The sequence below is a fragment of the Bacillus velezensis genome (assembly GCF_001461825.1).
GTDB classification, from domain to species: domain Bacteria; phylum Bacillota; class Bacilli; order Bacillales; family Bacillaceae; genus Bacillus; species Bacillus velezensis.
Genome location: NZ_LLZC01000019.1, coordinates 802,497 through 896,417 on the forward strand (window position 1 = coordinate 802,497; position 93,921 = coordinate 896,417).

The window sequence follows — 93,921 nt, forward strand, 5'->3', positions numbered from 1 at the left end:
AATGAAACATTTGCAGAAAGAGCGTGACCCAGGGAAAAAAACGGTATATTTAACCTTCGACGACGGGCCGTCTCCATATACTGAACAGCTGTTGAATGTATTGAAGGCAAATGGCGCAAAGGCCACTTTTTTTATGCTTGAACCGCGGATGAAAGCCTATAAGCATTCCGTGCAAAGAGCGAAGCAGGAAGGAATCGCGCTCGGCCTGCACGGCGTGACGCACGATAATCACCTGTTTTATCAAACACCGACATCACCGCTGAACGAAATGCAGCAGGGACGCGATACGCTCGAGGCAATCACCGGAGTAAAAACGGATCTTGTCCGCACGCCTTACGGCAGTAAACCGTCATTGACGGCTGCCCAGATTAAGAATCTCGAAAAAGGCGGATTCGTGTACTGGGACTGGACGATAGACAGTGAAGACTGGAAGTACAAAAACGCACGGTACGTGCCAGAAGTATTGAATCAGCTCGCATATTTGGAAAGCGTTCATACGAGCAGGCCGCATGTCATTTTAATGCACGATCTGCCTGCGACGGTGCACGCTTTGCCTAGCCTGATCCAAAAACTGAAAGCCCAGGGCTACTCCTTTGATGTTCTGACGGATCAAATGATTCCCGTCCATGAATAAGAAAAGCCGGATCTGTATATGATCCGGCTTTTTTATGTCGCGGCGCTGATCCGTTTTGCAAATTCACCGATCTTCTCATGGATGACAAGATCAAATAAATGGTCGCAATATGTCGGCTCAAGGTTAATGATCACCTGCTTCAAACCGGGAATCCGGCCCGCATCCTCAGGGACAAACCTTGCCGGCGCCACTTCAAGCGAAGTGCCGATCACAAGAAGAAGATCAGCTTTATCAAGCTTTTCATAAAGGGTTTCAAAATGCTGAACGAGATCGCCGAACAGCACGACATCCGTTTTTAATACGGTGCCGCATACCGCATGATCACCGATTTCCGCCGTACATTCCGGCACTTCGTCCTTCAGCAGATGAGAAAGCCCGTAGCGCGCTCCGCAGCGGGGGCATGCGGCGGTCTGAATTGAACCGTGAAGCTCATAGACACTGCTGCTTCCCGCTTTCTTATGCAGCCCGTCAATATTCTGCGTGAAAATGTCTACCTGCTTTCCCCGCTTTTCAAGATCCGCCAAATACGTATGGCCGGCATTCGGCTCATAGCCTCCGCTCATTTTCATCTGAAAGAGCTGTTTGAATTTAGGCCAGAATTCACGCGGACGGCGTTCAAAGTATTCCCTGCTCATCGCTTCCATTCTGGAGGTGTCTTCGGTCCATATACCGCCCGCCGAACGAAAATCAGGAATGCCGGATTCCGTGCTCATTCCCGCTCCCGTCAGCACCACGATACGTTCCGCCTGATTGATCAATGTCATAAACGCTTCCACTCTTCCACCGCCTTTTCTTTTTATCATATCATGAAAAAAGAACGGCGCCTGTTATGCCCGTTCTTTTTCTCCGGAATGATCCTTCACATGAACCGGATCATCGTGGCTCTTCTGTTTTACGAATACATTCTGGCCCGGATAGGCGAACTCCACGCCTTCCTCAGCAAAAATATCAATAATTCGGCGGTTGATATCCTGCCGCACGTCCAGGCTTTCCGCCCAGACGATGGTCTTTGTGTAAAAGTTGAAAAACAGATTATAATAGCTGTCCGCAAACACGTCAAAGTTAACCATAATCGTATCATCATGCACGCCTTCATGTTCACGAAGCATTTCTCTGAGCCTTGTGATGCACCGCTCTAAACGATCAATCGGCGTCGCATAAGAAACACGAACGGAAAACGTGACCTGGCGCTTCGTCATCCTCGTCCAGTTTGTGATGGCTTCCATGGACAGCGTTGAATTGGGCACGGTAACAAGCGCCCCCTGCGCCGTCCGGAACCTTGTGCTTCGGAATGTGATATCTTCAACGCCCCCCGTTACAGATGACGTCTCGACCCAGTCGCCGATCGTAAACGGCTTTTCCGTAATGATGATAATGCCGCCGAAAAAATTGCTGATCGTATCTTTAGCCGCGAGCGCGAAGGCCAATCCGCCAAGTCCGAGTCCGGCCACGAACCCGTTTACATCATAATTGAATTCCTGCGCGATCACACTGACGCTGAGCGCGAGAATGACAAAGCGCAGCACCTTGGATAAAAACGGCGCCAAAATGTCATCCATATCAAGCTCAAAGCGCTGATTGACTTTATGAAATAAAAACGAAGACGCCGATGTCAGATTGCAAAGCCCCCAGGCGATCAGCGCAACGATCAGAGAGCGGTACAATTTTTTGACAATGTCCATCTGCCCGTCTAAAAACGGCGAATACTCAATCGCCAAAAACAGACCCAGCGCCACGAAAAACCATCTGGCCGGCTTGTCAAACGCTACGGCAATCTGTTTGAATATGTCGGTTTTCGGCTTGTTCGCCAATTTGTAAACGAGCTGAAAAAAGTATTTGACAAACAGTTTTCTCAAAACGAGAAAAGCCGCTAAAATTCCGATGCTGATACTGATCTGCGAAATATGGTCAAGCGTAAAAAAGCTCTGAAATTGTGTCATCATGGCATGCTCCTTTGTCTTGTCGAAAATCTATTATACTAAAACATTCGGACATCAGCTTCTTTTAATGTCTTTAGGCAGCCTGAAAAACCCCGGCATCAGAGCACAGCCGGGGTTTTCACACATTCGTTCATCTTTCAGCCAGATACAACAGGGTCAGGCACTATTTCTTCTTTGATTGTGTCTGTTTCAGGAGAGTCGCTTTTTGGATTTCAGCATCGGTTTCGGCCTTAATTCTTTCTTCCACTTTCAATCTCCCTTTTCCCATGATCTCGCCTCCTTTTTGCCATTATAAATCATCACTGCGGATTGTAAACCGAAAAAAGCACTATCTTTATTCCAAAAAAATACTGTTTCGCACATTCACCAGTTTGAATCGCTGTGCATATACGAATCTGATATAATAACAGAAATGCCCATGAGGGGAGCTGACAAGCTTGTATACCATCGCTCATCGCGGCGCATCCGGTTACGCGCCCGAAAATACATTTGCGGCATTTGATATCGCTGCCGAAATGAACGCTGATTTCATTGAGCTTGACGTCCAGCTCACAAAAGACGGCCAGATTGTCGTCATCCATGATGACAAAGTCGACCGGACGACGGACGGCTCCGGTTTTGTAAAAGATTTTACGCTGAAGAAGCTGCAGTCTCTGGACGCCGGCAGCTGGTATGGGGCTGAGTTTAAAGGGGAGCGGATTCCCCTGCTCGAAGAGGTCTTGAAGCGTTATCATTCTAAAATCGGATTTTTAATTGAACTGAAAGGGCACGTTTCTCAAGTCGGTCTTGAAAAAGCAGTCGGCCAGCTGTTAAGCAGGTTTTCCTTTTCCATCCACCCTATCGTTCAATCATTCAGCCTCAAGTCGATTCAGACCTTTCACGACATGTATCCGTCCGTTCCGACTGCAATTATTGCAAGACCCAGCTTCGGGATGTTTTCCAAAAGCCAGCTGGCCGCCTACAAATCAGCCGTACATTATGTCAATATTAAATATACCCGCCTGAATCGGTTCTTGATTTCCACCGCTCACAGACACGGCCTGAAAGTGTTTGCCTGGACGGTCAGAAATCAAAAGACGGCCCAAAAGCTGCAAATGATGGCAGTTGACGGCATTGTAACTGATTTTCCGGATTTTATTTCTAAGGATGGCTGATATGAAACAATACATCGCAATTTTTATCGGAGGCGCGCTTGGCGCTTTGCTCCGCTTTGAAATGAGCGCGCACATTCACAGCGGTTCTTTCCCGGCGGCCACTTTCCTCGAAAACGCGGCGGGAAGCCTTTTACTCGGTCTTATTACGGGTTATTTCATCATTCGGGCTAAACGCCCTCTTTTGACCGCCTTTTTAGGAACCGGTTTTTGCGGAGGTTTCACGACGATGTCAACCTTCGCAAAAGAAACCATTTTTCTGCTGCAATCGTCTCCCGCAGCGGCTTTTTGTTATGCTGCCGCGACATTAATCTCTGGCATTGCCCTTGCATACGCCGGCATTTTCTGGGGACGGCGGATTGCCCTTCACGCAGCGGGAAGGGGGCATGATACGCCATGACGATTGTCCTGATGCTTATCGCAGCGGGTATCGGAGCGGTATTACGGTCTCTGCTGGGTAAAGCAATTTCAGAAAGAACAAAAAGTTTTCCGATTCCGCTTGGAATGGCTGCGGTCAACCTGCTCGGCTCCTTCGGCCTCGGCATGTTCACCGGACTGGGCCTGGATAATCCTTCCGCCGGCATCATCATCGCGACGGGCTTTTTCGGTGCGTTTACGACCTTTTCCACGTTCAGTATTGAAGCCGTGCAGCTGATGATGAACAACCGCATAAAGGAAAGCCTGCTCTACATCGCTGTTTCAGCAGCCGGAAGCCTTTTGGCGTTCTGGTGCGGCTTCATTATCATGTCCATTTAAAAAAACCTTGAGCTTATTTTTCGCTCAAGGTTGCGTTATGAAGCATGACCGTTTCAGGCACGGGCAGCTGGCGGTTTATTGTTCCCTGACCGCCCGGGCGGCCCTGTTCTTCTTTGAGTTCAAGCTGTTTAATAAACCGGCCGTCCATTTCTAATATGAGGGCAGTGTATCCCCCGATTTGTATCGACTCACCCGCACAGATGTCAATATTCCGTTTCAGCACAAGACCGCCGATCGTGTCGACTTCCTCTTCAATCCCTGCGCCGAGAAGATGATTCACCTGATCAATCCGAACCTTTCCGTCCAGCACATAATGGCGTTCGGACAGCTTTTGAATCTGCGGCTGTTCATCCTCATCAAATTCGTCTCTGATATCGCCGACGATTTCTTCAAGGATGTCTTCGGTCGTCACAAGACCGGACGTTCCGCCGTATTCATCAGACAATATCGCCAAATGAATCCGTTCTCTCTGCATTTTTATCAGCAGGTCGTGTATCGGGATCGTCTCGATGACTTCAATCACCGGGCGGACGTAAGACGTGATGGATACTTCCTCTTTTTCATCTTCTGTCATAAACAGCAGATCTGAAAAGAGATGCTTCGTATTGATCATGCCGATGACACTGTCTTTGTCCCCGTCCGTTACGGGCCAGCGCGTATATTTGTCTTTCAGCATCATATCAAGCATTTCCGGCACGTCCATATCAGTGGAAACAGCCGCGATTTCTTTTCTCGGGATCATGATTTCCTTGGCGATCCGATTATCAAAATCAAAAATTTTATTCACAAATGTATATTCAGACGGATTGATTTCTCCGTTTTTTAAACTTTCTGACAGCAGGAACCGCAGCTCTTCTTCAGAGTGGGAGCCTTCATGCTCAGATGCCGGCTTTAATCCGGCCAAACCGGTCAGAATTCTCGCGGAGCCGTTCAGCACCCAAATAAACGGGAACATGAACACGTAAAATAACCGAAGCGGTCCGGCAATCCATAACGTCAGCTTTTCCGCTTTTTGAATCGCAACCGTTTTAGGCGCAAGCTCACCGACGACGACATGTAAAAACGTAATCAGCCCGTACGCCGCAGCAAAAGCAATCACATGCTCAGCTGAATCCGGCAGCCCCATGCCCTGAAACACAGGATGAAGCATCCGCTCAAATGCAGGCTCTCCCAGTACGCCGAGCCCGATGGATGTGAGTGTAATGCCAAGCTGCGAGGCGGATAAATACTCATCAAGATCCGTAATGATACGCTTTGCGAGCACCGCCCGTCTGTTCCCTTCTGAGATGAGCTGATCGATTCTGGATCTTCTCACTCTGACGATCGCAAATTCACTCGCCACGAAAAATGCGGTTAACGCAATGAGCACACCGATTAAAATCAAACTGTCAATATCGTCCATTTCACCTTATCCCGAATTGAAGGATAAGGACGTCACCTCCTGATTTCATCGTTTTTTCTTAAGCGAGAGGAACGAAATGGGTGATTGACTACACAGAGGGCCCCATCCTGCCACCTCCTAAGTCAAAGCATGATTGTCATTTGTATAGTTTATTGTATCACAACTCCATTCTTTCATCATTTTCAGATTTTTTTATCATATAAAAAACAGCCTTCAAAAAGAAGGCTGCCGTTATCTGCTTCGGAAATGATTTTCTAAACAAAGCGCCGTATTAATCCCCCCGAATCCCATGCTTAAGCTTAACGCATGGTGTACGGTATGGATGCTCGGCCCGTCGGTCACCCACTGAAAAGAATCGTCAATCGGCTCCGTTAAGTTTCGGATCGGATGAAGCTTGTTTTCCCGCATTTGCAAGAGAGCAGCAATGATTTCCACCGTTCCGGCCGCACTCAGACCGTGTCCGGTAATCGATTTTGTCGCATTAATCCGCGCGTGCGACAGGCCGCTTTCAGAAAGCGCCCGGCATTCAGTCTTATCACCGATCGGCGAACCGGTGCCGTGCGGGTTGATGTAATCGATCTCTTTTGCTGAAAGACCGGCCCGCTCCAGCGCCTGGCGGATCACCGTCATTTCGCCCTCTGCTGAAGGATTCGGGTTGCGGTTTGCATCGGAAGCCATCCCCCAGCCCTTTAAGCCGGCCCACGAACGCGCGCCCCTCTGTTCGGCAGATTCAGCGCGTTCCAGCACAATCGCCCCGCACGCCTCTCCGAATATAAACCCGTCCGTATGCCGGTCAAACGGGCGGCAGGCGGCTTCAGGCCGTTCAGCGTATGTATCAGTGCCCATCGCTCCCAAAGAACGGAGAGCATGACACTCCATGTACGACAGATCGGCCAGCGCCCCGATCACGATGCACCGGTCAAACAGGCCTCCTTTGATTCCTTGAGCAGCCTGAATAACCGCCGCCTGGCCGCTTGCCGACGCGCCGCCGACCGTAAAGGCCGGCCCTTTTATCCCGAATTGCTCCGTACAAAGCCCCGACAAATCACTATCCATAAAAGAAAGCCCGTATGTCGGATTTACAAATTGCGGCGTTTCACCGTTTTTCTCAAAGACCTGCAGCAATTCGCGCTGCGTCATATTCGAGCCGCCGATGATCAGACCGGTGCGGCTGTGGTCAGCGCCGTCTAATTGAGCGTCATGCCACGCTTCATATAAAGCGATAAGCGCCGTCTTTCCTGATAATGCGGCCCTTCGGTACAAGCGCTTGGACAGCGCGTCCGGCGGCGTTAATTCGCTAAGCTCCGCGCCGATAAACGAACTGCCTTTCTGCCGGCCGGGCCGTTTCATCACATCAAAGGCGTGCCGCCCCTCCATGAGCGCATCGAGAAACGCCTCCTTGCCTTGTCCGACCGCGGTTAAGACTCCGATTCCTGTAATGCTGATGTCTGACGTGCCATTATTTCTCCTCGACATTTGTCCGTTCTCCCATCTTTATGTATTGGAAGCTATGAAGAAAAATCTTGATACAGTGCTTTGAAAATATCGCGCGACTGTCTGATCTGTTCTGAAGGCACGCTGAAAGATAATCGGAAATAGCCGCTTTTTCCAAATCCGCTGCCGGGTACGATCAATAGTTTGTATTTCTGTGCGGCATGCATGCAGAACGCCACCTCGTCTTCAATCGGTGATTTCGGAAAGACGAAAAAGCCTCCTTTCGGCATTTCAAATTCGAAGCCGGCTTCTGTGAGGATGTCCACCATAAGGTCTCTCCGCTTTCTGTAAGGTTCAGCGTCAATCGAAAGATCATCCATTTTCGCCACGGCGCGCTGCATCATGACCGGAGCGTTCACAAAACCGAGCGTCCGGTTGCAGAAAACGAACGCATCCGTCAGAAGATCGCCCTCAGGCATTTGGGCGTCTGCCGCGATATACCCGAGCCTTTCCCCCGCAATGCCGAGATCTTTACTGAACGAACTGACTAAAATCACGCGGTGATACGCCTGAAACGGATTCGCCTGCTCTTCTCCGTAGATCAGCTGGCTGTACGGTTCATCAAATAAAATAAATATGCTTTGGCCGTTCCGCTCTTCGGCTTCTTTTAATAAGGCGCCCAATTCGTTAAGGTTTTTCTGGCTGAGCACAGTCCCCGTCGGATTATGCGGCGTATTAACGATCAGTCCTTTCGTACGGGGGGTGATCGCACCTTTAACCGCTTCAATATCAATCTCAAATGAGTCAGTCAGCGGGCAGATGACGGGTCTGCCGCGGTAATTTTCAACATACGCTTTATATTCCGCAAAATAAGGCGAAAGGAGGATGACTTCTTCCTCCGGGTTTAAAATGCTCTTCAGCGCGACATTCAGCGCCCCGCCGGCTCCGACCGTCATGACTGTATGCCTGGCGGAAATTTCTGTCTGAAACCGCTCTGACAAAAAGCGCGCAACCTTTTCTCTCGCCTCCGGAAGCCCCTGGTTTTGTATGTATCCGTGCCGCCCTGTTTCAGCCGCTTCGCAAAGCGCCTTTTTAAACGTTTCAGGCGGCTCCGCAACCGGATTTCCTATTGAAAAGTCAAACACCTTATCGGCGCCGAACTCTTTTTTCAGCCGCGCGCCTTCATCAAATAGTTTGCGTATCCATGAACCTTTCTCCAGATTCTGTGTCACTTCCCGTGATAAATCGGCCACTGTCATCTGTCCCTTCTGTCTTTTTCTTCCGTTTCTATTTACAATGATTATGAAAGATTTACCTGGCGCAGTCAACGCTTTTTCAGACAGCCCGCCGCGCCGTTTCAGGAGAAAGACGGAAAACAATAAACTTGTGCAAACTCCCCTTCATATATTAAACTATTCTCATAACTATAACGTGATGGTTGGGGAGGGATTTAGATGGGGCTGAGACTTATCGCATCAGTGAATTAGCAGAGCTTGCCGGTGTAACGAAACGCACGGTGGATTACTACACAAACCTCGGGCTTTTAAAGCCTGACAGGTCTTGTTCGAACTATCGTTACTACGATACACTTGCACTTAATCGGTTAAAGTTTATAGTCGCTTGTAAAAAGCAGCGATTGGCCCTGTCTGATATAAAAGATCGACTGGAGAACCAGTTTCCCTCTTCAGCCCTGCCTGACGATATTGGAAATCTGGCATCGGAAATTGATCACATGAATCAAAACATCTCCGTGATCTTGAATCGGTTTGAAAAGCTTGAACCAGAGGAGCGCGCCCAGCTGAAAAAAAGGCTGGCTCCTGAAAAGCTTGCAGTGCTTCAATCATTTATGCTGCTGTTAAGTTAAACCATTATCTTACTAACAGGAGGTGTTACCTTCATCTTCCCAAAAGGAGTGAAGGTTCTAATTGGACATTGTGAATTTGATTTTAGTCGCGGTTTTAATCGCGCTGACGGCATTTTTCGTAGCATCTGAGTTTGCGATAATCAGAATCAGAGGCTCACGGGTTGACCAGCTTATAGCAGAAGGAAATAAAGCCGCAATCGGTGTCAAAAAAGTGACCACGCATTTAGATGAGTATTTATCGGCGTGCCAGCTCGGCATAACATTGACTTCCATCGGTCTTGGTGTCTTAGGCGAATCAACGATTGAACGCTTGCTTCATCCGCTTTTCACAAAGATAAACGTACCAAGCTCATTATCGCATATTATTTCATTTATTCTCGCCTATGCGATCATTACATTCTTACACGTGGTCGTGGGAGAATTGGCGCCGAAAACAGTCGCCATCCAGAAAGCGGAAGCCGTTTCAATGCTGTTTTCGAAACCGCTCATTTGGTTTTACCGCATCATGTTCCCGTTTATCTGGCTTCTGAACAACTCCGCCCGTCTTTTAACGAAGGCGTTCGGTCTGGAGACGGTGTCTGAAAATGAGCTTGCCCACTCTGAAGAAGAGCTGCGCATTATTTTATCGGAAAGCTATAAAAGCGGTGAAATCAACCAGTCTGAATTTAAATATGTGAACAAAATCTTTGAATTTGACGACAGACTTGCAAAAGAAATCATGATTCCGCGTACGGAAATCGTCAGTCTGCCGCATGATATCAAAATCTCTGAAATGATGGACATCATTCAGATTGAAAAATATACCCGGTACCCTGTCGAAGAGGGTGACAAAGATAATATTATCGGCGTTATTAACATTAAAGAAGTGCTGACCGCCTGCATAAGCGGCGAAGTATCAGTCGACTCGCCGATTACCGATTTTGTCAATCCGATCATCCATGTGATTGAGTCGGCACCGATTCACGATCTGCTTGTAAAAATGCAGAAGGAACGGGTTCATATGGCGATTCTGTCGGATGAATACGGCGGAACAGCGGGGCTTGTCACCGTTGAAGACATTATTGAAGAAATCGTCGGGGAAATCCGTGATGAATTTGATATCGATGAAATCAACGAAATCCGTAAACTCGGCGACGGCCATTACATGCTTGACGGCAAGGTCCTGATTGATCAAGTGAACGAACTCCTCGGCATCCATTTAGAAAATGACGAGGTCGACACCATCGGCGGCTGGTTCCTTACCCAGAAATACGACGTCGAACAATACGACTCGATTATCGAAGAAGGCTGTGAATTTATCATTAATGAAATTGACGGCCACCACGTCGCATATATCGAAGTGAAAAAACTGGCGTTTGATGAACTGCTGGAAACCGCCGAACAAAAAGAAGCATAACAAAAAAGCTTGCGCGTCTGATACAGACGGCAAGCTTTTTTTCATTTACAATTGTTCAAGTTTTTTCTCAAGCTCTTTAATTCTGGCATTCAGCTCTTCTGTCATGGCCGCAAGCCTCTCCTTCGGCGCAAGATCGGAAAAGTCCTCCAAAAAAATCGGCTCTCCGATGATAAGCCGCATTTTTCCCTTTTTAAACAGCGCTTTTCCCGTAGACGGCCCTTTATATGCGGCCGGAACGAGCGGCGCTTTTCCCATTTGGGCGATGGTCACGGCCCCTCTTTTCAGCGGGACGTCTTCTGATGTTCTCGTACCGCTCGGAAAAATCCCGACAATCTTCCCTTCCTTCAGAAGCTTAATCGGCGTTTTAATGCTGCTCGGGCCCGGATTTTCACGGTCAACCGGGAACGCGTGAATCTTCTTCAAAAAACGTCCGATCCACTTTTTCTGAAACAGCTCTTTTTTCGCCATATAATGAATCTGATGGGGCAATATCCCGACACCGAGCGTGAGGACGTCCACCCAGCCCGCATGCGTGCACGCGATAACGAATCCTTTATCAGACGGAAGATTCTCTTTATTGTACACTTTCACTCCTCCGCGCAGAGATAGAATGCATTTGATGGCATTTGCACAAAACTTATACATAACGCACTTCCTTTGTTGTAATGATCAAAAGTGTTCTCTCTCTCTATTATAACAATATTTTTTATTACCTGGTACTAATAATTATATTTTTCCTCTGCCGATCTCTATCTTTTATGACGGTTTTTGGGTACTATAGAGAAATGGTGTTTGATGAGGTGAAAATGAATTTAAGCCGTTTGCATGGAACGTGCAACTTTAAACCTTTCTTATGCGTGTATAACATAGAGGGGAGAAAAGGCAGTGACGATCGATGAAATTTACCAAATGTATATGAATGATGTTTACCGGTTCCTGCTCTCCATGACAAAAGACAAGCATCTCGCTGAAGATTTGCTGCAGGAAACCTTTATGAGGGCATACATACACATTCACTCCTACGACCACAGCAAAGTAAAGCCATGGCTTTTTCAAGTGGCGAGAAATGCGTTTATAGATTATGTCAGAAAACATAAAAAGGAAGTGACCATTTCCGATGACTTAATTGGGAGCCTTTTTCAGACGGCTGTTCAAAGCCCGGCTCATCAGATTGAAATCAAGGAAGTGCTGACAGGGTATATGTCCGAACTTCCCGACAATTATCGGGAGGCCTTAACACTGTATTATTTAAAAGAACTGAATTACAAAGAAGCATCCCATATTATGAATATTTCAGAGGCTAATTTTAAAAGTGTTTTATTTCGTGCCAGACAGCGGCTGAAAGCACTTTATAATAGAGGTGTTAATGATGAATGAAGAATTTAAAAAGCGTTTTTACCAATACAAAAATGGAGAAATGAGCGACCGGGAAATGGCCGCCTTTGAAGAAGAGCTGGAAAAGCTGGAAGTCTATCAGGAGTTGATTGAAAGCGAAATGCAGGACGACCGGGAATGGGACGTCGGCATCAGCCCGGAAAAACAGAAGGCCATTTTATCATACGGAAAACGCAAATCGTATTTGCGGATTTCAGTTCTCGCCGTCATCTCCACTTTGATGATTTTGCCGCTTTGCACTTTGGGAAGCTACCTCTATTACGGTCTGGGAGGAAAGGAAAGCACCGGCAATCAATTAATGGAGACCGCGGCAGTGACGGTGGCGACCACAATGCCGAACGTCCTCGTCGATACCTCCGGACTGAAAAGCCAGGTGAAGCTGTTTGGAATGAATACGGAATTTCCGCTGCAAAAGCAGATCGGCACAAAAACGAAATCCGTCGGCGGAGAACGGATTGAAATGTTTTTAGATACGGTCAAATCGCCTGCCGTTAACTACTATGATCTAGACGCGGCACAGGCAAAGCATTATTTCGCCCATCCTTCCGGCTTAAAGGAACGCACGATTGAAAAAGCCGGTCAGACATTAAAAAAATTGCCTGAAGGAAGCGTGGCGGAGGTCTATCTTTCTTATGACCGGGCCTACCCTTCTTCTCAAGTATATTCAACTTTTAAAAAATACGATGTGAAGTTTTTATGGAATGCGGTCGAAACGGAGAAAAATCTGAAAGACAGTCCTTATGCCGAGCCGTTAGGATTTCCCGGGAAAGATTCTAAGATGGTGTCCTCTTTCGAAACGCAAGGACAGACAGACCGTGAACAATTTATCAATGCCCTTGAATTTATGTCCCGCCATAAAAAATGGGCGCATGCAATATCGAAACGAAAAGACATGAATCTTGGCAGCCGAATCGACTATGTTGAACATCACGGAATGAACGTATACGGCTCTGTCGTGACGGGGCCGACAAAAGAAATCGAACGTCTGCTGAAAAACAAAACAGTAAAAGCAGCAAACATCGGTGAGGTGGAATTATGGAATTGGTAAGAATTTTTAAAGAGCATAATGTTTTCGGCTGGATATCAGTCGGTACCGCGATTTTGTCGCTGCTGCTTTTGAACGTGGCAATCATCAGCAATGTGACTTTCTATTCTTATCAGATGCTGCCGTTTGCGATGGCCGCCGTGCCGTTCGGCATCATTGAGCTGTTTATTAAAAAAGGACGGACGGGCCCGGGACTGCTCGGTGTCATTCTCAATCTGTTCGTCATTGTCTGTGTATATACGATCGTTGCGGTTGATACGAATCTGCAATTCGGTTTTTAAACATAAAAACAGGCCCTTTTACGGGGGCCTGTTTTTTTAAAATGAAAGAACGCCGATTAAATGCAGCAATACGACGATGATAGCCAGCGGCACGAGATATTTCAGAAGGAAATACCACACCTGAAAGAAACGATAGCCGATGGCGGAACCGCTTTTCATCTCGGCAAACAGCTCCTGCTTCGGTATTTTCAGCGGGACGAAGATTGATATTAATAAAGCGCCGAGCGGAATCAGCACATTGCTGACGGTGAAATCCGCAAGATCAAAAAACGTTTTTCCGAACAAATGAACATCACCGAGAACACCGTATGATAAACAGGACGGAATTCCGACTAAGAAAATGAGCAGACCGCTTGTCCACGACAGCTTCTTTCTTTTCGTTTCATCACCTTTCCCCACAGTCGCCACGATAATTTCCACCATCGAAAAGGCCGAAGTCAGCGCGGCGAAGAAAAAGACCGCCAGAAAGCTGATAAAAAACAGCGAGCCGAACGGCAGCCGGTCAAACACAGCCGGCAGCACGGTAAACAGCAGTGTAGGCCCTTCATCCGGTTTAAAGCCGAACGAAAAAACCGCCGGGAAAATGGCCAGTCCCGCAAACAGCGTAACGAGTACATTCATCATAACAATGGAACCCGCCGAACCCGGAAGATTTTGGGTTTTCGGCAGATACGAACTGTATGTCACCATGACCGAAACACCGAGCGTTAATGTAAAAAACGCCTGTCCTAAAGCATATAGGATGGATTCCGGCGTCAAATCTTCAAAGTGCGGAACCAATAAAAATTTAATCCCCTCAACGGCATGATCGAGCGTGACTGATCGCAGCACAAGCAATAGAAACAGCACAAATAAAATCGGCATCAGCACCGCACTGACACGTTCAATCCCTTTCTGCACGCCTTTTGCGACGACCGCTACCGTCATGATCATAAATACAAGCTGCGCAACGAGAGTCTGGATCGGATTTTCAATGACTGTCCCGAACACCGTGCCGTACTGCTCCTGAGTGAGCCCGGATAAAGAACCGGTAACGGCTTTTAACACATAAAGCAAAATCCACCCGCCGACAACACTGTAAAAAGACAAAACTAAAAAACAGGCCGCCACACCCACATAACCCGTGAGGTGCCATACCGACTTCGGCGCGGCTTGTTTGTAGGCATCAATCGCATTTGTCTGGCTCCGTCTTCCGAAAATAAATTCACCGAGCAAAAGCGGATAGCCTAAAAGCACGGTAAAGAGAACGAAAACAAGAAAAAAAGCGCCTCCTCCGTTCGTACCCGCTACGTAAGGGAACTTCCAAATGGCTCCCAGGCCGATCGCCGAACCGGCAGCGGCCATAATAAATCCTATTTTTGAGGCCCATTGAACCCTTTTTTGGTCAGACACGACTTTCCACTTCCCTTCCGCCCTATATTATCCCTTATTCACTGCGATAACTTAAGCCCATTTCAATATGTTTCATTATTCCGAAAAATAAAAAGGAGCGGCGGGTGCCGCTCCTTACAAATCCCCGTTTAATTTCGAATGCTTTCTCGAATATAAGAAATAAATCACCAGACCGATGATCAGCCAGATAAAGAAACGGAATATGGTGGTGGCGCCGAGGTTAATAATCAAAAACACGCAGAACAGAATGGACAATATCGGAATAAAGGGAACCCCCGGACATTTAAAAGCCCTCGGCAGATCAGGCTGTTTCTTTCTCAATACGATAACCGCCACTGAAATCAGGACAAACGCGGCAAGCGTGCCGATGTTCACCAGCTTCGCCAGTTCATCAAGCGGGACGAGCGAACCGAGTAATGCTGACAGGATGCCGAACACCCACGTCACCACGTGCGGCGTTTTATGCTTCGGATGGACTTTTGAAAGCGCCCCCGGCACTAAACCGTCACGGGACATGGCAAACATCACCCTCGTCTGGCCGTACAGCATGACGAGCATCACCGTTGTCATTCCCAACACTGCGCCGATATCAATAATCCCGGCCACCCAATTCTGTCCTGCCATCTGCAGGACGAGAGACACGGGATGGTCAACGCCTTCAAAGCGGGCAAACGGAACGACGCCCGTCATAATCGCCGATACGGTCACATACAGCACAGTGCAGACGATTAATGAAAAGATAATTCCTTTCGGCAGATCCTTTGCTGGATTTTTCGTTTCTTCAGCGGCGGAAGAGACGGCGTCAAAACCGATAAAAGAGAAGAAAACGAGCGCCGCGGCACTGAAAACACCGCCGAACCCCATCGGTATAAACGGCTGCCAGTTGTGAGGTTTGACATATACGGCCGCAACGGCGATAAACAATAGAACAACCAGAACCTTCAAAATGACCATAATATTATTGACCCGCTTCGATTCCCTAATGCCTAAGTAGAGGAGGAATGTAATCGCAAGCACGATAACAAATGCGGGGAGATTAAAGAATGTGACCGTGCCTTTTATTGACCCCGGCGCGGCCGTTAATGCGGTCGGAAGATGAATGCCGAAGCCCGCCAAGAATGATTGAAAATAGCCGGACCATCCGACCGAAACCGCGCTGACGGCGAGCATATATTCCAAGATTAAATCCCATCCGATAATAAACGCGAGAAGTTCACCCAGTGTCGCATAAGTAAACGTGTAGACGGAACCGGAAACCGGGACGCTTGAAGCAAATTCGGCATATGACAGAGCCGCAAATAAACACGCAAGAGCGGCGATGACAAATGAAACGGTCAGCCCCGGCCCCGCCGTGACAGCGCCTGTTCCGGTTAATACAAAAATCCCCGTTCCGATGATGGCCCCTATCCCCAGAAGGGTCAAATCAAAGGCCCCTAACTCTCTTTTTAGCGACTTTTCCCCGCCCGTTGCGGCAAGCAGGTCCTGAATGCTTTTCTTTCTGAATACGCTCCCCTTCATCTGCTTCACTCCTTGTAAACCAATATATGTTAGAATATTCAGATAACAATAGCAATAATGACTAAATTCTTATTTTTCGCATGAAATGTTTCAGCACATCATTCCTTTCTCCTACATCATATTATAGCGAAAAATATAAAAATGAAAATAACTTTTTTGAAAATTCTATATATTATTTTTAGTTTTCATGAAACAGAACTCAGCGGATTTTCCACTGTGAAATATTAACATTAGTGATTCAGCTAGCGACTTTTATTTTTTTTAAAATCGTATTCATATGTACGTTCAAATAAAAATCCCGCCCTTTTTAAAAGCGCGGGATAAGACTTGCGTATTATGTTGAAATAAATCTGCCGCCATTTACGTGAATGGTTTGCCCCGTCATATAGGAAGATTCGTCTGAAGCCAGAAGCACGTAAGCTCCGGCGTGTTCCGCAGGCTGTCCCGGTCTTCCCATCGGAGTGTCCAGACCATGCTTTTCCACCTTTTCTTCAGTAAACGTTGCCGGAATCAGGGCGGTCCAGATCGGGCCAGGGGCCACCGCATTTACTCTGATCCCCTGATCGGCCAATGACATCGCCATTGAACGAGTAAAGGAAACGATGCCGCCTTTCGTGCACGAATAGTCGATCAATGATGTGTCTCCCTGATAAGCGGTAATCGACGTTGTATTAATGATGGCGCTCCCTCTTTTGAGATGAGGCAGCACGGCTTTTGTCATATGAAACATGGAAAACATGTTTGTACGGAATGTCTTCTCCAGCTGTTCAGCTGTAATATCAAGAATCCCGTTTTGCGGATGCTGCTCAGCCGCATTATTAACGAGAATATCTATTTTTCCGTAGTGATCTAAGACTTGCCGGACCGCCTTCTGACAATGCGCCTCATCACCGACGTCCCCCGGAATTAACAGGCATTCGGCCTGGTATTCTTCCGCACGCTTTTTCGTTCTCTCGGCATCGGCATGTTCGTCTAGGTACAGGATGGCAAGATCCGCCCCTTCCTTCGCGTAAGCGATCGCAGCCGCTGCGCCGATGCCGCTGTCTCCGCCCGTGATGACGGCGACTTTTCCTTTTAATCTGCCCGACCCTTTTACATCCGGGTCCTCCAAGAGCGGCTTCGGCTCCATGTCTGACTCAATGCCGGGCTGGCGGTTTTGCACCTGCGGCTTTTGTCCTTCCGTCTGTCTGTCCATCGGATTCATATTCTCACACTCCTGCAATTGGTATTACTGAGACGATACCACGCAGTGCTGAGAGTTAAACGGACAAATATGCCGGTATTAAAGCTGCTGAGCCGTTTCGGGAAAAGCGCCGGTGTATTTCGCAGACGGCCTGTAAATCATGTTGTCAGCGGACTGTTCAAGCACGTGTGCGCACCAGCCTGCCATTCTGCTTGCTGAAAAGGTCGGCGTAAATAAATCATTGTCGACATCAATGGCCTGCATCACAGCCGCTGCGTAAAACTCCACATTCGTATACAGCTTCCGTCCGGGCTTATATTGCTCTAACAAGCGGATGGCTTCCTTCTCCACATAAAGCGCCAAGTCAAGCGACGGATCATTTCCCGCCACTTCTTCAGCCTTTATGCGCAGCGCTTCCGCCCGCGGGTCTTTTGTTTTGTACACCCTGTGCCCGAAGCCCATCAGGCGTTCTCCCCTCATAAGCTTCGCTGTCAAATACGCTTCTGCATTTTCTTTTTCCTCGATGTCTTCAAGCATTTTCGTGACGCCTGAAGGCGCGCCTCCGTGCAGCGGCCCTTTCATCGTACCCAGTGCGGCAGTGACGGCAGACACTAAGTCCGATTCAGTCGAAACGGTGACTCTCGCTGAAAAAGTCGATGCATTCATCCCGTGCTCCATCGCCAGAATCATATACGTCTCAAGCGCTTTCTTTTGGGCTGCGGACGGCTGCCTGCCTGTCAGCATATACAAATAGTTTTCAACGTGTCCGTATCGCGCCTCAGGTGACAACGCTTCCTTCCCTTGCTTACGGCGGTATCTGTACGCAATAATCGTCGGTGTGACGGCAATCAGTTTAATCGCTTCTTCCGGCTTGGGCGGATATGTAAATGAATCTGTGCCCAAACCTGAAACAGCCGTTCTCAGCACCGCCATGTCGTCCATTTCATCCGGAAGCGTTTCCAGTAAGTCGATCAAATGTTTCGGAAGCCCGCGCTCGGCTGCAAGTTCTTCCTGAAACGCAAGCAATTGCCGCTCATCAGGAAGCGCCCCGTTCAAAATGAGATACGCCGCTTCTTCAAAACTGGATTGCAGCGCGATATCCTTCGCATCATAGCCGCGATATATTAAATGCCCCTTTTCTCCGTCAATGTGGCTGATAGCCGTTTCTGCACAAGTAATCCCTTTCAATCCACGATAAATCAATTTCATTCCCCCTTATCCTCTTTCTGTTATTATAGTAAATATAATATTTAAAAAATAATGAATATTTTTAAGGGAATTAATTAAAACTTTTAATCAGAGGAGTGCATCTATGGATTTTAAATGGCTTCACACCTTCGTCACTGCGGCAAAATATGAGAATTTCAGAAAAACGGCAGAAACGCTTTTTTTATCTCAGCCGACCGTCACCGTTCATATAAAATTATTAGAGAAAGAAATCAGCTGCAAGCTGTTTCAGCGAAGCGGCCGGAAAATACAATTGACGGAAGAAGGAAAAGCATACGTGCCGTTTGCCATGAGGCTTTTGGAAGACTATGAAAACAGCATGGCGGAGCTGCACAGGGTGCGCCAGGGCTACTCGCACACACTGACACTCGCTGTTTCGCCGCTTATCGCCGACACCGTTCTCCCGTCTGTCATGAAGCGTTATACAGAGGACAATAAAGAAACCGAAATGACGGTCACCATTTTCGAATCGGAAGAAATCGCCTCTCAAATCAGAAACGGCTCAGCCGATATCGGACTGAGCTGCTTAAAGGTGCAATCATCTTCCCTCACTTGCCGCCCCCTGTACAATGACCCCGTTGTCCTCGTCGCGCCGCCCGGCCGAAAACCCGGGACAGGGAAGGCGGATGAAGTGAAAGACCTGTTCGGACAATATCTGCTTTTGACCCATAACCACCCTGACTATTGGGATGATTTGCTCCGCCAGGTCAGAATACAGTTCCCTTTCGTCAGGACAATGAAGGTGACACAGACGCATATTACGAAACGATTTATTAAAGAGGGGCTGGGTGTCTCATTTCTGCCGCTGTCAGCGGTACGGGCCGAGCTCGCCGCAGGCAGCATGATTGAAATTCCGTGCGAATTCGCCCAGATGCCGAGCGCGGGCGCGTACGCCATCGCCCTCTATGAAAATGAAAAAAAGAAAACCTTTTTAGATTTTTTATCACATTTTCATTTTTAGGTGAAACAAATGGAGCTCTGTCCCGTCTAAATAAAAAACCCGTTCTGATGAACGGGTTTCTATCGCTGCTAGAATCTTTTCGCGCCAAGGTAGCGAGGTTTCCAGTAGCTGTTATTCAGATCACTTGTTGTGACGCCGTCAGAACCGGCATGGATGAACTTGTTGTTTCCGATGTACACACCCATGTGTGAAGGGCCGGCCTGATATGTTGTAAAGAAGACGAAGTCTCCTCTTGACGGGCTGGACACGCTCTTCATTGAGCTCCAGTATCCCGCAGTGCTTGTTCTGCCGACACTCGTCTGTTTGTTTAACAGGTACCAGATAAATCCGCTGCAGTCAAAGCCGGAAGTCGTTGTTCCGCCCCATACATACGGCGTGCCGATTAAAGATTGCGCATCAGAAATCAGCTTGTTTACATTCAGGCTCGTCTGTGCAGCATTATGGCTGGATGAAGGCTGCTTTGATGACGAAGATCCTGAAGACGTTGAACCGGAAGTTGATCCCTTTACTTTAAGAACTTGTCCGATGCGGATCAGGTCCGTTTTTAAACCGTTTAAACTTTTTAATTGGTTTACCGTCATTTTATATTTATTCGCAATTTTCCAAAGGCTGTCGCCTTTTACGACTTTATATGTAGACGATGATGACTTGCTGCCCGAATTTGAACCTGAAGATGATTTACCGTTGATCGAAAGCGTCTGGCCGATGTAAATGATATCCGATTTTAATTTGTTCTCAGATTTAATGGAATTAATTGACGTTCCGTACCGATTTGAAAGTCCCCATAATGTATCGCCTTTTTTTACCTTAATCGTTTGCGCAGATGCCGCGCCCGCAAACAAAGTCGTCCCCAAAACCACTGCCGTTGTTGCTGTAACAAGTTGCTTTTTCATGTTTTCCTCCCCGAATGATTCTATCTATTTTATGTGTCTCTTTTTTAAAGTTTTTATCTGTTTCCTATTATAAGGTTCAATTTCCACTAGAAATAGACTTGACTTCCCGTGACAAATTTCTTACTAATTCGTTTTTAAAAAAAGTTTTTAAGGGTATTAAATATTTCAATTTGATTTCAAACGTGACGAAAAATGAGTCAATTTGTCATGTTTTTTTCCTGTGATCCTCGTATTTTGGAAAAACAAAGCAGTTTATTTTCCAAATAACCCCTTGTTAAAAAAATCCTCGTCTTTTTCAAAAAAGTGAATGGTTTTCACTCTTTCTTGAAAACATAAGTTACACCGGAATTTACATTTCTAACAATGTTTCACCTGAAATTTACAGGAGGAACAGGCGCTCTTTACAAACATCCCCTACCATTAGACATGCAGACAAGATTAAAGGAGGACGAGTGAGAATGAGTCTATTTAAACAGGTTCGATCAAAACTTCTGCCGGCGGCAGCCGTATCCGTGCTGACAGCCGGTCTGATTGCGGGCGCGGGGCTTCAGCACTCCGAACAGGCTGCGGCAAAAAAACAGTCTGACAAAAACGAAATCAGAAACGTCATCTTCATGGTCGGCGACGGAATGGGCGCTCCCTATATGAACGCCTACCGTTCGGTCATTAACAAAGGAAAGCCTTCGGACGGCATGAAACTGACGGCATTCGACCCCAATCTCACCGGTATGATGATGACTTACCCTGACGATCCTGATTCCAATATTACCGATTCCGCGGCGGCAGGCACGGCAATGGCCACAGGCGTGAAAACGTATAACGCGGCGATCGGAGTCGATAAAAAAGGAAAGCGGGTAAAATCCGTCCTCGAAGAAGCGAAACAAAGAGGCAAATCCACCGGACTTGTCGCAACTTCGGAGATTGCCCACGCCACTCCTGCGGCATTCGGAGCCCATAACAAATCCAGAAAAAATATGGATGACATCGCAAGCAGCTACTTTGATGACCGCATCAACGGAAAACAGAAAGTCGATGTGCTCCTCGGAGGCGGCAAATCAAACTTTATCCGTAAAGACCGCAATGTAACAAAGGATTTCAAAAAAGCGGGATACAGCTACGTTACATCAAAACAGGAGCTCAAAAAGGATCGTAACAAGAAGATTCTCGGCCTGTTTGCCGATGGCGGACTCGACAAAGCAATCGACCGCTCAAACGCCGTCCCTTCATTAGAAGACATGACAACGGCAGCGATCGACAGGCTGAACAAGAATAAAAAAGGGTTTTTCTTAATGGTCGAAGGCAGCCAAATTGACTGGGCGGGACATGACAATGATATAGTCGGCGCAATGAGCGAAATGAAGGATTTTGAAAAAGCGTATAAAGCAGCGATCGCATTTGCCAAAAAGGACAAACATACGCTTGTCGTTGCCACGGCCGATCATACCACCGGCGGATTGACGATCGGCGCGAATGACGATAAAAACTGGCATGTTGAACCGATTCTTGCCGCCAAAAAAACCCCGGCATTTATGGCTGACCAAATCAAAGCGGGCAAATCCGTATCTTCCGTGCTTGCGCGTTATACAGACCTGAAATGGTCAAAAGCTGAGATCAAACAGATCGAAACGGCCGCAAAACAGGATGCTGACAAGAGCATCTACAAAGCGATCATTAAGCTCTTTAATGCGAAAACCAACAGCGGCTGGACAACCGGCGATCATACGGGCGAAGAAGTTCCCGTTTACGCGTACGGTCCGGGAAGAGAGTCATTTACGGGGCTTTTAAACAACACGGACCAGGCCAAAAAGATCTTTCACATCCTGAAACACGGAAAATAAAAAAAGGATGCGGGGAAACTCCCGCATCCTTTCTTCTTTTACAGATATCTCCGGTGCACTCCTTTGCCGTCATAAGAAAACATCACTTCTCTGTCTTCAAGAACAGATTCGATGTGCACGCTCCTGCCCCACAGCTGGTACAGATACGGCAGCACTTTCTCCAAATATTTCAGATCAAGCTCAATTCCCTCATACCAATGTTTAATATAAAGCTCATTATTCTTCAGGTAATCCCCGTCATTGACGGTCAGATAAGGAAATCCCCCGTTGACCCGCATGTTCACGAGCTGGTCGCGCACGGCCTTCCATTCTTTGTCGATCACTTTATAGTCCCTGCCCTGCTTTTGGAATAAATACAAATCCTCACGCATCACGAGATCTTTCGTCAAATAATTGCGGATAAATGATATATCCGATTCAATTTCCCTGACCTCAAACATTTTCTCGCGGCCGGAACCGGGCTTTACTCCTGTTTTTTTCATTTCATCTGTCGGGTTGTCATAACGCTCTTCGATGTCTTCAAAAATTTTCAGCCCTAAATAATACGGGTTGATTCCCGTTTTTGACGGCTGAACGACGCCTGCGTTCAGCTTCGCAAATTCGATGGCTTCATCTGAAGTCAGGTCAAGCTCGCGGATAATCCGCTGATGCCAATAAGATGCCCAGCCTTCGTTCATGATTTTCGTTTCCAGCTGCGGCCAGAAATACAGCATTTCTTCTCTCATCATGGTTAAAATGTCACGCTGCCACGGTTCAAGCTCCCGCGAATGTTCTTCGATAAACAGCAGAATATCTTTTTCCGGCCGGGGCGGAAACGGTTTTTTCCCTTTTTTCTTTTTCACCTGCTTCGGCTTATCCATTCCCCATAAATCATCGTAAGGCGATGGCGCGGTTTCTTCTTCGTCCTCCTCTTCGTCATCGACGCTCCACAGCAGCTTCGGCCTGACGAGCGACGGATCGATATGCTCCTGAATCGCCAGAATGGCATCTAAAAAGGACTCCACCTCTTTTATCCCGTGCATTCTTTCATAATGCTTAATCCGCTCCGCCGCAGCCGCCATACTCTCAACCATGTCCCGGTTCGTATTTTGAAAGCGGCAGTTATGTTTGAAAAAATCACAATGGGCAAGAACATGGGCTACAATTAATTTATTTTGGATCAGCGAATTGCTGTCCAGCAAAAAAGCGTAGCAAGGGTTGGAATTAATGACAAGTTCATAAATTTTGCTCAAACCGAGATCATAATGGAGTTTCATCTTATGAAATTGTTTGCCGAAACTCCAGTGGCTGAATCTCGTCGGCATGCCGTACGCGCCGAATGTATAAATAATTTCAGCCGGGCAAATTTCATATCTCATCGGGTAGAAATCAAGGCCGAAACCCTTGGCAATGTCGGTTATTTCCTCAATTGCCCGCTGTAAACCTTTTGTCTCCTCCGCGTTCAACCGAATCCCCCCTACTTGGACTTATTTATAATGTATGACCCCTCCTCTCAAAAGATGAAATAACAGACCGGTTTCCGGCTGAAAACTTTCGGCACATCCGCCCCGTTTGCTTTATATGTAAGTGGGTAAAACACACACCATACCCAAAAAGAAAAGGAGCGATTCTACTTGAATACAGCAGACATGCTTACGACGTATCTCAGCAAACTCCCGAATCTGATCATTGCACTGCTCGTCCTGCTTATCGGCTGGGGCATTGCCAAAATCATTGAAAAAGCCGTATACAAAGGCCTGCAAAAAACAAAAATCGACGACAGGCTGTTCGCCGAAAAAAAGCCGGCGCGCTATTCCTCAGAAAAAGTCATCAGTAAAGTCATTTATTTTATCGCATTAATCATCGTTTTTATTCTATTCTTTAACATTCTGCATCTGACAACCGTGGCTTCGCCTTTTGTCAGCATGCTGTCAGCGATAACGGCGGCTGTGCCGAGCATTTTAAAAGCCGGCCTGATTCTGCTGTTGGGCTGGGCGGCCGCTTCGCTTTTCAGCTATCTCGTCAAAAAAGCGGGCATGAAACTCGCTGAAAACGGCCGGCTCAGAAAATGGACAATGGTGTCTGAAGAAGCGGAAATGAGCAGATCCGTTACGGCCGCTTCACGAATCGTTTTTTACTTCGTCTTGCTCTTGTTCCTGCCCGGCGTCTTGGCCGCTCTCCAAATCAGCGGAGTATCAGGGCCGTTTACAAATATGATCCAAAGCGTTTTGTCCTTTATACCGAAATTATTCGCCGCGGCGCTGATTGTTTTAATCGGCTGGCTTGTTGCCCGTCTCGTCCGTGATATCGTCACAAACTTTCTGGCGAGTATCGGCACGGAAAGGCTTGCCGCACGTATGGGGCTTTCTATTTATCTGAAGGATACAAGCCTGTCGGCAATCATCGGAACGATTGTCTACGTGCTGATTTTCATTCCGGTGATCATCTCTGCGCTTGACCGGCTTGATGTCGCGGGTATTTCTGAACCGGCGTCAGCCATGCTGCACACGGTCTTCACAATGCTCCCTAATATCATCATCGGTATTGTGCTGATCATCGCCGGCATCTGGATCGGAAAATGGGTCAACAGCATTGTATCCGGGCTCTTGCACCGGGCCGGTTTCGACTCTCTTCTCGGTAAAATGGGCTTTGAACAGGCGGGTACCCCGAAGCTGACGCTTTCTCAGACGGTCGGCATGATTGTTCAGATCATCATCGTCCTGCTCTTTACGGCAGAGGCGCTGCAGCTTGTCCATCTTGAATTTCTCGTCGTTATCGCAACAGGTATTATCGCTTACCTGCCTAATGTTCTGGCCGCTGTATTTATTCTCGGAATCGGGCTTTTGGCCGGACAGCTCGTCAGCAGGCTGCTTGCCGGCATGCTGAGCGGAAAGGAATTCAGATTCCTGGCGCCGCTTGCGAAATATACCATTATCACTCTTTCAATCTTTATGGCGCTGGATCAGCTCGGTGTCGCCGACACGATCGTAAATGCCGCGTTTATTCTGATTCTGGGCGGTTTCGCGCTTGCCTTCGGACTTTCATTCGGTCTTGGCGGAAAAGAATTCGCCTCCCGTTATCTCGCAAAATTGGATCGCAAAATTGAAAAACATCAATCGGCTGACGATCGTAAGCCGCCGATGTCTTAACGAAAAAAACGTGTGCTCAGAAGGAGCGCACGTTTTTTTTTTGAGTTAAAGGGACAAATTCCTTTTTTTTCATTTTAGATTCATATATGATAGACTGTAACAGAAGCAAAATCTCTTTTTTCGAGGTCATTCTATGAAATTAACGAACTATACTGATTATTCTTTACGCGTTTTGATTTTTTTGGCTTCCAGACATTCCGACGAACTTTCCAACATAAAAGAAATCGCAGATACTTATTCCATCTCTAAAAACCACCTCATGAAAGTCATTTACCGCCTCGGACAGCTCGGATATGTCGAAACGATCCGGGGCCGGGGAGGCGGAATCCGATTAGGAATGACACCGGAAGACATAAACATTGGAGAAGTCGTTCGAAATACAGAAGACGACTTTAACATCGTAGAATGCTTTGACTCCAAAAAAAATCTCTGTATCATATCTCCCGCCTGCAACTTAAAGAACCTTCTGAATGAAGCCCTGCAAGCTTACCTGGCCGTTTTAGACAAATATACGTTAAGGGATCTGGTCAAAAACAAAGAGGAGATTATGAGACTGCTCAGAAGCTGAAGGAATGTCCGCATTCCTTCTTTTTTTATGCCGGCATAAGAAAAAAGGACTATTTCTATTAATATGATAAACGATTGCAGACAAGTGCCGATATAAAGATTATCATTACTGATATCCTCACCTTGCGGCTGCAACGAATGGGGATAGTAAAATCATCGCAGGAAAAGGGAGATTCATTATGAAAAAAAAGGTAGCGGTCGGTTTGACTGCATCTGCGATCGTCGGGTCTGCGTTAGCTGTAACACCGGCAGAAGCACAAACGATTAAGGTTAAAAGCGGAGATTCATTATGGAAGCTTGCCCAAAACTACAATACAAGCGTGGATGCCATTACATCAGCGAATCATCTAAAATCCACCGTTCTTTCTATCGGGCAGACGCTCAACATTCCTAACGGCAAATCAGATTCCGGCAGCAAAAAGCCATCTTCAAAGAACAGCGGCACGACTAAAAGCGTTTATACAGTGAAAAGCGGCGACTCGCTGTGGCTGATCGCATCTGATTTTAAAATGTCCGTACAGGAACTGAAAAAATTGAACGGTCTGACAAGCGACTTAATCCGCGCCGGACAGAAGCTGCAAGTGACGGGGAAAGTTTCCTCAAGCACCGATCAGAAAAAAACCGCTCCTGGCAGCAGCTCAAACAGCAGCAAAAATCAGTCATCATCTTCCGGGACGTATAAAGTAAAACTCGGCGATTCCCTATGGAAGATCGCAAACAGCGTCAATATGACCATTGCGGAACTCAAAGTATTAAACAACTTAAAAACGGATACGATCTACGTAAACCAAGTCCTGAAAACAAAAGGAACGTCTTCTTCGGGAAACACGCCGTCAAAAGACAATTCAAACCAAAATAAAAACCAGACGCAAACGTCCTCTTATACAGTAAAAAGCGGAGACTCGCTCTGGAAAATCGCAAACGCATACAATATGACGGTTCAGCAAATCAGAAGCATCAACAAACTGACGTCAGACATGCTGCGGGTCGGACAAGTGCTTAAGCTGACCAAAACGTCATCTTCCGGCTCTTCGACTTCACCGTCAACTCCGAACCAGTCCGGAGATACAGGGAAAACCACTACATATACCGTGAAAAGCGGGGATTCTTTATGGGTGATCGCCCAAAAGTTCAATGTGACCGCCCAGCAGATCCGCGAGAAAAACAATCTGAAAACAGATGTTCTTCAAATCGGACAAAAGCTGACGATTACCGGGCAGCAGACAAACACGACACCGAATCAGTCCGGCAACACAGGCGGCACAGGTTCAACAAGTGCGAAGATTAATGTAATGATCGATGCCGCAAAAGCTCAACTGGGCGTACCGTATGTATGGGGCGGGACAACGCCGAGAGGCTTTGACTGCAGCGGTTTCATTTATTACGTTCTCAATAAGGTCACTTCTGTATCCAGACTTTCAGCCGCAGGCTACTGGAATACGATGACATCAGTCAGCCAGCCGGCGGTCGGTGACTTTGTCTTTTTCTCAACTTATAAAGCCGGACCTTCCCACGTCGGTATTTATCTCGGGAACGGCCAGTTTATTAATGCCAACGATTCGGGTGTCGTTATTTCCAGCATGAACAATTCCTATTGGAAACAGCGCTACCTCGGCGCAAAACGCTTCTTCTGATATCTGACAAGCTGTACGGCCTCAATTAGGCTGTGCAGCTTTTTTTATAGTCTGAAAATATTAATGCTGATCACGTGTTTTGTTACGGGGTGGAAATACACTTCAGCACGGGATGAAAACGTTTCTTTTGCTGTTTGCACCGTTACGCGAAACACATCTTTCGTCTGTTCCCGGTTCACTTTTGTACGGCCCATGTACGAATAATCGGTAAGCTCGGCCCCCTTGTATTCACGTTCAAGCTGGTTCCATGCGAGCTGCTCCCATTTTTCAACTGACGGATCGAGGTGTTCTGTATGCCCTTTTTCAGCGATCGAGGCAATGAGAATGCCGCAAAACAAGAGGGCAAGCGCAAATGGAAGAGATTTCATCTTTATGTTCTCCTGAGTCGTTTTTGTCAATCTTAGCGTGTCCAAAGAAGAGACGGATATGCGGTTTTATTTTATGTCTCCCTCATATTGCTATGCCGATGTGATAAGGACACCAACTTTTCCCCCGTTGCATCCGGGCTTCGACGGCATAAACTAACGGAGAACTTCTCATTGAAAGGAGAAGCGTAAGATGGATCATGCCGATTATGACAAAGCCTTGTATTACACACACCGGTCTCAATGGGACAATTTATTAATTTTGATGGTTCGTACAAAAGATGATTTATTATCAAAGCGTATTGAGCACTTTCTGCACGCGTATCATTTCGAATATGATCATGCGGTGCTTGAAAAAGAGCTGTATTCCCTTCTCGGGTATATTGATCATGCGACAGAGCTCGCTTATGAAGATCAATTAGCCATGCTGACATAAAACAATCCCGGCGTCAGACGCCGGGATTTCCTGTGTTTGTGAACATATTCAGCTCTTCAATCATGTCTTTCAGGCTGACCGCCATATCCTCAGATACGGTCCGGCGCTCCATGTCGATGTGAATCGGGTCTAAGACCAGCTGTTTCGGGATGACATTTGCATAGACGCCCCGCATGACCGTCCGCATATTCGCCAGCGCGTTCATGCCTCCTTTTCCTCCGCCCGCCGCGGCAATGATTGCCACCGGTTTGTATGCCCAGTGATCGCTGCTTAAAAAATCGATGGCGTTTTTTAAAGCGCCGCTCATGCCGCTGTGATACTCGGGAGATAATAAGACGACGGCCGCCGACTTTTTCACCTGCCGCCTTAACTCTTGCACTGAAGGCAGCTCGTTCTGTTCTTCTTCACCGTTATAAAGCGGCAGTTCACTTTCGCTCAAATCAATAAAATCGGTATGAAACCGATCTCTGATATAAGAAGCGGCAATTCTAGTCCGCCCGTTTTTTCTCGGTGTTCCGCTGATCACTAATATGCTCATAATTTTACCGCCTTTCCAAAAACATTATATTTTACCGCATACAATGCCGCCTGCGTCCGATCGGAAAGATTCAGCTTTGAGAGCAGGTTAGATACGTGGGTCTTCACTGTTTTTTCGGAAATACACAGTGCCGCCGCAATTTCCTTATTGCTTTTCCCTTTGGATATTTCTTGAAGAACATCTTTTTCACGGGGGGTCAGCTGATAATATTTTTCCTTATCCTGATCATCCTGAACCATATGGGTCAGCACGTGAGGCACAATATCCGCCGACAGCCGGTAACGTCCGGAATACACTTCCCGGAGCGTTTTCACTAAATCATCGGGCTGGGCGTCTTTCAGCTGATATGCTTTTGCGCCGGCTTTAAGGGCGGGAATGACATGCTCCTGATCAGAATAGCTCGTCAAAACGACGATACTGATGTCCGGAAATCGTTCAGCCGCAATTTTTGCCGCTTCTATGCCGTCCATATCAGGCATTGATAAATCCATCAGAATGATGTCCGGCTCCGTCTTTTCAGCTTGCTGAAGCGCTTCAGCACCGGTGGATGCCTCACCGGCAACTTCAATGTCTTCCTGAGTGGCGAAGAAATAGCGCAGTCCTTTGCGGACAACGTGATGATCATCAGCAATCACAATTTTCATCAATCAGACCTCCTGTCCCGAAACGGAAGCCGAACGGAGACAATCGTTCCGGCGCCAAGCTCGGATTGCAGTGTAAAGCGGCCGCCGATTGCTTCAGCCCGCGCTTTCATGCCGGCCACGCCGAGCGATGGGAGCACAGCGTGCGCATCAGCGCTGAAGCCCGCTCCACGGTCGCTGATGTGAAGCTCAGCGTAATCCGGCTTTTTAACGGCGGAAATGATAACCCGGTCCGTTCCCGCATGCTTTTTACAGTTATTCAAGGCTTCCTGGGCGATCCGCCAAAGCGCGTGTTCCTGTTCATCCGTAAGCTCCAGCTCATCCTCCATTTCACAAACGGCTTCCAGGCCGATGAGAGCGGCATAGCTTTTGATCGACGCATACAGCCCTTTCGTCAAACTTTCCGGCTTCAGCTGCCAAATAAGCGCCCTCATTTCTGTTAGCGCATCCTGAGACAGCTCTTGAATAAACGTAATCATCTGCCGGAGCCGATCATCATCTGTAAAGCTCTTTGCGGCTTTTGCTGTTAAACTGACAGAAAACAGCATCTGATTGACGGAATCATGCAGCTCTTGCGCAAGTCTGCTTCGTTCCATCAACAGGGCGTTCTGCTGCTCAAATTCGGCCAATTTCATCCGCTGAATCGCCGTTCCGATTTGAAATGCAACCGCTTCAAGCAGATGCAGTTCTTCTTCGTTGAAAAATGTCTTTTCACTTGCGGCGACGTTTAATAAACCGAACTTCCGGCCGCCGTCCTCAAGCGGTACGGTCGCATGATGGGTAATGCCCTCCGTATCGCGGCAGTTCGTCGTCTGTTCCGCAAATTCAATCCGTTTACAATTCATTATGTTTACGGCTTTTGTCAATCCGCCATTGCTGAATTTGGTCAGACAATAGCATTCCCCGCTGCACATGAGTGCATTTTCCCGCTGACCGAGAGCCGGCGGTAAATAAACGGATGCGGCGAGCGTATAAGACCCGTCCGGCTCAATCAGAAAAATCCACCCTGTCTGCAGACCGGTCAGGCTGAGCAGTTCGCGGAGCACTTTATTAAGCGCTTCCTTTAAATCGTGGCTTTGGTTTAAGGTTTCCGCAATCGCTTTTAACGTTTTTAACGTTTCTACCGTCGTTTTCGTCAATTTCCCTCACTCCGGCCAATCAGAATTATCCATATTATATCAATTCTTTTCTGTATATTCCTTTGTTTTCAGCATGAATTTTCCTCATACTTTCGGATGAGACGTATAAAAAAACCGCCGGATGTCGCTTCCGGCGGTTTGTTGTTTATTTCGTATTTTCCACTATGCCATCCACCGTTTTCATGACGGCTTCAGATAATGCGGCAAGACGCTGTTCGCTGTCTTGTAAAGAAGTTCCCTTCACGGCGAAATAGAACTTCACTTTCGGCTCCGTTCCTGATGGACGAAGGCAGAACCAAGAGCCGTCTTCAAGGAAATATTTCAGGACATTTGACTTCGGCAGATCAATATCTTCTTCATGATGATCAGCAAATACAGTCCGTTTTCCCGTTGAATAGTCTTCAGCCTGCGTGATTTGTTTTCCGGCCATCTGCTTCGGCGGATCGTTTCGGAAGGAAGTCAGGATAGCGGAAATCTGCTCTGCTCCCTGTTTTCCTTTTAACGTCAATGACTTCAAGCCTTCACGATAATAACCGTATTCTTTAAAAATGGACAGCAGCGCGTCATAAAGCGACATGCCCTGCTTTTTATAAAAGGCGCATACCTCGACGGCTAACAGCGCAGCCTGGATCGCGTCTTTGTCACGCGCGAAATCGCCGATTAAGTAGCCGTAGCTTTCTTCATACCCGAACTGGAACGTGTATTGGCCTGATTTTTCATATTCTTTGATCTTTTCACCGATAAATTTGAAGCCTGTCAGCGTGTCAATCGTATCTAACCCGAACGATGAAGCGACAGCGCGGCCCAATTCGCTCGTGACAATCGTTTTCATGACGACACCGTTTTCAGGAAGGGTGCCCTGTTTTTTCTTCTCGGAAAGCAGGTAATGCAATAAAAGCGCGCCTGTCTGATTTCCCGTCAGCACTGTGTACTTGCCTTCGCTGTTTTTTACGGCAATGCCGAGACGGTCGGCATCCGGGTCCGTAGCGACGAGAATATCGGCATTTTGTTCTTCTCCGAGTTTAATGGCATATTCGAATGCCGCGTGCTCTTCCGGATTCGGCGATTTGACGGTTGAAAAATCCGGGTCCGGCAGCTCTTGCTCCTTTACGACGGTGACGTTTTTGTAACCGAGTGCTTCAAGACCGCGGCGTACCGGTTTATTTGCCGTGCCGTGCAGCGGAGTGAACACGACGCTGACATCCACTTCATCCGAAAGCTCGGGATGTACGGAGATGGAAGTCAGTTTTTCAGTATACGGTTTATCAATTTCTTCACCGATTATTTTAATCAAACCTTTTTCTTTCAGCGACTGTTCATCTTCAACTTGAATCGTTAATTCATTTTCTATGGCATTCACTTCCGCAATGACGATGTCCGCTTCTTTCGGCGGCAGCTGTGCGCCGTCATCGCCATACACTTTATATCCGTTATATTCAGGCGGGTTATGGCTGGCCGTCACGACGATACCGGCATAAGCGTTCAGCTTTCTCACCGCAAAAGACAGCTCAGGCGTCGGGCGGAGCTCATCAAATACGTATGTTTGAATGCCTTGGGAAGCAAGGGTTTTTGCAGCTTCCATCGCAAACTCAGGAGATTTATGACGGGAGTCGTATGCGATCGCAACCCCTCTTTTTTTCGCGTCTTCTCCCTGTTTTTCGATATACGCCGCAAGTCCGGCGGATGCTTTGCGGACCGTGTAAATATTCATCCTGTTCGTACCCGGCCCGATTTCTCCTCTCATGCCTCCTGTTCCGAACTCAAGATTTTTGTAGAAAAAATCTTCCAGCAGCTGCTCGTTTCCTTCTGCGTCCGCCAATAATTTTTTCAATTCTGAATCTAATTGTTCGGCCTGATTCCAGCGTTCGTAGCTCTTACTCCAACTCATGTTCGTCCTCCTATAATTTCAGCTTATGACCATATTTTAATATGAATCGGCTGCCCGTGTCACTTGATAACCTAACCAAATGCTTTATGTAAGAAGGTAAAAGAAGGGCTCATGCCTTTTCGGCACAGCCCTCCGGTTATTATTGTTCGAGCGGAACAACCGCGTCGTGCAGCAGCGTATTTAACCACTCAGTGTGTTTTTCTTTCGTTGCGTCATTCCATTGGAATCGGTCGCTCATGTAATCAATCACGGCCGTTTTATACGTTTGCACCCATTTGATGTCGAAGAACAGTCTTCCCGTTCTGCGGACGAAGAAATCGGCAGGTGTCGCAGCCATTTCTTCTTCGATGCTGTAAGCCGCTTCAGCCAGAATGTGAACCGGAATCTGGCGTTTTTCCGCTTCGTCTTTCAGACCTTCAATCCGGCTGAATACATTTTCAACGTTAGAGCCGTATCTGATGGCTAACTGCTTAGCGGTTTCCTGTGATAAACCGATTTTCAAGCCGTCTTTTGTCTTTGCTTCCACAAATGACTCGAAGTTTTTAGAGCCGCCGACATGTCCGCCGGAAATCGGCATCGTCTTCGTCTTGCAGCCGCCGAAGTCCTGGCCGCCCTCTTCTTTCAAGCGGTCGCGGACAAGATCGACAATGTGCTCAGCCATTTTACGGTAGCCCGTCAGTTTTCCTCCGGCGATCGTAATCAGGCCTGATTGAGATGTCCAGATTTCATCTTTACGGGAGATCTCAGACGGGTCTTTCCCTTCTTCGTGAATAAGCGGTCTGAGGCCGGCCCAGCTTGATTCAATATCGTCCGCCGTAATGTTCAGTTCCGGGAACATATAATTGATGGAGCTGACGACATAATCGCGATCCTGCACCGTCATGCGCGGATGCTCAAGTTTTTGTTTGTAAACCGTATCGGTCGTACCCACGTATGTTTTTCCTTCACGCGGAATGGCGAACACCATCCGGCCGTCCGGCGTATCAAAGTATACCGCCTGTTTAAGCGGGAATACGGATTGGTCGAATACGAGATGGACCCCTTTTGTGTGCTGAAGATGTTTTCCGCTTTTACTGTGGTCTTTTTCTCTCAGCTCGTCGACCCACGGACCTGTCGCATTGACGATTTTTTTGGCGTAAACTTTGTATTCCTTGCCTGACAGCAGATCTTCAATTAAAACGCCGACAACTTTTCCTTTTTCATAAAGCAGTTCTTTCACTTTAGAGTAGTTGACAGGCTCCGCACCGAATTTAACGGCTTCTTTCATGACTTCAATCGTCAGTCTCGCATCGTCCGTCCGGTACTCTACATAATAGCCTCCGCCTTTTAAGCCGTCTTTTTTGACGAGCGGCTCTTTTTGCAGCGTTTCTTTAGCAGACAGCATGCTTCTGCGCTCTGATTTTTTTACTCCCGCTAAATAGTCATACACACGCAGGCCGATGGAAGTAGAGAATGAACCGAACGTGCCGCCTTTATGAAACGGCAGCAGCATCCATTCCGGCGTCGTGACGTGCGGGCCGTTTTCGTACACGATGGCACGTTCCTTACCGACTTCTGCAACCATTTTGACTTCAAATTGCTTCAGATAACGCAAACCGCCGTGGACAAGCTTTGTGGATCGGCTTGATGTGCCGGCCGCGAAATCCTGCATTTCGCTCAAAGCGACTTTCATTCCCCTTGAAGCTGCGTCAAGCGCCGTACCGGCACCCGTAATACCTCCGCCTATAATAAACAGATCGTATGTTTTTTTAGTCATGTCTTCCAGCATATGATCCCGTTCCAAACTTGAAAATTGGTGATTCATCATTACGTTTCCTCCTTGTTGTCACGGTATAGAAAAAGAGACCACAACAGCCAAAGCGCATGTCATCACTTTGGTGCTGTGGTCTCTCCTCATCTCAGGACCGTTCCTATTAACTTGTTTTCAGTATACCACATTTTTATCTTATTTAAAAGCCATAGCTGCATTTACTGCTTTTTTCCATCCGCCGTACAATTCATCGCGCTTTTCATCTTCCATTTCCGGTTTGAATTGCTTATCAAGGTTCCACTGATCGGCGATTTCAGTGCTGTCCTTCCAGTATCCGACAGCGATTCCGGCCAAATACGCGGCACCGAGCGCCGTCGTTTCATTAATTTCCGGACGTTCGACCGGCACATCAAGCAAGTCGCTTTGGAACTGCATGAGGAAGTTATTTTTTACCGCTCCGCCGTCTACACGCAATGTTTTTAAAGAGATGCCTGAATCAGCCTCCATGGCATCAAGCACATCTTTCGCCTGATAAGCGAGAGATTCAAGCGTAGCCCGGATAAAATGCTCCTTCGTCGTTCCGCGTGTCAGGCCGAAAACTGAGCCGCGCACGTCACTGTCCCAGTACGGTGTGCCTAATCCGACGAAAGCGGGCACGACATAAACACCGTCAGCGGAATCCACACGCTCTGCGTATGTCTCGCTTTCTTTTGAATCCTGGAACATCCGCATGCCGTCTCTCAGCCATTGGATGGCAGAACCTGCGACAAAGATGCTTCCTTCCAGTGCATACTCGACTTTTCCGTCTAATCCCCAGGCAATTGTCGTCAGAAGGCCGTGATCAGAAGTGATGGCTTTTTCTCCGGTATTCATCAGCATAAAGCAGCCTGTGCCGTATGTGTTTTTCCCCATGCCTTCTTCAAAGCACGCCTGGCCGAACAGCGCAGACTGCTGGTCTCCGGCCGCTCCCGCAATCGGAATGTTTTTACCGAAGAAATGATAATCAACCGTTTTCGCGTACACATGAGAAGACGGTTTCACTTCCGGCAGCATTGATTTCGGCACGCCTAAAATATCAAGCAGCTCGTCATCCCATTTTAATTCATGAATATTAAACATCAGCGTTCTTGAAGCGTTGGAATAATCCGTTACGTGCGCCGCCCCTCCGGACATTTTCCAGATGAGCCATGAATCAATCGTTCCGAACAGAAGATTTCCGTTTTCCGCTTTTTCCCGCGCGCCTTCTACATTGTCAAGAATCCATTTGACTTTCGTTCCTGAGAAATAAGGGTCGATCAAAAGTCCCGTTTTTTCTCTGAATGTATCATTATATCCTTTTTCACGAAGCTCTTCGCAAATGCCGGATGTTTGTCTCGATTGCCACACAATCGCATTGTATACCGGCTTTCCGGTATCTTTATCCCATACGACCGTCGTTTCCCTTTGGTTCGTGATGCCGATGCCGGCAATTTGATCAGCGCTGATTCCGGACTCGGAGATCACAGTCGCGATAACGGCGAGCACCGATCCCCAGATTTCGTTCGCATTGTGCTCCACCCAGCCCGGCTGAGGGAAATGCTGTGTGAATTCCTTTTGAGCGGAATGCACGATTTTTCCTTCTTTATTAAAAAGAATCGCTCTTGAACTTGTTGTGCCTTGGTCAATTGATAAAATATAGGTCTCCATGATGCCGCTCTCCTTTTTAAATATATTCAGAATTTGATAATATTTTCCTTGATTGAGATTTCTTGGTATAAATATAGAGTATGAAAAGCACTACAACCATTATAACGCTTACAAACCAAAAGCTAGGTGTCACATTTCCTTTAAACGCGGCATTGTAAAATACGCCGCCGAACGCACCGCCCATGATCGGACCGACTACGGGAATCCAGGCATATTTCCAATTTGACGGCCCTTTTTTCGGAATCGGCAGAAAGGCGTGAGCGATTCTCGGCCCCAAATCCCGCGCAGGGTTGATCGCATATCCGGTCGTCCCTCCAAGAGAAATCCCGATGGCAACGATGAGGAATCCGACAATCAGCGGGTTCAGCCCTTTTGTGAATTCATTCGCTCCGATTGCCAAAATGCCGAGCACAAGCACAAACGTACCAATGACTTCACTTATCATATTCCCAAATGTATGAGGAATACTCGGGCCGGTCGAGAAAACGCCCAGTTTAGCGGCCGGATCATCCGTCGCCTTCCAATGCGGCAGATAATGAAGGTACACAACAACCGCACCGATCATTGCTCCGATCATCTGCCCCGCAATATAAACAGGGACCTCTTTCCAAGGAAAGCTGCCTTCAAGCGCAAGGCCTATCGTTAAAGCCGGATTCAAGTGGGCGCCGCTGATGCTGCCGACGGCATATGCCGCCATGGCTACTCCCAATCCCCAGCCGAATACAATAACAATCCATCCGGATTGGTATGAAAGCGATTTCTTTAAATTGACTCCCGCACAAACGCCGCCGCCGAAAATAACAAGCAGCATTGTACCGATTACTTCTCCCCAAAATGCTGTCATCATCATTCCTCCTAAATGACAAAATAGCAGGTTTGACAGAGTTATAGAGAATAAAAAACCCACAACAAACCGCTTTACGCTTTATTGCTTCCGTAAAGAGCTGTTGTGGGTCTCCGGGTCTCCATCACATAGTATTAACCTAGGTCTATTGTAACAATGGGTGTAAGCGGTGTCAATCTTTTTTTGTCATAGAATGTTCATATTTAGCCCATAGTTCGGTGTCTGAAGTCGTCACGGCCGTGGCTCCTGCCTGCAAGGCGTTTTCAACGTCCTGCTCCGTGCGGATGAAGCCGCCGGCAAAAATCGGAATCCCCGTCATTTCTTTAATTTCTCTGATTAAAGTCGGAACGATGCCCGGGAGAACCTCGATAAAGTCAGGCTTATGCTTTCCGACGAATTCCATGCTTTTCTCCATGGCGCTCGTATCCAAGAGAAACAGACGCTGGATCGCGTATATTTTCTTTTGTTTCGCTTTGACGATGACTGATGATCTCGTCGAAATGATGCCCGCGGGCCGGATATCCTGACAAATAAACTCCGCACCGTATTCGTCATGCTTAATGCCGTGAATTAAATCGACGTGAACCATCAGAAGTTTTCCGTGTTTTTTCGCTTCATTCACGACACCTTTTAATTGACCGAGGTGGATATCTAAAATGACGCCGTATAAGAACGGACTTTCTAAAAATGCATCGAATTGCTTCATGTTCCGGATTGCCGGTAGAATCTGCTGGTTGTGAAAACTCATGTTTTACTCCTTTACATTAAAATCAATGCTCAGCACGCTTTCCTTGACGGTCGAAATGATGAAAGAGAGCTCCTCGTCCGACAGGCAAAAAGGCGGAGACAGCTGAATGACATTATTATATCCCGCTACAGTATCGCCATTTTTCCCGACAAGCAGGCCTTTTTCTCTGCAGGCGGTGATGATGTGCTGCACAAGGGCGGCATCAGCGGGTTCCTTCGTGACTTTGTCCTTGACGAGCTCAATGCCGGCAAGAAGGCCCTTGCCCCGTACATCTCCGACCGCCGGATGTTCTCTGAGCGGCTCAAGCTCACGGAGCAGCCTTTCTCCAAGCTCCCGGGAGCGGGCGATCAGATTTTCGTCCTCCATCAATTGCAGGTTTTTCAAGGCCAGGGCGCAGGCTGCCGGATTGCCTCCGAATGTATTCACGTGCCGGAAGCGGCCGTACGGCTCACCGCCCGAATACGCCTCAAAAATCTCCCGTTTTACTGCCGTTGCCGACAGCGGCAGGTAAGCGCTCGTAATGCCTTTTGCCATTGTGACGATGTCCGGTGAAACGCCGTAATGCTGAAATCCGAACGGCTCTCCCGTGCGGCCGAAACCGCAAATGACTTCATCACTGATCAGAAGCGCGCCGTGGCGGCGGCAAATGTCCTCTACCTTTGCCATATACCCGTCCGGAGGCATCAGTATCCCTCCGCCTGTAATAATCGGTTCCATAATAACGCCGGCAATCGTTTCGCTTAACTCCCACGTCATGATCCGGTCGATTTCATGCGCGCTTTCCAATGTGACGGCATCGCCGGGATTCCGATAAAGATCAGGCGGCGCCGCATGCAAAAACCCTTGTGAGAGCGGCTCATATTTATATTTTCTCTGCGCCTGGCCGGTAGCGGCGAGCGCCCCCATCGTATTGCCGTGATAGCCTCTGTACCGGGAGATGAATTTGAAGCGGCTGTGATCGCCGTTTTCAATGTGGTATTGGCGGGCAATTTTGAACGCGGTTTCATTTGCTTCCGATCCGCTGTTGGAAAAGAAGATTACATAATCGCCGCCGAGCCATTCATTCAGTTTTTCCGCAAGCTCAATCGCGGGTTGATGGCTTTGGGTCAGCGGATAATAAGGAAGCTCCTTCAATTGGCTGTAAGCCGCATCGGCAAGCTCCTTTCTCCCGTATCCGATATTGACGCACCACAGGCCTGACATGCCGTCCAAATACCGTCTGCCGTCAATATCCGTAACCCAGGCGCCTTCCCCTTTTTGAACGATTATGCTGTCATCCGGCTCCGCCCCTTTCATCGCGTGCCAAATCAGCTCTTTATCCTTTTGTTTGAGTGACTGATTTTTTTGTACATGTTCCACACCGCTCATCTCCCTTTCAATATCATTGCACTGTATCGAAAGCTGCCCGGCTTCTGACGCCGATTCTCTTGGTGAAGTTTTCCTCTTAATAAGAATATAAAGGCGCGGCATGGGCGAGTCAATAAAGCGGCGGCAATTAAAAAAACGCTTTCTCCCAGAAAGCGAAAGAGCTACAAGAGCATATCCCGAAACCGGGGCCGGCGCAAGTGTTTTTATAAAAAAACCCGCCCCTTAAGCGGAGCGGGCGTTTTTTATTTAAGATGCGTAATCCGGTAAATGTCTTTGCGCCGGTCTTTCAGCTGGCGCACGGTTCCGTTTTCACGCTGCCTTCTTAAGATTTCAAGGTCCACGTCCCCGATCACGACCATTTCGATATTCGGATTCGTTTCACCGACGATTCCATCTCTGGCAAATTCAAAATCAGACGGAGCAAAAATGGCTGACTGCGCGTATTGAATATCCATATTTTCTGTTTGCGGAAGGTTTCCGACCGTACCTGAGATGACGGTGTAAATTTGGTTTTCAACCGCTCTCGCCTGAGAGCAGTATCTTACGCGCAAGTAGCCTTGGCGGTCTTCAGTGCAGAACGGCGTAAAGATAATTTTCGCTCCTTGATCCGCGGCAATTCTCGCAAGCTCCGGAAATTCGATATCGTAACAGATCTGAATGGCGATCTTTCCGCAGTCCGTATCAAATACGCGCACCCTGTCTCCGGCGCTGATGCCCCACCATTTCCGCTCATTCGGCGTAATGTGAAGCTTATATTGTTTTTCAATCGTGCCGTCACGTCTGAATAAGTAGGCGATGTTATAAATTTTCCCCTCTTCTTCAACGAAGTGGGAGCCGCCGATGATGTTGACATTATATTTCACCGCGAGATCTGTAAAGAGGCTGATATAGTCCTCGGTATATTCGGTAATCCTCTGAATGGCCAGACTCGGCGAACGCTCCTCGAGAAATGACATGAGCTGCGTCGTGAAAATCTCCGGGAACACCGCGAAATCAGATCTCGCATCGGAAGCCACATCGACATAATATTCAACCTGATTGGCAAATTCCTCGAAGGAGTAAATCTTTTTCATTTCATATTGAATGACGCAAATGCGCACCGGAAATGCCGATTTGTAATAGCGCTTCGACTGCGGCAGGTAATCGACATTGTTCCATTGCATTAATGTCGCATATTTAATGGACGCGGTGTCATCCGGGAGATAATTCGGATTGATCCGCATGAGCGTAAATCCGTTCATCAGCTGGAAAGAAAGCACCGGATCATAAATCTGATGGCGTGTCACCTGTTCGACATAGGCTCTCGCCGTCATTTCTTCCGCATACTTATGATAATTCGGAATCCGCCCGCCGATAATGATGCTTTTCAGATTCAATCGTCTCGCCAAGTCTTTTCTCGCCTCATACAGCCGGTGTCCGATTTTCATCCGTCTGTATTCCGGGTGAACCATTACCTCAATCCCGTACAGATTCAATCCGTCCGGGTTGTGGTTCGTGATATAACCATCGTCTGTAATGTCCTGCCACGTGTGGCGGTCATCATATTCATCGAAATTGATGATCAGGCTTGAGCATGAACCGATAATTTCCCCTTCATACTCGGCGCAAAACTGACCTTCCGGAAAGTGCGCGAGATGGCTGAGTAAATGTTCAGGCTCCCACGGCTCCATCCCCGGAAAACAATCCTTTTGCAGCTCAATAATTTTGTTGATATCTTTCTCTTCCATATTCCGTATGACCATTTTCTTTTCAAAACGGGTCAGATCAAGTTTCTCAGACAATGCTGCTTCCCCCTGCCGGTTCGTTTTGATCGTTCAATCGCTGTAAGAGTAATTCAAGTTCCATTTCCGCCATCGATTCCAGTCTGTGATCGTATTCTTCAAATAACAGGGCGCTTGTTACCTTATTCGGGACGATGACACATTTCATTCCGGCGCGTTTGGCTGCGATTGAGCCGTTGACCGAATCCTCAAAGGCCAGACATTCAGATGGTTCAACGCCTAAATGTTCCGCAGCTTTCAGATAGAGTTCCGGATTCGGCTTCACTTCTTCTACGTCGTCAGCCGTCTGAATCACTTCAAATTCATCAAACAGGCCTAATTCCTTCAGATGGCCCGACACCCATTTAAAATCTGAGCTGGAAGCGAGCCCCACCTTCAATCCTAATTCTTTTGCCGCGGCTAAATAAGCCTCCACCCCGGGACGCGCCGTTTCCGTCTTCATCCGCTGTTCGAAGCGCCCGCGCCTGATCGCCGTCAGTTCATCATGATCGAGCTTTCTTCCCAGCTGCTCCTCTAAATATGCGAATGGCTTAAACCCCGCGGCCGTTCCGATCACCTTTCCCCAGACGGATAAAGGCAATGTTGAACCGTGTTCTTCAAACATTTCCTGCAGCACTTCATATTCATGGGTTTCTGTATCTAAAATTAACCCGTCAAAATCAAAGATTAATGCTTTTATCAATGGTTACAGCTCCTTTAGCTAAACGTACTGACCTATGTATACACTATACCGTGAATTTCTTTCGCGTTCAAAATGTAACATTCTGACGGAAAGAAGAGCCTGCATGAGTGCAAGCTCTCTTCATCCGTTACTGTGTGTTTTGACTGGAAATATTGGAAAGAGCTGCTCCCGCAGACTCATTTGAACGCTGATCGACCGCTAAGTCTCCAAGCGCAACGATCCCGACCAGATGATTTTGATCGACAATGGGAAGGCGGCGGATTTGGTGTTGGGCCATCAGATGTGACGCCTCTTCAAGACTCATTTCCGGGTTTCCGGATACAACTGCAGAAGACATCACGTGTGAAACAGGTGTTTGGCCGTCGCGGCCTTGAGCCGTTGTTCTCAATGCGATATCACGGTCTGTCAGCATTCCTTTTAATTCCCCTCCGTCAACGACGGGAATTGCTCCGACATTATGCTGGTGCATCAGCGCAGCCGCTTCCTGAATCGTTTGATTGGGAGAAACGGTAGCCACGTGGGTAGTCATTGATTGTTTGATTGAACTCATTGTAAAGCACCCCTTTCGACATTTATTATGCTCGGGGATTTGTCTCATTATAAAGGGAGTTAGAGGAAAGAAATTGTGGTATCATGTCAAGGAAGCAAAAAAGAGCCTGTTAAAAGGCTCTTTATACCCGTCAGATCAGCCTTCTGTGACCGCAGGCTTCTGATCCGGCCCCTGTCTCGAAATCATCATAGGTAAAGGGAAAATTCATTCCGCATTCATTCAGCAAAGCGCAATTTTTATCAAACAGCGCCCGCTCTTTGACGTCATATACCGGGTGCGGCTTTGACAGCATGATATGTACCGTTTGCAGACAAGCCATAATTTGAAACGCTTCTTTTAAAGTTCCTTGGTAACGTTGGTTTTGTAATGATAATACGCCCCTTTTTTTAAAGCGCTGAATTTCCAGTTCGGAGAAATAAAGAGGAAAGACATTTTGAAACAATTCAGAGGAAAGCTCTTGTATCGCGCTTTCTTGTCCGTCAGTCGCTGCGTTCACAATTCTCACATCAATCACCTTTCTTGCCATGTGAATATCCTTAATCTTTATCAAGAATAGCATAGAAAAAAACGCGAAAGCTAAGGTAAGTGTTTCCTATTGAAACAGCCGCTTTCCGCTTGAAAAGGAGCTTTATGATATGAAACAAAATGACCGCGGTCTGGAACTCCTGATTACGGAAAAGCACGCCGGACAATGGCTGTTTTCAGTCCTGAAATCTGAATTCCAGGCGTCAAAACCCGTAATTACGGAATGGATGAACCAAGAAAGCATTCAGGTGAATCGGACATCCCCGAAAAACAATATCATACTGAAGACCGGAGATCGCTTATTCATTGATCTTCAGGAAAAAACGGGTTCTTCGGTGACTCCGGAATACGGAGAGCCGGACATTTTATTTGAGGACAATCATATGCTGATTGCAAATAAGCCGGCGGGAATGCCGACTCATCCAAATGAAGAGGGTCAGACCGGCACCCTCAGCAACCTGATCGCTTACCATTTTCAAATCAACGGCGAGCAGGCGAAAGTGCGCCACGTTCACCGTCTTGACCGTGACACGTCAGGCGCGGTCGTTTTCGCGAAACACCGCCTGGCCCATGCAATCCTTGACCGTCAGCTCGAAACCAAAACATTAAAACGCACCTATATCGCCGCGGCGGAAGGAAAAATCACGCCGAAAAAAGGCACGGTTGACTCGCCGATCGGCCGCGACAGGTCACATTCCGTCAGACGGCGCGTCTCACCCGGCGGACAAGCCGCCGTCACCCATTACAAAGTGAAAGGCTATCATCCCGGTGCGCAGCTTACATTGGCAGAGCTTGAACTGGAAACCGGGAGAACACATCAAATCAGGGTGCATATGGCAAGCATCGGCCATCCGTTGGCGGGCGATGACCTGTACGGCGGAAGCAGGACGCTGTTTCACAGGCAGGCGCTTCACGCCAAAAAAGTCAGTGTCGTCCATCCGATCTCAGGAGAAGAAATCGTTGCCGAGGCGCCGATGCCGGCTGATCTGGCTCATTTTACCGAAACGTATTTTTCTTAAACCGGGTCGGCATATATAATATATCGTTTCGGCGCATTTCCAATGTAAGAAAACGGATAGCAAGTGGTCAGGATCAGTTCCTCCCGCTTGTGCTGAAGGGTGATGACAGATGTATCATCCCGGCTGACGATTTTTGTACGGCTGATTTTATAAGAAAACGTGCCGTAAGACAAAATCACGTTCAGTCTGTCTCCTTTTTTCAGTTCGCCGGTCCGGCGGAACACCGTGTCCCTGTGGCCGGATAACACAATTTGGCCGTGATCGCCCGGATAATAGCTGTCCTTATAATGTCCGACGCCTTTTGCTAAATCATCTGCGTCAGTCCCTTCGACGATCGGGAGCTCAGCGTCGATTTCAGGGATTTCTAAAATGCCGCTTGCCTCACCCGTTTCGGGGTGAAATTCTTTTTTGCGCTGTGCCAGCACGGCGCTTTTTGTTTCGTTCTTTTCCAAGACAGGTTCTGTTGCTTTTTTTGCTTCTTCAAGCGATTGGTTCGTTTTCATATGTGAATCAATGATCTTCCAGCTTCCGTAACATGTGATGATGATACCGGCGATGATGACGAGAAGCGGAATATGTTTCAGTTTGTTCATCGTGTGCGGATTCCCCTTTTCTTTCTGAAAAGCCAATATACACCGGCACCCGTGATCACCAGGCCGGCCAATGCCGTCTGATGGCTGCCCGCTGAAGTATCAGGCAAAAGGCGGCCTTTTTGTGTGCCGCTTTCAGTCTGTTTTGTGCTTTGTTCCGAATTTGCGGCAGACGCCGGACGGGATTCAGGAATTGACTGCACTGTATCAGATGCTGTTTCTTCTGCGACAGGACGTTTAGGTTTTTTGGTTTGATCAGGCTGTTCTGCTGCATCCGGTTTTTTAGCGGGTTTTTCCGCTTGAGGTTTTTCTCCTTTATCAGGCCTGGTGCCGCCCGGTGTTTCCCCGCTTCCCGGCTGATTGCCGGTATCATCAGGTGTTTCGGCGGCTGGTGCCGTGCGGATGCGGCCGTCGGTTTGATAAGAAATCGGCGCGGAAAAGCTTTTGACATAGTCTACTGTCGCTTCCAAATCCTCAGGCCCCGTCACCGGATTCTTGCCGAGTTTCCCGATCGGACCGTATTTTGCCCCCGCCGCCGTCGCCATAAATTGATTGACTGTTACTGTATATCCTTTTTCGGGCTGTATGTCTGTCCCGTCCGCCATTTTCATATCCACCGCTTGTCCGGTTTCCGGGTTCCATGTATAGGTAAATCCGCTGATGCTGTAATCCGGACCGTACACCGGAGAAATTTGCGCATTAATAATCTCCCGCAAATCTTTTCCTTTGATTTCAAGCTTCGTCAGCACATTGCCGAACGGCTGTACATTATAAAGGTCTCCCCATGTGATCGGCCCTTTTTTTATGCCGTCCCGGATGCCTCCCCCATTCATAAGCGCAAAATCGGATTTCATCTTCGCTTTCATACCGTCGGCAATCAGATTTCCGAGCGCCGTGTCGCCGTCATTTGAATACCCGCCCGTTATATCATGGGCCGCTTCCCCGATCGTTTCGCTGATAATCGGTTTCACTTTCTCTTCATATTTGCTTAATATGCCTGCCGCAGCCGGGTCAGGCTTGATTTTACTTTGATCGATATATTGGATTTCCGCTGATTTTTTCACGATATCCTTCGACTCTTTATCAAGTTCAAGATCGGCGATTCCGATTGCTTTTCCGTATTCAAATGCCTGCACGATCAGCTTGCCGTCGATTTCTCCGTTTACGACTTTATGATTGTGCGCGGCGAAAATCACATCAATCTCTGAGTCTGTTCCGCTTGCAAGCTTTGCGGATTCTCCCGTGATGGCTGAGCCATTTTGTTCAGCAGACATATGGGCGAGCACGGCGATTGCTTTAATTCCTTTTTTCTTCAAGTCAGCGGCAGCGTCATTGACGGCCTTTACCTCATCCGTAAACGTAATATTTTTAATTCCGTCCGGGATGACCATGCCTGCCGCCGATCTGGTTACAACCCCGATAAATGCGATCGGAATTCCGGAAACGTATTTAATTTCATACGGCGGCAGAAAGGGCTCCCCTGACTTCAGTTTACAGTTGGCGCAGACGAGCGGGAAATTTTGGCCGTCATAACCGCTTGTCCCCTTACCGTCCGGATGATCTCCTCCATTGATGATCCGTTTAAGCTCATCCGTTCCTTCATCGAATTCGTGATTGCCGACAGTTCCGACATCAAAACCGATGTCTTCCATCAATTCTACTGTCGGTTCATCCTGAAAAAGGGCTGACACGGGAGAGCTGCCCCCGATCATATCGCCCGCATGCACGACAAAGGCGTGTTCTTTCTCGGCTTTCGCCTTTTTAATGTACGCTGCGGCGTAGTCCATCCGCCCGAAAGTGCCATCCGTTTTACCATCTCCGTTAAGGTCAAGCTCATATTGCTGATCAATTTTTCCGTGCAGATCATTCATGCTGATGATTCTGAGCGGGACACGGCCCGAGTCTTCAGTCTGCCGTTCTTTATACGCTTTATCCGTTCCAGCTTCATTCAGTGATCCGGCTTGTCCGATTGCTTCCGCATCTTTCACGCTGAACATCATAAAACAAACCGTCAGCAAACAGCACGAAAGACGCATACCCCTTTTTTTCTTCATTCATTTCTCCCCCTGTCTTCTAAGAAATACGTTAGCTTATTTTCTTAAAAATCACATCACTTTTTTGTAAAGATTGTCTTCACTGGCGCAAAATAGTAAATAATCCCCACGTAACGAAATAGGTCTTGATGTATAACGGATCGGCTTTTTTCACATCTTAATGATGATTTGACATGAAGGAGGAAAACAACCAGTGGAACAGCAGCAGAATCAGCAGCAGCCGCCAGTAAATCAGGGGATCCCGGGTTCACCGCAAGTGAATCACGGAGGACATGAGCTTTTCGATATGCATGAAGTGCTGGCCGGAACAGTCGGCGTTTTGGATCAATTTATGATGCTCAGACAGTTTATACAGGATCAGCAGCTGGCCGACATCCTTGACCGCCAGTATCAATTCATTCTCGGACTCTATAATCTGACGGCAGAATGCTTTAAGACCGGCCAAAAGCCTTCTCAGGAAACGTCGACATATATGATGAAGGAACAGAACCAGGCCGTCTACGGTATAAAACCGACTCAGCCGAAAAAACCGAATCAATCATTAAATGATGTCAAAGATCTCGGGATCAGCGGCCATATGCTCGGCCTGATTAAAGCTCAAGCTTCTCTCTTGACGATGAGCTCGCTTGAAATGACCAATCCCGTCACAAGAAGAGTGCTCTCCGCCCAAATTCAGCAATATGTCGAAATGGCGTTTGAAATCTTCTTATACCAAAACAAACACGGTTATTATCAGGTTCCTCAGCTCAATGCACAAGATATGCAGACCATGCTGAATTCATTTGCGCCGGCGCAGGGACAGCCGCAAATGCCTCCGATTAAAGGACAAATGGGACAGCAGCAGCAAAACCTCCATTGATTAAAAAACGGCGTTGGAAACCTGACTCTCCAATGCCGTTTTCTTTTTTTTATATGCTTTTGTGAAATCATGTTCAAATCGTTTCAGGCTTTCTTTCGTAGCCGCTTCAAAGCCTTTTTCAAAATCCTGTGTTTCGGCGGTTTTGTTGATAATGGTTAAGATAATGCCTTCTCCGAATGTTTCGGTTAAGTCCTTTATCATATAGAAGCTTTGCAAATAGACATCTGTTTCATATTCCATACGCGATTTCTGCCATTTTCGGTCGGTCGTTAATTGATCAAACGGCACGACGGAAAATGCAATCGGATCAATGACTACATCATAATGCGCGACCCACTCGCTCAGCCCCTCATGAAACCAAAGCGGAAATACAGACGTATCTGTCCCCAATTGCCGCGTTTTTTGATGAAACGCGTAGTGTGTATATTCATGTATAATTAATTGTTTATACATGAAAACGGCCAGCTCATCTTTTTTCAAAAGCTGTTTTTTCTCTTCAGGCAAAAGCCCCATCATCTGCTCCTGTTCTGAATAAAAACCGACTACATTTTTCAATCCTGAATATTGCTCCATTTCAGCTTCATCCGAAAAGAAAATGAGTTCAAGTGGCGCTGCACCTTTGTAGCCGACAATGATTTGATTGATACGCTTTGCGTGGTCCAGCGTAAGCTTGGTCAGATCCAAGAGCGGCTTTTCATCCGCCGTATAGTAAATCGCTGTATGTTTGTAAATTTCTTTATTCATGTGTTCAGTCACTTGTTCCTTCGTCGGAACAGAGCGGCTGTTTTGGCCTGACAGGACGTACATCATACTTACTGAAACGGCTGAACTGACAGCCAATATGACAAGGACTCCGCACAGGATCAGAGTGAATGCCGCCCGTTTCCCCATGCCGTCACGCAAACAAGCTCCCCTCCCCGATCCTTCAATTTTCATCTCATTCTTTACTTTATGCTCAGGAGCGCTGGGTCGTGACGGCAGATAAAATAAAAAAGCCGCAGCAAATGCGGCTTTTCCATTCATTTATTTATTGGGGTTTGGGAATACACGCTGCACCATTTGGCCGAATTCATCAAACAGACCGGATACAGGATGTCCGTTTTGGATTCGTTTTCCGTAGCCTTGCATACGTTCAACGAAGTCCGGGTTCGCTGATACATATACAGTCCGGACATGTTTATCGGCTGATTTCACCTTATCGGTAATTTTATTTTTTAAATGGTTGGCGATGGCGCCTTTTTGCCCGTTTGTCAGAACAACGGCAACATATGCGCTGTTTCCGGCAACGATCACAGTCGCATTTTTAACTTCTTTTAAATCAGTCACCTTGTCGGCGGCTTTATCAGCCACTCTCAGGTTACGATTGTCATTGTGATCGGTGTTTTGGTTATGACGGTTCACTGTATTCATATTTGTCGCACCGTCGTTAGGCGTGTTGCGGTAATTTACATTCTGGGTGCGGTTGTCATTTCGTTTTCCTTCTCCCTGGTTCCCCATACTGCACCCTGCGGTAATCAGCATCGGCAGAAGAAGGGCAGAGATAACTGCTTGCTTTTTTATCATGTGAATTCCTCCTTTCTCACTTTACGTATAGGTTTTTCTATTCGGCGGGATTTATGCACGCCGTTTGCATTCTGAGCGGTTTGGATAAATATCAGAAGGAAAGGGAAAGGTAAGCGTAATCAATTGAATGAGGAGGGATTTAACTTGTTCAGAAAAAAAAGCGGCATCAGCCCGACAGCGCTGCTGATCGGATCATCGATTCTGATTGCAGCTTTATCACCCGAAATCCGCCGGAAAATCTCCGGAATGGTTTCAGGCAGTATGCAGCATAAAGATGGCACACATTCCATGCAGCCTGCTGACCTGATTCAACAGGCGTTCGGCGGGGAATCCGGCGGACAGCAGCACACGGACAAAGCCCGGCATTCACAAAACGGCTCATTGCAGCCTGCCGAGCTGATCAAACAGGCGTTCGGCGGGGATTCCGGCGGACAGCAGCACACGGACAAAGCCCGGCATTCACAAAACGGCTCCACGCAGCCTGCCGAGCTGATCAAACAGGCTTTCGGCGGGGATTCCGGCGGACAGCAGCATGAGCAGACTTCCCGCAATCACTCCGGCTCATCCCATACAGACGGACAGGCAGACCGCAGTAAAGAAACTTCGCCGAAGCCTCACTATACCGAGCCGATTCACTTCGAAGAAAGCGCGGTAAATGTTTTAAATGACAGCACCGTGATGAATATGCTGGAAGAAATTGAACCCGGAAATCATTAGAAACGAAAAAATCCTTCATTCGTTCAACGATGAAGGATTTTTCGTTTTAGCGCTCGATCTGCTTTTAAGCTTCTTCAGCTTCAATGACGATTGAGGAATCATTGTACACCGCGGTATCGGTTTCCTTCGTCATTTTACTTGTTAACAGCCCTGCGGTCATACTGCCGCTGACATTTAAGGCGGTGCGCCCCATGTCAATTAACGGCTCAATTGAAATGAGCAGCCCGGCAAGCGCGACAGGCATGTTCAAAGCGGATAGGACGAGCAGAGCCGCAAATGTCGCGCCGCCTCCCACGCCTGCTACACCGAATGAACTGATTGCCACGATGGCGATGACAGAGACGATAAATCCCGGTTCAAACGGGTTTTGCCCTACTGTCGGCGCAATCATCATCGCGAGCATCGCCGGGTAAATGCCGGCACAGCCGTTTTGACCGATCGATAAGCCGAATGAACCGGCGAAGTTCGCAATTCCTTCCGGGACGCCCATGCTTTTTTGTGTTTTAATATTAAGCGGCAAAGCCCCTGCGCTTGAACGGGACGTAAACGCAAATACCATGACAGGAAATGCTTTTTTCACGTATGTGATCGGATTTAAACCGCTGAACGTAATCAGCAGCAAGTGAATGATAAACATGACGATAAGCGCGGCGTATGAAGCGATCACAAACATCCCCAGTTTCGCAATGCTGTCGATGTCGCTTGTCGCGATCGTCTTTGTCATAATCGCCAATACCCCGTAAGGCGTCAGTCTTAAAATTAATGTCACGACGCGCATAATAATCGCGTATACCGCATCGACAATTCCGCTGAAAGTCGCAGCGTGCTCCGGCTGCTTCCGTTTCACGCCCAGAAAAGCGATGCCGAGGAAAGCGGCGAAAATAACGACTCCGATGGTGGAAGTCGGTCTGGCCCCCGTAAAATCAAGAAACGGATTTCCCGGCAGAAGCTCAACGATTTGCTGAGGCAGCGTTTTGGCCGTCATATCCTCAGATTTTTGCTGCAGCTCCTGGCCTCTTGATAACTCGGTGCTTCCCTGGTCGATATGAACGGCTTTCAGATCAAAGGAAAGCGCCGAAACAATTCCGACTGCCGCAGCAATTGCTGTTGTAGCGATCAAAATCCCGATGATCAGTCCGCTGATTTTCCCGATGTTATGGGTCAGTTTCAGCTTCGTAAATGCGCCGAGAATAGAAATAAAGACTAGCGGCATGACGATCATCTGAAGCAATTTGACATAACCGCCGCCGGCAATATTAAACCAATCGGCCGTTTGTGTCACGATATGTGAAGCCGGCCCGTAAATCAATTGCAGTGCAAAACCGAATACAATGCCTAGTCCGAGCGCGGTAAAGACACGTTTAGAAAAGGAAACGTGTTTTTTTTGCATGACAAACAAACCTGCTATAAGCAAAAGCATAATAAAAACATGTAAGACTATAAATAAATTCTCCAAAACAGGTAAACACTCCCTTGCTCATTATCCTTTAACACTATATTATATGAATTCCGATCGGTCAAGTAAGAATTGACAAAATATGTATTTTTATAGACTTTTCTCTTTTCTTTCCACCCTTTCTCTAGTAACTTATATAAGGGTGATTGTTATGCTGAAGGAACTGTTTCTTAATTTGACGATTTTAATTACATTTAATTATCTGTTCACCCTTCTTTTTAAAGAGTCGCTTTCGTATAAAGAAGACCGTCTGATGTTTCAATTACTGAAGGGGACGGTCTGCGGGCTTTTAGGGGTTTTTCTGATTGCTTTCGGTTTTTCTTACTCCGATTCCATCATTGATCTCAGAAATATCCCCATTATCATCGCCGCTCTTTACGGAGGCTGGGTGTCTACGGCAGCCGCCTTTGCGATTATCGTCGCAGGCCGTATCCTGATCAATTTCAATGCCAGCGCCATTTTTTCCATCGCCGCCGTCGGAGTTATTGCGATACTTTCTGCGGCCGTCCTCAGAGGAAAAAAGCCGGATCACAAAATGGCGTTCGTTATGCTGCTTTTTTCAAATGTTATTTTCACCCTGACACTGCTGTTTCTTATGCCCGAACAGCCTGCCGGGGCCCTCGTTTATTATTGGCTCATTTCCGTCTTGGGCGGAATGCTGTCGCTGTATATTATTAAACACGAAGCCGATGCCCGCCTTTTGTTCAAGCAATACAAGTTTCAAGCGAATTATGATTTTCTGACGGGGATTTTTAATAAGAGAAAATTCGAGGAAGTCTCGCGCGTTCTGTACGATCGGGCGTCTCAATCCCCCTCGTCTCAGCTCGCGCTTATTTATTTGGATATTGATCAATTTAAGCAGATCAATGATCAATACGGCCATTATGAAGGGGATCAAGTGCTGAAGGAACTGGGGGCGCGCCTGAGGTTCTTACTCAGCAGTTCTGATCCGTCAGCCCGCATCGGCGGGGAAGAATTTGCCGTGCTTATGCCCAATTGCACGTATACGAAAGGGCTTCACCTCGCAGAGGAAATCAGGCACACGATTGACGCGAACCCGATTCTGCTGACGAGCGGAGATACAATTCCCGTGACCGTTTCCCTCGGCATCGCGCATTATCCGACAAATACATCGGATCCTCGGACATTGCCCCTGATCGCGGACCGGATGCTGTACAAAGCGAAAACATCAGGGCGCAATCAAGTGTGCAGCACTGAAAAAAAAGAATGATCGCCCGAAGCGGAAATCATTCTTTCTTTTCAGTGAGAAAGCCGCCCGTCAGGAAAACGGGAATCAGGCTGCCCCTATATTCTTTTTCAATAAACGCCGCGGTATCATCTGATTGATACAAAGACAGGAGTTTTTGCATCCGTTCATCATCTTTATCCTCAGCTCTGACGGCGACCAGATGAATATACGCTTCCTTCATTTGCGCCGATCGGATCAGCGCGTCCTTCTCCGCATGAAATCCTGCTCTTTTCGCCTCGCTTTGACTGAGAACTGCTGCGTCAGCATGTTTCGCCGTCTGATATGCGTTCTTTTTTGTTTCCGTTTTTAAGGTCAGATGCTTCGGGTTGTCCTTGATCATATCAGTTGAACCCGTACCGGTGAATCCCTTTTTCAATGTCATCAGTCCGGCCTCCTGCATGAGAAAAAGCGCCCTGCCGAAGGCCGCCGCTTCATCAGGCACGGCAATGACCGCTCCGTCCGGTATATCCTTCAGCCGTTTATGCTGCTTGGAATACACCCCCAGCGATACCGCATATGTCGTTCCTAAAGGAGCCAGCTTCTTTTTCACATGAGGCGGCAAAGATTGAAAATAAGAAACGGATTGAAACGCATTGGCGTCGAGATCCCCGCCGGCAAGCGCCAAATCGGCCTCGGCATAATCCGAAAACGTTACCAAAGAAAGCTGCAAACCTTCCTCACCGGCTTTTTTCGCGACAAACTCCCAGATCGATTGATCAGATTCATTGATTCCGATAGTAATTGTCCGGTTCCCGTCAGGATAATGGCATGAAGTAAGTAACATGATCAAAATGAAAAGAAACAGACTGTTTATAAGCCGCAGGTTCAAGTTGACCTACTCCCTATCTATTTTTATGTACAGAGGCTGCACCATGGTATTCGGGCTCATGATTACATACAATACCGATTAAAAAAAGGGTTGTCAATTGCTTCCTTAAGAGGCTGCAAAGCGGTTTTTATCAGCTGAAAATGGGCTGTTCTAGTCTCAAATCAGATTTCCGTATCAGAGCGTTCCCCTCTTAAAACATGTTATTTCGAAAAAAGTTACATTTAGCAGTTGTTTTTTCTTCGAATTACTGGTAGAGTAAAGGTAATTATTTTTGTTCGAACTATCTTTAAGAAGAAAGTTTTGTAAGAGTTTTCGTCTTGGAAGTTTGTTTTAGAGCAAGAATAGTGAATTTAAGCGTTATGTCGCTTTAGGAGGAAATTTCATGTTAGAAGGTAAAGTAAAATGGTTCAACTCTGAAAAAGGATTCGGATTCATCGAAGTAGAAGGTCAAGACGATGTATTCGTTCACTTCTCTGCTATTCAAGGCGAAGGCTTCAAAACTTTAGAAGAAGGCCAATCTGTTTCTTTCGAAATCGTTGAAGGAAACCGCGGACCACAAGCTGCTAACGTAACAAAAGCATAAATTGTTTAAAAAACCTGCCGGTTTACGCCGGCAGGTTTTTTTCATCTAAAACGAAAAGCTGTTTTGCAAAGGCAAAACAGCTTTTTTATATCAGGTGGCAATATCGCGTTTTAAGAAGACGCCGAATGCGAGCGCCAGAAAAATAACGAAGTAAATCACAAGCATCACAACCGAAAATGTCATCGTCATCCCCTCTACTAAAGGAGTCCCGTTCATATATTGCGACAAATCTGTGTTCGCAAATAAAATATATTTGGTCCATTCAAATTTCGCAGCAAGAAATACCGTCGCCGTGTTCCCCATAACCAATAGAAAAATAGAAAATCCGACCGCTAATGAGCTGTTCCGGAATACCGCAGACAGCATAAACGCCATCGTCGCAAGCATAAAAGCGGAGACAGATTCATAGACATATGTTTTAGCGAGGAAAGCGATGATATTTTGCTCAAAAACATGGCCGTCTTTGTATACGAGATGAACATCAGCCGCAGTATCTCCGCCTGTACCGAAAAAGACCAATCCCAACAGAGCGGAGCCGGCAAATAAAATCACAAGCATCAGCAGTCCGAACAGCAGCACCGTCATATATTTAGATAGCAAAATCTGAAAACGGCTGAGCGGACGGATGGCCAGCAGTTTGATGGTTCCCCAGTTGAACTCATTCGCCACGATGCCTGCGGCAATGATAATCGTAAACAGCCCGGTCAAAACAGTCATCATCGAAGAATCAGCTACGTATGACCACACTGTGTACCCTGTATCCTCGGGGATGTTATGATCCATACGGTATTGATTTATCGCGACATTCTGTTTCAGGTTATCAATGAGCGTCTGGTTTCCGGTTTCCTTCATCTGCTGTTTCATTTCTTTGTTTTCAGCTTGGAGCTCCTGTTTCCAATTCGGATTGGCTTCGTTCGAGGTGAAATGGTTTGACAGAAGCGCAAAACCGATCATCGAAACGCCTAAAATTACAATCATAGCCCACGTGCCGACGCGGCTGAAAATTTTTATCCATTCATTATAGATCAGCTTAAACATATTGAACCTCCTCTTTCGTCCCGCCGGTAATCTCCAAGAAACGGTCTTCCAAAGATTTTGTCATGATTTTCACTTCATATAAGCGGATGTTTTCACGGACGAGCAGAGATATCACATCAGGCACTTCCTGTTTTGACAGCTTGATCTCAATACCGTTTGTCTTCTTCACACAATCAAACTGACTCAGAACGGCAAGAGCCTCTTCTCTTTGTTCAATATGGAAGAAGTATGTATCTTTATCCTCTTTTCCTTCATCCCTTACTTTTTGAATATCGACAAGCTCCCCTTTTTGCAGAATGCCGATTCGGTCGCACATTAACTCCATTTCTGACAGCAGATGGCTAGAGACGATGACAGCCATTCCTTTTTCACGTGTCAGCTTTTTCAGATGGTCCCTGATTTCCCTGATGCCCGCGGGATCAAGGCCGTTTGTCGGTTCATCCAGAATCAGCACCTTAGGATTATGCAGCAGGCTTTGGGCGAGGCCGAGACGCTGTCTCATTCCGAGAGAGTAGGTTTTTACTTTGTCATGTATTCTGTCCTGCAACCCGACGAGCTCGATGACCTCATCTATTTTTTCTTTCGTAACGCCTTTTACCATCCTTGCGTACTGCTGTAAATTTTTATAACCGCTCAGGAATTTGTACAGCTCCGGGTTTTCCACGATGGCTCCGACGTGCCTGACCGCTTTTGCATAGTTTTTCGTAATGGATTCCCCGCAGATTACGATGTCTCCCTGAGACAGTTTCATTAATCCGACCATCATTCTGATCGTAGTGGTTTTCCCCGCTCCGTTCGGCCCTAAAAATCCAAACACTTCGCCCGCCCGGACGGAGAAGCTCAGATCATGAATAATCGTTCGTCCTTTTATCGTTTTCTTTACCTGTTGCAGTTCTAATACCGTTTCCAATTAGAATCCCCCTTCTATTTCGTGCGCCTGCATGACGCTTCTGTACCATTGCAGCACGGACATTCCTTCCTGTTCCCGGATTTCTTCGACCTCGCGCCGTTCAGCGATTTTCCCTTTTATGAAAACCATCACTTCGTCTAACAGCGTCTCAATCTCGCCGATCTCATGCGTGGCAATGACGACGATCTGGCTGCCAAAATCAATATAAGATACGAGACTGTTGACAATCGACTCTCTGACCGCCGGATCAAGACCTGAAAACGGCTCATCCAGCAGAATGACGGATGCTTTTCTCGACAGGGCCAAAACGATTTTCAGCCTGCCCCGGCTGCCTTTGGACAGCTCTTTTATCTTCTGCTTCGCTGAAAGATTCATTTCCGTTAATAGGTTATGTGCTTTTTCCAGCTGAAAATCCGGGAATTGCGAATGATAAAATGTGAGCATATCACCGACGGTCGTCCGAGCGGAAAACATATCATGTTCGGTTAAATAAGCCGTACGAAACAGCATGTTCCTGCTTACTGCGCAGTCTCCGATCCGGACGGCGCCCGATGTCGGGAACGCAAGCCCCGCAAGCATTTTAAGCGTTGTTGATTTTCCGCTTCCGTTCGGCCCTAAAATTCCGTAGATTTTACCCGGAGACAATGAAAATGATACATCGCTGACCGCGAGCCTGCGGCCGTATTTTTTTGTTACGCGTTCAAAATCAAGATTCATCGTTTGCTTCCCCCGCATATCGTTTGATCCCGTCGAGCATTTCCTCAGGAGATAACCCCAGCTCCGCCATTTCCTGAATAAAGCGTTTGAAAACGTCTTTTGTCAGCCTGTCTTTCAGCTCCGCTTTCAGATCGGATCTTTCCGCTATAAAGGTTCCCTGTCCTCTTCTCGTCTCCACGATCCCCAGCCTTTCCATTTCACTGTACGTTCTTTGTATCGTGTTCGGATTCACTTTCATCTGTACGGCCATCTCCCTTACGGACGGCAGTTTGTCCCCCGGTGAAAGCTCACTTCGGATCAGCCGGTAATATACACGATCGGCAATCTGCAGATAAATCGGCTTGGATGACTGAAATTCATTCTCCATCATTACACCTCAACCTTTCGATTCAGCAGCATAGAGGCCAGCGCAAGACAGAGCGCCGTAAGCACGATCACTGCCAGGAAGCTGAAAAGCGAAATGTGGACGGCTTTCAGCTCCATCGTCCATCCGGTCAATTTTGTATAATGAAAATGAAAATTCGCATACACTTTTACCGGCCATAAATCATGTTGAGATGAAGTGAAAGGCGTAATGATTTTATCGTCAATATAGGTCCAGACAAACGCAAGCACGATGCAGATCACCCAACGGAGTACGGGAACATGTTTTAATGAGTGAAAAACAGTCCAAAATACGGCCACGATCACAGATAAGTACGCTGAACTGATCAGCAGGTAAGCATTCAGTCCGGTTAATGTGCCGGCCAGGGGAATGGTGTGTTCCAGCGCTCCTTTTGCAGAAAGCATCCGGTACATCCAAATGCCGTAACCGGTCAGCGCCAGCTGCCCGATCAACTGATACAGCAGCGAGGCCGTCAGCTTGGAAGCCAGCAGATAAAATCCTCCATTCGGATTGTAAAGCCACAGCTGGTTTTTTCCTTCTTTATGAAGGTGATAGTACATAAAAAGCGGCGCTACAAGAAATTGAAAAAACCCCATTGCCGCAAAAAAGCCGAAAATGACGAGCGGTTCTTTCTGACGGGCAGCGATGACGTGGGCTGCAAGCGCCCAGCAAATCATGCCGCAAAGCCACACCGCGAGCCAAATCCATGAAACCTTCGCATCTTTTTTCAGCAAACCTAAAAACGATGTCATTCTTGCTCTCTCCATTCGGATCAAGTGTATGAGTAACATAGTACACTAGATCATCACGTATTACAATATCTTCAATAAAAAAAAGACAAATCCGCTCTTACGCAGATTTGCCTTTTCAATTACTTCTTTTTGTTTTTTAAGGAGAGCAGCGCATCACGATAGCTGCTATCCTGCATTTTGCCGCCGCTATCAGGATCGTTTGTTTCCCGATCCGTCTCAGAAGTCTTAAACTTCTGAAGCGCCTGACGGTACACATCATCGCCCATTGTATTCTTTTTCTCACGGGGAGATTCAGATTTCACAACGACGGGAGCATGCTCGGCTGAGCGCTCCTCGGCCGGATCATGCTTTTCCGGCTGTTCGGCTGTAGTGCCGATCGCTTCTCTCTTTTCTTCTTTGACATCCTGTCCTGCAGAAGTGCTGCGGACATTGAATGTGATAAGAAGTGCAATCACAATGACAGCAGCAATAACCGCTATAATAATGGCCATATAACCCTCTCCTTACTGTCGTCCGGCAGTTAGATTACCTGTGACTTGGCTGACACGTCTGCCAAGCGCACGGCCTAATTGAAGGCCTTCTTCCGTCATCAGCACATCGCTGTCAACCGGGCATGTGACGCCTGCGCCGTAGTAAGAGCCGTACAGCGCGTTTTCAGGAACGTTGCCGGGAAGTCCGACAACAATCATGCCTTGGTGAAACATAGGAGTGATCAGATTGTGCATTGTCATTTCTAATCCGCCATGTGTTGTCGCCGTCGTACAGAATACGGCGCCGACTTTATCAATCAGCTCGCCTTCAGCCCACAGATAGCCGAGTCTGTCGATCCACGCTTTTAAGCCTGAACTGATGGTGCCAAAGTGTCCCGGACATCCCCAGATAATGGCATCCATGTCTTTCAGCTTGCGGATGTCTGCTTGATCGACATGGTCTATCAGGACTTCAGCCTCAGCGTTTTCTCGTGCTCCTTCGGCAATGGCTTCAGCAAGGTGTTTTGTGTGTTCGCCTTCACTATCGTACACTACGTAAATTTTCATTCAGGAAACCTCCCATTCAGATGATTAAGATTCCTTCACTTCTTTAGGGGCCGGAAGCAATGACAGCTCCTCTTTTTTCTTCGCCCGCTGTTTGTCTTTCCGTACGTCACGCAAGAACAGGCTCAGGACTACGCCGATAACCGCAAAGATCGTCGCCCACATAAACGCGTCATTAATCCCCATAACGTTGGAATTAAGTGAAGCTGTTTTGTAGAGATATGAATAAACGGTTTGTTTCGCCGCATCAAGCGACATGTTCATGTTGACCATTAAATTCGAAACCGCGCTTTGGAACGACTGCATGAAGCTTGGATCAGCCGTGCTCGTTTTATCCGCAATCTGCGAATAGTGCATTGTCGTACGGTTCGTATAAATCGTTGTGATCAAACTTGTTCCGATTGAACCGCTGATCTGGCGGAGCGTGTTGCTCATCGCCGTGCCGTGGCTGTTCAACCGTGCCGGAAGCTGGTTCATTCCGGCTGTCATAACAGGCATCATTAACAGTGACATACCGAATGCGCGGATGGCATAGACAAGCATAATGTGCGTGTAAGGTGTGTCAATTGTCAATTTTGTGTACTGGAATGTCGTTGCGACCGTGATGACCAGCCCGATAATCGCAAGCGGTCTCGGACCGATTTTGTCAAACAGAATACCGGAAATCGGCGACATGATCAGCATGACAATCGCGCCCGGCAATAGCAAGAGACCCGATTGCAGCGCCGTAAAGCCGACTAAGTTCTGCAGGTAAATCGGAAGCAGGAACATTCCTGTGTAAAGCGCAACGGTAATAATGATGTTAATCACACTGGAAAGTGAGAAAATATCATATTTAAATACCCGGAAGTCGAGCATCGGTTTTTCAGAGCGCAATTGCTGAATGACAAACGCGGCAATCGCGATGACACCGACGATGACGGTAGACAGCACGATCGGATCTCCCCAGCCGTCGCTGCCCGCTTCACTGACTCCGTAAAGCAATGAGGCAAATCCGACAATGGATAGAATCGCACCCAAGCTGTCGAGTTTGATTTTTTGCGGTTCCACCAAGTTCTTAAAGAGGAAAAACGCTATGATAATAACGATTGCCCCGATCGGAACAAGGCCGTAGAACATAATGCGCCATGTGTAATGCTCGATGATCCAGCCGGAAAGAGTCGGTCCGACCGCCGGAGCAAACATCATCGCAAGACCGAAAATCCCCATTCCTTTCCCCCTGCTTTCAGGCGGGAAGATAAGCAGAATGGTTGTCATGACCAGCGGCTGCAGGATACCGCCGCCGACCGCCTGAATTAACCGGCCGATCAGCATGGTTGAGAAGTTAGGCGCGATTCCGCAGACTAACGTTCCCGCTGTAAAACAGAACATGGCTACGAGAAAGAGGCTTCTCTGTCCGAACCGGGTAATTAAGAACGCAGATAACGGAATCAAAACACCGTTGACCAGCATGTATCCGGTCGTAAGCCACTGAATCGTCGTCGCACTCACACCGAACTCGGTCATTAAGTGCGGCATCGCCACGTTAAGAAGCGTTTGGTTCAAGATCGCCAGGAATAACCCGGCCATAAGCACAATAAGCAATGTTTTAGGACTTTTTACTTGATTATCTGATTTAGCCACCTAAGACAACCTCCCTTCATGGTTTGATGACTGATCTGTATTATTCAGAGATTTTTACAGATGCGTTCATACCAGGAAGCACCTTGTCAGATGGGTTGCTGAGTGAAATTTTAACAGGAACTTTTTGCGTTACTTTTGTGTAGTTGCCGCTTGAGTTTGAAGAAGGCAGCATATCAAATGTTGAATTTGTCGCATAACCGATTTCTTCTACTGTTCCGTCAAATGTTGTATTAGGGTCTCCGTCAACAATTACGTCTACTTTGTTTCCTACTTCAATGTCTCTGATGTCTGTTTCTTTAATGTTTGCAGTGATGTAAAGGTGTTTCATGTCAATTTCTTGGGCAATTGTCGTACCGGCTTGCACCATTTGGCCGTTTTTCACTTCGTTTTTCACGATTGTTCCATCCATGATGGCTTTTACGTCAGCATTTTGCTGTCCTTTGATTTTTGCAACAACGTCGTTTTTGCTTACTTCTTTCCCCTCATCAAGGTTCCAGTCAGTTACTTTACCCGCAGCAGGAGCTGTGATAGCAGCCATGTCGCCGGCAACTTTTGCTTCATCGGTTTTTACATAGTGTGTGCTTTGATAATAGTAGTAAGCACCTCCGCCTATAATTGCAAGAACAACAATCAAACCGATAATGTTGGTCAGAATTAAACGTCCTCTGTTCATTTTGTTTTCTCCTTTCGTTTCTTCCTCTATCATTTTGTGGAATGATGATAAAAATATGTGGGGATTTTTTTATTTTCCGTTTTTCACTGCACAGCCGTTTGCAAGCTTCGTTAAACTTTCCGCAAGCTTGCGCAGGTACTGCAGTTCAGCGGTATTGAGCTGCCGGTATAAGACCGCCGCTTTTTCGGCATATTGAACAGCAGCTTTCTTTAGAAGTTCTTCCCCCTCTTCGGTTAACTGAATCATAACAACACGCCGGTCGTCGTGATAGTCGCTCCGAACCATTAGGCGGCGCTTATACAGAATATCGGTCATTCTCGTGACAGACGCCGGTTTCAGATCAAGCGACAAAGCCAGCCTTGAAAGCTGCGTGCTTTTGCTCTTATGTATTTTGAACATCAGCAGATACTGCAGTACTGTAATATCAAAAGGTTCAAGAACTGTCTCCAGAATCATTTTCTGCTTTTTGTAAATCGATCTGGAAGTATCAAACAGTTGTTCAAAACTGAGCAAAGCGAGCTCTGATTCAATCACCGTATTTTCACCTCATTCCCTTAATAATAGTTCACAAGATAAAATATTAATAAATGAAAGAAGGTTTGTAAAGAGAAAAGTTTCATTTTTTAAGGATTTTTTTTATGCCGTTTTTTCTCTTTATTTTTAATTTAAAAAAGCCGGGTGAAGAACCGCGGCCGCACGATTCTTCACTCGGCTTTATATTTAATACGATGCTTTGCTTATACCGGCTTCCTCATTTTTAAAAAAGCTTTTCAGCGCTTGAAATACGTCTGATTTCTGTTTCAGGATGTAGTATTTAAATTTATCATCTTTGACATTTTTATAGGCGGACATGAGGGTGGAATGCCTGTTATATTGATTGACCTCACCGTAACAGAACAGATTCGATTTTTTCATGATGTCATTGACGAGCTTTACGCACCGGGCGTTATCCGAAGTCAGGTTATCTCCGTCTGAAAAATGAAACGGATAGATGTTGTAGCGGGCGGGGTCATATTTTTCATCAATTAATTCAAGAGACTTCCGGTAAACGGAGGAACAGATGGTGCCCCCGCTCTCGCCTTTCGAGAAAAAATCTTCTTCCGACACAACCTTCGCTTCCGTATGGTGGGCGATAAATTCGATATCAACCGTTTCATACTTTGTCCGTAAAAATCGTGTCATCCAAAAAAAGAAGCTCCTCGCCATATACTTTTCCCATACGCCCATCGAACCGCTTGTATCCATCATGGCTAAAACGACAGCTTTCGATTCCGGCTTCGTCACATCATTCCATGTTTTGTATTTCAGATCTTCCGGATAAATAGGGTAAAACGACGGCTTGCCTGTCATGGCGTTTCGTTTATAGGCCGACAGCATCGTCCTTTTCTTATCGATATTCCCTGTCAGCCCGGTTTTCCGGATATCATTGAACTCGATATCGGTATGGACGATATTGTCCCTTTCCTTTTGCTGCAGATTCGGCAGTTCTAATTCCTGAAACAGCGCTTCTTCCAGATCCATCAATGAAACTTCCGCTTCATAATAATCCTCGCCTGCCTGATCGCCGGCTCCCTGGCCTTTTCCGGCACCCTGCTTTTTATCTGCGCCGTCTCTTGCGACGACATCGCCGACTTCGCTGTCGCCGTCGCCTTGGCCGACATGTTTATTTTTATCATAGTTATAACGGATTTTATATTCATCAAGCGAACGAATCGGGATTTTCACAACATCTTTTCCGTTGGACATAATAATGCTTTCCTCAGTGACAAGGTCCGGAAGGTTGTTTTTTATCGCTTCCTGTACTTTCTTTTGGTGGCGCTGCTGGTCGTCAAAGCCTTTGCGATGGAGGGACCAGTCTTCCTCTGAAATCAAAAAATTTCCGCTGTCATTACGGGACATGAATTCCCCTCCTTAACCGTTATGGTCGTTTTACATGTGTATTCCGGCTTGGTCCTGTTTATGAAACAAGTCCGGCGAAAAGATTTATTTTTATCTTATGCCGGCCGGACTCTCCAATTGACAAACAATTGCGAAAAACAGACAAAAGAACCCGTCCTTTTACAGACGGGCCTCTCAATGAAATCAAACATCAGCGGTTTAACAAGCTTCCGACATACTTCAGCAGTTCATTAGCGCTAGTCGAATTATAGCCGTGTTCATCTATTAACCTTGCCACTACCTCATTGACCTTTTTAAGCTGCTGCTCATCCGGCGTTTTGGTGGAGGTCGTAATTTTCACCACATCTTTTAAGTCTGCGAACAGCTTTTTCTGAATCGCTTCGCGGAGTCTTTCGTGCGAATTATAGTCAAAGCGTTTTCCTTTTCTTGCATATGCGGATATGCGGATTAAGATTTCTTCGCGGAACGCTTTTTTCGCGTTTTCTGAAATGCCGATCTGCTCTTCAATGGATCTCATCAGTTTTTCGTCAGGATTCATTTCTTCACCCGTCAGCGGATCGCGGAGCTTATTTTTATTGCAGTACGCTTCCACATTATCTAAATAATTGTCCATGAGAGTTTTCGCGGATTCTTCATATGAATAGACGAACGCCTTCTGCACTTCCTTTTTGGCGATATCATCGTACTCTTTCCTGGCGGCGGAAATAAAATTCATATACCGCTCTTTGTCCTCGGCGGAGATGGACGGATGCTGGTCGAGTCCTTCTTTTAAGGAACGCAGCACATCAAGCGAATTGATCGATTCCATATTTTTTCTGATAATCGTTGAGGAAATGCGGTTGATGACATAACGCGGGTCAATTCCGCTCATTCCTTCATCATGAAATTCCTTCTTCATATCCTCAAGATCAACGGAATTGTAACCTTCAACGCTTTCTCCGTCATAGAGCCTCATTTTTTTGACGAGATCAATATCAGAGCGGTTCGGTTCCTTCAGCCTGGTCAAAATAGAAAACATCGCGGCCACTTTTAATGTATGGGGGGCGATGTGTACGTCAGAAACATCACTTTCAGAAATCATTTTTTCATAAATCCGTTCTTCCTCTGACACCTTTAAATTATAAGGAACAGGCATCACGATGATCCTGGAGTGAAGGGCTTCATTTTTCTTATTGGCAATAAACGAGCGGTACTCCGTTTCGTTCGTATGCGCAACAACCAATTCGTCGGCTGAGATGAGCGCAAACCGTCCGGCTTTGAAATTGCCTTCCTGCGTGAGTGACAGAAGATGCCACAGAAATTTTTCATCGCATTTCAGCATTTCCTGAAACTCCATCATTCCGCGGTTCGCTTTATTTAATTCACCGTCAAACCGATAAGCGCGCGGATCTGATTCTGAGCCGTATTCGGCAATCGTTGAAAAATCAATACTCCCCGTCAAGTCGGCGATATCTTGTGATTTCGGGTCAGACGGGCTGAAGGTTCCGATTCCGGTACGTTTATCCTCCGAGAAGAATATACGTTCAACCTTTACATCCTCAATTCTGCCGCCGTATTCTTCTTCAAGCCGCATGACATTAAGCGGAGAAAGGCTGCCCTCAATTCTGATGCCGTATTCTCTGTAGAAGTCGTCGCGCAGATGATGGGGAATGAGATGGAGAGGATCTTCATGCATCGGGCAGCCTTTAATGGCGTAAACAGCGCCGTTGTCTGTCAATGAGTAGGCTTCAAGCCCTTTTTTCAGCATGGTGACAAGAGTTGACTTTCCGCCGCTGACGGGTCCCATCAATAGTAAAATCCGTTTTCTTACATCGAGCCGCTTGGCAGCCGGGTGAAAGTATTCCTCCACGAGCCGTTCCAGAGATTCCTCAAGGCCGAACAGCTCCCTCGAGAAAAAGCTGTATGTCTTTTTACCGTCATCCTCCTCGATTCCGCTGTCTTTTATCATATTAAAAACGCGAGAATGAGCAGACTGCGCGACCAATGGATTTTCTTTTATGATCTCCAAATAATCAGCGAACGTCCCTTCCCATTTGAGACGCTGCTCTTCCTCTCTGTACTTTTCAATTTTCTTTAATATATCCATAAGAACCTCCTCTATCATGGTTAATGCACTAGAAATAAGGTACTTTGTTACAATCTATGCGGTGACGTGATAATACATGCTTTTCGTTTCTTAAAAATAAAGACGTTATAAGGCCGTCATTGACAAGGGTCCGGTGCACCGTTCATAATGAAAGAAATACAGTTTCATCCAGACTCGGACATCAAATGGAAAAGCAAAGAGGAGGAGAAATGATGAAAACGATCATTTTACTTGGGGTCATTCTCACTTTTTTAGTATCCATTTTTACGGCGGGTTACGACAGCAAACCTGAAAACAAATAACGGCAAAAGGGTGCTCTTCATAAAGAGCACCCTTTCCTGTACAACATAACAATGTTTCATATTTGAATACGTTCTTGGACAATTGATTTTTCATGAGATTTGCAGCTTGTTTGATACTCGATTTTTCCGATTTTGCAGCCCGGGCCTATTTCCACATGCTTTCCTCTGACGATGTCCGCTTCCGTGTATTCGAGGTAAATTGCGTCTCCTTCGATCAATTCAGCAGAAAGCGTGCCGGCTTTCCGTTTAAGAAAACCGGGTTTCCGTCTGACGGTGATCGATGTGCCGCCGATTTCTTTCACACGGCTTCGGTCATAACGCAAATGGATGTTTACGTCCCCCGCGTTTAACAATCCCGCCACATTGATACATCCTGTTACATGAAGCAGCTCCGTCTCGCAATCGCCGCCGACGGTGAGACTGCCTTTTATATGACACTGCTCTCCCGCGGCCCCGCCGCCAATTTCAGCAAGTCCTTTCAGCCTCATCGTGGCGAAACGCACGGAGCCGCCGACTTTCAATGTGCCCATCACATTTGCTGAACGTGCTGATAAATCTCCTGCAACTTCATGCTCTCCGAAAATTTTCAGCCTGTTGATCTCGGCATCTCCGAGAAAAAGTCCCGTACCGAATATCCGGCAGCGTTCGCTTTGAAGTCCTTCGCCGACAGTTCCTTCCCCTTTAATGCTTACATTTTGGTAGGAACCGCCGGAGGCGTGTCCGGCTCCGTACATTTTTAAATGACTCAATTTTTTTGTCGTTTCCATCGCAGCTCCTCCTATCGTTTCACGACTTTGTTAACCAAAGCGGAAGGATCACATGTAAAATCGCCGCTGTATTCCACCGTCCCAATGGTGCAGCCCGCGCCGATCCGCACATGATTTCCGCGGACTGTCTTCGCGTTCGTGTCCGCCAATTCAATGATGTCACCCTCAATCAGCTCTGCTGTCAGCACCGGGGCCGGCATCAGCTTAAAACGCGTAAGCACGCTCTTTCTGCTCATCACTTTCAAATGGCGGCAGCCGATTTCTTTCACCCGGCTTTCTCCCGCCGCCAGCTTAATACTGACTTCATCGGCATTCAGCAGGCCGCCGATCTTGCATTTGCCTTCCGAACGGAACGTCTCTGTCTCGCAATCGCCTTCAATCCCGGCTTTCCCGGATATGAAAATATCATCAGCTTTCACACCGCCGCCGAAAGATGAAAATCCCGCGACGTTCAGCCGCTCCGTTTTGACATCATCTTTAATGACACCCGTTCCGTTGATACGGATGGATTCAGCTTCGGCGCTGCCGGAAATTTTCCCCGAACCGCTGATCGTCAGCGTTTGCGTCTTGACATGTCCGTCTGTTTTTCCGCTGCCGTTAAACAAAAGGCTCGTGCACTCCACATCACCTGACACCGTGCCGCTTCCGTTGATCTCCACTGTATGAAAACGGCCTCCTTTTGAACTTCCTGAACCGTTGATGACTAATTTATCTGTTACTTCCATTGATGGTCCTCCTGCATCCATTTCGTTTTTAATTCTTCCGATGCCGCAGCAAGCGCCACCCGTTCAACCACTTTGACAGTCGGTTCAAACAAAATATGTTCCGCGTCTGCGATGAAGCACGTCGTTACGCCAAGCTTTCGGAGCATGACAAGCTCCGTATTCGCTTTCAGCTCGGAAGCCTCATACGTTTTCAGCACCCCTGCCGCCAATTTTCCTTCCTCAAGGCTGATATTGCCCGATTGCAAAAGCCCTTCAAGCACATATAAAGACAGCAGCGCGCGGGACGTGAATGTCACGCCGTCTTCGCCATAAACTTGCAGCGCGGCTTTTGAAATCAGTCCCTTTTGAAGCAGTTCCGCAGACGTTATATTGACATCAGTCATTTGCGGAGACAGCATTTCTCTCATTTCATCCAGAGACAGATTTTCTTTCATTTTCTGTATTTTTGAGATGCGTTTTAATATTTCCGCTCTCGGAAAAAATGTTTCCTGGCCTGTAAACGTCGATTTTCGGATAAACCATTCTTCAGGAATTAAATTTTTCCGTTTCCACCGGTACAGCTGCCCGTATGAAATTGATGTTTCTTCCAGCAATTCTTTTTTAGAAATCAGTTGCTCCTCCATGAATCCAGCTCCTTCGATGAATGTATTGTAACATAACACTGTTACGTTGTTAAGCCTGAAAATATAAAAATGCCGTGAACCGCTGCTGCCCGTCTTTTTATTCAATAAAAAAACGCCCGGATGCGGGCGTTTTTTCTCACGTCAAATCTCTGTAATTTTGCTGGCGCAGCGCTTCATATACAAGAATCGCGGCCGTGTTGGACAGGTTTAATGATCTCACATGCTCGGTCATCGGCAGACGCAGGCAGCGGTCCATATTGTTTTCGATCAATTCTTTCGGAAGTCCGCTCGTTTCTCTGCCGAATACGAAGAAAAAGTCTTCCTCCGTATTTGAGTAATCAAATGATGTGTGCGGCTTTTGGCCGAATTTTGTAATGAAGAAAAACTTTCCGTTCTCATATGCCTCAAATAATTCTTCCAATGAATCATGATATACGACGTTGACGAACTCCCAATAATCGAGTCCGGCGCGCTTCAGCATTTTATCATCGGTTGAGAATCCGAGCGGGCGGATCAAATGAAGCGTTGTGTCTGTTGCCGCACAAGTACGTGCGATATTTCCCGTATTGGCCGGGATTTCGGGTTGATATAAAACGACATGTAATGCCACGATGTTCACCTCTGTTTTTTATTCCGCCCACCATTATATCATTAATTACTCTTTTGTCGTATCATCCGTAATATGAAAAAACGCATATCTGATGGAAGGAGTATACGCCGTTGAATCCTCATATGACCAATATCTCATTCTGCTGTCATACGTTTGGGCATTGACAAGCGGCATATTGCTTTTATCTTTCGCGACCACGATCGCCGTATGATTAAAACGGCCGTCTCCTTCAAAATCATAGCAAATGATATCTCCGGGCATCAGTTCTTCAGCTCTTGATACTTGCACCGCGCGAAGCCCTGCCTTGGATTGGGCCAGATACATCTTCATCGAATGCGCGACCGTCCAGCTGTAGCTCCACGAGCTTGCCTTCATCCACCAGCCTGAGCCTCTGTTCGGATGCCCCCGCATCGGTGCTTTTCCGGCATGTAAACATTGGGAAATAAAATTGGTGCAATTATCGCTGAAATTTTTATAAGCGGGATTTCGTTTATTCCAAAACTTCTCCGCGTACTGCACGGCAGCCAGACGGTCATATTGAAACGCCCGCCCGAAATCCTCCCGTTCACTCCGCTCATATTCAATTACGCTGTTTCCGTCAGAAAATCCCGCCGGTTTTTTCTTTACTTCCCGGTCTTTAATCAAAAGCTGATCATAGAGAAATGCAGTCCGTTCCTCAATCTGCTCTTCTAAGTAAAGGTGTCCGTCATGCTCCTTGCACAAATATTCGAAATGAATCGTGTACATGACGCATAACGTGCCGTCGTCCTCAAGGCTGCTTTTGACGATGACGGCTTTTGCCTTCGCTTTCACGATGTCAACTTTCCGTTTTTTAAACAGCTCTTTTTTTCTCGTCAGGACCTCAAGATCGCCGGGCTGCCCATTCTGCCTCATCTCGGTTCCGTTGATTAAATAATGAAGCCGGGCCTCCGCTAAATCTTCAATAATATGCTTCAAGCGCTCCACCCACCATACTGTTTTATAAAGAAAAAACACTTGAACTCAGGTCAAGTGCTTTTTCTCTATACATATGTCAGGACCGGCCGGTTTTAGTCTTATCAGAAACCGATAACAGCTCCAGTCCCTTTTCAATTTCCCGTATGGCTTCCTCATCCTGCTCCTTTTGAAGCGCTTTTTCTAATTCCTCCGCATAATCAGGATCACCGATTTTCCCGATGGCCCAGGCGGCCGTACCCCTGATGACGGGGCGCGGATCTTGGTGCATCAAGGCCGTTAATTCCGGAAGAGACGAGGCATCTTTAAAATGAGCCAAAGCTAAAATCGCATTCCGCTGTATCGGCTTCTTGCCGCGCCATGATCCCGATACATGTCCGAATTTTTCTTTGAATTCGCGGTTGCTTATGGTCAAAAGCGGCTTTAACAGCGGCTTTGCGATTTCCGGATCAGGCTCCATCTGCGGATGAAGATGAAAATCTTTCCCCTTATTAATCGGACAGACCGTCTGGCACGTGTCACAGCCATACAGACGGTTTCCGATTTTCGTGCGGAACTCATCCGGCAAAAATCCCTTTGTCTGGGTCAGGAACGAAATACAGCGCTGGGCGTTAAGCTGTCCGGGATTGACGAGCGCGCCGGTCGGACACGCGTCTAAACATTTTGTGCAAGTACCGCACATATCTTCAATCGGCACATCCGGTTCAAAGGGCAGATTGGTGATCATTTCAGCCAGATAGACGTAAGAGCCGTATTCAGGCGTGGTGATCATGCAGTTTTTGGCGCTGAAGCCGATTCCCGCCCGTTCAGCCACGGCCCTGTCGGACAATTCCCCCGTATCCACCATTGACTTTGTGCGGATATCCTCATGTTTGCTTTGGAGAAAATTCTCCAGCAGATCAAGCTTTTCGCGCAGCACGTCATGATAATCCTTCCCCCAGGAAGCTCTGCAAAAAATGCCGCGCCGCCCGTCCCTCGTGCTCCTCGGCGCATCTTTCATTTTGGAAGGATAAGCAAGGGCGATGGCGACGATCGATTTGGCTTTCGGGAGGAGCAAAGACGGAGTAACCCGTTTTTCAATATCCGGCTCTTCAAACCCGGATAAATAGCCGAGTGATTCCTGAAGAATCAGCCGGTCCCGCAGACTGTCGAACGTATCAGCCGTCGTAAACCCGATTTTGTCAACTCCGATGCTTTTGGCGTATTCGATTAATTCCTCTTTCAGTTTATGAATATTCATTTTTTGCACAGCCTCCTTTCTTTGTGATCAGGCTCCCGCACAGGTATAATAGAGTTTTATCATCCCGAAATGGAGTGAACACACTTGAACATCAGTTTAGATCCACTTATTGCTGAACGGGTGCCGGGGATCAAAGCGGCAGCCGTCTTATATGAACAGATCGAAGTCGGGCCTGCTCCGCAAATGCTGAAAGGCCGCCTCCGTTTATTTCAAGAATCTCTTTACTTTGATTATGCTGACGGCGGTATAGAAGAGCAGCCTTTTGTAAAAGAGTGGGCGCGTATAATGGAACAGCTCAGTCCCGCCTTTTCAGGACAAAAAACGCCGATGGAGCTTATGCTCGGCGATATTTCCCGGGAACGATTCATTGAAAGTGTGAATTCAGCCCATGATACCATACTTTTTTTCTCCTTGAAATATTCATTGCCTATCATGGCGTATGACGCCGCAGAAATAGATGAACCGATTTCGATTACGATCGGAGAAAAAGAAAGCGTACTGTCCTTCTCTGGACCGGACGGCGTTTTCGGCGATTTCACCGGACATATCAATACCCGACCGGTCACGCCCGGCACAAAGAAAATGCTGCAGCTGATCTTTTTCCCGCCTTCATTTCATGCCGACGCGGCGGATGAGCTGCTATCATCCTTAACCAAAATGTTTGAACAAATTCACGGAGGCACGCATACCGTCTCTTGGCTTTCATAAAAAGACACGCCTTTCGTGTCTTTTTTCACATAAAAAAACGCAATACTTCGTTTATCAGAGAAACGAAACACTGCGTTAATAACGTATGTATGGAGCGGGTGATGAGAATCGAACTCACGACATCAGCTTGGAAGGCTGAGGTTTTACCACTAAACTACACCCGCATCAAAATTCTTTTTGTCAGTACCGCTTTGACGTTTCTAATATTACATGTTTATTTTTTTTTCGTCAAGGGAATGTTAAAAAATTTGTCGAAAAAAATTCTTTTTTTGTCCACATGTTAAGTTGGGTTTACATTTTGTTAAGAATTTCATACAATACGAAAAAGAAGAAAACTTGAGGTATGCGTGATGATGAAAAATAAAGTAAAAGAGCTGAGAGCCAGATTCGGCTATTCTCAGGAAACGCTCGGAAAAGAAGCCGGAGCCACCAGACAGACGATTGCAGCGATTGAAAAAGGAGATTATGTGCCTTCACTTTTATTGGCGCTTAACATCTGCCGGGCTTTCTCCCTGCCGATGGAGGAAGTTTTCTGGCTGGAGGAGGAGAAAAAATGAGTTTGAAAAGAAAAGCGTGTTTTCACCTTGCACTCTACGGATTGGCCTGCTGGACGCTTATTTCCTTTATGGAAGCGGCGCCGCGGATCGCCCAGTTTTTCCAAACGGAGGGGAGCGGTTCATTTGAGCTGAATATCACTCCGTTTCTGCTGTTTACCGTTTGTGCCGCATTGTATATCTATGCCGAAAAGAAAAAACGAAACGGCAAAAAGCACAAGCTTGTGCCCGATGAATTTGAGGAACAGGATGAAAGAGAACGAATGATGACGGCTAAAGCTTGCCGTTCCTCGTATATCGCCGTTTACTTCTCATTGCCGGCCGCAGCCGTTCTGCTTTTGTTTTATCCGCAGATTCAGCCGCATCTTCCCTTTTTTCCGATTCTTTTGATTTTCATTCTGATGATGATTCAGCATTTGGCTTATGTTTTCACTTTTCATAAGCACGGCAAAAACTCCGGTTCATGACAGATCCGGAGTTTTTTACATTACCAGCTCGCTTTTTTCACCCCGGGAATCCGGCCTTTATGGGCCAGCTCCCTGAATGCGATTCTGGACAATTTAAATTTTCTCATATATCCGCGGGGCCGCCCCGTCACCGTACAGCGGTTATGAAGCCTGGCCGGAGCAGAATCACGCGGCAGTTTGCTCAGCGCTTCCCAGTCTCCTTTTGCCTTTAATTCTCTTCGGATGTCCGCATATTGTTCAACAAGCTTCTGCCGCTTGAGCTCTTTGATCACTTTTGATTTTTTGGCCATTTCAGCACTCCTATCAAATCGTAATAATTACGTTTTGTATCATATCATCCATATGAGTATCGTGCAAGCTAAGCGCTTAAAAAGGCGGGTGAATACCCGCCTTCACTGCCGGCATTTCCCCGGAAATGAATCCGCAGAAAGCGCCCGCCGTCAATTATCCGCCTTGCGACGTCATCAGACTGTCGCTTTATTTCCTCTTGCAAAATGGTCGTTTCCCATTGCTTCACCCAGTCTGCGCTCAAGCTTTTTAGTCCGTTCATTCTGAAACGGCAGAAGCGGAAACACGAGTTCAGCCAGATAATAAGCTTCTTCCAGATGCGGGTAGCCTGAAAAGATAAACGACTCAATGCCGAGTGCCTGATACTCTAAAATTCGATCGGCGACGGTCTGGGGATCACCGACAAGCGCCGTGCCCGCTCCGCCTCTGACCAGTCCGATGCCAGCCCAGAGATTCGGACTGATCTCAAGCTTCGAGCGGTCACCGTTATGGAGATCGGCCATCCGTTTTTGTCCTGAAGAATCAGCGCGCCGGAGCGCAGCCTGCGCTTTCGCAATCGTCTCTTCGTCTAAATGGCTGATTAATCGTTCAGCCGCTTCCCATGCCTCTTTCTCAGTCTCCCGGACAATCACGTGAAGCCTGATGCCAAAACGCATTGTCCTTCCTTTCTTGGCAGCCTGTTTTTTAACGGTTTCAATCTTTTCTTTTACCTGCTCCGGCGGCTCTCCCCATGTTAAATAGACATCTGTATGTTTCGCCGCAGCCTCAATTCCCGCCTGTGATGAACCGCCGAAATATAATGGCGGATGCGGAGACTGTTTTGGCGCAAACAGCAGATTGCTGTTTTCCACTTTGATATGGTCCCCTTCATATGTCACCGTTTCGCCCCGCATGAGTCCGCGCCAGACGGTTAAAAATTCTTCAGTCGCCTTATAACGTTCATCGTGGCTGATAAACATGCCGTCTCCCGCCAGTTCATAAGGATCTCCGCCCGCTACGACATTTACGAGCAAACGGCCGTCTGACAGCCGGTCCATTGTCGACGCCATTCTCGCGGCGACAGACGGCTGCATCAGTCCCGGACGGACCGCCACTAAAAATTTCAAGTCACTCGTTTCCCCCGCTAAAGCGGCAGCCGTCAGCCACGGGTCTTCACATGATCTCCCCGTCGGCAGCAGAACCCCCGTATACCCGAGTCTGTCCGCCGCCTGTGCCACTTGCTTAAAATAAAGATGATCCGCCGTTCTCCCTCCCGTTTGCGTCCCTAAATACCGGCCGTCACCATGCGTCGGAATAAACCAAAGAATCTCCATATGAATCTCTCCTTTTTTAATAGGTTACCCTTCATAACTGTTCCGCCATTTTAATAGTTTCCGTTCGAGCATTCTGACCAATGCATCTGTCAGCTTGCCGACAGCCGCAAAAATGATAATGCCGACAAACACCTTATTTGTCTGTGAAAATTGTCTGGCATCCATAATCATATAACCGACGCCTTCGCTCGAGCCCATCAGTTCCGCCACCACAAGACCGAGCCACGCAATGCCCAGAGAGAGCCTGATGCCGAGCAGGATATTCGGCAGAGATGCCGGAAGAATTAATTTCGCCATCTGCTGATACCAGTTAAATTCCAGCACACGCGCGACGTCAAACAGCTTCGCGTCCACACTGCGGATTCCGAGAAACGTATTAATGTACACGGGGAAAAAAGCCCCCAATGCGATCAGCAGAATTTTTGATGTCTCATCAAATCCGAACCACAAAATGAACAGAGGAGTCACGGCCAAGTGCGGAACCGTTCTGAGCATTTGCAGAGACGGATCAAGATATGCTTCCGTCCGCTTTGAGAAACCGACCAGCAGCCCGAAAACAAGTCCAAGGCCCGCGCCAAGCAGAAATCCGGCAGCCGCCCGGTATAAGCTGATCTCTAAATGACCCCAAAGCTCACCTGAAAGAAGAAGTTCCTGAAACGTCTGCAAGATGACGACAGGCGACGGGAGCACCGTGGCCGAGACGATGCCCAGACTTGCGATAAACTGCCATACTGCGATGACCGCAGCCGGGAGTACAACCCCTTTCATCCATTGGTATGAATACTTCCGGGATCTTGCCAGAGCTTTCTTTTCTGATTGGCTTATTGCGCCGGCAGCCGTTGATGCTTCTGCTTTCATTACTTGCCATCCCCCGTTTCAAGCGCTTTTTTAATAAATGAATTGTCGACAACGTCTTTTACATGAATTTTCTTATGAATCGCTTTTGTTTGATATTGAAAATCAGCGGTTTCCTGCTGGGCTTTGACAATATCATCATTGATCGGTTCATTGAGAGGCTCAGTATTGTTAAGCACGTTTCTGACGACTTTCGGATCAAGATGTTTGATTTTCGCATATAAGGAGACGGCTTCATCTTTGTGTTCCTTTTGCCATGTAACTGCTTTATTGAACACTTTCAGAAAACGGACAACCTCATCCGGGTGTTCTTTGGAAAATCCCGTTCTGACTAACGTGAAACCGGGAGAATATAAATCTGTGCTTTCTCCGTTCGCCAATATTTCCGCCCCGTGCTGCAGCGTTTCAATCGACAAATACGGCTCCCAAATGGACCATGCGTCAACTGATTTGTTTTCAAAAGCGGAAACCGCCTCATCAGGCTGAAGCTGGATGATGGTGACGTCATCGGCGGAAAGCCCCGCTTTATCTAAAGCTTTATAAAGAAAATCAAAGCCGCTGCTGCCTTTGGCTACGGCGATTTTTTTACCTTTCAATTCTTTCAGGCTCTGAATGCCGCTGCCCTTGTTTACGAGAATACCGTTTGCCTTTAACCCGTCCTGAGACAGCCCGATCTCTTTAAAATCAATTCCTGCCGCCTGACCGGAAATGACCGGTGAATTGCCGACCTGGGAAAAATCAAGCTTATCGGCGGCAAGACCTTCAAATTGCGGAGGACCGCTTTGGAATTCGACCCATTTTACTTTTATTCCGTCTTTTTTGAAGGCCTCTTCAAACCAGCCTTTTTCCTTGGCAATGAGAAGCGGGCTTAAACTCTGCTGGATGCCGATCCGGATTTCTTTCACCGTTTTCCCGCTCCCTCCTGTCCCGTCTGCACTGCATCCGGCTGACATCATGACTGCTGCGGCTAAAAGAATGATGATTTTTTTCACTTCGCTTCGTCCCTTCTATATCCCGGACCCATCCGCAAACCGGAGGTCTTCCGTTTTCTCAAACTCAGAAAGCACCTTCTGCCGGACAGCCTGAAAATCCGCTGACGTCCGATTGCGCGGATGCGGAAGCTGAATCGGCATCAGACTGTGCAGCCGGCCGGGCTTTGCCCTGAGGATCGCCAGCTTATCGCCTAAATAGACGGATTCATCAATATCATGCGTGACCAGAATCATCGTCGTTTTTTTCTCGCGCCATATATCAAGCAGCACATCCTGCAAATGTTTTCTCGTAAAAGCGTCAAGCGCCCCGAACGGTTCATCTAAAAGCAGCACCTCCGGCTCGCGCAAAAGGGCTCTGGCGATGGCAACCCGCTGCGACATGCCGCCGGATAATTCGCGCGGATAAGCGTTCTCCGCTCCCTGCAGCCTGACAACCTCAATCAGATCATCCACTTTTTTCCGAACGGCCGGGTCGTTCATATTGAGATCGGCAGCGATGTTTTGTTTTACCGACAGCCAGGGAAACAGCCGGTGCTCCTGAAAGATAAATCCCTGCCGGATGCCCGGTCCCGACACATTGCGGCCGTTTATTGTGACAGAGCCTTTATAATCGGTATCAAGACCGGCAATCAATTTTAAAAGCGTGCTTTTGCCGCATCCGCTCGGCCCGATGACAGTCAAAAATTCTCCCGAAGCAATTGACAGCTCAATATCATTCAGCACCGGTGTTTTCCGGCCTTCATGCTCAAAAGCTTTTTCTTGTATGCTGATGGTTACAGCCATCTGTCTTCCCCTCTCTTTCTGCCGCGTGCGATCGAAAAACAAAAAGGCCCCCATCTCCGATTGCTTGCAGAGATGGGAGCCTTCGGCGGTCCGATCGGCAACCCGTTTGTTTTTAAATTTGAATATCATGTTAATTCAAATTATTCCGACTTGTCAACTATTTTTTATAAGGATTAAAATACGCTCTCCGGCATAACCCTGCCAGAGAGCGCATCGGCTGTATCACGTGTTTACTTCCTTTTCTTGCCGGGCGATTTTCAATAATGTTCGCGCATTGTTGCCGAATATGTTTTCTATATCTTCTTCCCGCATATTGATTTCCCGGCAGGTCCTCACCTGCTCCTGAAGATATCTGTATACATATCCTCTCGGAAATCCGTTCGAATCCGTCCCGAAGATGATCCGTTCAGCACCGATTAATTCAGATGTCTTTCGAAACAGAATTTCCAAATCAAGCGGGTACGGCATCCACCTCATCCACTGATTTGAGCCGGACGTATCAATATACACATTCGGGCAGCTCCAGCACAGCTGAAGCAGTTCCTGATAATATCCGGCGCCGAAATGCGGAATGATGAACGGGATATCAGCATACTCTCTCGCGACGCGATAGATGGAGAGCGGGTTGATGTTGCGATGGCTGACAATGCCCCCCGCTCTTCCTAAAAGCCCGAAGTGAATTAATACAGGCAGCTTTTTGTCAGCCAGATACGTCCACAGCTTTTTCAGCGACGGATCATGAAAATCGATGTCTGTCAGCGGTCCGAACAGTTTATATCCTTTCAGACCGAGCTCTTCTACCGCTCTTTTCAGCTCTTCATACGCATTCTCCCGCTCCAAAGGATGATATGCAAATCCGGTAAATCTCGCGGGATTGGCTTGAATAAACGCCGCCATCCGGTCATTGCTCTCTGCTGTTAAAAAATTCAGCACGTCAATGCCGTACTTATCTAATTCATTCTCCCATCTTGTCATCAAAGCGATTTCGCCGTCATCGCCATCAACATCATGCGGATCAGGAAAATCCCAAGTCAGATTCATTCTTTCTGACCGCTCCCGGTTGTAATCGGAAAATGTCTTATCGTTTTTGCCGAAATAAAGGCTGTACGGCAGATGACCGTGAATATCGACAGGTTTAAAATGCTGCCGGAAAAGCATACAATCGCCGCCTCCCTTACCGCCTGACAATAAAAAAAGGCCCTTATCCAGTGAAGAATAAGAGCCTCTTGTGTCCAAGTCAGCGGTTTCTATTTTTTCTCATCTTAAACCCATTATTCCCGTCAGTCAAGTAGGCTTTCAAATCCAAACCCTTTTTTTCGATAATAAAAATAATTATTTTATAATCATTATAAAATAATATTGACTTTTTACTGATAGGTGATATTATGTTTTTATAAATCTAAAGAGGTGATCACATGAGTTCAAATAAATTGACAACCAGCTGGGGCGCTCCTGTCGGAGATAACCAAAACTCAATGACGGCCGGCGATCGCGGTCCTGCTTTAATACAAGACGTCCATCTGCTTGAGAAATTGGCGCACTTTAACAGAGAACGCGTTCCGGAGCGTGTCGTTCACGCAAAAGGCGCGGGCGCACACGGTTATTTTGAAGTCACAAATGACGTTACAAAATATACGAAAGCCGCATTTCTGTCAGAAGTCGGTAAACGCACGCCGCTCTTCATCCGTTTCTCAACCGTTGCGGGCGAACTGGGCTCTAGTGACACAGTGCGCGACCCGCGCGGATTTGCCGTTAAGTTTTATACAGAAGAAGGAAACTACGACATCGTCGGAAACAATACACCCGTGTTCTTCATCCGCGATGCCATCAAGTTCCCTGACTTTATCCATACACAAAAAAGAGATCCGAGAACACATCTGAAAAACCCGACGGCCGTTTGGGATTTCTGGTCTCTGTCACCGGAATCCCTGCACCAGGTAACCATTCTGATGTCAGACCGGGGCATTCCGGCGACTCTTCGCCATATGCACGGATTCGGAAGCCATACATTTAAATGGACAAATGATAAAGGCGAAGGCGTCTGGATCAAATATCACTTTAAAACAGAGCAAGGCGTGAAAAACCTTGATGTTAATACAGCCGCAAAAATCGCGGGCGAAAATCCCGATTACCATACGGAAGATTTGTTCAATGCGATTGAAAACGGCGATTTCCCCGCATGGAAATTATATGTTCAAATCATGCCGTTAGAAGACGCAAACACATATCGCTTTGATCCGTTTGACGTCACAAAAGTATGGTCTCAAAAAGACTATCCGCTCATTGAAGTCGGCCGCATGGTTCTGAACCGCAATCCGGAAAATTACTTTGCGGAAGTAGAACAGGCGACGTTCTCTCCCGGCACATTAGTCCCCGGCGTCGACGTCTCACCTGACAAAATGCTTCAAGGCCGGTTGTTCGCATACCATGACGCGCATCGCTACCGTGTCGGCGCGAACCATCAGGCGCTGCCGATCAACCGTTCCCGCAATGAAGTGAAAAACTATCAGCGTGACGGACAAATGCGTTTTGATGATAACGGCGGCCGCTCCGTCTATTACGAGCCTAACAGCTTCGGCGGCCCGAAAGAGTCACCTGAAGATAAACAGGCGGCATATCCTGTATCAGGCTTCGCTGACAGTGTAAGCTATAATCATCATGATCATTACACACAGGCCGGCGACCTGTACCGCCTGATGAGCGAGGAAGAGCGCGCGCGTCTTGTCGCCAATATCGTCAGTGCGATGAAACCTGTGGAAAAAGAAGAAATTAAGCTGCGCCAGATCGGCCACTTCTACAAAGCTGATCCTGAATACGGCAGACGCGTTGCCGAAGGACTCGGACTGCCATCACCAAAATAGCATCAAAAAACCTGCCGGTCTGCCCGGCAGGTTTTTCCTGTTTATTATCAATAAAACCGTTTTTTTCTCAATTACACGAAGTGGCATGCCGCAAAATGATGAAGCCCTTTTTCTGACAGCGCCGGACTTTTCTCAGCACATATCTTCTTGGCTGCCGGGCATCTCGTTCGGAATTTACAGCCTGAAGGCGGATCAGAGGGGCTCGGTATATCACCCTTTAAAATTATCCGCTCCCTTTTCGCTCCGGGATCAGGAACAGGCACGGCTGATAACAGCGCTTTCGTATAAGGGTGAAGCGGCCGTGAAAAGAGCTCCTCCTTTGACGCGTATTCCACAATCGTCCCTAAATACATAATGGCGACCTTCGTACATAAGTGCTCCACCACGCTTAAATCATGAGAAATGAACAAATATGACAGCCCGTGCTGTTTTTGAAGGCTGCTGAACAAATTGATCATCTGCGCCTGGATGGAGACATCTAACGCCGCCACAGGTTCATCCATAATGATAAATTGCGGCTTAAGCGCCATCGCTCTTGCAATCACGATCCGCTGACGCTGCCCTCCGGAAAATTCATGCGGATATCGGTCGATAAAGTTTGCGGAAAGCCCGCAGGCTTCAAGAACCTCCGCCGCTTTATCACGCGCATTCCGCTTCACCGCCAATTGATGCTCGATCATCGCTTCACCGATGGCTTCTCCGATCCGGCGCCGGGGATTTAAAGAACTGAACGGATCTTGAAAGATGAGCTGCGCTTCTGATCTGAAAGTTTTGAGCTCGCGCCGGCTCATCCGAAACACATCACGCCCCTGAAAAAACACCTCTCCCCCTGTTTTCTCATGAAGCCTCAAAATGGTCTTGCCGATTGATGACTTTCCGCTGCCCGATTCTCCCGCTAAGCCGAACACTTCTCCCTTTTCTATCGTAAAACTGACACCGTCGACCGCTTTTACGGGATTTTTGCGGGTCTTTCTCATCCCCCCATGTTCCTCGTAATATTTTTTCAGCCCCTTGACCTCCAGCAACGCATCACTCATCTGCTTTCTCCTCTCTGTAAAGCCAGCACGCCGCCTGATGCCCCTTCCCGAATTCAGTAAAATGCGGGCTCGATCTCCGGCATATTTCCGAGCTGTGTTCACATCGCTCCGCAAAATAACAAGACGATCCCGACAGGTCCGCAAGCTCGGGGACCTGCCCCGGAATGGTGTACAGCATCTCCCTTCTTTGACCGATAACCGGCTTGGCCGCGAGCAGCCCTTTCGTATACGGATGCTTCGGATCAGAAAACAGCTTTGCAACCGGTCCTTCCTCCACAATTTTTCCCGCATACATGACAATCACATAATCAGCCATTTCGGCAACCACGCCAAGGTCATGAGTAATGAATAAAATAGACGTGCGAAATTGCTTTTTCATATCCCGCAATAAATCCAATATCTGCGCCTGAATGGTTACGTCAAGCGCTGTCGTCGGCTCGTCGGCAATGATCAATTTCGGTTCGCAGCTTAGCGCGACAGCCGTCATGATGCGCTGCAGCATGCCGCCGCTCAGCTCATGAGGATATCGGTGCATAACCTGCTCGGCATGCGGGATCTCCACTAACGTGATCAGTTCAACGGCCTTCCGCCATGCTTCTTTCTTACTCAGCAACAAATGTTCGCGAATCGGTTCGGCCAGCTGCTCACCGATTGTAAACACCGGATTCAAAGATGTCATCGGTTCCTGAAATATCATCCCGATTTCGCTGCCGCGGATTTTCTGCATGTCTTTTGGTTTCAATTCCAACAGGTTCCGTCCGGAAAAATGCACCGCTCCCCGTTCGATTCTCCCCGTCTCGGGAATAAGCTGCATAATGGACAATGACGCCATACTTTTCCCGCAGCCGGACTCCCCTACAATACAAACCGTTTCCTCCTCATGTATCGTAAAGCTGACATCGTCCACAGCCTTTACCGCCCCCTCCTCTGTATAAAAAGCCGTTTCCAAATGCCTTACTTCTAAAAGCGGTTTTTTCATTTCACTTTCACCTGCCGTTTTACCTTAGGATCAAAAGCGTCTCTTAAACCGTCTCCAAGCAGATGAATCGCCACAACGGTCAGAAAAATGGCCGTTCCCGGCGGAATCCACAGCCACGGGCGGAGTGTAAAGTCCATAAAATGATTCGCCGCTTCCATCATGTTTCCCCAAGAAGGTGTGGGCGGAGCAACGCCAAGCCCGAGAAAACTCAGCGCCGATTCACTCAGCATCGCTCCCGCCACATGCAAAGTCGCCGCTACCAGTAATAACGGCAATGTATTGGGAAGCAAATGATAGAGGATTTTCCGTTTATCACTAAGCCCCAAAACTTCCGCGGCCATCATAAACGGCTGCTCCTTCAGCGACAAAATCTGTCCGCGTACAAGCCGCGCCAAACCGGGCCATCCGATCAGGCTTAACATCATCATAATCAGGTACATTCTGTATTCAGAAGGCACTTTCCACTCCGACATCACCGCAGCCAAAATCAAAAGCAGCGGCAGGCCCGGGATGGACATGAGCATATCAGCGATGCGCATAATGATCATATCAGCGGCTCCCCGATAAAATCCGGCCGCAGCCCCGAGTAAAGAACCGATGACAAGCGACATCACCATTGAAGCAAGCCCCACGGTCAGAGAAATCTGCCCCGCCAGCATCAGCCTCGTCAGCACATCTCTCCCGTACTGGTCAGTTCCCAGCCAATGATGGATTCCCGGCTGCTGATTGGCATTTGAAATATCCGTCCGATCTGTTATGTACGGAGAAAAAGACGGCCCGATAAAGCACAATAAAAACATAAAACATAAGAAAAGAAGACTGATGACCGTCAGCTTATGCTGCAGCAGGCGGCGGTACGTCTGCTTCCAAAGAGAAGGCGGCACCCCTTTTTGTTTTTTCATTCCGAACACCCCCTATTTCAGCCTGACCCGCGGATCAACCGCGGCATAAGCGATATCCGCCAAGAAGTTCCCCACAATCGTTAAACAAGACAAAAACAAGGTAAACGCCATCAAAACCGGATAATCACGATAATGCACAGATTCCAGCTGAATACGTCCGACACCCGGCCACCCGAAAATCTGTTCAATAATGATGGCTCCGGAAAACAGTCCCGGCAGTTCAAAAGCAAGCAGGGTGATGGCCGGAATGAGCGCGTTTTTCAACGCATGTTTCCAGATGACGGTGCGCTCTTTCAATCCCTTCGCTCTCGCCGTTCTGATATAATCCTGTCTGATCACGTCCAGCATGCCGGAGCGGAAATACCTTGTCAGCGAGCCGATGCCGAGCATAGATAAAATCACGACCGGAAGAATCATATGTCTGGCGGCTTCAAGCACGTACGAAAAACCTGTACTCGTGCTTCCGGTATCAATCATCCCGCCGACGGGCAATATTTTCAAATCCACCCCAAACCACTTAATAAACAGAAGGCTGATAAAAAAAGACGGAAACGCCATGGAAGCAAACACAAGAAACGTCACGATCCCGTCAAACCATGAGTATTTCCTGACAGCGGATATGACACCCGTTATCATCGCGGCTGACCATGTGACAAGCAACGCCAAAAACGCGACAAAAAACGAATTCCTGACATATTTCCGTAGCAGTGACAGGACGTTCTCCTGATATTTCAAAGAAAACCCAAAATCTCCGCTGAGCACATTTCCGAGCCACGTCACATAGCGCTGCCAAATCGGCTGATCCAGCCCGTAAAGCGCTTTTAACTCCTTCGCTCTTTCAGGAGTCAGGTTTACATTGGAATCAATATAGTCGCCCGGCAGCATGGCGAATAAGAAAAAAATAATAAAAGACGTACCGAATAAGATCACAAGCATTTGAATGAATCGTTCTGCAGCATACCGTTTCACAAAAAGCCCCTCCTTTCCGCTGAAAGGGCAAAATCCCCAGGATGCACCGGGTATTTTGCCCAACCGTTCTATTGAATTGAGACATTTGAGAGACTTGAACTGATTCCAGAATAATTGTCAGGCTCAAGCCCTTTTATTTTTCCGCTGACCGCCCTTGCGCTCTGACGGTAATGAATCAGAATGTAAGGCGGGTTTTCCCCGAGCTCCCGGTACAGCTTGTGATAAATCTCTTTTCTTTTGCTGATATCAAGCGTGCCGGCTCCTTTTTCTATCAGCCGGTCCGCTTTCGGATTGGAATATCCCGTTACATTATTGGGATGGCCGGAAGCCAGCTTTTCCACCGTGTCATTCGGATCAAGAATCTGCGAGGTGGAAACGGCGGCAAGGTCGTATTGTTTGTCATTTATTTTCGCTACTTCTGTATTAAAATCCATGACTTCCGGTTTTAATGAGATTCCGATGTCCGCGTAATTTTCTTTCGCGATCGGGATGAAATCATCATCCGCTTTAGACGTGTAATAGCTGATTTCAAGCTTTTTGCCGTTTTTTTCACGCACACCGTCTTTGCCCGTTTTCCAGCCCGCTTCATCGAGAAGCTTTTTGGCTTTTTCAGGGTTAAACGCGTACCGATTGACACCTTTGTCATCATAAGCCCACGAAACCGGAGACACCGGAACATTCGCGACCTCTCCGTAGCGTTTAAAGCGGACATCGACGATTTTTTGACGGTCAAGTCCGTAAATAAGCGCCTGGGACACTTTCTTATCTTGAAAAGGCGGACGCTTGTGATTGACGTACACAAGCCCGTAATCATTCACGACAGATACGCTTATATTGGCAAAACCGAGACTTTTTAAATGCTGAACCGTATCATCATCAGGTGAGAAAGAAGCGTAATCAAGGTCACCCGTTTCAAACAGCTGAAGAGAAGTTGACGGATCGATAATTTTATAAATCAGCTTTTCGGTTTTCGGTTTTCCGGCATAATAGTGTTCATTAGCCTGATAGCGTATTTCCTGTCCCGGAAGGTATTCTGTAAATTGATAAGGTCCCGCTCCGAGCGGTTTGGCATAAAGCTCTTTTAAATAGTCCAGTTTGCCGAATTGATATTTCTTCCCGTAGTAGGCTTCTGACAGCACCTGCCCGCCTAAAAGAAGCAGCGACTTCGCACTGACTTTCTCAGTCGTAATTTGAATGGTTCTGTCATCAAGGACGCGTATGCCCTCTATCGTCTTTGCCTTTCCTTCTTTGTAAGCCTTACCGCCTTTAATATAGGCCGTGGTGATATCTTCATAGCCCGCGTATGCAGGATCATGCAGCAGTGTTAAAGTGAATGCGGCATCCTTTGCGGTCAGCGGTGAACCGTCGCTGAAAACGAGATTTTTTCTTAAACGGAACGTGTATGTAAGTTGATCTTTGGAAATTTTCCAGCTTTCCGCAAGAGCCGGGGCAGGCTTCCCCGTTTTATCCAGTTTGACTAACGGTTCAAAAATAGGATCTGTCGCATTTCCGTCCCAGCCGTTTTCGTAAAAGTACGGCAGAAACACGCCGCCCGGCGCGGAAATCCCAGCAACAAAAGTGTCAGTTCTGGCTTTCGATTTAGCGGGAATCGCCGCCGGATGAGAAGCTTTAAATTCCTTTGTCTTGACATGGGCGATACGTGTTTCTTCCTTTTTATCAGCCGCAGATGACGGTTCTTCTCCGGCACTCCCTAACGCGCACCCTGATAACATGATGGATACCGACAGCGCGAGTACCGTTGTTTTTATCCTCCATTTTCTCTCCTTCATCTTTATCGAACCCCCGCATGCTTTTCATCTATCTTTATATAAATCTGCTCCATCTGTTCCTCATTTCTCATAATCTCCCGTTTGTTTTTCTCTACAAGCAGTTCGAAATTCAATGTGTGTTTTCTGTACTTTTTTCGTTTTTTGCTCTTTTTGCGCACATGTGATACCTTTTTTAACGCCACTTTTCATCCCTCCGCTTTTCATTTCATTCAATGACTTTCACGCAAAAAAGGCCCTTATCTGTTTAAAAGATAAGAGCCTTCGGTGATCCGATCAGCCATCGTTTGGAAATATGTAATGATTATGTTAATTCATACAATCCCTACCTGTCAACTATAATTTAAAATATCGTTTCCTTCCGGGGGTTTTCCTCATACACTCTCTCATTTTTCCGCATATGCTAGAAAACATAGCAGAGTACAAGTGAAAGTGAGTGAGAATGTGGAAAAGACAACATTGACCGGTCGCATCGTCAAAAAAGATGACCCGGACTATAATACTGCAAGAACCAATATCAATTTAAGCCTGCAAAGATATCCAGACATCATTGTGTTTTGTCAAAATAAACATGACGCCCTCAATGCGCTGAGATGGGCGCGTGAGAACAATGTGCCTTTCCGCATCAGAGGCGGAAGACACAGCTACGAAAATTTTTCCCTGTTAAATAACGGACTAGTCATTGATCTCAGTGAAATGAAGAAAATAAGAGTAAATGAGGATACGCGGCTGGTCTCGATTGAAGCGGGAGCCGAATTAGGAGAAGTCTACCGGACACTCTGGCGGTACGGCTTGACCCTTCCTGCGGGAACCATTGCGAATGTGGGAATCACGGGGCTGACGCTCGGGGGAGGAATCGGATATTTAACAAGGACAGCCGGACTTACTTGCGATCGTCTCCTCCAGCTCGAAATGATCATAGCGGACGAAAAAGCGGGTGCTGACTTGATCACAGTCAACCGCTCAAAGCACTCTGATCTATTTTGGGCGTCTCAGGGCGGAGGGGGAGGCAACTTCGGCATTGTCACATCCATGATGTTTAAAGCCGTGCCGATCTCGTGCGTGTCTGTTTTTTCTGTCACTTGGGGCTGGGATGATTTTGAGAAAGTATTTAACACATGGCAGCGCTGGGCTCCATTTACAGACAACCGGCTTACCTCATCAATTCAGTTTTGGCCTAAGAAAGTCAACCGCATAGAAGCGCTCGGTCAATTTACCGGGACAAAGGATGAGCTGAAAGAACTGCTGGCTCCGTTAATGAAAGCGGGAAAACCGACAAGCGGCATGGTCAAGACAGTGCCATTTATTAAAGCTGCAGCCTTTTTTAACAGCCCGGGAGGCAATCAGCCGCAAAAGATGAAGCGGTCAGGATCCTTTATTGAAAAACCATTATCTTCACGCGCGATTTCCACTTTAAAGCGCTATTTAGAGCACGCTCCGAACGAAAACGCCAGTGTCTGGCAGCAGTCTCTCGGCGGGGCGGCCGGACGGATCGCTCCGGACCAAACGGCATTCTACTATCGCAACGCAATCATTGCCCAAGAATATATTACAACTTGGACATCTGCTGAAGAAGAAAGACAAAATGTCCGCTGGATCGAAGGACTGAGAACGTCCCTATCAAGAGAAACGATGGGAGATTACGTGAATTGGCCTGATAGAGAAATCAGAAACTGGCTGCAAACATATTACGGAGAAAATGTTCACCGCCTCCGTCAAGTCAAAACGAAATACGATCCGGAAAATATATTCCGATTTGAACAGAGCATTCCGCCGCTTCGCCGTTCACCGTTTTTCTAAAAAAGATGAAGATGGGCAAACTCCATCTTCATCTTTTCTTTTATTGATATAAGCGGCTTCCCTTCTCCGCAAACTCTTTTGCTTTTTCTTTCAGCCCTTCATTGACGGCCTCGTCTTCAGTAAGTCCGTTTTCCTTCGCATAATCACGAATATCCTGAGAAATTCTCATGCTGCAGAACTTCGGACCGCACATCGAACAGAAGTGAGCCGTTTTTGCGCCTTCAGCCGGCAGCGTTTCATCATGATATTCGATTGCTCTTTCAGGATCAAGTGACAAATGAAATTGATCAAGCCACCGGAATTCAAACCGCGCCTTAGACAGAGCATCGTCACGGATCTGTGCACCCGGATGCCCTTTAGCAAGGTCTGCGGCATGTGCCGCGATTTTGTACGTAATGACGCCTTCTCTTACATCATCACGATTCGGCAGCCCCAAATGCTCCTTCGGCGTGACATAGCAAAGCATCGCCGTCCCGTACCAGCCGATCATCGCCGCGCCGATTGCTGAAGTAATGTGGTCATAACCCGGAGCGATATCCGTCGTTAATGGCCCGAGCGTGTAAAAAGGCGCCTCTTTACAAATTTCCAGCTGCTTGTCCATGTTTTCCTTAATTTTATGCATCGGCACATGACCCGGTCCTTCGATCATCACTTGCACATCGTGCTTCCACGCGATCTCCGTCAATTCTCCGAGAGTCTCCAATTCCGCAAACTGCGCCTCATCATTGGCATCCGCAATCGAACCGGGGCGAAGCCCGTCACCAAGTGAAAAAGCGATATCATAGGTCTTCATGATTTCACAAATTTCTTCAAAATGCGTGTACAGAAAGCTTTCCTGATGATGAGCCAGGCACCATTGCGCCATAATCGCCCCGCCGCGGGATACGATTCCCGTCGTGCGTTTGGCCGTTAACGGGACGTAACGAAGCAGTACGCCGGCATGGATGGTGAAATAATCCACGCCCTGCTCCGCCTGCTCAATCAATGTGTCACGATAAATGTCCCACGTTAAATCCTCGGCAATGCCATTTACTTTTTCAAGCGCCTGATAAATCGGCACCGCCCCCACAGGCACGGGACAGTTGCGGATAATCCATTCACGCGTCGTATGAATGTCCTTTCCCGTGGATAAGTCCATCATCGTATCGGCGCCCCAGCGAATCGCCCACGTCATTTTTTCGACTTCTTCTTCGATAGAAGATGTAACAGCCGAGTTGCCGATATTTGCATTAATTTTCACATGAAAATTCCGGCCGATAATCATCGGCTCGCTTTCCGGGTGGTTGACATTAGAAGGAATAATCGCCCGTCCGCTCGCCACCTCTTCCCTGACAAATTCGGGAGACACATGCTCGCGAATTGCGATAAACTCCATTTCCGGCGTAATGATGCCTTTTCTCGCATAATGCAATTGTGTTACATTTTTCCCCGGCTTGGCCCGAAGCGGTTTTCGCTGTAGGCCGGGGTATTCGGCGGCACGGCCCTCTTTTTTATAACCGTTGTCTTCAGGCTTCACGGTCCGTCCGTTATATTCTTCTACATCTCCGCGCCCGGTAATCCACTTTGTGCGGAGCGCCCCCAGCCCTTCATGAATATCAATTTGTACATCCGGGTCTGTATACGGCCCGCTCGTATCATAAACACGGACCGGCGCATTCTCCTCTTCCCCGAATGCCCCCGTAGTCGCACTCAGGCTGATTTCCCGCATCGGCACTCGTATATCGGGCGAAGAACCTTCTGCATAAACCTTTTTACTGCCGGAAAAACTCGACATAATGGAAATGTTCGCTTGCTGTACTGATTGATTTTGCATACAAATCTCTCCTTTATCATTTGAATAACAGAACCAAGCTCAGCACCAGCACAAAAAAACCGGGTTCAAAGAAGAACCCGGTTTTGCAGTCAGAAAGAAACTATTATTGTTTTCTTCAACAATAATAAAACCTTTACTTCCCCACGCTGGTACGAACCAGATCAGGTCCAAAGGGTTAAGAAGCCGCCGCTTCTCTCTCAGCCCGCTCAGATGGGCACCCCCAGTAACTATTGATTTCGCTCTCATCGTAACATAAGTTGGTGTACAAAAAAAAGCATATTATCAAAATTCAGATAACGGGACAGTCATAAGCTCTGTTTCCCGAACGCCTTCTTCGGTATTAAAAACCCGATAACCCTTTGCGGTTTCCCGGGAAGAGACAGCCCGGATCAGCTGACCGTCTTTATAATGAAGCGCAGCGCCGTCATCAGCGGCATAGCCCTCCCTGAGTTTCTTTTCTGAAATCAGACGGTGATACACCGGCCGGCGCCCCGCTTCTCCGTCATAGTGCGGACAAAAGCTGCCCGGCAAAAATCCTAAAGCTCTTAACTCTCTCAAATCTCCAGCTGAATCCGTCAATCCTTCTTCATACCAGCAAATCGCCCCGGCGCTGAGACCCGCCAACATGATGCCGTTTTCCCAAGCCTCACGAAGAATACGGTCAAGCCCCCATTCTTTCCATAAGACAAGCATATTGCGCGTATTTCCGCCGCCGACATATATAATATCTTTCTTCATGAGAAAGGATCTGAGATCAGAACCCGGCGGTTTAAACAACGACAAGTGATCCGGCTCACACCGCAGCTTTTGAAAGGCCTGATAAAACCTGCCGATATAATTCTCCGAATCTCCGCTTGCCGTCGGCAAAAAACAAACTTTCGGCTTTGACTGCGCCGACTGCTCTAAAATATACTGATCCAGCACAAGATGATCCGGCTCCATGGAAAAGCCTCCGCCGCCCATTGCAATAATCTGCTTCACGTCATCACCTCTTTTTTTCTCTAGTATAACAGCTCATAAAAAGGCGTTATCCCATTTTCGGATAACGCCTTCAAAAAGTATTTGTTATCTGAAAAATGAAAACGCACCGTATAACACAACGGAGATCCCTGCGGCGATAAGCGCCGGAACAAGCTTCGAACGGGCATACTTCACAACATCGATCCCCAACACCGTACAGGTTGTCACCGTATTATCACTGAGAGGAGAAGCAAACGCTCCAAATGTTCCGCTCGCAAACACAGCCCCGATCGCTAATAATAAGCTGGTATGTGACTGAACCGCTAGCGTTACGCCGAGCGGCATTAATAGCCCCCAAGTTCCCTAAGATGAACTGATATAACAGGATATAACCGGCCGCAGACTTATCATTTTTCACAAGCTTTGGAGGATATTTTCATACAACAAAAAAAGCTTCTACATATGTAGAACCCTTTTTATACCGGTGGCCGGGGTCGAACCGGCACTCCAGAAGGAACACGATTTTGAGTCAAAAAAGTTCCTTCTGGAGCTAATATTATTATCGTTAATTTCCAGGTGTATTAAGTAATTCTGCAGATAATTGAAGTCTAGAATAATTTAATAATTTTGTATTAACACGACTTATACTTAATTAACCTATATCCTTCAGAGATTAATAAAGAATATTTTCGTGCGTTATGTTACAGGGACAATGTTGTAACGTCAGATATTTTTTGAAATTATTTCCTTTATCTCTTCATAAACTTCAATATTCTCAAATTCTAAATCATCTAGATTATGATAAATTTTTCTTTCAAGGATAATCCAGAAGGTGCTTCCTTTTTTCATTTTATTTTGTACGAAACCTCTTAAGTTATCTCCTATTGCTTCTTCAATTGAAAAATCTTTAAAGAATGACCTAAGCGTTCTATTAGTAATCAGTAACAATTGCTTATTAAGGTTCTGATTATTAAAGATATCTTTAAAAACTTCAACATTTATTTTGTCGGCAGAATCGTATTCCTTATCTGCATGTTTATTGACCATTTCTGTAATTAGTAAATAATATGTTGCAATAAAAAGGAATGCTGAATTAACTCTAAAGTCATTTGATCCACTCTTATATTTTAGTTCTTCTTTAGCATACATTAAAATTAAATAAGGAAAGAGAAAATGTTCTAAAGGTAGACCTTTAGTTTCTTCATTCATTATATCTTTCCACCTACTACCTACTGGAGTCAATTCGTTAGCTCGCCCATAAGCTACATTCGGCATTAGTTTTATAGCAGCTGTAAAAGATTGAATTACTTCTTTCGCAGGCAGAACGTATTTTTTCTTTCTATTAACACTTCCAAGCAAATAATTATAACTATCATTACCTCTATAGGACTCTTGTTCTTTTCGATCTAAAGTTATGAATGCCCCTCTTTGTATTTCATAAAAATAACCCAAATTTTTCATTCGATCTTTTAAGCCATTTTGAAATCTGTCTAAAGCATAAAAATCCAGCCCTCTAACAGCATTTTGGCTATTTGTGTACCTTGTAATATTGTCTCTTAACTCTTTCTTTTGAGATTCCTCAGCACTTCGTTTAGTTTTAATCACTTTCACAAGCAAGTGTCCATTGGATTCTAAAGCAGAGAGTTCTTTATTGGTCTTGTGCTTATAGAAATCCCCCAGAGTTTTGGCAGTTTGGCACCCATTAACTATTTGCGGTGCTTTCATTACTAAACTCCCCATAGTCTCATAGTACTCATCACAAACCACAGTAACCCCATTATTGTAATACCAAAAGTTCTCAGGTTCATTTCTTATAGTATCTTTAATACCTTTGTTAATTTTAGTACTCTTTAGATAGTTTCTTATATTTGAATGGAAGAGAAGGTTTTCACCTTCGTTAACAAATTGAGAAAAGTCTTTAACTCTTACTTTTGCTACAGTCGTTTCAAAAGTAGAGAAATTCTCTTCTATATTCAACCTGAATGTTTTTTCACGAAAGTCTTTTGGTAACAGTCCCTTTTTTATTTCTATACTTTCCTGAATATCATCTAAATCATGTAAGAAGAAATTTAAATTCTTAAATTCCATACTAAGATGTTTTAAGTTGGATTTTATTTGCACTCTTTCCCAATCACTTATATGGTTGTTCGTAATATAGTAACAATTTATAGTCTCATCATTCTGATATGACTCTCTAACATTTTTACATGCTTCTTTTACAGAATCTCTTTCTGTAGTTGGTTCTTCTATACATACTCGTTGGCAATCAGCTATAAATCTTTGTGTGGAGTCAATATTGTGGGATGTCTTATACTTACTTTGTAATAAGTGAACTTCACCGTTATATTCAAAAACAGCATCTAAACCGTTATCAAACTTCCCACCTATTTCTTTAGCTTCTGCTACTTCGTCTTCTCTTAACTCGAATATATTATAAAGTATCCACTCACAAAAACTGTCCCCGACACTTACGGAGTCATTACTGCTACGTTCAGTAAGATACTCTTCTATAGATTCTTCAATTTGATTTTGTAAAATTTGGTCGTATTTGTTCTTTTTTCCTACACTCACACTCATCTCTCCTTAGGTATTAACTTCACAGGATAATTTTAACACTAAATCTTTTGAAAAAGCACGTAAAACCCTTAAAGAGAGTATTGATAGTAATTATCCTGTTCCCTTTATAATTCTTCATGTACAGTATTACATTTTCCTTTGCGTGGTCAGGAGTAAAGTTGTACAGATTTAATAGTTGAGTATCTATTCTTTGATCCTCTTAAGTTTACCAGAAAAGCACTAAATTCATTCGTATATTATTTTATAGTAGTCTTAAATTTCGCAACTCACAGTTTATTGACTCCTGAAATGATTCTATATATGACTTTGTTTCGCTTTCTAGGATAGTCAATCCCTTTTCAACTAAGGTGTTTTCTAGCCATCATGACAATTCCCCTTTCTCTGTGAAAACGATTAGTGCACACGATTTGAAATTATATTATCGTGTAAATAAAGGCCATTAAAACAAGAAAAAACGCCTTCCTACATTATTGTAGAAAGACGTTAAAAACGTTGATATTACTTAATTTTTCTGTAATTGACGTTTTATAAAATTAATACCGGTGGCCGGGGTCGAACCGGCACTCCAGAAGGAACACGATTTTGAGTCGTGCGCGTCTGCCAATTCCGCCACACCGGCATGTAATGCGTCGTGTTCAACCGACATATATAAATATAACATGTATTTCATAAAACGTCAACGGTTTTAGCAAAGTTTTTTAAATGGTAATGCAGTATATACGATACAAGCAAAAAGCTTATATTGATAGTCATTACGTTTTTATTATATAAAAAGAGTGATCTGCAATATGCAAATCACTCTCATATATGTTTTATAATGTGAAAATTGATGACCAATTTAACATAGTTCGTTCAAAGTTAAATTGGTGCCGAGGGCCGGACTTGAACCGGCACGGTAGTCACCTACCGCAGGATTTTAAGTCCTGTGTGTCTGCCAATTCCACCACCCCGGCAATAGAAAGGCGACACCCGGATTCGAACCGGGGATAAAGGTTTTGCAGACCTCTGCCTTACCACTTGGCTATGCCGCCGTAATTTGGAGCGGAAGACGGGATTCGAACCCGCGACCCCCACCTTGGCAAGGTGATGTTCTACCACTGAACTACTTCCGCAACATGTAAAAGAACTTAATACATCTTATGCTGTTGTTTTTTAAAAAATGCAACTGGGCTAGCTGGATTCGAACCAACGCATGACGGAGTCAAAGTCCGTTGCCTTACCGCTTGGCTATAGCCCAATGATAATATGGGGCGATTGATGGGAATCGAACCCACGAGTGCCAGAGCCACAATCTGGTGCGTTAACCACTTCGCCACAACCGCCATAATCTGAAGATGAATAAATAATATAATGGCAGGGGCAGTAGGAATCGAACCCACACCGGAGGTTTTGGAGACCTCTGTTCTACCGTTAAACTATGCCCCTATTTATAAAATGGTGGAGGGGGGCAGATTCGAACTGCCGAACCCTGAGGGAGCGGATTTACAGTCCGCCGCGTTTAGCCACTTCGCTACCCCTCCATCATTTAGAGTGCCGGCCAGAGGACTTGAACCCCCAACCTACTGATTACAAGTCAGTTGCTCTACCAATTGAGCTAGACCGGCAAATGGTGGCTCGGGACGGAATCGAACCGCCGACACACGGATTTTCAGTCCGTTGCTCTACCAACTGAGCTACCGAGCCTTTTTATAAATGGCGGTCCGGACGGGACTCGAACCCGCGACCTCCTGCGTGACAGGCAGGCATTCTAACCAACTGAACTACCGGACCATTTAATTTTTGGTTGCGGGGGCAGGATTTGAACCTGCGACCTTCGGGTTATGAGCCCGACGAGCTACCGAACTGCTCCACCCCGCGATAATAATGGTGGAGAATGACGGGCTCGAACCGCCGACCCTCTGCTTGTAAGGCAGATGCTCTCCCAGCTGAGCTAATCCTCCATCATATAAGTGACCCGTACGGGATTCGAACCCGTGTTACCGCCGTGAAAGGGCGGTGTCTTAACCGCTTGACCAACGGGCCCTGGTATTTTTTCGTTTGTTATGTATTAATAATTAGTGGCGGAGAGCAAGGGATTCGAACCCTTGAGACGGGGTTACCGCCTACACGATTTCCAATCGTGCTCCTTCGGCCACTCGGACAGCTCTCCATAAATGGCTCCGCAGGTAGGATTCGAACCTACGACCGATCGGTTAACAGCCGATAGCTCTACCACTGAGCTACTGCGGAATGAAGTCTGCCTGGCGGCGTCCTACTCTCACAGGGGGAAACCCCCGACTACCATCGGCGCTGAAGAGCTTAACTTCCGTGTTCGGCATGGGAACGGGTGTGACCTCTTCGCTATCGCCACCAGACGTTTTAGTGACATGTATTATTATACTATGTATTTCAGAAAAAGCAAGAGTTTTTTTGAAAAAAATTCTCTCAAAACTAGATAAC

The 93,921-nt window shown here is 46.9% G+C and carries 91 protein-coding genes, 17 tRNA genes, 1 rRNA gene, 1 pseudogene and 1 riboswitch (1 of these 111 cut by a window edge); of the genes and pseudogenes, 25 read left to right on the plus strand and 85 right to left on the minus strand.

Annotated features, from left to right (window positions below):
- Positions 1-634, plus strand: partial view of a polysaccharide deacetylase family protein gene (locus AR442_RS14570; protein WP_014417307.1) — the 3' portion only. Its footprint begins 215 nt before the window's first position; 634 of the gene's 849 nt are visible here — the last part of the coding sequence; its start codon lies off the left edge, out of view; the stop codon is at positions 632-634.
- A gap of 32 nt (positions 635-666) precedes the next feature.
- On the opposite strand, the gene AR442_RS14575 is transcribed toward AR442_RS14570, so the two are convergent.
- The 3 genes from AR442_RS14575 to AR442_RS20360 all read right to left on the minus strand — a co-directional run bounded on the left by AR442_RS14575 (position 667) and on the right by AR442_RS20360 (position 2,842).
- Positions 667-1,398 carry an NAD-dependent protein deacylase gene (locus AR442_RS14575; RefSeq protein WP_370531147.1) on the minus strand — a complete coding sequence of 244 codons (732 nt, stop codon included), beginning with the start codon at positions 1,396-1,398 and terminating at the stop codon, positions 667-669.
- A gap of 63 nt (positions 1,399-1,461) precedes the next feature.
- A complete protein-coding gene (locus AR442_RS14580; RefSeq protein WP_014417305.1) occupies positions 1,462-2,577 on the minus strand; it encodes a mechanosensitive ion channel family protein in 1,116 nt (371 codons plus the stop codon).
- Positions 2,578-2,737: 160 nt separating this feature from the next.
- Positions 2,738-2,842: a YhdX family protein gene (locus AR442_RS20360; protein ID WP_003155299.1), complete on the minus strand. Its 105-nt coding sequence runs from the start codon at positions 2,840-2,842 to the stop codon at positions 2,738-2,740.
- A 169-nt stretch (positions 2,843-3,011) separates the two neighbouring features.
- Here AR442_RS20360 and AR442_RS14585 point away from each other — a divergent pair, with 169 nt between their 5' ends.
- The 3 genes from AR442_RS14585 to crcB are packed head-to-tail and all read left to right on the plus strand — an operon-like array spanning position 3,012 to position 4,481.
- Positions 3,012-3,728 carry a glycerophosphodiester phosphodiesterase gene (locus AR442_RS14585; RefSeq protein ID WP_014417304.1) on the plus strand — a complete coding sequence of 239 codons (717 nt, stop codon included), beginning with the start codon at positions 3,012-3,014 and terminating at the stop codon, positions 3,726-3,728.
- Between the two features lies 1 nt (position 3,729).
- Positions 3,730-4,125 carry a fluoride efflux transporter FluC gene (locus AR442_RS14590; RefSeq protein ID WP_014417303.1) on the plus strand — a complete coding sequence of 132 codons (396 nt, stop codon included), beginning with the start codon at positions 3,730-3,732 and terminating at the stop codon, positions 4,123-4,125.
- Complete coding sequence (gene crcB / locus AR442_RS14595; protein ID WP_014417302.1) at positions 4,122-4,481, plus strand: fluoride efflux transporter CrcB; 360 nt, start codon at positions 4,122-4,124, stop codon at positions 4,479-4,481. The genes AR442_RS14590 and crcB overlap by 4 nt, the downstream gene beginning before the upstream one ends.
- 13 nt (positions 4,482-4,494) lie before the next feature.
- Here crcB and AR442_RS14600 read toward each other — a convergent pair whose 3' ends face one another.
- The 3 genes from AR442_RS14600 to AR442_RS14610 all read right to left on the minus strand — a co-directional run bounded on the left by AR442_RS14600 (position 4,495) and on the right by AR442_RS14610 (position 8,576).
- Positions 4,495-5,883 (minus strand): hemolysin family protein, encoded by a 1,389-nt coding sequence (locus AR442_RS14600; RefSeq protein WP_014417301.1) that lies wholly within the window; start codon positions 5,881-5,883, stop codon positions 4,495-4,497.
- A 231-nt stretch (positions 5,884-6,114) separates the two neighbouring features.
- Complete coding sequence (locus tag AR442_RS14605; RefSeq protein WP_014417300.1) at positions 6,115-7,359, minus strand: beta-ketoacyl synthase N-terminal-like domain-containing protein; 1,245 nt, start codon at positions 7,357-7,359, stop codon at positions 6,115-6,117.
- Between the two features lie 32 nt (positions 7,360-7,391).
- Complete coding sequence (locus AR442_RS14610; protein ID WP_014417299.1) at positions 7,392-8,576, minus strand: pyridoxal phosphate-dependent aminotransferase; 1,185 nt, start codon at positions 8,574-8,576, stop codon at positions 7,392-7,394.
- A gap of 179 nt (positions 8,577-8,755) precedes the next feature.
- Between AR442_RS14610 and AR442_RS14615 the strand changes: the two genes are divergently transcribed.
- Entirely contained in the window at positions 8,756-9,181 is a 426-nt protein-coding gene (locus tag AR442_RS14615; RefSeq protein ID WP_007409263.1) for a Cu(I)-responsive transcriptional regulator, read from the plus strand.
- Between the two features lie 61 nt (positions 9,182-9,242).
- Positions 9,243-10,577, plus strand: a complete 1,335-nt coding sequence (locus AR442_RS14620; protein WP_007409264.1) for a hemolysin family protein — start codon at positions 9,243-9,245, stop codon at positions 10,575-10,577.
- Between the two features lie 45 nt (positions 10,578-10,622).
- Here the strand turns inward: AR442_RS14620 and AR442_RS14625 are convergent, their stop codons facing one another.
- Positions 10,623-11,222, minus strand: coding sequence for a lysophospholipid acyltransferase family protein (locus AR442_RS14625; RefSeq protein WP_007409265.1), 600 nt, complete (start codon positions 11,220-11,222; stop codon positions 10,623-10,625).
- A 240-nt stretch (positions 11,223-11,462) separates the two neighbouring features.
- Between AR442_RS14625 and sigM the strand changes: the two genes are divergently transcribed.
- The 3 genes from sigM to AR442_RS14640 are packed head-to-tail and all read left to right on the plus strand — an operon-like array spanning position 11,463 to position 13,298.
- The gene (gene sigM, locus AR442_RS14630) at positions 11,463-11,954 is read left to right on the plus strand and encodes an RNA polymerase sigma factor SigM (protein ID WP_003155312.1); all 492 of its coding nucleotides are present in this window, start codon (positions 11,463-11,465) and stop codon (positions 11,952-11,954) included.
- Positions 11,944-13,020: an anti-sigma factor gene (locus AR442_RS14635; protein WP_087920756.1), complete on the plus strand. Its 1,077-nt coding sequence runs from the start codon at positions 11,944-11,946 to the stop codon at positions 13,018-13,020. Before sigM ends, AR442_RS14635 begins: the two co-directional genes overlap by 11 nt.
- Positions 13,008-13,298: an anti-sigma-M factor gene (locus tag AR442_RS14640; RefSeq protein ID WP_003155315.1), complete on the plus strand. Its 291-nt coding sequence runs from the start codon at positions 13,008-13,010 to the stop codon at positions 13,296-13,298. The genes AR442_RS14635 and AR442_RS14640 overlap by 13 nt, the downstream gene beginning before the upstream one ends.
- A gap of 36 nt (positions 13,299-13,334) precedes the next feature.
- Here the strand turns inward: AR442_RS14640 and AR442_RS14645 are convergent, their stop codons facing one another.
- From AR442_RS14645 to AR442_RS14660, 4 genes are all read right to left on the minus strand, one after another.
- Complete coding sequence (locus AR442_RS14645; RefSeq protein WP_014417298.1) at positions 13,335-14,690, minus strand: sodium-dependent transporter; 1,356 nt, start codon at positions 14,688-14,690, stop codon at positions 13,335-13,337.
- 114 nt (positions 14,691-14,804) lie between these two features.
- Positions 14,805-16,208 carry a branched-chain amino acid transporter BcaP gene (gene bcaP, locus AR442_RS14650; RefSeq protein WP_014417297.1) on the minus strand — a complete coding sequence of 468 codons (1,404 nt, stop codon included), beginning with the start codon at positions 16,206-16,208 and terminating at the stop codon, positions 14,805-14,807.
- A 334-nt stretch (positions 16,209-16,542) separates the two neighbouring features.
- Positions 16,543-17,412, minus strand: a complete 870-nt coding sequence (locus AR442_RS14655) for an SDR family oxidoreductase (RefSeq protein WP_014417296.1) — start codon at positions 17,410-17,412, stop codon at positions 16,543-16,545.
- A 78-nt stretch (positions 17,413-17,490) separates the two neighbouring features.
- Positions 17,491-18,594 carry a citrate synthase/methylcitrate synthase gene (locus AR442_RS14660; protein WP_032863841.1) on the minus strand — a complete coding sequence of 368 codons (1,104 nt, stop codon included), beginning with the start codon at positions 18,592-18,594 and terminating at the stop codon, positions 17,491-17,493.
- A 109-nt stretch (positions 18,595-18,703) separates the two neighbouring features.
- On the opposite strand from AR442_RS14660, the gene AR442_RS14665 reads away from it, so the two are divergent.
- Entirely contained in the window at positions 18,704-19,579 is an 876-nt protein-coding gene (locus AR442_RS14665) for a transcriptional regulator CitR (RefSeq protein ID WP_007409271.1), read from the plus strand.
- Between the two features lie 68 nt (positions 19,580-19,647).
- Here the strand turns inward: AR442_RS14665 and AR442_RS14670 are convergent, their stop codons facing one another.
- Positions 19,648-20,472 (minus strand): C40 family peptidase, encoded by an 825-nt coding sequence (locus tag AR442_RS14670; RefSeq protein ID WP_014417294.1) that lies wholly within the window; start codon positions 20,470-20,472, stop codon positions 19,648-19,650.
- A gap of 458 nt (positions 20,473-20,930) precedes the next feature.
- Here AR442_RS14670 and AR442_RS14675 point away from each other — a divergent pair, with 458 nt between their 5' ends.
- On the plus strand, positions 20,931-22,310 hold the full coding sequence (locus tag AR442_RS14675; RefSeq protein WP_038461322.1) for an alkaline phosphatase PhoA: 1,380 nt from the start codon (positions 20,931-20,933) through the stop codon (positions 22,308-22,310).
- A gap of 38 nt (positions 22,311-22,348) precedes the next feature.
- On the opposite strand, the gene AR442_RS14680 is transcribed toward AR442_RS14675, so the two are convergent.
- Positions 22,349-23,755, minus strand: a complete 1,407-nt coding sequence (locus AR442_RS14680) for a SpoVR family protein (protein WP_014417292.1) — start codon at positions 23,753-23,755, stop codon at positions 22,349-22,351.
- A gap of 168 nt (positions 23,756-23,923) precedes the next feature.
- On the opposite strand from AR442_RS14680, the gene AR442_RS14685 reads away from it, so the two are divergent.
- The 3 genes from AR442_RS14685 to lytF all read left to right on the plus strand — a co-directional run bounded on the left by AR442_RS14685 (position 23,924) and on the right by lytF (position 27,639).
- The gene (locus AR442_RS14685) at positions 23,924-25,438 is read left to right on the plus strand and encodes a mechanosensitive ion channel (protein WP_014417291.1); all 1,515 of its coding nucleotides are present in this window, start codon (positions 23,924-23,926) and stop codon (positions 25,436-25,438) included.
- A 133-nt stretch (positions 25,439-25,571) separates the two neighbouring features.
- Positions 25,572-26,006 carry a nitric oxide-sensing transcriptional repressor NsrR gene (nsrR, locus tag AR442_RS14690; RefSeq protein ID WP_007610306.1) on the plus strand — a complete coding sequence of 145 codons (435 nt, stop codon included), beginning with the start codon at positions 25,572-25,574 and terminating at the stop codon, positions 26,004-26,006.
- 178 nt (positions 26,007-26,184) lie between these two features.
- Positions 26,185-27,639 carry a peptidoglycan endopeptidase LytF gene (lytF, locus tag AR442_RS14695; protein WP_014417290.1) on the plus strand — a complete coding sequence of 485 codons (1,455 nt, stop codon included), beginning with the start codon at positions 26,185-26,187 and terminating at the stop codon, positions 27,637-27,639.
- Between the two features lie 44 nt (positions 27,640-27,683).
- On the opposite strand, the gene AR442_RS14700 is transcribed toward lytF, so the two are convergent.
- The gene (locus tag AR442_RS14700) at positions 27,684-28,007 is read right to left on the minus strand and encodes a DUF3889 domain-containing protein (protein ID WP_003155332.1); all 324 of its coding nucleotides are present in this window, start codon (positions 28,005-28,007) and stop codon (positions 27,684-27,686) included.
- A gap of 190 nt (positions 28,008-28,197) precedes the next feature.
- Between AR442_RS14700 and AR442_RS14705 the strand changes: the two genes are divergently transcribed.
- Positions 28,198-28,440 (plus strand): YhdB family protein, encoded by a 243-nt coding sequence (locus AR442_RS14705; RefSeq protein WP_003155335.1) that lies wholly within the window; start codon positions 28,198-28,200, stop codon positions 28,438-28,440.
- 13 nt (positions 28,441-28,453) lie between these two features.
- Here AR442_RS14705 and AR442_RS14710 read toward each other — a convergent pair whose 3' ends face one another.
- The 13 genes from AR442_RS14710 to AR442_RS14770 all read right to left on the minus strand — a co-directional run bounded on the left by AR442_RS14710 (position 28,454) and on the right by AR442_RS14770 (position 42,581).
- Positions 28,454-28,978 carry an NADPH-dependent FMN reductase gene (locus AR442_RS14710; RefSeq protein ID WP_014417289.1) on the minus strand — a complete coding sequence of 175 codons (525 nt, stop codon included), beginning with the start codon at positions 28,976-28,978 and terminating at the stop codon, positions 28,454-28,456.
- Positions 28,975-29,622, minus strand: a complete 648-nt coding sequence (locus tag AR442_RS14715; protein ID WP_053285073.1) for a response regulator — start codon at positions 29,620-29,622, stop codon at positions 28,975-28,977. Before AR442_RS14715 ends, AR442_RS14710 begins: the two co-directional genes overlap by 4 nt.
- On the minus strand, positions 29,622-30,758 hold the full coding sequence (locus AR442_RS14720) for a GAF domain-containing sensor histidine kinase (protein ID WP_053285074.1): 1,137 nt from the start codon (positions 30,756-30,758) through the stop codon (positions 29,622-29,624). Before AR442_RS14720 ends, AR442_RS14715 begins: the two co-directional genes overlap by 1 nt.
- A 145-nt stretch (positions 30,759-30,903) precedes the next feature.
- A complete protein-coding gene (locus AR442_RS14725; RefSeq protein WP_053285075.1) occupies positions 30,904-32,646 on the minus strand; it encodes a phospho-sugar mutase in 1,743 nt (580 codons plus the stop codon).
- 139 nt (positions 32,647-32,785) lie between these two features.
- Positions 32,786-34,453: a glycerol-3-phosphate dehydrogenase gene (glpD, locus tag AR442_RS14730; RefSeq protein ID WP_014417285.1), complete on the minus strand. Its 1,668-nt coding sequence runs from the start codon at positions 34,451-34,453 to the stop codon at positions 32,786-32,788.
- Positions 34,454-34,591: 138 nt separating this feature from the next.
- Positions 34,592-36,082, minus strand: coding sequence for a glycerol kinase GlpK (gene glpK, locus AR442_RS14735; protein WP_007610291.1), 1,491 nt, complete (start codon positions 36,080-36,082; stop codon positions 34,592-34,594).
- 16 nt (positions 36,083-36,098) lie between these two features.
- On the minus strand, positions 36,099-36,926 hold the full coding sequence (locus tag AR442_RS14740) for an MIP/aquaporin family protein (RefSeq protein ID WP_021494903.1): 828 nt from the start codon (positions 36,924-36,926) through the stop codon (positions 36,099-36,101).
- A 172-nt stretch (positions 36,927-37,098) separates the two neighbouring features.
- Positions 37,099-37,674 (minus strand): glycerol-3-phosphate responsive antiterminator, encoded by a 576-nt coding sequence (locus AR442_RS14745; protein ID WP_007610287.1) that lies wholly within the window; start codon positions 37,672-37,674, stop codon positions 37,099-37,101.
- A gap of 3 nt (positions 37,675-37,677) precedes the next feature.
- Complete coding sequence (locus tag AR442_RS14750; RefSeq protein ID WP_101560375.1) at positions 37,678-39,042, minus strand: aspartate aminotransferase family protein; 1,365 nt, start codon at positions 39,040-39,042, stop codon at positions 37,678-37,680.
- A gap of 242 nt (positions 39,043-39,284) precedes the next feature.
- Positions 39,285-40,823 carry a bifunctional GNAT family N-acetyltransferase/carbon-nitrogen hydrolase family protein gene (locus AR442_RS14755; RefSeq protein WP_022553620.1) on the minus strand — a complete coding sequence of 513 codons (1,539 nt, stop codon included), beginning with the start codon at positions 40,821-40,823 and terminating at the stop codon, positions 39,285-39,287.
- Complete coding sequence (locus AR442_RS14760) at positions 40,816-41,505, minus strand: HAD family hydrolase (RefSeq protein WP_003155347.1); 690 nt, start codon at positions 41,503-41,505, stop codon at positions 40,816-40,818. The genes AR442_RS14755 and AR442_RS14760 overlap by 8 nt, the downstream gene beginning before the upstream one ends.
- 127 nt (positions 41,506-41,632) lie before the next feature.
- Complete coding sequence (locus AR442_RS14765) at positions 41,633-42,055, minus strand: CBS domain-containing protein (protein WP_007408449.1); 423 nt, start codon at positions 42,053-42,055, stop codon at positions 41,633-41,635.
- Between the two features lie 130 nt (positions 42,056-42,185).
- Positions 42,186-42,581 carry a DUF5365 family protein gene (locus AR442_RS14770; protein WP_007408448.1) on the minus strand — a complete coding sequence of 132 codons (396 nt, stop codon included), beginning with the start codon at positions 42,579-42,581 and terminating at the stop codon, positions 42,186-42,188.
- Positions 42,582-42,690: 109 nt separating this feature from the next.
- Here AR442_RS14770 and AR442_RS14775 point away from each other — a divergent pair, with 109 nt between their 5' ends.
- The gene (locus AR442_RS14775) at positions 42,691-43,599 is read left to right on the plus strand and encodes an RluA family pseudouridine synthase (RefSeq protein ID WP_014417281.1); all 909 of its coding nucleotides are present in this window, start codon (positions 42,691-42,693) and stop codon (positions 43,597-43,599) included.
- Here the strand turns inward: AR442_RS14775 and AR442_RS14780 are convergent.
- Positions 43,596-44,192, minus strand: coding sequence for a class D sortase (locus tag AR442_RS14780; RefSeq protein ID WP_032871062.1), 597 nt, complete (start codon positions 44,190-44,192; stop codon positions 43,596-43,598). The genes AR442_RS14775 and AR442_RS14780 overlap by 4 nt on opposite strands.
- Positions 44,189-46,243 (minus strand): bifunctional metallophosphatase/5'-nucleotidase, encoded by a 2,055-nt coding sequence (locus tag AR442_RS14785; RefSeq protein WP_053285077.1) that lies wholly within the window; start codon positions 46,241-46,243, stop codon positions 44,189-44,191. The genes AR442_RS14780 and AR442_RS14785 overlap by 4 nt, the downstream gene beginning before the upstream one ends.
- A gap of 193 nt (positions 46,244-46,436) precedes the next feature.
- Between AR442_RS14785 and AR442_RS14790 the strand changes: the two genes are divergently transcribed.
- Positions 46,437-47,102: a spore coat protein gene (locus AR442_RS14790; RefSeq protein WP_007610275.1), complete on the plus strand. Its 666-nt coding sequence runs from the start codon at positions 46,437-46,439 to the stop codon at positions 47,100-47,102.
- On the opposite strand, the gene AR442_RS14795 is transcribed toward AR442_RS14790, so the two are convergent.
- Together AR442_RS14795 and AR442_RS14800 are read right to left on the minus strand one after the other, a co-directional pair.
- Positions 47,103-48,005: a hypothetical protein gene (locus tag AR442_RS14795; RefSeq protein ID WP_053285099.1), complete on the minus strand. Its 903-nt coding sequence runs from the start codon at positions 48,003-48,005 to the stop codon at positions 47,103-47,105.
- 120 nt (positions 48,006-48,125) lie between these two features.
- Positions 48,126-48,665: a YhcN/YlaJ family sporulation lipoprotein gene (locus AR442_RS14800; RefSeq protein WP_003155362.1), complete on the minus strand. Its 540-nt coding sequence runs from the start codon at positions 48,663-48,665 to the stop codon at positions 48,126-48,128.
- A gap of 144 nt (positions 48,666-48,809) precedes the next feature.
- On the opposite strand from AR442_RS14800, the gene AR442_RS14805 reads away from it, so the two are divergent.
- Positions 48,810-49,382, plus strand: a complete 573-nt coding sequence (locus tag AR442_RS14805) for a hypothetical protein (protein WP_029973224.1) — start codon at positions 48,810-48,812, stop codon at positions 49,380-49,382.
- Positions 49,383-49,446: 64 nt separating this feature from the next.
- On the opposite strand, the gene AR442_RS14810 is transcribed toward AR442_RS14805, so the two are convergent.
- Positions 49,447-50,838, minus strand: a complete 1,392-nt coding sequence (locus tag AR442_RS14810; protein ID WP_029973225.1) for an L-cystine transporter — start codon at positions 50,836-50,838, stop codon at positions 49,447-49,449.
- Positions 50,839-50,989: 151 nt separating this feature from the next.
- Here AR442_RS14810 and AR442_RS14815 point away from each other — a divergent pair, with 151 nt between their 5' ends.
- The gene (locus tag AR442_RS14815; RefSeq protein WP_053285078.1) at positions 50,990-52,069 is read left to right on the plus strand and encodes a GGDEF domain-containing protein; all 1,080 of its coding nucleotides are present in this window, start codon (positions 50,990-50,992) and stop codon (positions 52,067-52,069) included.
- Between the two features lie 16 nt (positions 52,070-52,085).
- Here the strand turns inward: AR442_RS14815 and AR442_RS14820 are convergent, their stop codons facing one another.
- The gene (locus AR442_RS14820; protein WP_053285079.1) at positions 52,086-52,916 is read right to left on the minus strand and encodes a MetQ/NlpA family ABC transporter substrate-binding protein; all 831 of its coding nucleotides are present in this window, start codon (positions 52,914-52,916) and stop codon (positions 52,086-52,088) included.
- A 382-nt stretch (positions 52,917-53,298) separates the two neighbouring features.
- On the opposite strand from AR442_RS14820, the gene cspB reads away from it, so the two are divergent.
- Positions 53,299-53,499: a cold shock-like protein CspB gene (gene cspB / locus AR442_RS14825; protein WP_003155376.1), complete on the plus strand. Its 201-nt coding sequence runs from the start codon at positions 53,299-53,301 to the stop codon at positions 53,497-53,499.
- Positions 53,500-53,589: 90 nt separating this feature from the next.
- On the opposite strand, the gene AR442_RS14830 is transcribed toward cspB, so the two are convergent.
- The 18 genes from AR442_RS14830 to queG all read right to left on the minus strand — a co-directional run bounded on the left by AR442_RS14830 (position 53,590) and on the right by queG (position 69,837).
- Positions 53,590-54,537 (minus strand): ABC transporter permease, encoded by a 948-nt coding sequence (locus tag AR442_RS14830; RefSeq protein ID WP_014417273.1) that lies wholly within the window; start codon positions 54,535-54,537, stop codon positions 53,590-53,592.
- On the minus strand, positions 54,530-55,447 hold the full coding sequence (locus tag AR442_RS14835) for an ABC transporter ATP-binding protein (protein ID WP_012117151.1): 918 nt from the start codon (positions 55,445-55,447) through the stop codon (positions 54,530-54,532). The genes AR442_RS14830 and AR442_RS14835 overlap by 8 nt, the downstream gene beginning before the upstream one ends.
- Positions 55,448-56,164 carry an ATP-binding cassette domain-containing protein gene (locus tag AR442_RS14840; protein ID WP_014720910.1) on the minus strand — a complete coding sequence of 239 codons (717 nt, stop codon included), beginning with the start codon at positions 56,162-56,164 and terminating at the stop codon, positions 55,448-55,450.
- On the minus strand, positions 56,154-56,531 hold the full coding sequence (locus AR442_RS14845) for a GntR family transcriptional regulator (RefSeq protein ID WP_014417271.1): 378 nt from the start codon (positions 56,529-56,531) through the stop codon (positions 56,154-56,156). The genes AR442_RS14840 and AR442_RS14845 overlap by 11 nt, the downstream gene beginning before the upstream one ends.
- Positions 56,532-56,533: 2 nt before the next feature.
- Positions 56,534-57,301, minus strand: coding sequence for a hypothetical protein (locus AR442_RS14850; protein ID WP_053285080.1), 768 nt, complete (start codon positions 57,299-57,301; stop codon positions 56,534-56,536).
- Positions 57,302-57,420: 119 nt separating this feature from the next.
- A complete protein-coding gene (locus tag AR442_RS14855) occupies positions 57,421-57,792 on the minus strand; it encodes a hypothetical protein (protein ID WP_014417269.1) in 372 nt (123 codons plus the stop codon).
- Positions 57,793-57,804: 12 nt separating this feature from the next.
- On the minus strand, positions 57,805-58,338 hold the full coding sequence (locus tag AR442_RS14860) for an NAD(P)H-dependent oxidoreductase (RefSeq protein WP_003155386.1): 534 nt from the start codon (positions 58,336-58,338) through the stop codon (positions 57,805-57,807).
- A gap of 24 nt (positions 58,339-58,362) precedes the next feature.
- Positions 58,363-59,958, minus strand: coding sequence for an MFS transporter (locus AR442_RS14865; RefSeq protein WP_003155387.1), 1,596 nt, complete (start codon positions 59,956-59,958; stop codon positions 58,363-58,365).
- 40 nt (positions 59,959-59,998) lie between these two features.
- Positions 59,999-60,664 (minus strand): HlyD family secretion protein, encoded by a 666-nt coding sequence (locus tag AR442_RS14870; protein WP_007610259.1) that lies wholly within the window; start codon positions 60,662-60,664, stop codon positions 59,999-60,001.
- Between the two features lie 36 nt (positions 60,665-60,700).
- Complete coding sequence (locus AR442_RS14875; RefSeq protein ID WP_003155389.1) at positions 60,701-61,165, minus strand: MarR family transcriptional regulator; 465 nt, start codon at positions 61,163-61,165, stop codon at positions 60,701-60,703.
- A 186-nt stretch (positions 61,166-61,351) separates the two neighbouring features.
- Positions 61,352-62,530, minus strand: a complete 1,179-nt coding sequence (yhbH, locus tag AR442_RS14880) for a sporulation protein YhbH (protein ID WP_014417268.1) — start codon at positions 62,528-62,530, stop codon at positions 61,352-61,354.
- A 190-nt stretch (positions 62,531-62,720) separates the two neighbouring features.
- Positions 62,721-64,616, minus strand: coding sequence for a serine/threonine protein kinase PrkA (gene prkA, locus AR442_RS14885; protein WP_003155391.1), 1,896 nt, complete (start codon positions 64,614-64,616; stop codon positions 62,721-62,723).
- A 358-nt stretch (positions 64,617-64,974) separates the two neighbouring features.
- Complete coding sequence (locus AR442_RS14890) at positions 64,975-65,685, minus strand: hypothetical protein (protein WP_053285081.1); 711 nt, start codon at positions 65,683-65,685, stop codon at positions 64,975-64,977.
- Positions 65,686-65,696: 11 nt separating this feature from the next.
- Positions 65,697-66,410 carry a bactofilin family protein gene (locus AR442_RS14895; RefSeq protein WP_053285082.1) on the minus strand — a complete coding sequence of 238 codons (714 nt, stop codon included), beginning with the start codon at positions 66,408-66,410 and terminating at the stop codon, positions 65,697-65,699.
- On the minus strand, positions 66,401-67,033 hold the full coding sequence (locus AR442_RS14900) for a YhbD family protein (RefSeq protein ID WP_015417094.1): 633 nt from the start codon (positions 67,031-67,033) through the stop codon (positions 66,401-66,403). The genes AR442_RS14895 and AR442_RS14900 overlap by 10 nt, the downstream gene beginning before the upstream one ends.
- 136 nt (positions 67,034-67,169) lie before the next feature.
- Entirely contained in the window at positions 67,170-67,652 is a 483-nt protein-coding gene (gene trmL, locus AR442_RS14905; protein ID WP_007610253.1) for a tRNA (uridine(34)/cytosine(34)/5-carboxymethylaminomethyluridine(34)-2'-O)-methyltransferase TrmL, read from the minus strand.
- A 36-nt stretch (positions 67,653-67,688) separates the two neighbouring features.
- Entirely contained in the window at positions 67,689-68,600 is a 912-nt protein-coding gene (locus AR442_RS14910) for an amidase domain-containing protein (RefSeq protein ID WP_014417264.1), read from the minus strand.
- A 76-nt stretch (positions 68,601-68,676) separates the two neighbouring features.
- The gene (gene queG / locus AR442_RS14915) at positions 68,677-69,837 is read right to left on the minus strand and encodes a tRNA epoxyqueuosine(34) reductase QueG (RefSeq protein WP_014417263.1); all 1,161 of its coding nucleotides are present in this window, start codon (positions 69,835-69,837) and stop codon (positions 68,677-68,679) included.
- An 84-nt stretch (positions 69,838-69,921) separates the two neighbouring features.
- On the opposite strand from queG, the gene AR442_RS14920 reads away from it, so the two are divergent.
- Entirely contained in the window at positions 69,922-70,545 is a 624-nt protein-coding gene (locus AR442_RS14920; RefSeq protein WP_025284465.1) for a hypothetical protein, read from the plus strand.
- Between the two features lie 90 nt (positions 70,546-70,635).
- Here the strand turns inward: AR442_RS14920 and AR442_RS14925 are convergent.
- Positions 70,636-70,709, minus strand: a tRNA-Gly gene (locus AR442_RS14925).
- A gap of 189 nt (positions 70,710-70,898) precedes the next feature.
- On the opposite strand from AR442_RS14925, the gene AR442_RS14930 reads away from it, so the two are divergent.
- Positions 70,899-71,102 carry a helix-turn-helix transcriptional regulator gene (locus AR442_RS14930; protein WP_003155407.1) on the plus strand — a complete coding sequence of 68 codons (204 nt, stop codon included), beginning with the start codon at positions 70,899-70,901 and terminating at the stop codon, positions 71,100-71,102.
- Complete coding sequence (locus tag AR442_RS14935; protein WP_053285083.1) at positions 71,099-71,566, plus strand: hypothetical protein; 468 nt, start codon at positions 71,099-71,101, stop codon at positions 71,564-71,566. Before AR442_RS14930 ends, AR442_RS14935 begins: the two co-directional genes overlap by 4 nt.
- A gap of 20 nt (positions 71,567-71,586) precedes the next feature.
- On the opposite strand, the gene rpsN is transcribed toward AR442_RS14935, so the two are convergent.
- The 6 genes from rpsN to AR442_RS14970 all read right to left on the minus strand — a co-directional run bounded on the left by rpsN (position 71,587) and on the right by AR442_RS14970 (position 76,955).
- Positions 71,587-71,856 carry a 30S ribosomal protein S14 gene (rpsN, locus tag AR442_RS14940; RefSeq protein WP_007610245.1) on the minus strand — a complete coding sequence of 90 codons (270 nt, stop codon included), beginning with the start codon at positions 71,854-71,856 and terminating at the stop codon, positions 71,587-71,589.
- 174 nt (positions 71,857-72,030) lie between these two features.
- Positions 72,031-73,167 (minus strand): FMNH2-dependent alkanesulfonate monooxygenase, encoded by a 1,137-nt coding sequence (ssuD, locus tag AR442_RS14945; protein ID WP_053285084.1) that lies wholly within the window; start codon positions 73,165-73,167, stop codon positions 72,031-72,033.
- Between the two features lie 24 nt (positions 73,168-73,191).
- Positions 73,192-74,025: an ABC transporter permease gene (locus AR442_RS14950; RefSeq protein WP_053285085.1), complete on the minus strand. Its 834-nt coding sequence runs from the start codon at positions 74,023-74,025 to the stop codon at positions 73,192-73,194.
- Positions 74,025-75,014: an aliphatic sulfonate ABC transporter substrate-binding protein gene (locus AR442_RS14955; RefSeq protein ID WP_015239446.1), complete on the minus strand. Its 990-nt coding sequence runs from the start codon at positions 75,012-75,014 to the stop codon at positions 74,025-74,027. Before AR442_RS14955 ends, AR442_RS14950 begins: the two co-directional genes overlap by 1 nt.
- A 15-nt stretch (positions 75,015-75,029) precedes the next feature.
- Positions 75,030-75,797 carry an ABC transporter ATP-binding protein gene (locus AR442_RS14960; protein WP_053285086.1) on the minus strand — a complete coding sequence of 256 codons (768 nt, stop codon included), beginning with the start codon at positions 75,795-75,797 and terminating at the stop codon, positions 75,030-75,032.
- 222 nt (positions 75,798-76,019) lie between these two features.
- Positions 76,020-76,955, minus strand: a complete 936-nt coding sequence (locus AR442_RS14970; protein WP_014417254.1) for an amidohydrolase family protein — start codon at positions 76,953-76,955, stop codon at positions 76,020-76,022.
- Positions 76,956-77,212: 257 nt separating this feature from the next.
- Here AR442_RS14970 and katA point away from each other — a divergent pair, with 257 nt between their 5' ends.
- A complete protein-coding gene (gene katA, locus AR442_RS14975; protein WP_003155420.1) occupies positions 77,213-78,658 on the plus strand; it encodes a catalase KatA in 1,446 nt (481 codons plus the stop codon).
- A 71-nt stretch (positions 78,659-78,729) separates the two neighbouring features.
- Here the strand turns inward: katA and AR442_RS14980 are convergent, their stop codons facing one another.
- From AR442_RS14980 to AR442_RS15005, 6 genes are all read right to left on the minus strand, one after another.
- Complete coding sequence (locus AR442_RS14980; RefSeq protein WP_021494882.1) at positions 78,730-79,695, minus strand: ABC transporter ATP-binding protein; 966 nt, start codon at positions 79,693-79,695, stop codon at positions 78,730-78,732.
- Positions 79,688-80,674, minus strand: coding sequence for an ABC transporter ATP-binding protein (locus AR442_RS14985; protein ID WP_053285088.1), 987 nt, complete (start codon positions 80,672-80,674; stop codon positions 79,688-79,690). The genes AR442_RS14980 and AR442_RS14985 overlap by 8 nt, the downstream gene beginning before the upstream one ends.
- Positions 80,671-81,576: an oligopeptide ABC transporter permease gene (gene opp4C / locus AR442_RS14990; protein ID WP_017417311.1), complete on the minus strand. Its 906-nt coding sequence runs from the start codon at positions 81,574-81,576 to the stop codon at positions 80,671-80,673. The genes AR442_RS14985 and opp4C overlap by 4 nt, the downstream gene beginning before the upstream one ends.
- A 12-nt stretch (positions 81,577-81,588) precedes the next feature.
- A complete protein-coding gene (locus AR442_RS14995) occupies positions 81,589-82,545 on the minus strand; it encodes an ABC transporter permease (RefSeq protein WP_053285089.1) in 957 nt (318 codons plus the stop codon).
- Between the two features lie 68 nt (positions 82,546-82,613).
- Entirely contained in the window at positions 82,614-84,335 is a 1,722-nt protein-coding gene (locus AR442_RS15000) for an ABC transporter substrate-binding protein (protein WP_053285090.1), read from the minus strand.
- A gap of 2 nt (positions 84,336-84,337) precedes the next feature.
- On the minus strand, positions 84,338-84,517 hold the full coding sequence (locus AR442_RS15005; RefSeq protein WP_003155431.1) for an FbpB family small basic protein: 180 nt from the start codon (positions 84,515-84,517) through the stop codon (positions 84,338-84,340).
- A 259-nt stretch (positions 84,518-84,776) separates the two neighbouring features.
- Here AR442_RS15005 and AR442_RS15010 point away from each other — a divergent pair, with 259 nt between their 5' ends.
- Positions 84,777-86,132: an FAD-binding oxidoreductase gene (locus AR442_RS15010; protein WP_053285100.1), complete on the plus strand. Its 1,356-nt coding sequence runs from the start codon at positions 84,777-84,779 to the stop codon at positions 86,130-86,132.
- 40 nt (positions 86,133-86,172) lie between these two features.
- On the opposite strand, the gene thiC is transcribed toward AR442_RS15010, so the two are convergent.
- From thiC to rrf, 21 genes and pseudogenes are all read right to left on the minus strand, one after another.
- The gene (gene thiC / locus AR442_RS15015; protein WP_053285091.1) at positions 86,173-87,945 is read right to left on the minus strand and encodes a phosphomethylpyrimidine synthase ThiC; all 1,773 of its coding nucleotides are present in this window, start codon (positions 87,943-87,945) and stop codon (positions 86,173-86,175) included.
- Between the two features lie 121 nt (positions 87,946-88,066).
- A riboswitch (TPP riboswitch) is annotated at positions 88,067-88,177 on the minus strand.
- A 50-nt stretch (positions 88,178-88,227) separates the two neighbouring features.
- Positions 88,228-88,926 carry a Type 1 glutamine amidotransferase-like domain-containing protein gene (locus AR442_RS15020; RefSeq protein WP_053285092.1) on the minus strand — a complete coding sequence of 233 codons (699 nt, stop codon included), beginning with the start codon at positions 88,924-88,926 and terminating at the stop codon, positions 88,228-88,230.
- Positions 88,927-89,010: 84 nt separating this feature from the next.
- Positions 89,011-89,307: pseudogene (locus AR442_RS15025) on the minus strand (Na+/H+ antiporter NhaC family protein); the annotation flags it as partial.
- Between the two features lie 321 nt (positions 89,308-89,628).
- Entirely contained in the window at positions 89,629-91,476 is a 1,848-nt protein-coding gene (locus tag AR442_RS15030; RefSeq protein WP_053285094.1) for an AIPR family protein, read from the minus strand.
- A gap of 543 nt (positions 91,477-92,019) precedes the next feature.
- A tRNA-Leu gene (locus AR442_RS15035) sits at positions 92,020-92,101 on the minus strand.
- A gap of 245 nt (positions 92,102-92,346) precedes the next feature.
- A tRNA-Leu gene (locus AR442_RS15040) sits at positions 92,347-92,435 on the minus strand.
- 7 nt (positions 92,436-92,442) lie between these two features.
- A tRNA-Cys gene (locus AR442_RS15045) sits at positions 92,443-92,513 on the minus strand.
- Positions 92,514-92,519: 6 nt separating this feature from the next.
- A tRNA-Gly gene (locus AR442_RS15050) sits at positions 92,520-92,594 on the minus strand.
- A gap of 53 nt (positions 92,595-92,647) precedes the next feature.
- A tRNA-Gln gene (locus AR442_RS15055) sits at positions 92,648-92,719 on the minus strand.
- 9 nt (positions 92,720-92,728) lie between these two features.
- Positions 92,729-92,804 (minus strand) — tRNA-His (locus AR442_RS15060).
- Positions 92,805-92,833: 29 nt separating this feature from the next.
- Positions 92,834-92,907: transfer RNA gene (locus AR442_RS15065), tRNA-Trp, on the minus strand.
- A gap of 10 nt (positions 92,908-92,917) precedes the next feature.
- Positions 92,918-93,002 (minus strand) — tRNA-Tyr (locus tag AR442_RS15070).
- Between the two features lie 11 nt (positions 93,003-93,013).
- Positions 93,014-93,086 (minus strand) — tRNA-Thr (locus AR442_RS15075).
- Positions 93,087-93,089: 3 nt separating this feature from the next.
- A tRNA-Phe gene (locus AR442_RS15080) sits at positions 93,090-93,165 on the minus strand.
- Positions 93,166-93,175: 10 nt separating this feature from the next.
- Positions 93,176-93,252 (minus strand) — tRNA-Asp (locus AR442_RS15085).
- Positions 93,253-93,262: 10 nt separating this feature from the next.
- Positions 93,263-93,339, minus strand: a tRNA-Met gene (locus tag AR442_RS15090).
- 7 nt (positions 93,340-93,346) lie between these two features.
- Positions 93,347-93,422: transfer RNA gene (locus AR442_RS15095), tRNA-Val, on the minus strand.
- A gap of 10 nt (positions 93,423-93,432) precedes the next feature.
- A tRNA-Glu gene (locus AR442_RS15100) sits at positions 93,433-93,504 on the minus strand.
- A gap of 36 nt (positions 93,505-93,540) precedes the next feature.
- Positions 93,541-93,631 (minus strand) — tRNA-Ser (locus tag AR442_RS15105).
- A 5-nt stretch (positions 93,632-93,636) separates the two neighbouring features.
- Positions 93,637-93,711, minus strand: a tRNA-Asn gene (locus AR442_RS15110).
- A 9-nt stretch (positions 93,712-93,720) separates the two neighbouring features.
- Positions 93,721-93,836, minus strand: a 5S ribosomal RNA gene (gene rrf, locus AR442_RS15115).
- Positions 93,837-93,921: the final 85 nt, after the last annotated feature.

What these genes read in the sequence shown, in the direction of transcription:
- AR442_RS14785 (WP_053285077.1), bottom strand. Translation starts at nt 46,243, where the DNA reads ATGAAGAAAAAAAGGGGTATGCGTCTTTCGTGCTGTTTGCTGACGGTT.
- AR442_RS14860 (WP_003155386.1), bottom strand. Translation starts at nt 58,338, where the DNA reads ATGAAAATTTACGTAGTGTACGATAGTGAAGGCGAACACACAAAACAC.
- AR442_RS14840 (WP_014720910.1), bottom strand. Translation starts at nt 56,164, where the DNA reads ATGAATCTTGATTTTGAACGCGTAACAAAAAAATACGGCCGCAGGCTC.
- AR442_RS14725 (WP_053285075.1), bottom strand. Translation starts at nt 32,646, where the DNA reads ATGAGTTGGAGTAAGAGCTACGAACGCTGGAATCAGGCCGAACAATTA.
- glpK (WP_007610291.1), bottom strand. Translation starts at nt 36,082, where the DNA reads ATGGAGACCTATATTTTATCAATTGACCAAGGCACAACAAGTTCAAGA.
- AR442_RS14715 (WP_053285073.1), bottom strand. Translation starts at nt 29,622, where the DNA reads ATGAAAATTGTGATTGCTGATGATCATCACGTTGTCCGCAAAGGACTG.
- AR442_RS14970 (WP_014417254.1), bottom strand. Translation starts at nt 76,955, where the DNA reads ATGCTTTTCCGGCAGCATTTTAAACCTGTCGATATTCACGGTCATCTG.
- AR442_RS14850 (WP_053285080.1), bottom strand. Translation starts at nt 57,301, where the DNA reads ATGACATCGTTTTTAGGTTTGCTGAAAAAAGATGCGAAGGTTTCATGG.
- AR442_RS14700 (WP_003155332.1), bottom strand. Translation starts at nt 28,007, where the DNA reads ATGAAATCTCTTCCATTTGCGCTTGCCCTCTTGTTTTGCGGCATTCTC.
- AR442_RS14580 (WP_014417305.1), bottom strand. Translation starts at nt 2,577, where the DNA reads ATGATGACACAATTTCAGAGCTTTTTTACGCTTGACCATATTTCGCAG.
- AR442_RS14985 (WP_053285088.1), bottom strand. Translation starts at nt 80,674, where the DNA reads ATGAAAAAACCGCTTTTAGAAGTAAGGCATTTGGAAACGGCTTTTTAT.
- crcB (WP_014417302.1), top strand. Translation starts at nt 4,122, where the DNA reads ATGACGATTGTCCTGATGCTTATCGCAGCGGGTATCGGAGCGGTATTA.
- AR442_RS14775 (WP_014417281.1), top strand. Translation starts at nt 42,691, where the DNA reads ATGAAACAAAATGACCGCGGTCTGGAACTCCTGATTACGGAAAAGCAC.
- AR442_RS14710 (WP_014417289.1), bottom strand. Translation starts at nt 28,978, where the DNA reads ATGAGCATATTAGTGATCAGCGGAACACCGAGAAAAAACGGGCGGACT.
- AR442_RS14625 (WP_007409265.1), bottom strand. Translation starts at nt 11,222, where the DNA reads ATGTATAAGTTTTGTGCAAATGCCATCAAATGCATTCTATCTCTGCGC.
- katA (WP_003155420.1), top strand. Translation starts at nt 77,213, where the DNA reads ATGAGTTCAAATAAATTGACAACCAGCTGGGGCGCTCCTGTCGGAGAT.
- queG (WP_014417263.1), bottom strand. Translation starts at nt 69,837, where the DNA reads ATGAATATTCATAAACTGAAAGAGGAATTAATCGAATACGCCAAAAGC.
- glpD (WP_014417285.1), bottom strand. Translation starts at nt 34,453, where the DNA reads ATGATGAATCACCAATTTTCAAGTTTGGAACGGGATCATATGCTGGAA.
- yhbH (WP_014417268.1), bottom strand. Translation starts at nt 62,530, where the DNA reads ATGTCCCGTAATGACAGCGGAAATTTTTTGATTTCAGAGGAAGACTGG.
- prkA (WP_003155391.1), bottom strand. Translation starts at nt 64,616, where the DNA reads ATGGATATATTAAAGAAAATTGAAAAGTACAGAGAGGAAGAGCAGCGT.
- opp4C (WP_017417311.1), bottom strand. Translation starts at nt 81,576, where the DNA reads ATGAAAAAACAAAAAGGGGTGCCGCCTTCTCTTTGGAAGCAGACGTAC.
- AR442_RS14980 (WP_021494882.1), bottom strand. Translation starts at nt 79,695, where the DNA reads ATGAGTGATGCGTTGCTGGAGGTCAAGGGGCTGAAAAAATATTACGAG.
- AR442_RS14930 (WP_003155407.1), top strand. Translation starts at nt 70,899, where the DNA reads ATGAAAAATAAAGTAAAAGAGCTGAGAGCCAGATTCGGCTATTCTCAG.
- thiC (WP_053285091.1), bottom strand. Translation starts at nt 87,945, where the DNA reads ATGCAAAATCAATCAGTACAGCAAGCGAACATTTCCATTATGTCGAGT.
- AR442_RS14960 (WP_053285086.1), bottom strand. Translation starts at nt 75,797, where the DNA reads ATGGCTGTAACCATCAGCATACAAGAAAAAGCTTTTGAGCATGAAGGC.
- AR442_RS14815 (WP_053285078.1), top strand. Translation starts at nt 50,990, where the DNA reads ATGCTGAAGGAACTGTTTCTTAATTTGACGATTTTAATTACATTTAAT.
- AR442_RS14935 (WP_053285083.1), top strand. Translation starts at nt 71,099, where the DNA reads ATGAGTTTGAAAAGAAAAGCGTGTTTTCACCTTGCACTCTACGGATTG.
- AR442_RS14770 (WP_007408448.1), bottom strand. Translation starts at nt 42,581, where the DNA reads ATGGCAAGAAAGGTGATTGATGTGAGAATTGTGAACGCAGCGACTGAC.
- AR442_RS14800 (WP_003155362.1), bottom strand. Translation starts at nt 48,665, where the DNA reads ATGATAAAAAAGCAAGCAGTTATCTCTGCCCTTCTTCTGCCGATGCTG.
- AR442_RS20360 (WP_003155299.1), bottom strand. Translation starts at nt 2,842, where the DNA reads ATGGGAAAAGGGAGATTGAAAGTGGAAGAAAGAATTAAGGCCGAAACC.
- AR442_RS14655 (WP_014417296.1), bottom strand. Translation starts at nt 17,412, where the DNA reads ATGAATCCGATGGACAGACAGACGGAAGGACAAAAGCCGCAGGTGCAA.
- AR442_RS14635 (WP_087920756.1), top strand. Translation starts at nt 11,944, where the DNA reads ATGATGAATGAAGAATTTAAAAAGCGTTTTTACCAATACAAAAATGGA.
- AR442_RS14600 (WP_014417301.1), bottom strand. Translation starts at nt 5,883, where the DNA reads ATGGACGATATTGACAGTTTGATTTTAATCGGTGTGCTCATTGCGTTA.
- AR442_RS14640 (WP_003155315.1), top strand. Translation starts at nt 13,008, where the DNA reads ATGGAATTGGTAAGAATTTTTAAAGAGCATAATGTTTTCGGCTGGATA.
- bcaP (WP_014417297.1), bottom strand. Translation starts at nt 16,208, where the DNA reads ATGAAGGGGAGCGTATTCAGAAAGAAAAGCATTCAGGACCTGCTTGCC.
- AR442_RS14870 (WP_007610259.1), bottom strand. Translation starts at nt 60,664, where the DNA reads ATGATAGAGGAAGAAACGAAAGGAGAAAACAAAATGAACAGAGGACGT.
- ssuD (WP_053285084.1), bottom strand. Translation starts at nt 73,167, where the DNA reads ATGGAGATTCTTTGGTTTATTCCGACGCATGGTGACGGCCGGTATTTA.
- AR442_RS14610 (WP_014417299.1), bottom strand. Translation starts at nt 8,576, where the DNA reads ATGACAGTGGCCGATTTATCACGGGAAGTGACACAGAATCTGGAGAAA.
- AR442_RS14750 (WP_101560375.1), bottom strand. Translation starts at nt 39,042, where the DNA reads ATGAGCGGTGTGGAACATGTACAAAAAAATCAGTCACTCAAACAAAAG.
- AR442_RS14765 (WP_007408449.1), bottom strand. Translation starts at nt 42,055, where the DNA reads ATGAGTTCAATCAAACAATCAATGACTACCCACGTGGCTACCGTTTCT.
- AR442_RS14895 (WP_053285082.1), bottom strand. Translation starts at nt 66,410, where the DNA reads ATGGAAGTAACAGATAAATTAGTCATCAACGGTTCAGGAAGTTCAAAA.
- lytF (WP_014417290.1), top strand. Translation starts at nt 26,185, where the DNA reads ATGAAAAAAAAGGTAGCGGTCGGTTTGACTGCATCTGCGATCGTCGGG.
- AR442_RS14705 (WP_003155335.1), top strand. Translation starts at nt 28,198, where the DNA reads ATGGATCATGCCGATTATGACAAAGCCTTGTATTACACACACCGGTCT.
- cspB (WP_003155376.1), top strand. Translation starts at nt 53,299, where the DNA reads ATGTTAGAAGGTAAAGTAAAATGGTTCAACTCTGAAAAAGGATTCGGA.
- AR442_RS14605 (WP_014417300.1), bottom strand. Translation starts at nt 7,359, where the DNA reads ATGTCGAGGAGAAATAATGGCACGTCAGACATCAGCATTACAGGAATC.
- AR442_RS15000 (WP_053285090.1), bottom strand. Translation starts at nt 84,335, where the DNA reads ATGAAGGAGAGAAAATGGAGGATAAAAACAACGGTACTCGCGCTGTCG.
- AR442_RS14830 (WP_014417273.1), bottom strand. Translation starts at nt 54,537, where the DNA reads ATGTTTAAGCTGATCTATAATGAATGGATAAAAATTTTCAGCCGCGTC.
- AR442_RS14675 (WP_038461322.1), top strand. Translation starts at nt 20,931, where the DNA reads ATGAGTCTATTTAAACAGGTTCGATCAAAACTTCTGCCGGCGGCAGCC.
- AR442_RS14670 (WP_014417294.1), bottom strand. Translation starts at nt 20,472, where the DNA reads ATGAAAAAGCAACTTGTTACAGCAACAACGGCAGTGGTTTTGGGGACG.
- AR442_RS14575 (WP_370531147.1), bottom strand. Translation starts at nt 1,398, where the DNA reads ATGACATTGATCAATCAGGCGGAACGTATCGTGGTGCTGACGGGAGCG.
- AR442_RS14900 (WP_015417094.1), bottom strand. Translation starts at nt 67,033, where the DNA reads ATGGAGGAGCAACTGATTTCTAAAAAAGAATTGCTGGAAGAAACATCA.
- AR442_RS14740 (WP_021494903.1), bottom strand. Translation starts at nt 36,926, where the DNA reads ATGACAGCATTTTGGGGAGAAGTAATCGGTACAATGCTGCTTGTTATT.
- AR442_RS14950 (WP_053285085.1), bottom strand. Translation starts at nt 74,025, where the DNA reads ATGAAAGCAGAAGCATCAACGGCTGCCGGCGCAATAAGCCAATCAGAA.
- AR442_RS14590 (WP_014417303.1), top strand. Translation starts at nt 3,730, where the DNA reads ATGAAACAATACATCGCAATTTTTATCGGAGGCGCGCTTGGCGCTTTG.
- AR442_RS14665 (WP_007409271.1), top strand. Translation starts at nt 18,704, where the DNA reads ATGGATTTTAAATGGCTTCACACCTTCGTCACTGCGGCAAAATATGAG.
- AR442_RS14780 (WP_032871062.1), bottom strand. Translation starts at nt 44,192, where the DNA reads ATGAACAAACTGAAACATATTCCGCTTCTCGTCATCATCGCCGGTATC.
- AR442_RS14745 (WP_007610287.1), bottom strand. Translation starts at nt 37,674, where the DNA reads ATGAGTTTTCACAACCAGCAGATTCTACCGGCAATCCGGAACATGAAG.
- AR442_RS14855 (WP_014417269.1), bottom strand. Translation starts at nt 57,792, where the DNA reads ATGGCCATTATTATAGCGGTTATTGCTGCTGTCATTGTGATTGCACTT.
- rpsN (WP_007610245.1), bottom strand. Translation starts at nt 71,856, where the DNA reads ATGGCCAAAAAATCAAAAGTGATCAAAGAGCTCAAGCGGCAGAAGCTT.
- nsrR (WP_007610306.1), top strand. Translation starts at nt 25,572, where the DNA reads ATGAAATTAACGAACTATACTGATTATTCTTTACGCGTTTTGATTTTT.
- AR442_RS14890 (WP_053285081.1), bottom strand. Translation starts at nt 65,685, where the DNA reads ATGGAAACGACAAAAAAATTGAGTCATTTAAAAATGTACGGAGCCGGA.
- AR442_RS14845 (WP_014417271.1), bottom strand. Translation starts at nt 56,531, where the DNA reads ATGGAGAATGAATTTCAGTCATCCAAGCCGATTTATCTGCAGATTGCC.